The organism is Sphingomonas sp. AC522, assembly GCF_979258125.1.
The window spans coordinates 2,004,739-2,116,075 of the sequence record NZ_OZ409836.1; the positions used below are offsets into that span (position 1 = coordinate 2,004,739).

The following is a 111,337-nucleotide window of genomic DNA, read 5'->3' on the forward strand; positions in this document are numbered from 1 at the left end:
GCGAGCTGGTTCGGCGTGCCGGGTCTGATCGGCACTGCCGTGTCCGAGACCGTCGGCGAGGCTGGCTTTCGCGTCGACGAGATTCAGATCGACGGGCTTAAGCGCATGGACAAGATGACGGTCTATGCCCAGGCGCTCGATCAGGATTCTCGCGCGATGCCGCTGGTCGATCTGGCGCTGGTCCGCGAACGGCTGCTCAAATATCCGTGGATCGAGGACGCGCGCGTCTCGCGCCGGCTGCCCAACACGCTGCGCATCTTCATCGTCGAGCGCGAGCCCGCGGCGATCTGGCAGAATCACGGCCAATTGATGCTGATCGACGCCAAGGGCGTGCCGCTGGAGCCGGTCAAGCGCGAGGCGATGCCCGATCTCCCGCTGCTGATCGGCGAAAGCGCGAACGGGCAGGAGCCCGCGCGCCGCGCGCTGCTCGATCACGCGCCCGCGCTCAAGCCGCTGGTCAAGGCGGCGAGTTGGATCGGCAATCGCCGCTGGGACGTGATCTTCGATACCGGCGAGCGGCTGCAACTTCCCGAGGGCGAGGAGGCGGCAGCCACCACCCTCAAGAAATTCGCCGAGTTGGACGGGGTGCAGCGGCTGCTGGGGCGCGGCCATCTGGGTTTCGACATGCGCGATCCGGACAAGCTTGTCGTACGCCGCCAAGGCACGGTAAACGCACCACAACCTGCGCCCGCGCAGGCCGAGTAAACAGGGGAGTAGGGGCATGGCAAAGGTAGCACCGGAAGGGCTGATCACCGCGCTGGACGTAGGATCGTCCAAGGTATCGGCGCTGATCGCGCAGAAGACCGATGACGGCCAGCTCGTGGTGCTCGGTACCGGCCAGCGCGAGAGCCGCGGCGTCAAGCGCGGTTACGTAGCGGACATGGCTGCGACCGAACTCGCGATCCGCGAAGCGGTCGAGCAGGCCGAGCGCATCGCCGGGCAGAATATCGAGGATGTGTGGGTCAGCTTCTCGGCGGGCGGGCTCATCTCCGACATCGTCAAGCTTGAAGCGGATCTGGGCGGACACCGCATCGAACAGTCGGACATCGACGAGCTTTTGAAGGCGGGCCGCGACGCGATCGATCCGCAGGGCAAGATGGTGCTTCATGCGCAGCCGACGCGCTACACTGTCGACGGCCTTGCCGGCGTCAAGCGCCCGCTGGGGCTGCATGCCGATCGGCTGGGCGTCGACATCCATGTCGTCGCCACCGAGGGCTCGCCGGTGCGCAATCTCGATCTTTGCGTCCGCTCGGCGCATCTCGAAGTCCGCTCGATCATCGCGGCGCCGGTGGCGACGGGCCTGGCCTGCCTTACTGAGGAAGAGCGCGAACTGGGCGTGGCGCTCGTCGAGATCGGTGCGGGCGTGACCAATGTCAGTGTGTTTGCGGGCGGCGTGCTTGCCGGACTTGCTTCGATCGCGATGGGATCGGCCGACATCACCGACGATATTGCCTCGGCCTTCGGCACCCAGCGCAACTGGGCCGAGCGGACCAAGTGCTTCCATGGCTCGGCGAACCTAAGCCCACGCGACAATCACGACATGATCGACGTGGTGCCCGCGACTGCCGAAGCGGGCGACGGCCCGCGCATCACCAAGGCGCAGCTCAATGCGATCATCCGCCAGCGGCTCGAACGGCTGATGCTCGAGATTCAGAAGGAGCTGCGCAAACTTGGCTTCAACGATCCGGTTGGGCGCCAGATCGTGCTGACCGGTGGCGGCGCGGACCTGAAGGGCGTGGCGGATTATGCGCAGCAATCGCTCGGCTCGGCAGTGCGTGTCGGCCGGCCCAAAGGGCTGGTGGCATTGCCAGAGGCGCATGGCGGTCCGGCCTTCGCGACGCTGGCGGGGCTCGCGCGCTTCGCCGCGTCCGATCCGATCGATTTGCGCAGCCTGGAGCCCAGCGCCGGCCAGATGGTGACTAAGGCGAGCCCCGGCGCGCTGCTCCAGCGGCTGATGGCGGCGTTCCGTGCGAATTATTAGAAGAAATGCGTTGGTAACTTCGTCTTTCCTCTAGAGTCGCCTCTAGGCTTCGTGCAGAACGGGACCCACCAGATTTAGCGTCGGCAATTGCCGGCGAGGGGAGACCAAGGCGATGAGTATCGATTTCCTTCCGCCAGAGGTGGATGAACTAACCCCGAAGATTACCGTGATCGGTGTCGGCGGCGCGGGCGGCAATGCCATCGCGAACATGATCCGCGCGCAGGTGCAGGGCGTCGAGTTCCTCGTCGCAAATACCGACGCACAGGCGCTCAAGCAGTCGTCGGCTGGCTCGCGCATTCAGCTTGGTGCGAAGATCACGCAGGGCCTGGGCGCAGGCTCGCGTCCCGAGATCGGCCGCGCCGCTGCCGAAGAGACGATCGACCAGGTGCAAAAGGCGCTCGAGGGCGCTCACATGGTGTTCCTCGCGGCCGGCATGGGCGGCGGCACCGGCACCGGTGCTGCTCCGGTCATCGCCAAGGCGGCCCGCGACATGGGCATCCTGACCGTCGGCGTCGTCACCAAGCCGTTCGCCTTCGAAGGCAAGCGTCGCGCCAATTCGGCGGAAGCTGGCATCGAAGAGCTTCAGAAGTATGTCGATACGCTGATCGTCATCCCGAACCAGAACCTCTTCCTGATCGCCAATGCCAACACGACCTTCAAGGAAGCCTTCGAGCTGGCCGACGAAGTGCTCCAGCAGGGCGTGCGCGGGATCACCGATCTGATGGTGATGCCGGGCCTGATCAACCTGGATTTCGCCGATATCCGCGCAGTGATGCAGGAAATGGGCAAGGCGATGATGGGCACGGGCGAAGCCGAAGGCGACGACCGCGCGCTGATCGCCGCACAGAAGGCGATCGCCAATCCGCTGCTCGACGGCGTCAGCATGAACGGCGCCAAGGGCGTGATCGTGTCGATTACCGGCGGCGAGGACATGCGCCTGCTCGAAGTGGACGAAGCGGCCAATCATATTCGCGAACTGGTCGATCCCGATGCCAACATCATTTGGGGCTCGGCATTCAATCCGGACCTGGAAGGCAAGATCCGCGTCTCGGTCGTCGCGACGGGTATCGATGCCGAAGCGAAGCCGGCCGCTGCGCCGCGCGCCGCCGAGCAGCCGCGGGTCTTCTCCTTCTCGACTCCGCGCCGCACTTCGGCCGAGGCCGCTCCGGCGCCCGTCGCCGAAGCACCGCAGCCCGGTTTTTCGGAGCCCGAAGCCTTCCAGCCCGAGGAAGCCGCGCTCACTCCCGAGCCGGGTGCCGAAACGGCGCGCGTGCCCGAGCCCTATGAGCCCGCGGCCGAGCCGCAGTCGGCCAATGGCTGGGTCGACGATGGCGCGGACGACGAGCTGGTGCTCGGTTCGGAAGAGGCTCCCGAAGCCGCTCCCGAGCCCGCCGCTTCGGCTCCCGAGGCCGAGCCGACTCCCGAGTTCGGTGGCGGCACGACGCGTCGCCGCTGGCTGACCGGCGGAAGCAGCGACGACGAAGAGCCGGCTCCCGAGGCTAAGCCCGCACGCAAGGTCGGCGGAACCTTGTTCGAGCGGATGGCCTCGGCCTCGCGCGGCGGCTCCAAATCGTCGGATGACGACGACAAGGATCCGCTCGACATCCCGCGCTTCCTGCGCAGCCAGAACAACCAATAGGCGTTCGTCGCCGCCGTGCCTCGCTTTGGCGAGCATGGCGGCGCGCGTCATTGGCGGTTCAGCGGATGTCGCGTCTAGTCTCGCCCAGCATGATCCGGATTCGCTTCCTTCGCTCGACGGCGCTCGTTCTTGCGCTCGCCGCAGCCACGCCTGCTTTCGCCCAGCGCGAAGTGGTTGCTGTGCCCAATCCCGATGCCGATCGGCTGGCGGGCGAAGTGCGGCGGCTCGCGGCCGATCCGCGCGATACGCTGGCGCTGCTCGATGCGGGCGATTTGAGCGCACGGCTGGGCGATACCTCCGCAGCGCTGGCTTTTTTCGCGCGCGCCGAAGCGATCGATCCCACCAACCCCCGCATCCTGTCAGGCCGCGCCTCGACGCTGGTGCGGCTTGAACGGCCGGGCGAGGCGCTGCGGCTGTTCCAGCAGGCCGAGGCGCGCGGGCTTCGCGTCAGCCAGTTCGCGAGCGATCGTGGCTGGGCCTATGATTTGCTCGGGGCGCCGGACCTCGCCCAGCGCGATTACCGGACTGCGCTGGCGGCATTCCGCGATGACGAGACCGTGCGCCGCTATGCGCTGTCGCTCGGCATCACCGGCGATGTCGATCAGGCGATGAAGGAGCTCGATCCCTTGCTGCGGCGGAGCGACCGTGCCGCGTGGCGCGCGCGGGCATTCATCCTTGCGATGAACGGTGATCTTTCGGGAGCCGACCGCATCGCCACGACGATGATGCCCGGTTCGATGGGTTCGGCTCTGTCTCCCTTCTTTCGCCGGCTTGCGGGAATGGCACCCGCCGATCGCGCCTTTGCCGTGCATTTCGGCCAGCTTTTGCCCACCCAGACGCGGCTCGCAGATGCCCGCGTGGCGCCTGCCTTCCAGCGTTATGTGCCGCAGCCCAGGCCGGTCGAAGTCGCCGCCGCCCCGCCGGCCGCCACGAAGACTCAGCCCGAGCGCCAGGGCCGTGACCGCCGTTCGCGCCGCGAACGCGAGCGGGACGAGCGCGAGGCCGCTGCTCTCGCCACGCGACGTCCTGTTGCACCGGTAGTTGCCGCCGCCCCGTCGCTGCCGCCGCCACCGCAATATGTCGAGCAGCGCGAGATCGTGCAGCCGACGCCTGCACCAGCGCCGACGCCGGCCCCTCCGCCCGCACAGGTCGCCACGCGCACCGTGACGCCGGTGCCCGTACGGGAGCCTGCGCCGACCCCGACACCCGCACCCGTGCAGGTCGCGACGCGCACCGTTGCGCCGCCGCCTGCGCCTACTCCGACGCCCACTCCCGCGCCGGTCCAGCTGGCGAGCCGCGCGCTGATGCCGCTGCCCGAGCGCTTCTCCATTGCCGGTCCGATTGCGCAGCCGAGGGCAGAGCCGCAACCCGAGGCGGTTGCTCCGCAGCCCGCGCCGCCGCCCGAGCCGGCACGCGTGGGGCAGGAGGATTCGGTGCTCGCATCGATCATCAGCACGATCACCATCCCCGCGGATGAGCTCGAAGCGGTGACCAAGGTGCCCGAAGCCGCACCTGCGCCCGAACCGGTGCGCACACCCGAGCCCGAGCCTGTGCGCATCGCCGAGGTTCCGCCTGCTCCTGCGAAGCCCAAGGTGGAAGCCGCCAAGCCCAAGCCTGAAGCAGCCAAGCCAGCGGCCAAGGCTCCGGCCAAGCTCGACCCCAAGAAGCCTGACCCCAAAGCGAAGAAGCCCGAACCCAAGAAGCCCGATCCGGCCAAGGCCGAACCGTCGCGGACCTGGGTGCAGGTGGCAGGCGGGGCCAACGAAGCGGCGCTGTCCAAGGCGTGGAAGGCAGTCGTCGCCAAGGCGCCGGTCGCGATGAAGGGCAGGGGCGCCTGGTCGACGCCGCTGCGCGCCACCAATCGCGTGCTGGCTGGGCCTTTCAAGTCGAGTGCGGAGGCGCAGGCTTTCGTAAATACCCTCGGCAAATCGGGCGTCTCGGCGTTCGTGTTCACCAGCGAAGCGGGGCAGAAAGTCACCCGATTGACGCTTAAGTGAGCGTGCGCGCGCCATGGGCGTGCACTCCTTCACAAAGCCGCGGCCGCCTTCATAAAGAACAGACCGGGACCATCCGCGGCCCGCGCGACGCCTTTCAGCGCGACCGCGACCGGATCATTCATTCGATCGCCTTTCGCCGCCTGCGCTCCAAGACGCAGGTGTTCATGGCCCCCGACGGCGATCATTTCCGCGTGCGGCTGACGCATAGCCTCGAAGTCGCGCAGATCGGGCGGACCGTGGCGCGCGCGCTCGGGCTCAACGAAGATCTAACCGAGGCGCTGTGCCTGGCGCACGATATCGGCCATCCGCCCTTCGGCCATGCCGGCGAGCGTGCGCTGGAGGAGGCGCTGGCGGGGCAGGGCGGCTTCGATCACAACGGCCACACGCTGCGGACGCTGACCACGCTGGAGCGACCCTATCCTGCCTGGGACGGTCTCAATCTGACCTGGGACACGCTGGAGGGATTGGCCAAGCACAATGGGCCGATCTACGAGCCGCAATGGGCGCTGGCCGCAGCCGACGCGCAATTCCCGCTCGAGCTCGAGCGTTGGCCTTCGCTCGAGGCGCAAGTCGCGGCGATCGCCGACGATATCGCCTATGACAACCACGACATCGACGATGGCCTGCGCGCCGGGCTGCTGACCCTCGATCAATTGATGGAAGTGCCGATGGTCGCGCAGGGCTGGCGCGCGGTGGAAGTCAAATATCCGGGGGTGGAGCGCAAGCGGCTGATCGGCGAAATGGTGCGGTCGCAGATCGGCACGATGGCGAACGATTTGATCGAGGCGACGCGCGCGCGGGTGATCGAGAGCGGCGTGCAATCGGTGGCGGACGTGCGCGCGGCGGGGCACTGCATCGCGCACTTCTCCGAAGGCATGCGTGAGGCCGAGCGCGGGCTGAAGGCATTCATGTATGCCAATCTCTATCACCATCCGGACCAGATCGCCGCCGCCGACGCGGCGCACCGGATGGTGGCGGGGCTGTTCGCTGCCTATGCCGCGGAGCCTGGGCTGATGCCCGAGGAATGGCGCGATGCGCTGCCCGAGGGAGAGCCATGGCGCAGCCGGCACATCGCAGATTTCATCGCCGGGATGACCGACCGCTATGCTATTGCGCGCTATCGCCAGGTGGTCGGGCCGATCGACCTTCCCGAAGGTTTCTGACCGGCACACTTTTGCGACAGATCGGGTGCATGATCGCCCGACTCGGCAGAGGAGCATGGGATGAGCGAAGCCAGCATCGCGCTGAACCGTTTCGGACTGGGAGGACGCCCCGGCGACAATCCGGGCGCCAATCCGCGGCAATGGCTGGGCGCCCAGCTCCAGCGTTACGAGCCGCGCCCTCAGCCGATCGCGGCGTTGCCGCCGACTGCGCAGATAGCGAGCGAGCTTGCCGATTATCTGCAGCAGGTTCGCGAAATGCGGCGTGAGGCAGGACCCCGCCGGCCTGCACCTGCGCAGCCGGCAATGGCGGATACGCAAGCTGCACCGGGCGAGGAGAAGGAGGATCCGGCTGATCCCGTGGCGCAAGCCCGCCGGTTCGCCCGGCGACAGGGGCGCGAATATTATGCCGCCGCAGTGGGTGCGCGCGCCAGCGTAGCGCTGGCTTCGCCGACGCCCTTTGCCGAGCGGCTCGTGCATTTCTGGTCGAATCATTTCGCGGTTTCGGCTGACAAATTGCAGGTCATCGGGCTGGCCGGCGCGTTCGAGTTCGACGCGATCCGGCCGCATGTGATGGGCAGGTTCGGGGATATGCTCCACGCGGTCGAGCGGCATCCGGCGATGCTGCTCTATCTCGATCAGGCGCAGTCGATCGGGCCCAACAGCATGGCCGGACAGGTCGCGCAGCGCCGCAATGCCGCGCAGACGCCAGGACTCAACGAGAATCTGGCGCGCGAAATATTGGAGCTGCACACGCTCGGCGTCCGCACCGGCTATGGGCAGGCGGACGTCACGGAGTTCGCCCGCGCGATGACCGGCTGGACCGTGGCGGGGCTGGGCCGGGGCAGGGGCGCACGCTTTGCCGGCACCGAGGGCGAGGCCGGCAAGTTCGTCTTTGCCGAGCGCCTGCACGAGCCCGGTGCACGCACGATCCTCGGCAAGAGCTGGAGCGAGGGTGGAGAAGGCCAGGCTGCCGCGGTGCTCGACATGCTCGCAGTACATCCGGCGACAGCCAAGCATATCGCGAACAAGCTGGCACGGCACTTTGCCGGCGACGAACCACCGCCTGCGCTGGTGGCGCGGCTGGAGGGCGCATTCCTCAAATCGGGCGGCGACTTGCCCACGCTTTACAGAACGTTGATCGATTCTCCCGAATGCTGGGCCGCGCAGCCGGTCAAGTTCAAGTCGCCCTGGGAATGGTCGATCTCGGCGCTTCGTGCGCTCGGGACACCACAGGTCCAGCCCGCGGCGGCGACTGGGCTGCTTACCCAGCTTGGCCAGCCAGTCTGGCGGCCGGGCTCACCCGCGGGGTGGGACGATGTCGCCGCGGCATGGGCGGGCCCAGATGCGGTGATGCGCCGCGTCGAGGCTGCGGAGCGGATGGCACAGCGCACGCGGGACATGATCGACGCCCGCAGCCGCGCCACGCAGCTTTTCCCCGGAGCGCTTAGCGAGATGACGACGCAAGCAATCGCGCGCGCCGAAAGCCCCGGCCAGGGTGTCGCGCTGATGCTCGTCGCCCCAGAATTCATGCGGAGATAGGCCATGCTGAACCGACGCAATTTCGTGAATCTGGGCGCCACTGCGCTGCTGACCTCAACGCTCGGCGCGCGGATGACGTTCGCCAGCGCCGCGACGACCAAGCGCTTCGTCTTCATCATCCAGCGTGGTGCGGCGGACGGGCTCGGGACTATCGCGCCTGTCGGCGATCCCGCGTTCGTCAGCCAGCGCGGCGCGCTCGCCGAGGACTTCGCCTCCGCGGCAAAGCTCGATTCCATGTTCGCGCTGCATCCGGCGCTGGCCAATGTGGGTGGGCTCTATCAGGCCAAGCAGGCCTTGTTCGTCCACGCCGTCGCCTCGCCCTATCGCGATCGTTCGCATTTCGACGGGCAGAACGTGCTCGAGACCGGCGGCACCTCTGCCTATGCGCTCAAGGACGGCTGGCTCAATCGGCTGCTCTCGCTGCTGCCGAAGGAGGATCGCGCGATTGCGCTCGCCGCTACCGTGCCGATGGCGCTGCGCGGATCGGTCGAAGTCGCAAGCTATGCGCCCTCGGCACTACCCGATGCTTCGGACGATCTGCTCGGCCGCGTCTCGGCGATGTATGCGCAGGATCCGCAGCTCCACGCGGTCTGGGAGCAGGCGACGGCGACGCGGATGCTGACCAGCGACATGGCCGCCGACAATGGCCGCAACGCCGCCGCCACCGGCGATCTGGCTGCCAAACTGCTCAGCGCCGAGGGCGGAGCACGGATCGCGATGATCGAGACCGGAGGCTGGGACACGCATGCCGGGCAGCGCGGGCGCCTCGCGGCGCAGTTGCGCGGGCTCGACGGGATGATCGGCGCGCTGAAGGCCGGGCTGGGACCGCTCTGGGCGGACACGATGGTGCTGGTCGCGACCGAGTTCGGGCGAACGGTGAAGGTCAACGGCACCGGCGGAACCGATCACGGCACGGGTTCAGCGGCGATGCTGATGGGCGGCGCAGTCAATGGTGGGCGCGTCATGGCGGACTGGCCCGGTCTGTCGGATGCGGCCTTGTATGAGGGGCGCGATCTCAAGCCTACCATGGGGCTGGATACGCTGATCAACAGCGCCGTAAGTTCGCATTTCGGCCTGTCGGCGGGGCAGGCGGCGGCGAAGCTGTTCCCGGACATGCGCGCATCGCGGCTGATCGCGGATCTGGTGCGGGCCTGACTATCACCGTCACCTCCGCTTTCGCGGGGATGACGAGAGGTGGGCATTAAGCTAGAGCGCGCGCTTCCTCTGATCTGGAACCGCAATGACCCTCTACGCCCGTTTCGCTACCCATCTCGACGCCGCGCTCGATGCCCTTGTCGCATCCGGCGATCTTCCGGCGGGGCTGGAGCGACGCGCGGTTACGGTCGAGCCACCGCGCGATCCCTCGCATGGCGATCTGGCGACCAATGCCGCAATGGTGCTCGCCAAGCCTGCCGGGACCAACCCGCGGGCGCTGGCCGAGAAGCTGGCGGCGGAGCTGGAAAAACTGGGTACGGTCCAGTCGGTCAACGTGGCCGGCCCAGGCTTCATCAACATGACGCTGACCGATGCGACATGGCGCGAGGAGCTCGCCGCGATCCTCGATGCCGGCGAGGCCTATGGCCGCTCGACGATGGGCGCGGGCGTTACCGTCAACGTCGAATATGTCTCCGCCAACCCTACGGGGCCCATGCACATGGGGCATTGCCGCGGTGCCGTGGTCGGCGATGCGCTGGCGAGCCTGCTCGAATATGCCGGGCACAAGGTGGTCCGCGAATATTACGTCAACGATGCCGGCGGCCAGGTCGATACGCTCGCGCGCTCGGCGCACCTGCGGTACCAGGAGGCCTTGGGCGTCGAGATCGGCGATATCCCCGAAGGGCTCTATCCCGGCGAGTATCTGAAGCCGGTCGGCGACGCGCTCGCGCATCGTCATGGACCCAAGTTCCTCGATGCGCCCGAGAGCGAATGGCTGATCGAGTTCCGCAAGACTGCGGTTGCGGACATGCTGGTGATGATCAAGGCGGACTTGGCGCTGCTCGGCATTCATCACGACCTGTTCTCGTCCGAGGCCGAACTCCAGGCGGCGGGCAAGCCGGCCGATGCCGAAGCGTGGCTGCGCGCGCGCGATCTCGTCTATGATGGCGTGCTCGAAGCTCCCAAGGGCGAAACCCCCGACGATTGGGAGCCGGTCGAGCTGCCATTGTTTCGCTCGACCCAATTCGGCGACGATCAGGATCGCCCGATCAAGAAGTCCAACGGCAGCTGGACCTATTTCGGTGCCGACCTCGCTTATCATTTCCAGAAGGCGCAATCAGCGGACCAGTTGATCGACATCTGGGGCGCGGATCACGCCGGTACGGTCAAGCGGATCGTCGCGGCGGTGGCGGCGCTGACCGAGGGCAAGACCCGGTTCGACGTCAAGCTCGTCCAGATGGTGCGGCTGCTGCGCGCGGGCGAGCCGGTCAAGATGTCCAAGCGCTCGGGCAATTTCGTCACGCTTGCCGATGTCGTCCAGGAAGTCGGCAAGGACGTCGTCCGCTTCACCATGCTGACGCGCAAGGCCGATGCGCAGATGGATTTCGACTTCGCCAAGGTGGTCGAGGCGTCGAAGGACAATCCGGTCTTCTATGTAAACTATGCGCACGCCCGCATCGCATCGCTGCATCGTAAGGCCGCGGAGGCCGGCATCGACTGTCCCAATGCGGAACTGTCCCTGCTTGATACGGAAGAGCTTGGCGTCGTGAAGCTCGCCGCGCAGTTCCCGCGGATCGTCGAGGCCGCGGCGCTGGCCCGCGAGCCGCACCGAATTGCATTCTATCTCTACGACTTGGCGGCGGCATTTCATGCACTGTGGAATCAGGGCAACGACGATCCCCAGCGCCGCTTCCTGCTTCCCGATCAAACAGGGTTAACGTGCGCGCGGCTTTATCTGGCGCGTGGGATCGGGCAAATTGTGCGTAACGGGCTCGGGATCATGGGAGTCGAGGCCGTCCAGGAGATGAAGTGATGAGTAGGGAACCCGGTTATGGCGACGACGATCGCCTGCCGTGGCTTGAAACGGTCGAAGAGGATTATCGTGAGGGTCCTTCGTTCGGCCGGATATTGCTGCTCATTATCCTGCTTCTGCTCGTCATCGGCGCGGCTGTGGGCGGCTATTACTGGTATCAGAAGCAGCAGGGCCTGACCGGCAACGGCCAGCTGATCAATGCCCAGGAAGGCGATTACAAGGTCAAGCCCGACGAGCCCGGCGGTCAGGTCGTCGAAGGCGAGGGCGACACCATCTTCTCGACCAGCCAGGGCAATGCCAGCAATGCCAGCATCAATGCCGGCGCAGTGCCCGAAGCGCCGGTCGATGGCAGCAAGGCCGCGCAGGGCAGCGGTACTGATCAGGGCAGCAAGACCGCCAAGATGCCGGTGCCGGCCGCGGGCAGCCAGCCGGCAGCACGGCCCGCGCCTGCGGCTCCGGCCGCCAACAGCGGCTCGGGCTCGCTGATCCAGCTCGGCGCCTTCCCGGACGAGGGCGGCGCAAATGCCGCATGGGACCGGCTGTCGAAGCGGTTCGCGTATCTGGCGCCGCTCGGCAAATCGGTCGAGCGCGGGGAGAAGGACGGCAAGCCGGTGTTCCGACTGCGCGTCAACACCGGCTCGAACGGGCAGGCCAAGGAGATCTGCGGCAAGCTCAAGATCGCCGGCGAGAATTGCTACGTGGCGAATTGACGGCGAGGCCTTCGCCCTGAACTTGTTTCAGGGTCCAACCCTCCTCAGGCGACAGCGCTTGTGGAAAAATGGATGCTGAAACAAGTTCAGCATGACGGTATGGGGGGCGGATGAAGCCCGTAATCTTCGGCGTCTCCGGACACACGCTCACCCCCGACGAACGCGCCTTTTTCAAGGAGGCGGACCCGCTCGGCTACATATTGTTCGCGCGCAATTGCGGCGATCGGGCGCAGATGCGTGCGCTCACCGACAGTATCCGCGAGTTGACCGGGCGCGATGACGTGCCGATCCTGATCGATCAGGAAGGCGGCCGCGTTGCGCGGATGCGCGCGCCGGTCTGGCCCGAATTCCCCGCGGGCGCTTCGTTCAATGCGCTGTATGAAAAGGCGCCGATCTCGGCGATCGAGGCGGCGCGGCACAATTATCACGCGCTGGCGCTCATGCTCCACGAAGTCGGCGTGAACGTCGATTGCGCGCCCTTGCTCGATGTCGTGACGCCGCAGGTAACGCAGGCGATCGGCGACCGCGCGTTCGGCAGCGACCCGATGCAGGTCGCGGCATTAGGCCGCGCGGCAGTCGAGGGGCTGCGGCGCGGTGGTGTGGTCGGCGTGGTCAAGCATATGCCTGGGCATGGCCGGGCGGTGGTCGATAGCCATCTCGAACTGCCCCGAGTTAACGTCGACGCTGCAGCGCTCATGACCGATATCGAGCCGTTCCGAAGCAATAACGACGCGCCGATGGCGATGACCTGTCACGTCGTCTTCGAAGCTTGGGACGCCGAGCGACCGGCAACGCTTTCCCCAACCGTGATCCAGGAAATCATCCGTGAGACCATCGGATTCGAAGGTCTGTTGATGACCGACGATATTGACATGAAGGCGCTGTCGGGCACCGCCGGCGAGAAGGCAACGCTGGCGCTGGCGGCGGGATGCGACGTGGTGCTCGATTGCTGGGCGCGGATGGACGAGATGGTCGAGATCGCCGGCCTGCTCGGCGATGCGACGCCCGAATGCGTGGCACGGCTGGATCGCGCAATGGCCACCGTCGCGGGCGGGCCGCTGCCCGCCGACATGATCGAGCTAATGGCGATCCGGGACGAACTGCTGGCGCTCGCCTGAGGCCTCTGCTTAACTCGCCCCCGATGAGCGAAGACACCGCCGAAATCCTGACGATCGACGTGGACGGGTGGGAAGGGCCGCTCGATCTGTTGCTGACGCTCGCGCGCAACCAGAAGGTCGATCTGCGCGCGATTTCGATTCTCGAACTGGTCGATCAATATATCGCCTTCGTGAACCAGGCGCGCGAGCTGCGGCTGGAGCTCGCGGCCGATTATCTGGTGATGGCGGCGTGGCTGGCCTATCTCAAATCGGCGCTGCTGCTGCCGCGCAATCCCGAAGAGAGCCCGAGCCCCGAGGAGCTGGCGCTCCGCCTGCAGCTGCGGCTCGAGCGGCTCAATGCGATGCGCGAAGCCGGGGCGCGGCTGGTCGCGCGCGATCGGCTGGGGCGCGACATCTTCCGCCGCGGCGCGCCCGAAGGCCTGCGCGTGCTGCGCAAGGCCAAGTGGGAAGCCGAAATTTTCGATCTGATCTCGGCCTATGGCCGGATCAGCGCGCGCACCCGGCCGGTGATGCACGTCGTCGCGGTGCGCGATGTGATGACGCTGGAGGAGGCAATCGAGCGCGTATCGAGCCTGATCGGCGCGCGGATCGAGTGGTCGACGATTGAGACGTTTTTACCCGAAGGCGCGAGCGGCAGCTATCGCAAGTCGGCGCTGGCCTCGTCCTTCGTCGCGGCCCTCGAACTGGCGCGGCAGGGCAGGGTGGAGCTCCAGCAGAAATCGGCCTTCGCGCCGCTCTATCTGAAGGCCGCCGGCGCATGATCCGCGAGGACGATCTGTCGCGCGCCGTCGAAGCGATCCTGTTCGCCTCAGAGCATCCCTTGTCGGTGGATGAGATCAAGGCGCATGTCGGGGCAGATGCCGATGTCCGCGGCGCGCTGGCCGAACTGGAGCGCATCTATGCCGGACGCGGAATCGATCTGGTGCGCCGCGGCGACCGCTGGCACTTTCAGACCGCGGCCGATCTCGCGCATTTGCTCCGCCGCGATCGCGAGGAGAGTCGCAAGCTCAGCCGCGCCGGCATCGAGACGCTGGCGATCATCGCCTATCACGAGCCGGTCACCCGCGCCGAGATCGAGGCGATCCGCGGGGTGCAGATCAGCAGGGGCACGATCGACGTGTTGATGGAGGCGGGCTGGGTGCGCCCGGCCGGGCGGCGCGAAGTTCCCGGCCGTCCCCTGACCTATGCCACCACGCCTGGCTTCCTCACGCATTTCGGTCTCGCCACGCGCCGCGACCTTCCCGGAATGGACGACCTCAAGGCAGCTGGGCTGCTTGATCCGGTCGATCTGGCCTTCGAGGGGCTGGGTCCTGACGAAGAGGTGGAAACCGAAGCGCAAGAAGACTAGATACCACCTGAATCAAGGAGAGTTTCGATGGGTGGTTTTAGCCTGGTGCACTGGATCGTGCTCGGCGTGGTGGCGATCCTGCTGCTCGGCGGCGGTCGTTTCTCGAACATGATGGGCGACGTCGCCAAAGGCATCAAGCAGTTCAAGAAGGGTATGGCCGAGGACGACGACAAGCCCGAAGCGAGCCGGATCGAAACCAAGAAGGCGGCGGATCCCGCTTATGACGTCGAAGCCGAACGCACCCGCGAGGAGCGTTGATTGATCGCTCCCCTCCCTGCAAGGGGGGGCCGGGGTGGGTCTTTGCTCGCGGTACGGCAGACTGACCGCCTTGAATTTCCGTATTGCCCAGACGCCACCCCACCCCAAACCCTCCCTGCGAGGGAGGGGAATGAAGTGGCAGAACCAACAAGGCCTTATCGGCAAATGACCGATGCTTGATTTCAACGCGCCCGAATTCCTGGTCGTCGCGATCGTCGCCTTGCTGGTGATCGGTCCCAAGGATCTGCCCAAGGCGATGCGCTTTCTCGGCAAATGGGTCGGCAAGGCCCGCGGAGTCGCGCGCCAGTTCCGCTCGGGCTTCGATGCGATGGTCCGCGAATCCGAGCTGGCCGAGATGGAGAAGCAATGGGCTGCCGAGAATGAGCGGATCATGCGCGAGCATCCGGTCGCCTCGCTGCCGGCGCCCCAGCCCGAACATTTCGTCAGCGAAGACGGTCCGCTGGTGACGGTCGAGCAGCCCGAGCTGTTCGTCGAGGCCGAGCCGGTGGCGGCAGAGCTGGCCCCCAAGCCCAAGCGTGTCCGCAAGCCCAAGCCAAAGCCTGCCGAAGAGGCGGCCGAATGAACGATATCGACGATACCCAGGCGCCCCTGCTCGATCATCTGATCGAGCTGCGCCGCCGCCTGCTTTATTGCGTCGCAGCCCTGGTGGTGACCTTTGCCATCGGCTTCTACTTCGCCCAGCCGATCTTCTCGTTCCTCGTCCGCCCGCTGGCGGCGGCGGGGCAGACCAAGGTCATCTACACCGAGATCTTCGAGGCCTTCTTCGTTCAGGTGAAGGTCGCGTTCTTCACTGCGCTGATGGTGTCGTTCCCGGTGGTCGCGAACCAGCTGTGGCAGTTCGTCGCGCCCGGGCTCTACCGCAAGGAAAAGAAGGCGCTGCTGCCCTTCCTGCTGGCAACGCCAGCGCTGTTCATTGCGGGTGCCACACTGGCTTACACGATCGCGATCCCCACCGCGCTGCATTTCCTGCTTAGCTATCAGGGCGAAGTGGGCGGGGGCGTGCAGCAGGAGGCGCTGCCCGCGATCGGCAAATATCTCGATTTCATCATGCAATTCCTGTTCGCGTTCGGGATCACCTTCTTGCTGCCGGTATTGCTGATGCTGCTCGAACGCGCAGGGATCGTCACTTACGAGCAGTTGAAGGGCGCTTGGCGCTATGCGGTGGTTGCCGCGTTCGCGATCTCGGCGGTGCTGACCCCGCCCGATGTGGTTTCCCAGTTCCTGCTCGCGGTGCCGCTGATCGCGCTCTATTTCATCGCGCTGATCGGCATCAAGATCACGCGGAAGCGGCGCGAGGCGGAGTCCGAAGCGGAAACCGCCTGACGGCCTCTCCCGGCTGGGAGAGGCCCAGGTTCAGGTTACTTGTTGTCGTCGGCGGCATTGGCGACGGTGTCGCCCGCCGAAGCCACGTCGCGGCCTACGCCTTCGACCGTATTGCAGGCCGAAATCAAAATGGCGCCGGCAAGCGCGGCACAGGTCAGGATCTTACGCATTGAAACACTCCATCTGCCTGAGAGGGCGGAAGAGGAATGCGCGGGCGCGCTCAATCGTTCCGCATATGAAAAAGGGCCCCAATGGGACCCGGCGGAATTCTTAGTCTCTGGGAAGTGTTAGGCCCGGAAGCATCACCGGGGGGGGGAGGGTTGATGCTTCCGGGCCCATGTCTTGGATAGCGAGAGCGGGGGGGCAAAAGGTCACTATCCGAAGTATAAAACTAGCAACGCGGTCAGGGGTTCCGCGAGAATCGAAATTTTTTGAATCTTTTTTTCAGGCGTAGATTCCGGGGCGTCCGGTGATCGCGATCGAGGCTTCGTAAGCTCCCGTCAGCGGGTCGTGATGGAGCTTGGTGCGCAGCTGGCGGGCAAGGCCGCCAAGCACCCGGCCATAGCGATTCTCGAGCAACTCCTCGAGCATTGGACTCTCGACCAACGCGGGCGAAACCACCCGCAACGTCGCGCGATCCTCTTCCGGCCCCGCCTTGACCGAGATGCGTACCTGCGCCCCGGCCATGCAGCTCATCGCCAGCTCGACGATCTCGGTAAGCAGGAACGCGATTGCCGTCGCCACGTCCTGATTGACCAGCACCGGCTCGGTTTCGAGCGTGATGCCCAGGCCAGCGGCGTGCTCGGGGGCAGTCGCGCGGATATTGGCGGCCAGTTCGCCGATCACCGAGCGCAGCTCGAGCCCGCGATTTTCTTCCATTTCGGCATAATGGTTGCGATGGACCACGGCGAGGGCATCGACGCGGCGCTGGATCGAGGCATAGGCCTCGGCCGCCTCGGCGCTCTTCGCGCCGCGCGCGTGGAAATTGATCAGGCTGGCGATCACCTGCAGGTTGTTCTTCACCCGGTGATGCACTTCGCGCGTCAGCTTGGTCTGGCGGACCAGGCCTTCGGCAAGGTCGGACTCATGCTCCTGCACGGTGCGGCTGATCTCGCGGAAGGTTTCGCCGAGTTCGCGAATCTCCTGCGCTGGCATTTCGCCCATCCGCTCGAAATCGATCACTTCGCCGGGTTTGTAAGTGCCCACGCTGGTGCGAAGCCGACGCAATGGACGAATCAGTAGAGCATCGACGACGAACCAGCCGATCGCCGCCGCAGCGATCCACATCACCAACAGCAATACGGTGCTGATGATGATCGGCGATGTGATCGGCGTGCCGGGCACCGACATCTGGATCGCAAGGCTATCCACGCCTAGATCGGCGCGCACGGTTTCGCGGCGGTCGAGCGGGCCGGTGCCGGCGAGCGTGCGTAACTGCAGGCTTTCCTCGCCGGCAAGCAGGACAAGCCCATATTCGGGAACGAAGCCGTTGGGCCGCGCAATCATGTTGAGCACATCGCCCGGATAGAAAGCGACTGCGCTGGCGCCTTCATCGCCGCCGATGCGCAGCGACAGGCCGTTGTCGACGATCTTGGCCCTGATCTGCCCGGGGTTTAACACCGCCGCCCCGCCGACCGTAAAGCGCTGCCCGCACAGGATCTTGCCCGCGCCGTTGATGATTGCGAAGCGCACCGAGGCCAGCGATCCGAACGTTCCCGCAAGCCGGGTGCAGGCCGGCGTGTCCTGCGGGTTGGCCTCGATTGTGTTGAGCGCCTGGGTAAGCTGGGTGACGTGATTGCCGAGAACCGTAGCGAGCGTGCTCGAGCTTTCCTCGGTCATCGCGCTCAGCCGCTCGCGGCGTTCGCTGCTGGCGTTACGCGTAGTCTGGATGGTGATGAACAGCGCGATCAGCGCAAGGGGGAGCAGCGCTCCTCCCAGGATCAGGAATAGCTTCGCGCCGGTCTGCATGCGGGCCAGCGCCGCGACAGGAGCCCTGCTGCGCTTCTGAAGATCCCGATCTTCCATTTCCTGCTGGTTAGTCGAGCTTTTTCAGAAGCGCGAGAAGATCGTCGGGAACGGCTTCCCCCACGGCTTCATCATACGCCTGACGCAACGCGTCACCCACGTTGCGGCTCGGCTTTCCGCCCTCGTCGCCGCCCTTCGCGCGGGAAGGCTTCGTCATCTCTTTCTTAGCGGAAACCACCAATTCCCCCTCGAGGACCTCGGGACGTTCCGGGTCCGATATAAACCGAAGCCGCCGAGCGCAAGCGCAAGACGACACTTACCTGCATCAAGCAGGTCAGGCGCATGAAACCAAACAGCGCATCGTTTGTTCCACATGCGATGCAATATCCGGGGAGGGGCTTCCTTCGGGTGCATAAACATTTGCAATGGGCTGTAACGGGCGCGAAACAAGCGCCCGCACCCGAATTGGAGAATTACCCGATTATGTCGCTTGGACAGCAACTCGCGCCGCACCTTCCGCTTCTTCGGCGCTATGCCCGTGCCCTGACCGGCAGCCAGACCGATGGCGACCGTTATGTGCGCGCCGCGCTTGAGGCGATCGTCGCCGCCCCCGATCAGTTTCCACGCGAGGTCGATCCGCGCCTCGGCCTCTATCGCACCTTCCAGGCGATCTGGCAGTCGACGCATCTTGAGGAGGAAGATCTGCTCGAAGATACGACGAATGAAAATGAGGCGATCGCGCGCAAGCGCCTCGCCCAACTCACGCCGCTGTCGCGCCAGGCGCTGCTGCTGACCACGGTTGAGGGCTTCAGCATCGAGGATGCAGGCTATCTTATCGAAGAGACGCCCGAGGAGGTGTCGAAGCTTGTTGCCGAGGCAGTCTCCGAAATCGAGCGCCAGACGCGCACTCGCGTGATGATCATCGAAGACGAGCCGCTGATTGCAATGGATCTCGAGCAGATCGTCCGCGATCTCGGCCATGACGTCACCGGCGTCGCCGTCACTCGCGACGAAGCCGTGGCGCTGGCGATGGAAGACCGTCCGGGCCTCGTCCTGGCGGACATCCAGCTCGCCGATGATTCGTCGGGCATCGATGCCGTGAAGGACATCCTCGCCGAATTCGCGGTGCCGGTGATCTTCATCACCGCGTTCCCCGAGCGGCTGCTCACTGGCGAACGCCCTGAGCCGACCTTCCTGATCACCAAGCCTTTCCAGCGCGAAACCGTGAAGACGACGATCAGCCAGGCGCTGTTCTTCGATCAGGCGACGGTGCCCGTCTGAAAAAATTCGCCGCGGTTCCATATGATACGGAGCCAAAACGTTTGTGGGGGGTTTAGCGCTCATGGCTGAGAACGAAGAACCGATTCACGTCACCACCGACCGCGCCCGTGCCGGCGCGACGCCACATATGACTCGCTATGTGCTGGGCTTCGGCCTGGTGCTGGTGATCATAGCGTTTGCGGTGATTCTCTTGAGCTGACGCGTGCCAGCGGGTGAAACCGCTGGCAAACGCGTCCTTCGTGCCTATCTCCAATATATCGGCGGCAACGGTGCGCCCAATGAGCGGGAATCCATGAGCGAGACTGAACTGTCCGACGAGCACGAAGACGGCGTGGAAGCGCCGCCCGAGCACGTCTCGCTGTCGGATCCCGAATTCAAGGTGCAGTTGGGGCAGGTGATTCCGCATCTGCGCGCGTTCGGGCGCTCGCTTTCGGGCAATCGCGATCTGGCTGACGATCTGGTGCAGGAGACGCTGCTCAAGGCCTGGGCAGCGCGCAAGCGCTTCCAGGCAGGCACCAATATGCGCGCGTGGACCTTCATCATCCTGCGCAACCTGTATCTCAGTCAGATGCGCCGCGCACGCTTCAAGGGCGAATGGGACGATCTGGTTGCGGACAAAATCCTTGCCGCGCCGGCAAGCCAGGACCGTCATGTCGAGCTTTCGGATATGCAGCGCGCCTTGCTGCATCTGCCGCAGCCCCAGCGCGAGGCATTGATCCTCGTCGGCGCAGGCGGCTTTGCCTATGAGGAAGCCGCCGAAATCTGTCAGGTCGCGGTCGGCACGATCAAGAGCCGCGTCGCGCGCGGACGCGTTGCGCTTGAGGCTTTGCTTTCGGAAGGCCAATTGCCGTCGCGCCGCGATATGCTGCCCAATCCCGGCGGCAAGAGCGCGCTGGACACGATCATGGGGCAGGTCGACGATCTCAGCCGCGATCGCTGAGCCGCCCAATCATCTTAATGTGAAGTGCTGCGATCCAGCCGGTTGAGCTGGCGGAGCATCGCCGCCATGTCTTCCGGCAGGCCGTTCTCGTCCAGATAGGCGCCCCGCAGCGCCAGCCCGATCGCGTCACTGGCGCGCGGCGCTTCGACCCGGTAAGCCGAGGCACAAGTCTTAGCAGTGGTGGCGGGAGAGGAACGCGGCATGCAGGTAAAACGGATGAAATTGACATTTGTTGCTTGACATGAACGAAAACTCGATACGCAGGCGTTAGAGTCGTGTCCGTAACTTCTTCTTCGTCTTTGTCCGCCGCGATGATGCGGGCGCGAAATCATTCTTCTTTTCTTTCGCTGCTGCTCGATCGCGAGCCACAACTCGTCGAAGATTTGCCCAATGCATTGCAGGATCCGATGGCGGCCGCTCGCGCCGTTGCGGGGGATATGGATGAGGGTGCGCGGCTGCGCATCGAGCGCCGTCGCCTGGCCTTGCTGGTCGCTTTGGGCGATCTGGCCGGCGAGTTCGATCTCACCCGCGTCACCAATCTGCTCAGCGACTTTGCCGACGATGCGCTCAACCGCGCAATCCGCGCCGCCATCGCCGAGCGTACGCCCGATGCCGAGCCGCTGGGCTTTGCCGCTATCGCTTTGGGCAAGCAGGGCAGCCGCGAGCTCAATTATTCCTCGGATATCGACCCGATCCTGCTTTTCGATCCGAACACGCTGCCGTGCCGCCCGCGCGAGGAGCCCGAAGAGGCAGCGGTGCGGATCGGGCGGCGCGTGGTCGAATTGCTCCAGGCGCGCGACGCCAATGGCTATGTGATGCGCGTCGATCTTCGCCTCAGGCCATCCCCCGAGGCGACACCGATCGTGTTGCCGGTCGAGGCGGCGATATCCTATTATGAATCGCAGGCGCTGCCCTGGGAGCGTGCGGCCTTCATTCGGGCGCGGGCCTGCGCCGGCGATCTAGCGCTGGGCGGCTATTTTCTCGATGCGGTGCGTCCGTTCGTCTGGCGGCGCGGGCTCGATTACGGGACGATCCGCGAGATCCGCGACATCAGCCGCCGCATTCGCGATCATTATGCCCAGACGCAGGCGTTCGGCCCCGGCTATGATCTCAAGCGGGGCAGGGGCGGCATCCGCGAGGCCGAGTTCTTCGCGCAGATCCACCAGCTCATCCATGGTGGCCGCGATCCCACCCTGCGCGCGCCCGCCACTCGAGACGCGCTGGCGGCATTAGCGGCGGCAGGGCGCATCGATGCGGACGATGCTGCGGCGCTATCGCAAGCCTATACGTTGTTCCGCACCGTCGAGCACCGGCTGCAGATGGTCGACGACTTGCAGACCCACCGGCTTCCCGCGGACCCCGCCGCGCTGACCAACGTCGCAGCGCTCCACGGGCTCGACAGCAGCGAGGCGCTGCTCGATTTACTACGACCGCATTCGGAGCGCGTCGGCCGCGTCTATGATGCGCTCAGCGACGATTCCGAACCGCGATTGCCCGCGAGCAACGAGAGCCTTCAGGCGCAGCTTGCCGAGGCGGGCTTTGATCATCCCGCGGGCGCGGCGCGGATCGTCGAGGGCTGGCGGGGCGGGGGCTATCCCGCGCTGCGAACGTCGCAGGCGCGCGAGGCGCTCGAAGCCGTCCTCCCCGGGCTCATCGCCGCTTTCGCCCAGGCACCGGATTCGACGCACGCGATCACCCGCTTCGATGCGATGCTTTCGCGGCTGCCCAGCGCGATAAATTTCTTCCGCTTGCTCGAGGCACAGCCGGCACTGGCGCGGCTGCTCAGCGCCGTCCTGTGCCACGCCCCGACGCTTGCGGAGCAGCTTGGCCGCCGCGCCGAGCTCCTTGATGGATTGATCGACGCGACGGCGCTGGAGCCAATGCCCGAGGTGTCCCAGCTGGTCGCGGAGATGGCCCGGCGCGAGACCGGCGCGGACTATCAATGGTATCTCGATTACGTCCGCCGGCTGGTCAACGAGAAGCGCTTCGCGCTGGGCGCGCAGATCGTCTCGGGCGCAAGCGACCCGCTCGAAGTCTCGGCCGGCTATGCGCGCGTCGCCGAGGCGGCGATCGAAGTGCTGGCGCGCGCCACCGTCGAGGAATTTACGCGGGCGCACGGGCGCGTGCCCGACAGCGAATTGGTGATCCTTGCGCTCGGACGGATGGGTGGGCAGGCGCTCACCCACGCCTCCGATCTCGACCTGGTCTACCTCTTTACCGGAGATTATTCCGCGGAATCGGACGGCGCCAAGCCGCTCGGGGCAGTGACCTATTATAATCGCCTCGCCCAGCGCGTCTCGGCGGCGCTCAGCGTGCCTACTGCCGCGGGGCCGCTCTACGAGATCGATACGCGGCTGCGGCCCTCGGGGGCGCAGGGGCCGCTAGTGGTCTCGCTCGATGCGTTCGAGCGCTATCAGCGCGAAGACGCCTGGACCTGGGAGCATATGGCGCTCACGCGGCTGCGCCCGATCTTCGGCTCACCCGAGGCGCGCGCGGCAGTAACCCAAGTGGTCGGCGAGGTGCTGGGTGGCGCCCGCCCCGAGCGCGATGTCGTCGCCGAAGCGACCAAGATGCGCGACGAGATGGCGGCGCACAAACCGCCCCAAGGACCGCTCGACGCGAAGCTTTCGGAAGGTGGGCTCGTCGATCTCGAATTCGCGGTGCACACGCTTCAGCTTGTCCACCGCACGGCCTTCGAGCCGCGCCTGGCGCGCGCCATCGATGGTCTAGTCACTGCCGGCCTGATGCCGCCGACGATGCGCGCGGCCTATGATTTCCTGGCCCGGATGCTCGTCACGATGCGCCTGGTCGCGCCCGATGGGCAGGTGCCCGGCGTTCCGACCCAGGCGCTGATCGCGCGCGCGGTCGGCCTGCCCGGCTGGGACGAGGTGGTTGCGGAGCTGACCCGGACCCGGCAGGAAGTGCGCGCATGCTGGGCCGCGATCCGCGGCGACTGACGGAGACCGCAATGGCACTCGAGGAAGGCGACAAGCTCCCCGATATCACGCTCGATACGCCGAGCGGCGGGACGATCGCGCTCAAGGAGCAGGCTGGGCGGCCCTTCGTGCTCTATTTCTATCCGAAGGACGACACATCGGGCTGCACGCGTGAGGCGCAGGATTTCTCGGCGATGCTCCCCGAATTCGAAGCGCTCGGCGCATCGGTGCTCGGCGTCTCGAAGGATAATGCGATCAAGCACCAGAAATTCATCGCCAAATACGATCTGACCGTGCCGCTCGCGACCGATACCGAGGGCAGGGCGATGGAGGCCTTCGACGTGTGGGTAGAGAAGCAGCTCTACGGCAAGCGCTATATGGGCATCGATCGTTCGACCTTTCTGTTCGGCCCCGATGGCAAGCTGTTCCGCGTCTGGCGGCGCGTGCGGGTGCCCGGACATGCAGTCGATGTGCTTGAATCGGTGAAGGAACTTGTCGCGCGGTGATCAGCATTGCGCAGGCGGCGCGCGCCGTCCTGGAAACTGCGGACCCGCGCGCCAAGGTGATGACTGCCCGCCGCGTCGCCCGCGATTGGCGCCTGGGCCGCCTGGCGCACAGCTTCGACGTGGCGATGCCCGATCGGCCTTCGCGCCCCTCCGCTCCCGAGCTCCTGCCGCCCAATCGCATGCCGAAGCGCGGCAAGGGCTCGGCGCATGGCCGCACCGCATTGATTCACGCGTTGGCGCATATCGAATTCTCCGCGATCGACCTCGCCTTCGACATGGCAGGGCGGTTCGGTGGGCAATTCCCCCGCAACTTCGTCGACGACTGGATGCATGTCGGCGCCGACGAAGCCCTGCATTTCGCTCTGCTCGATCGCCGGCTCAAGCAGCTCGGCAGCCATTATGGCGCGCTGCCCGCGCATGACGGCTTATGGGATGCGGCGGCGGAGACGGCGCACGATCCGCTCGCCCGATTGGCCGTCGTTCCGATGGTATTGGAAGCCCGCGGGCTAGACGTCACGCCGGCCACTGTCGAGCGTTTCGAAGCGGCTGGTGATAGCGCTACCGCCAGGATTTTATCGCGCATTTTCAACGATGAAATCCGCCACGTCCGCGCCGGCACCAAATGGTTCGAATCGGCCTGCGCGGCGGCAAAGCTGACGCCCGCAGCGGCATGGCAGGCACTGGTGACGCGGCACTATAAAGGCTTGCTTAAGCCCCCGTTCAACGACTCGGCGCGCAACTCAGCCGGTTTGTCCCGAGAATATTACCAGCCACTTGCCGCACGTTGAATAAATCCGTCACACACTGGCCGTCCAGGAGCGGTGGGGCTGCAACTGCGACATTTTGAATTTCAAGCGCGCGATCGGAAATCTTCGAAGCGGGCTTTTTAGGTTGCCGGGGACTCATGGCTAACGCGTCGAATATCAAAACTCAGAACCTTGGTCAGCGGTTCCGCAGCTTCTTCACAACCCGCGATTTTATTTTTCATGACGGCCGCGATCTGCGTCGCTTCAGCATTGCTGGTCGCACCCAGGCGCTGCTCGCCGGGATCGCCGCGGTAACCGTCGTCTTCTCGGCTTACGGCGTGTCGCAGGCCACCGTCGGTGCGATTGCAATCAGCGGCGTGACCGGCACGCCTTCGTCGCCCGAGGCGCAGGTCGCCCAGATGCGCGAGCAGTTCGAGCAGATGCAGGCCGATGTCGCCGCCGCCAAGCAAGCAGCCAAGCTTCAGGCCGCACGCGTCGAGCGTAACCAGGCGCTGATCGCCGCGACCATGTCGGGCAAGACCGATCGCGCCGCGATCGAGCAGCAGCTTCCCACCAATGCGCCGAAGACCAGCGCAGTCGCCGAGGAAGTCCTCGCCCCCCTCAAGCAAGTCGAGCAGCGCCAGGTCGCTCTGGCCGGCAAGGCACGCGCCGCAGGCGAAGCCCGTTACCAGCAGACCGCGCAGCAGCTTCGCCGCCTCGGTTTGACGCCCGAGCGTTATTCGAACGTCGCCATGGGCGGCCCCTATGAGCCGCTGGACGAGAACGACATCGCCGGCGCCAATGCCGAAGCAGCCAATGCCGATGCCCAGTTCCGCGCACTGTTCCAGACCTGGAAGAAGCTCGATATGCTCGAGCAGACGGTGATTTCGATCCCGTCGATGCAGCCGGTCGACAAGCTGATCTTCACGTCGAGCTACGGCGTCCGCTCCGATCCGTTCCGCGGCACCGCCGCAATGCACGCCGGGGTCGATATCCCGGGTGCGATCGGCACGCCGATCTATGCGACTGCCGATGGTGTCATCAGCCATGCCGGCCGCCAGGGCGGCTATGGCAATCTCGTCCAGATCAATCACGGCCGCGGCATCGAGACGCGCTACGGCCATCTTTCGAAGATCCTGGTTGCGGACAACACCCGCATCCGCCGCGGCCAGCTGATCGGCCTAATGGGCTCGACCGGTCGCTCGACCGGCAGCCACCTCCATTACGAAGTCCGCGTCGACGGCAAGGCGGTCAATCCGATCCCCTTCCTGCAGACCGGTGAGTATCTGGTCCAGATCCAGGACCGCGCGCAGACCGCTGTGGGCGGCCCCGCAAACTAATCCCTGGCAGGGGTAGGAGAGGAGAGGGGCCGCCCGTGCAGGCGGCCCCCACCCTTACTAGATGCATCCCTCTTCATTGCGGCAGTACCGCATCTTGAGCCCGGCCCAGCGCCGGGTTTGTCGTTTCATCGGCAGCGGTTGTGATCGCGCGGGTGCCCTTTATGCTGATGCTTTGACGCGTGGAGGAATTATGCGGTCGATAGTCATAGGCGCCGCGCTTATCGCAGCGGGCGCCGGCGCGTTGCTGGCGCAACCCCAAGGTCCGGCATTCGACTTGCGACGTGCGCCGCAGGCTTCGGCGATGTGCAAAGCCCAAGCGAAGCTCAATGGTCTGTGCTCGATGATCTTCGAAGCAGATCGAGCGCCCGCAGGATCGGGCTATCGCTACGAATTCGAGCGGGCCATGAGCGAGGCCGCGTGCGTGTCTCCATCCGATGACGCGGCTACGCAGCAGCAAAAGATGCAGGCTTTGTGGAACAGCCAACAAGCAAGGTTCGGCTGCAACTCGGGCAATTTCGCGACGCCCGGCGCCAATATCCTCAAATATGCCGTGTCGACGCAGAAACTGGCTTTGCTCGATCGCGCCATCAACAAATGGCGCCTCGATCTCAATCATGTAGATCCGGTGGATGGCCTGACGATCCTCGATTATGTCGAGGCTGCGATCAGGCTGAACCGCGACCCCTCCTTTTTGCCCCGGCTCCAGGAATTGCGCGCGTCGCTCCGCGAAAATGGCGCCAGGCTTCGCTCGGAGTTGCGATAGCGCCCCGCGATCCGGCCGGTGGATTGCCTCTGGTCGTCCGCGCCCCTATCTCGGCTCTATGACTACGACAACCCAGCCCGATATCGCGCTGACCGCTGCCGCAGCCGCGCGCGTGGCGGCGATCGCTGCGAAGCAGGCCAAGCCAGCAATCCTGCGGCTTTCGGTTGAGGGTGGAGGTTGTTCGGGCTTCCAGTACAAGTTCGGCATGGCCGAGGCTCCGGAAGGCGACGACCTTGTCGCAGAGACAGATGGCGTCCGGCTGATTGTCGATCCGATCAGCCTGGATCTGGTCCGTGGCGCGCAGGTCGATTTCGTCGATAATCTCGGCGGGCAGCATTTCGCGGTGACCAATCCCAATGCCGCGTCCGGCTGCGGCTGCGGCACCAGCTTCTCGGTCTGACGCGCCAGTGAAGATCGTCAGCTACAACGTCAACGGCATCAAGGCGCGCATGGAGCGCCTGCTCGAATATCTCGCCGAGCAGCAGCCCGATGTGGTCTGCCTCCAGGAGCTAAAGGGCGCCGACGAGACGCTGCCGGTCCGCGATATCGAGAAGGCCGGCTATGGCGCGGTGTGGCATGGGCAGAAGGGCTTCAACGGCGTTGCCGTGCTCGCCAAGGGCCAGCAGCCGATTGAGCGCCAGCGCGGCCTCGCCGGCGATCCCGAAGATGCGCACAGCCGCTATCTCGAGGCCGAAGTAGGCGATGTGATCATCGCCTCGATCTACCTGCCCAACGGCAATCCGCAGCCTGGACCTAAATTCGATTACAAGCTCAAATGGATGGATCGCCTGGCCGATCGCGCGCGCGAACTGCTCGCCGAGGAGCGTCCGGTGGTGCTCGCCGGCGATTATAACGTCATTCCCAATGACGACGACACCTTCTCGGTCCGCGCGATGGCCAGCGATGCGCTGATGCAGCCCGAGAGCCGTCAGCGTTACCGCGCCTTGCTCGCCCAAGGCTGGACCGACGCGCTGCGAACCCGCTTTCCCGGCGGGGGGATCTGGACCTTCTGGGATTATCAGGCAGGCGCCTGGCAGCGCGACGCGGGCTTCCGCATCGATCATTTGCTGCTTAGCCCCATGGCCGCCGATCGGATGAACGGCGCCGGCGTCGATAAGGGCTATCGCGGCCGCGAGCGTGCCAGCGATCACGCCCCCACCTGGGTCAGTCTCCGCTAGCCTGGTCGCTTCCGGACAGGGCGCTGTCCGCTTTCGAACACCCGCCCGCGCAATCCGCCAACTCTCGGCGTGTATTGCCGCACTATAGCACTATCGAGAGGTGCGCATTTCCGCTAAGTTATTGATATACCGTCGTCCGAGTGTTTGGCACAGTTACTGCAGTAAGACAGTAGCAGGCGGCACAAAGGAGCGCCTGTCATGCCCCACCGTTCAAGGAGTGACAGATATGACTCGTTTCATCGCAATCGCCGCCGTCGCCACGCTCATCGCCATGCCGGCTTATGCCACCGATCCGGCGAAGACCGACGGCAAGGATCCGATGGCCAAGCGCGTCTGCGTCGTGAAGACGACGACGGGCTCGCTGCTCGACAAGAAGGAATGCCGCACGCGCGGCGAATGGATCGCGCTCACTGGCACCGATCCGCTCAAGAAGTAATCGGTCCCCCGGAACGGCTCGCGATACCCCCTTGCATCGCGAGCCGGACCGACTGCGCGGCCACTGGCGGTCGCGCGGCGATCGGCCCGCTTTCCCGTCCATACTTCCCGCGAGCGTGTCTCTCGCGGATCGGGCGGGGGAGCGGGCCGGTTCGATTCCGGTGAAGACGGTTGGAGCTCGCTGCGCGCTCCCGCCACCGGTGCGGCCCTACAGCCCCTTCTTGTAGATCATATATTCGCGATTGACCGTGCTCTGGATGGCATCGGCAATGGCGTTCATCCCCTGATTGTCCTCGAGCACCCAACCGATCTCGCCGCGGGTCACGCCGAAATCCACCGTCGCGTCGCGGCGGATGAACTCGATCATCATGAAGGCGAGCTGGCTCGCCAGCCGCGAGGCCTGGAGCCGCTTGACCACCCCCATCAGCGGCACGCGCGCCGTGCGCGTGCGCGGCTTGCGCAGCCACAGCAGCAGCTTGGCCCAGCCGAACGGGAACAGCGAACCCTTGAGCGGCATCAGCGCCTCGTTGAGATCGGGCAGGGCGACCATGAAGGCGACGGGTTCGCCATCATATTCGGCAATCCGGATCATCTGCTCGAACACCAGCGGTTTCAGCTTCTTGCCGACATCGTCGATCTCGGGCTGGGTCAGCGGCACGAAGCCCCAATTTTCTGACCACGCATCGTTGAGGATGGCCAGGATGATCTTGGCTTCGTCCTCGAAGCGCGATTTATCGACGCGGCGGATGCGGATGCGATCGTTGCGCTCGCCGGCGGCGACGATGCGCTGGATCAGCGGCGGGAAGCCGTCGACCACCGGAAGATCATAGGTCAGCAGCTTCTTGGCCTCGGCATAGCCCATCGCCTCGATCCAGCCGCGATACTGCGGCTGATGGTGCCCCATCATCACCGTCGGCGGATGGTCATAGCCCTTTACCAGCAGCCCGGGCTCTTCCCAGATCGACAGGCTGACGGGCCCCAGCGCGCGGGTCATGCCTTTCTTACGCAGCCATTCCTCCGCAGCGTTGATCAGTGCCTTGGCGGTGTTCTGGTCCTCGGCCTCGAACATTCCCCAGAAGCCGGTGCCCGGCCCGAAGCCCTGCTCGGCGGGCATTTCGAGCGCGAGGAAATCGATATGCGCGGAGATGCGGCCCGTCACCTTGCCGCCGCGCTCGGCAACGAAAAGCTGCGCCTCGGCATGACTGAACCAGCCATTCTTCTTGGGGTCTATCTTGGCATATTCCTCCTGCCGAAGCGGCGGCACCCAATTGGGATCGCTGCCGTTCAGGCGATAGGCGAGCTCGATAAAGGCCTTGCGGTCCGCCCGCGTAGCGACCGGGCGGATGGACAGAGAAGACATGGAAAGCCCCTTTCTGCGCGGTGAAGTCCTGCCTGCAGGGGCTGGTGTCAAGGCGCAACATCGGCCCTGCGCTCCCTGGCACCCCTGTTACTGCCAACATGTAGCCACTATCTAATTGCAATGGGCCGGGTCATGAACACCAGTATCGCTTTGGATGCGCACGAAGCAGGAATTTCGGCGGCGACGCCGCGCGCACAGCGTGAACGCATCGCCGACGACAAGGCGATGCTGCGCGCAGCCGCCGAAATGGCGCGCGATCTCGCTGGGCATAAGCCTGCAATCTACTGGGGCGATCTGTTCGCATCGGTGACCGTCGGTTATGGCGCGCTGTTCGTCGCGGTGATGGCCCGCGGCTGGGGTTTGTGCCTCGCGGCGGGACTGGTCTCGGCGCTAGCCATCTATCGCGCAGTGAGCTTCATCCATGAAATCTCGCACATGAAGGCAGGCGCAGTGCCCGGCTTCCGGCTAGGCTGGAATCTGCTCGTCGGCGTGCCGCTGCTGGTGCCGTCGTTCATGTACGAAGATGTCCACGTCCATCATCATGCCCGCACCAAATATGGCACGGTCGAGGACCCCGAATATCTGCCCCTGGCGCTGATGAAGCCGTGGACGCTGCCGATGTTCGTTATCGTCGCGACGCTGGCGCCGATCGGCCTGCTGGTTCGCTACGGCGTGCTCGCGCCGCTCTCGGCGATTTTCCCGCCGCTGCGCAAGTTCGTGATCGAGCGTTATTCGGGCCTGGTCATCAATCCCGCCTATCGCCGCCGCATGCCCGAGGGCCGCTTTCGCAGCGAATGGTTGGCGATGGAGGTCGGCGCGAGCCTGTGGGCCATGGCGCTGATCGCAATGCTCGCGACGGGCATCATTTCGCTCACGCCCTTCCTCATCGTCCTCGCGATCGTCTCGTTTGCCACCGTGATCAACCAGGTCCGCACGCTGGTCGCGCATCTCTGGGAGAATGAAGGCGAAGCGATGACGGTGACCGGCCAGTATCTCGACAGCGTCAATGTGCCCCCGCCTGCCTTATTGCCCGCCCTCTGGGCCCCGGTCGGCCTGCGCTACCACGCGCTGCACCATCTGCTGCCGAGCGTGCCCTATCACAATCTCGGCAAGGCCCATCACCGCATCACCGCGGCGCTGGAAAAGGGCTCGCCCTATCACAAGGCCAGCTATGCCGGATTGCCGGGGCTGGTCGACCAGCTGGCCCGCAGCACGATGACCAAGCGGGGCCGAAACTAGCAAAGAAGGCGGCTACCGGCCTCAATTTTCCCCGGATCGACACCGGTATCGTAGGCAAGCGTAGTAACAAAACGCTGCCAATTATTGCGATGAGCTCGGTCCTCGACCGGCAGGGCTTTGAGCACCGACGTATAGACGTCGCCGGCGGTCACCCAATCCTTCGCGTCGTTGCCGTTTAACCGGATGTTGAATTCGGTTTCGACGATGGCATCCACCTCATCCCCGTCACCGCCAAGGCCGACACTCGGGGGATGGCGCAATGCCATCCCGTTATTCCTCGGACCGCAGCAACACCGCTTCGCCGATCATCAGGAATAGCAGGAACGGCGCCCAGGCCGCCAGAAACGGCGGGTATGCCCCGAGATTCCCCATCGCCAGCGCAAAATTGTCCGCGACGAAGTACAAAAAGCCCAGGGCCATGCCGATCACCGCGCGCATGAACAGCTTGCCCGACCGCGCGATGCCGAAGGCCGCGACGGCGCCTAGCAGCGGCATCAGGATCGACGAGAGCGGCCCGGCCAGCTTGTGCCACAGCGATCCTTCGAGCGCCTTGGTGGGACGTCCGGCGAGCTGAAGATCCTGGATCGCCTCGCGCAGCCCGAAGAACGACATGCCATCGGCGTTTACCGAAGCCAAAGTGAATTGATCGGGCCGCACTCCGTCGGCGATGCGAACCGAGCCGAGCGGTGTCAGCCCCCCGCTCGCGACATCGAAGCGCTCGGCATTCTCGACACGCCAGCCAGCACCATCGCGCTTGCCGGTGGTGGCGGTGACGATCGAGCGCAGCGACTGGCCCTTCCGCTCATATTCGGTGATGCCATAGAGCAGCGCTGCCTCGCCGCGGCCCTTGATCTGCTGAACCACGATCAGATGATCGCCATCCTTGACCCACACATTGGCGCGGTCGCCGCGATCGACAGGCAGGGGGCCATATTCGACCTTTTTCCACTGCGCGAGTGTGGCCGATGCGCGCGCCACCACGCGCTCGTTGAACCCGAACGAGATCGCCGCGACGATCAGCCCGGTCAGCATCAGCGGCGCCAGCACCTGGTGCGCCGAGAGCCCCGAGGCCTTCATCGCGATAACTTCGCTATTCTGGTTGAGCTGCGAGAGCGTCAGGATCGTGCCGAGCAGCACCGAGAAGGGCAGGAAGCGCGCAATGATCTCGGGCGTGCGCATGCTGACATAGCGCCACACCTCGCTCTCGCCATTGCCCGCATAGGCCAGGATCCGCCCGCTTTCGCTGAGCAGATCGAGCGCCTGGAGCACGAGCACCAAAGCCGCCAAAATGGCGAAGGTCCGCACCAGGAACATCTTCGCCATGTAGATCGACATGGTTCGCGACGGGAAAAAGTTGGTGAGGCTGGTCATGCGGCTGCCCCGTTCTTTTTCCTGCGCCCCGGCAGGTAACGCGTCACGGCCTTGACCAGCTTGTCGAACCCTTTCTCGAACGCGGCGAGCGGCTGCGCGCCGGGAACATAGGCGACTTGGTAATACAGCCAGAAGGTCAGCGCCGCGAACAGAGCGAAGGGCACCCACAAGGCGATCAGCGGATCGATCCGCCCCAGGCTGCCGATCGCCTGCGCATATTCATTGACCTTGTGATAAGTCACGATGAGGACGATCGACAGGAACACGCCGAGCGCCGAAGTAGATCGCTTCGCCGGCACGCCCAGCGCGACCGCAAGCATCGGCAGCAGGAACATCGAGAAGACTTCCGCCAGCCTGAAATGATACGCCGCGCGGCTGGTGTCGCGCTGCTCCTCCTTGGCGGTGCGGTCCTTGCCGATCCGCGCGAGCTCGGGAAGCGTCTGTTCGAGACTGCGGTCGCCGCGCTTGCGGAACTGCTCGTATTTGGGGAGCGGGATCGGCAGATTATGCGTGGTGAAGGTGAGCACGCGCGGCACCTTCGATCCCTTGGCGGTATGCACCAGCGTGCCGTTGGTCAGGCGGAAGATGATCGTGTCGGGATCGTCCGATCGCATGAACTGGCCGCGCTCGGCGGTCACTGCGAGCGGGCTGCCGTCCTTGGTCACCATCTGCAGGAAGATCCCCGAAAGATCGCGCCCCGAATTCTTGCTCTCTTCGATCCGCAGCGTCATCCGCGCGCCGAAGCTGGTGAATTCGCCCACCTTGATGGAAGCGCCCAGCGCGCCGCTGCGCAGCTCGAAGCGCAGCTGCTCGTAATTGTAGCGCGACCAGGGCTGGAGGAAGCCGACGATCGAGAGATTGAGCAGCGCTAGTGCTATCGCATACATATACGGCACTTTGAGCAGCCGCGTGTAGCTCATCCCCACGCCGCGCAGCACGTCGAGCTCGGACGATGTGCCCAGCCGGCGAAAGGCGAGCAGGCAGCCCAGCATCAGCCCGATCGGAATGCCGAGCCCCAGATATTCGGGAAGCAGATTGGCGAGCATCCGCCATACCACGCTGACCGGCCCGCCCTCGGTCGCGACGAAGTCGAACAGCCGCAGCATGCGATCCAGCACCAGCAGCATCGCGGAGATCAACAACGTCGAAATCAACGGAACCGCGATCAGCCGCGCCATATAGCGATCGATCGAGTTCATGCGCGTGCTTGGAGGCCCTGTTTTCATGGGCGCGACACCGCCCGCTTTCGTGAACCACAAGCCTATACGCCCGGTTCCGCATCGTGCCAGCAAGAAAGTTGCGCAGGGGTAGCGCCTTCAGTCCATCGCGCCTAAATGCGCGGGCATGCATTTCCTCGATCAAGCCAAGATTTTCGTCCGTTCGGGCGCCGGCGGCCCCGGCGCGGTCAGCTTCCGGCGCGAGAAGTTCATCGAATATGGCGGCCCGGATGGCGGCAATGGCGGCAAGGGCGGCGACATCGTCTTCGAAGCGGTCGCGGGCCTGAACACGCTGATCGACTTCCGTTACACACAGCATTTCCGGGCAATGCGCGGCAAGGGCGGCGCCGGATCGAACATGACCGGCGCGGGCGGCGACGACCTGATCATCAAGGTGCCGATCGGCACCCAGATCCTTACCGACGACGATGAGCGCACGGTGCTGGTCGACATGGTCCGCGAAGGGCAGCGCTCGATCTTTCTGCGCGGCGGGGACGGCGGCCGCGGCAATGCCAGCTACAAGACATCGACCAACCGCGCCCCGCGCCAGCACGGCACCGGCTGGCCGAGCGAAGAGATGTGGGTCTGGCTGCGCCTCAAGCTGCTCGCCGATGCCGGGCTGGTCGGCCTACCTAACGCGGGCAAATCGACCTTCATCAATCAGGTGACCAACGCCCAGGCCAAGGTCGGCGCCTATGCGTTCACTACCACGCGGCCCCAGCTTGGCGTCGTTCGCCACAAGATGCGCGAATTCGTCGTCGCGGACATTCCCGGCCTGATCGAAGGCGCTGCCGAAGGGGCAGGGATCGGCGATCGCTTCCTAGGGCATATCGAGCGTTGCCGCGTGCTGCTCCACTTGGTCGATGCCAATGATCCCGACGTGGCGGAAAGCTACCGGATCGTGCGCGACGAGCTCGAGAATTACGGGGCCGGCCTCACCGACAAGAAGGTCATCGTCGCGCTCAACAAGATCGACACGCTCGATGACGAACTGATTGCCGCGCTTTCCGCCGAGCTTGAAGAAGCAAGCGGTGTGGATGTGATCCCGTTATCGGGCGCCGCAGGCACCGGCGTGGATTGGGTGCTCGATAAATTGCTCGAAGCGATCGGGCCCGAAAACGGCCGCGTCAGCGACGATGACGAAGGCGAAGACGCCATTGAGTGGTCGCCGGTTTAAGCCGGCACCACGCTGCTGCCTCGGTGGAATCGGCCTTGAGCCCTCCTTAACCATATCGGCGCAATATCCCTTCGAATATCGGAAGGGGTTTGCAAAATGCGCACGCGTTTCGTTCTTGCTGGCATGGTTTCGGCGCTGTTGATGCCGGGCATGGCCGCCGCTCATGAGGTTGACGGCCACAAATCCGAAGTCGCGGCCTATCGCGTCTCGATGCAGCTGCACGATGGCGCGCGGCTGGTCGCTTCGCCCACGCTTGACGTGAAGGTCGGGGAACTGGCTACTCTTTCGATCGAAGACGAAAAGGGCCAGCGCTATTCGGTGCGTCTGATGCCGATGCGCGTTGGCGACGGAAAGGTGTTTGTCGCCTCGTCCATCGATATCGCGTCGGGATCGGAGACCTATTTGGGATCGCCCGTGCAGATGGCCCCGCTGGGTCAGGCTTCGGCAATCGAGATCGGCAAGGATAGCCCTGCGTCCCGGCCGTTCCGTCTGGATTTCACGCTCACCGCGGCGACCGTCCCCACGATCTGATAGCCGGGCGAGCGGAGGGCCGGCGAAGCTTTGCGATTATCGCAACCAACGCTAAGCGCTTCGCATGCATCTCTTCCCGCCCGCTGCCTGCCCGCGGCTGATCGTCAAGATCGGCTCGGCGCTGCTCGTCGATCCCGACGGCGGCGTGCGGCGCGAATGGCTGGCGGGGATCGCCGCCGATATCGCCGAGCGTGCCCGCACTGGCCAGCAGGTGGCGGTCGTCTCCTCGGGCGCGATCGCGCTCGGCGCGCGACGGCTAAAGCTTGCCAAGGGTGGCCGCGCGAGCCTTGAGGACGCCCAGGCAGCGGCGGCAGTCGGCCAGATCGCGCTGAGCCAGGTCTGGGCCGAAACCCTCGGTGCCCAAGGCCTCACCGCAGCCCAGATGCTGGTCACGCTCGACGATCTCGAAGACCGCCGCCGCTATCTCAACGCCGCCGCGACGCTCGATCGCCTGCTCAGCCTCGGCGTCGTTCCGATCCTCAATGAAAATGACTCGGTCGCAACCGAGGAAATCCGCTTCGGCGACAATGACCGCCTGGCGGCCCGCGTCGCCCAGGCCGCGGGGGCAGGGGGCGTCGTGCTCCTGTCCGACGTGGACGGCCTTTACGATCGCAACCCCGCGCTTGCCGATGCGCAGCATGTTCCCCGCGTCGAGCGGATCGATGCCAGTGTCGAGCGCATGGCCGATAAGGGCTCGGCATCGGGAATGGGATCGGGCGGCATGATCTCGAAGATCGCCGCCGCTCGCATCGCCAATGCCGCCGGCGCGCATCTCGCCATCGCATCGGGCCGGATCGATCGCCCGCTTTCCGCAGATGCGCGCCACACGCTCTTCGTCGCCGAGAAATCTGCCCCCGCCCGTAAGGCATGGCTGGCCGGCGGCCTCACCGCCAAAGGCAATATCCATGTCGATTCCGGCGCTGCAAAAGCTCTCGCCAAGGGCAACAGCCTCCTCGCCGCCGGTGCAACCCGGATCGAAGGCAGCTTCGCCCGCGGTGACCTGATCGTGATCCTCGGCCCCGATGGCGCGCAACTAGCGCGCGGCCTCTCCGAATATCCCAGCGAAGACGCCGCCCGCATCACCGGCAAGCGCAGCGAAGAGCATTCCCAAATCCTCGGCTATGCGCCGCGCTCGGCGATGGTCCACCGCAGCCATATGGCGTTGCTGTTATGATCGCATTTGCTGCCACTTCTTTTCCCCCGGCCTTCGCCGCGGAGAAGAAAAGAGGCATTTGCTGATGGCGACAATCGCCATCACCGGCGGCACCGGCTTTGTCGGCTCGCGCCTCATCGCCCTCGCGACCGAAGCCGGCCATCACGTCCGCGCACTCACCCGCCGCGACCAGGCGGAACGTGCCGGCATCACCTGGATCGCCGGTGACCTCATCAACACCAAAAGCCTCGCCGAGCTTGCCGAAGGCGCGGACGCGGTCATCCATGTCGCCGGAGTGGTCAATGCGCCCGACCGGGCCGGCTTCGCCGCGGGCAACATCCACGGCACCAGCAACGTGCTCGCCGCGGCGCAGGCCATGGGAGTGACGCGCTTCATTCACGTTTCGTCACTCTCCGCGCGCGAGCCGCTGCTTTCCAACTATGGTTGGTCGAAGGCCGAGGGCGAGGCGCTCGTTGAAATGTCAGGCCTGCGCTGGTCCATCGTTCGCCCGCCAGCGATCTACGGCCCCGGTGACATGGACATGCTCGACCTGTTCAAGCTCGCCAATCGCAACCTCGCGCTGCTTCCTCCCGCCGGCCGCATCTCGCTCATCGAAGTCGGCGATCTCTCGCGGCTGTTGCTCGCGCTGGCGTTGGAAGACAGCTCCCGCACGATCCTCGAAGCCGATGACGGCGTCGAAGGCGGCTGGACCCACGAGCAATTCGCCCGCGCCATCGGCACGGCGCTCGGCAAGCGCGTTGCCGCCCTCGCGCTGCCCCGCCCGCTGCTGATGGCGGGCGCGCATCTCGATCGGCTGATGCGCGGCAAGCGCGCCAAGCTAACCCCGGATCGCGTCGCCTATTTCTGCCACGAGGATTGGGTGATCGATCCGGCTCGCCGCCCATCTGCCGATCTCTGGATGCCCCAGGTCGAGACCCCGGCCGGTCTAGCCGCCACCGCGGCCTGGTATCGTCAGCAGGACCTGCTTTAAACCCTTGCAAAGTAGGATTTTGCTTGCTTGGGTAAACCGGTCGGCACGGCCGTCCCCTCTTTGAAATCTTCGGTCCGAAGATGCCCATGGCCAGTGCGAACATTGGGAAGATTCGCGGCCTGCAAAGCCGTTCTAAGGCTTAAACTTCCTAAACTTCCAAAGCGCAGCAGCTATCGGCGTGTCTGGGGGCACGGTCGTAACGACACGCTCATAGCCCCGTCGTCACCCCGTTTCCGCCGCATTCGCTTGGCAGTGCACGGACGAGCCACTAAGGACGCGCAATGACAGACCGCACCGAAATCTTCGCTAGCATCGCCCCCCTTATCGAGCGCTTCAACAAGAAGGGCGTCGCGATCGGCGACAGCACCACCTTCGCCGGCGATCTCGAATGGGACAGCCTGACGGTGATGGATTTCGTCGCCGAGATCGAGGACGAGTTCGACATCATCATCACGATGAACATGCAGGCCGAGATCGAGAATGTCGGCCAGCTCGTCGATGCCGTGGCCAAGCTGAAGGGCTGAGCCGATGACCGACGGGGCAAACACCGCCGACGCGCTGCCGGAGAACCCGTCCGCGGTGGCTCCCGAGCGCGACTTGATGAGCAAGTTCGACGGTCTGATCGCTGAGCGCCAGGCGCTGATCGACACCGGCGTTACCGATCCGTTCGCGATCGTGATGGAGCAGGTGAAGTCGCCCACCGAAGCAGTGATTGCAGGGCGCGATACGATCCTGCTCGGCACGTACAATTACATGGGCATGACCTTCGATCCGGACGTAATCCAGGCGGGCAAGGACGCGCTCGACCAGTTCGGCTCGGGCACCAATGGCAGCCGGATGCTCAACGGCACCTTCCGCGACCATATGGAAGTCGAGGAAGCTCTCCGTGAGTTCTACGGCACCAGCGGCGCGATCGTCTTTTCCACCGGCTACATGGCCAATCTCGGCATGATCAGCACGCTGGCGGGGAAGGGCGAATACGTCATCCTCGATGCCGACAGCCATGCCTCGATCTATGACGGCTGCAAGCAGGGCAATGCCGAGATCGTCCGCTTCCGGCACAACGATATCGAGGATCTCGACAAGCGCCTCGGCCGCCTCCCCAAGGAAGCGGGCAAGCTGGTCGTGCTCGAAGGCGTCTATTCGATGCTCGGCGACATCGCGCCGCTCAAGGAAATGGTCGCCGTCGCCAAGAAGCATGGCGCGATGGTCCTGTCCGACGAAGCGCATTCGATGGGATTCTACGGCCCCAACGGCCGCGGCGTGTACGAGGAACAGGGCTGCGAGGGCGATGTCGATTTCATCGTCGGCACTTTCTCCAAGTCGGTCGGCACCGTCGGCGGCTTCTGCGTTTCGAACCATCCCAAGTTCGAGGCCATCCGGCTCGCTTGCCGCGCTTATATCTTCACCGCGTCGCTGCCCCCGTCGGTGGTCGCGACCGCCGCGACTTCGATCCGCAAGCTCCGCTACGCACACAATAAGCGCGCGCATCTCTGGGAAAATGCCCGCACACTGCACGGCGGGCTCAAGGAAATGGGTTTCGAGCTCGGCACCGAAAGGCCGGACAGCGCCATCATCGCCGTGATCCTCAAGGATCAGGAGCAAGCCGTGGTGATGTGGCAGGCGCTGCTCGACAATGGCCTGTACGTCAACATGGCGCGCCCGCCCGCAACGCCCGCAGGCACGTTCCTGCTGCGCTGCTCGCTCTGCGCCGAACATACCGCTGAGCAGATCCAGCGCGTGCTCGGCATGTTCAAGGCCGCCGGCCAGGCAGTTGGCGTGATCGCCTGAGGAGGCTAGAGTCGCCCGCGACATGAGCGAGGGCCTTACCGCACTGGAGCGCGCGGTTCGCGACACCAACTGGCGCTTCCGCTTGCTCGGCGCGCTGGCGGTGCTCGGCGTCGCGGTGCTCGCCGCCTTGATCTTCTTCCAGCAGCGCACCGACGATGCCCGTGACAAGGCGATCGCACTTCAGCAGCACAGCTTCGAAGTCATCATGCGCGCCAATCAGCTCTCTGGCACGATCTCCTCCGCAGAGGCCGCTTTGGGCCGTTACGTGGTGAGCGCTGACAAGAATCTCGGCCGGCAATTCGCCGATCAATGGAAGCGCGCCGGCGACCAGCTCGTTCGCCTGCGCCAATTGACCGCCGACAACCCCACCCAGGTCGAACAGCTCGCCGAAATGGGCAAGGCCTTCGACGCCCGCGGCAAGGAGCTCAACGCCACTGCGCTTTACTCCTCCTACCAGCGTCATCGCGATGCCTGGGGCAGCTATTACAATGTTCGCGAGAGCGGCGCCCGTTCGCAGGTCGAGTTGCTGCTCGGCAAGGTTGGCGATGCCGAACGCGTGCTCCTCCAGCAGCGCACCGCCGATGCCGCGGAACTGGTCGCCAATTCCAGCCTCGCCTCGCGGATCCTGACCGGCTTCGGCGTGCTCATCGTGCTGGCTGCGGTGCTGCTCGGCTGGATGGCGATCGAGGCGCAGGGCGAGCGCGCGGTCGCCGATGCCGATGCCGATGCCGAGCGCGAGCGCGCCGCCGAGCTCCAGCGCGCCGTGGCCGAGGCGACTGCGCAGCTCCGCGCCGAAGTCCATGAGCGCATCGTCGCCGAAGAGCAGTTGCGCCAGGCCCACAAGATGGAAGCGGTCGGCCAGCTCACCGGCGGGATCGCGCATGATTTCAACAATATGCTGGCAGTGGTTCTCGGCGGGCTCGAACTTGCCAAGCGGCAGATGGGCAAGGGCGGCCCCGATGCCCAACGACACATCGAAAGCGCCATGGAAGGAGCGAATCGCGCCGCGGCGCTGACCCGGCGGCTGCTTGCTTTCTCCCGCTCCGAGCCGCTGCTCCCCGAAGCGGTCGAGCCCGGCAGGCTGATCGAGGGGATGAGCGACTTGCTCGACCGCACGCTCGGCGACACGATCGAAGTCGAGACCAGCCCGGGCGAAGCCGATTGGCGCGTCTGGGTCGATCGCCACCAGCTCGAGAACGCGTTGCTCAACCTGGCCGTGAACGCACGCGATGCGATGAACGGACGCGGTTCGCTGACCATCGCAGCGGGCGCCAGGACGCTGGGCGCGGGCGACGTCGGGGAATGCGTGTCGGGCGATTACGTCACGATATCGGTAACCGACACCGGCTGCGGCATGACCAGCGAAGTGCTCGAGCGCGTGTTCGAGCCTTTCTTCACCACCAAGCCGGTGGGCAGGGGCACCGGGCTCGGGCTCAGCCAGATCTTCGGTTTCGTCCGCCAGTCGGGCGGCGAGATCGGTATCGACACCGCGCCGGACCAAGGCACCTCGGTCACGCTTTATCTGCCGCGCTACACCGGCGACGCGGTCTGCGAGGTGATCGAGCCCGTGGCGGAAGGCGAGGCGGCCACCATACGCCGCCTGTCGATCCTGGTGGTCGAGGACGATCCCCGGGTGCTCGCCGCGACGATGGGCGCGCTCGAGGAAATGGGCCATCACGCCGTGGGCTGCGAAGACCCCATGGAAGCCCCCGCGGCGATCGCGGGGATGGCGGCGCTCGACGCGATCGTCTCCGATGTATTGATGCCGGGCCAGACCGGTCCCGAGATGGTCGCCGCGCTGGGCGAGCGGATCGAGGGTGTCGCGGTGTTGTTCGTCACCGGGTTCGCGGGCGAAGTCGATGCCGAGATTTTCCGCGGCCGTCCTGTGCTGCGCAAGCCCTTCACCATGGCCGCGCTCACCCGCGCAGTCGATGAAGCGGTGGATCAGGAAGCACGGCGAACACCGCGGGAAGCGGCCGAGTAAAGCCGGCGCTCAGGGGTGGAGATGCGCCCGGAGCATCGCATCGGTCGCCAGCTGTCGCGCCCGGTCGCGCGGCAGCCCAAGCGCAGTCGCCATGGGCGCACCGAGCAGGGCATCGCCGAGCGCCATCAGCACCAGATGCAGCGTCTCCTCCTGCAGTGACATGCCTTCATGCGGATGATCGCGGGCGACCATATCGACGAGCTTCTGGACCGATTGGAGGATCGGCTCGAGCACGTCGTGATTGCCCGTCAGGATCATCCAGCTCGCAAGCGCGCCCGCACCTTCCTTGTCGAAGGCATCGAAGGTGAGGTCGACGACTTCGCGGGGATCGTGATCGGCTTCGCGGGCGCGGAGGATCGCCTGGCTGATCTTGGCGGTCACCCCCTCGGCGATGTTCGCCGCCAGCGCCTTTTGCAGGCCCGATGCCGAGCCGAAATGGTGGAGCAGATTGGCGTGCGTCCGCCCGATCCGCGCAGCAACTGCCTTCAGCGTAACTGCCTGCGGCCCCGATTCGAGCAACAGCGCACGCGCGGCTTCCATCGCGGCGTCGCGCGATTCTTCCGGACTAAGGCGTTTGCGTGGAGTTATTGACATCAGTGTAAGTAAACTTTAGGCCCCTAGGGAAACCGGCTTAGTGGAGGAATCCCCGTGGTCAATGCAAAGACTCCTGCCGATCTCACGATCACGCCCCGCGATCGGCGCTTTGGACGTGGCTCGGCGCAGGGCCGCTGGTGGATGGCGGGCGATCCAGTGGCCACTGCTTTTCACAATGCGCTCTCGATCACCTTCCCCAAGGGCGAGGCCTTTTTCATCGAGAGCGTGAAGGCGTTCCGCGAAGGGGCATCGCCCCGGCTGGCCGAGGAGATCAAGGCGTTCACGCTCCAGGAAGTGATGCACAGCCGCGAGCATGTCGCGTTCAACAAGCGCGTCATCGATGCCGGCTATGATCTGGAGCCGCTCGAGAAAGTGGTCGACGACATGCTGGTGCTGATCAAGCAGCGCCCGGCGATCGTGAATCTCGCGGCGACCATGGCGCTCGAGCATTATACCGCGATCCTGGCCTCGATGATCCTCAAGGACCCGCGCTATTTCGCCGGCACCGATACCGAGCAGGCCGATATGTGGCGCTGGCATGCGATCGAGGAGCTGGAGCATAAGGGCGTCGCCTATGACACCTGGCTGCATGCGACCAAGGGCTGGAGCAAGTGGCGGCGCTGGAAGCTAAAATCGCTGATGATGCTGCTCGTCACGATCAACTTCTGGAAGAAGCGCGTCGATGGGGCAGTGGAGTTGCTGCGCCAGGATGGACTGGAAAAGGGCGCCCGCCGCCGGGTCTGGATGTATCTGCTCGTCACGCCCGGGCTGCTCCGGCGGATCTTCCCGGCCTGGGTCGCCTATTTCCTGCCGGGCTTCCACCCCTGGAATCATGACGATCGCCATCTGATCGGCCGGGCCGAGAGCGCTTATGCGATGGCGCCTGCCTGATCGTCCCGCGCGAGGCTGCGCTCTGCGAGCAGCATGGCCCCGATGACGCAGCCGCCGAACAGCGCGCCTTCCAGTCCGCCCGTCACTACCTGCGCGATAAAGCCGAAATCGGGCTCGCCGAACAGGCTGCCGATCTGATCGAGCCGAAGGCGCGACGCGGGAAACCGCCGCGCCAGCAGATCCAGGCTGCCGCTCATCAGGCGCCCGCCCAGCAAGGGGATCAGCAGCCCGGCGACGCCGCCGCTCAGCATGGCCACGCCGATTCGGCGGCGCAGCGAGGCGGCGAGGGGCCCCCGGCTGCCGATCCAGCCACCAAGGCCGACAGCACCGCCCAGCACTGCGCCTTCAAGTCCCCCGGTGATGTCACCCGGAGATTGCCCAAGCAGCAGGTTGAATGCGTCGATCCCGAGCAATTTGACGACCGCGCCCACCAGCATCCCGCCGATCGCACCGCCAACCACGCTCCATTGCCACAGCCGCCCGGAGATCAGGCTAGCCGCGGCGATGCCGAATGCAACGCCCGCGCCGCCCATCAGCGCAACGAGTATGGTGAGGCACATCAGCACCAGTAGCACCGACACTGCGCCTGCGCCGGCCTGTAGCGGCTGCGAAGCACCGGCAAAGCCATAGATCAGCCCACCGACTGCGCCCGCCACCCCGGCACCCACGGTTCCTGCGGCGCCGAGCAGCACGAAATGCGGCCGATCTTGCGCGGGCGGGTGTTCGGTAAGCGCGGCCTCGCGGCGGGAAGGGGGGGTGCCGGCCGGCTCGACCTCAGCGATAAAACGATAGCCGTGCTTGGGGATCGTCTCGATGAAGCGCGGATTGCCGGCATCGTCGCCAAGCTGGCGGCGCAGCGTCTTGATGCACTGAGTCAGCGCCTCGTCGGTGACCGGCACGCCGCGCCACACTTCCTGATGGAAGCGGTCCTTGGAAACCAGCTTGCCCGGTTCGCGCACAAGCAGGATCAGCGCGTCGAGATAGCGCGCGTTGAGCTCCACCGGCGCGCCATCGCGTTCGAGCAGCCGGTCCGTGGCATCGAGGCGGAACTGCCCGAAGTGGACCGCGCCCGCTTCTGTCTCTGGAATACTACCGCCGGTCATTCGTCATTCGGTCACTTTGGGCGCATCGCCATGGCGAGCTTGCGGGCCTCGGGAAGTATCGCCGCCGCGGCTGCCGGAACGGTGCCCTTGGTGTAGCGGAAGACCATTACGATACGGTCCCCGACCGCAGTGATGCAGCCGCCGACATTTACCGCGAAGATCGTGCCATTGGTGTTGGCGGCGACGAGGCCGCCCATATAGGCGCAGTCCTTGTCGCGGCCGAGCGGGCGGATGTCGGTGCTGACGCTCGTTGCCGTGCCGCTCGCTTCGCTGATCGACTTGGTCGCCTTGGATCCTGCCTCGTCGGAAAGCCGTGCTGCCGAAAATTCGGGATTCGTCATCTCCGCCGTCAGCGCCGCAATCACTGCCTCGCGGGTCATGGGCGTGTTGAGCAAATTCTTCGGCGTCTTGATCAGGAAGTAATCGCTGAGTGTGTCGTTGCTCATCTGGTTGCAGGCATAGAAGGTCGCGTGGGTCATATTATCGGGGTCGCTGGCAACGCCGAGCCGGGCTTTCGCGACAGCCGTGCCCGTCGGCATGCAGAAGCCGGACGGAAGCGGGACGTCCACGGCAACGGTGCCGATATTGAAGCTCGCTTGCTGCCCGGCTTGAGCGGCGGCGGGCGCGGCGAACAGGACAGCTGTGGCGGTAATGGCGATACGAACGGACTGCATGCACTTCCCCCTTGAAGACCCGATCAGTTGAACAGCCGCCGCGCGGCTTGTCCAGCGGATCGGCTGATCTCGGCGAGAAATCCTGCGGCGCAACGGCAACGGGCGGCGGGCCGGGAGATCGGCCTGCCGCCCGTCAGTCGGTCACGCCGCCATTCGCGCGTCCGGGTCCATGCCGCCGCAATGGTCTCCCTCGGCAAGATCGAGCGTGTAGCGCGCAGTCGGCGCCTCCGCGCCGCGTCCGCGCGAATATTGCGAGACGATCCGGCCGGTCGGGCGGAAGCCGAGCTTGCGCAGCACGCGGCCCGATGCCGGATTGTCGATGAAATGGCCGGCGCTGACTTGGCGCACTCCCGCGGCCTTGGCGGCGCGGAGGACGGCGGCGCCCGCTTCGGTCGCATAGCCGCGGCCCCAGGCGCTGGGGGTGAGCCAGTAGCCGAGCTCGTGCGCTTCGTCCTTGTGCGCGCCGATTCCCATGCCGCCAATCAGCCGGACGCCGTCGCCGGCATGCTCGAAGATCAGGAATTTGGGCTCGGCAACGCCGTCGAAGCTCTCGACGAAGGTCTGGGCGGCCTCGATGGGATAGGGCCAGGGCGCGCGGGCAAGGTTGCGCACCACTTCCTCATGCCCGATCGCCTGCGCAACCAGGTGCGCATCCTCTGCCCAGCCGGGCCGCAGCGTCAGTCTTTCCGTCCGCACGAACATGACCATTCTCCTTGGTCTGCGGTGCCCCTTGGCGCGTCACTATGACGCGCCGGTTGCACCGGCATTTCGCGGGAGAAAATAAAAAAGGGAGCCGGGGTGACCCGTCTCCCTTTTCGGATTTCGTGTGAAATCCCGGATCACCCTGGTGGGCAACCCGGCTGGTTACCCGATGTTATTCGGCCGCTTCCGCAATCATGTCTACCGAACAGAATTTGCGGCCAAGCTTGCCCTGCTTGAACGCCACTCGGCCGTCGACGAGCGCGAAGAGGGTATGGTCCTTGCCCATGCCGACATTCACGCCCGGATAGATCTTAGTGCCGCGCTGGCGCACGATGATGTTGCCGGCGACGACTGCTTCGCTGCCGAACTTCTTGACGCCGAGGCGACGGCCTGCCGAATCGCGACCGTTGCGCGAAGAGCCGCCTGCTTTCTTATGTGCCATATTAAGCTACTCCTGCTTACGCTTCAGCGGCCGGGGCAGCAGCCTCGGCAACCGGAGCATCGGCCTTCTTCGCCTTGGGCGCGGCCTTCTTCTTCTCTTCCTGGGCACCGATGGCGGTGATCTTCAGGATCGTGTGCTGCTGGCGATGGCCGTTCTTGCGGCGATAGTTATGCCGGCGGCGCTTCTTGAAGACGATAACCTTGTCCGCCTTCGCCTGCGCGACGATTTCCGCCGAGACCGTCAGGCCCTCGACCGACTTCAGCTCGCTGCCCTCGCCGGCGAGCAGGATGTCGCCCAGCGTAAGGGTCGAACCGGCTTCACCGTCGAGCTTCTCGACGACGATTTTGTCTCCAGCGGCAACGCGATACTGCTTGCCGCCCGTGCGCACGATAGCGAACATGGGTCTCTTCTCTAACAAAAGCATGTGCCCGCCAGGGTGACCCGGCAGGAGGAAGGGCGCAGCTAAGGGAAGCGGTGCGCTCTGTCAACCTCGTGCGGGCACCCAGCCGCTCGATTTAGCACCATAAAGCATAGCCGCCGCGCGCAGGCATCCGCCCGTTAATTATGTTGCGCCTCCGACACAGTAGCCGAACTTTCCTTGCGGCATCCAAATGTTTCTCTTTTGTATCGGTGTCGCCGCTGCATAGTGTGCCTACACATCAGTTAACCGCGCCAATTATCTGGGGTTTTTGGCCAAAAGGGAGGGCAACATGCGCCGTACGATCCTTACTGCACTTTCCGTCACTGCATCCGCTTTCGCATTTGCCGCTACGGCAGCCGCACAGACGGCAGCGACGCCGCCCGCCGCCGACCAGACCGCCGCCGTCGACGAGGGCGCGGACGTTTCGCCGCAGGACACCGTTGTGGTCACCGGTACCCGCGCCGCGAACCGCACCGTCGCCGACAGCGCCGTGCCGATCGACGTGATTTCCTCCGATGCACTGACCAATTCGGGCCTCGGCGAGACCAACAAGATCCTCAATAACCTGGTGCCTTCGTTCAACTTCCCCCAGCCTTCGATCACCGACGGTACCGACGTGATTCGCCCTGCTTCACTGCGCGGCCTGGCGCCGGATCAGACGCTAGTGCTGGTCAACGGCAAGCGCCGCCACGTCAGCGCATTGCTCAACATCAACGGATCGGTCGGCCGCGGCTCGGCTGCGGTCGATCTCAACACCATCCCGGCGCTGGCGATCGAGCGCATCGAAGTCCTGCGCGACGGTGCATCGTCGCAATATGGCTCGGACGCGATCGCGGGCGTGATCAACGTCCAGCTCAAGCGCGCCAATCATGGCGGCCGCGCCTCGGTGAGCTATGGCAAGTACGTCACCACGCTCGACGGCGTGCCGAACGTCACCGGGCTGACCGCCAATGCCGCCTCGTTCGATCCTGCGGATGGCCGTATCCTCTCCGCCACCCGCAGCGGCGAGCGCAAGGCCAATGACGGCGATCTCTGGACGCTCGGCTTCAACATCGGCCTGCCGCTCGGCGCCGAAGGCTTTATGAACTTCACCGCCGAATATCGGGATCGCGACAACACCAATCGCGCCGGATATGATCTGCGCCCGAACTATAACCGCCCGACCGCGGCGTTCGACGCCCGCGAACTGACGTTCAACCGCCTCAACTTCCAATATGGCGATCCCAAGACCGAAGACGTCAATGTCTTCGCCAATTTCGGCCTGCCGCTCGGCGATTTCGAGCTCTACGCTTTCGGCTCCTATTCGAAGCGCGATGGCCTGAGCGCCGCGAACTGGCGGCAGTCCTCGGCGGCCAACAACCGTGATTTCTCGGTGATCACCCCCGCGACGACCCCGACCACGGCCAATTTCGTGCCGCTGCGCGCAGATGGCTTCCTGCCGTTCATCCATTCGGACCTGACCGATTATTCGGTCGCGGCCGGCATCCGCGGCGATATCGGCGGGTGGTCCACCGATCTGTCGCTGGTCTATGGCAACAACAAGTTCGATTACCGGACCGAGAACAGCCTCAACACCTCTTACGGGCCGCAGTCGCTCCGCGATTTCGATTCGGGCGGGCTGCAGTTCGGTCAGCTGACCGCCAATCTCGATGTCAGCCGCGAATTCGACATGGGGCTGGCCAAGCCGCTGACCTTCGCGGTGGGCGCCGAATATCGCAACGAGGATTTCAACATCCGCCCGGGCGAAACTCAGTCCTATGCGATCGGGCCCTATTTCATGGCCTCGCAGACCACGACTGCGGCAAACTGCACCACGCTCGGCGGCGTCTATAATGCCGGCACCAGCGTCTGCAGCTTCCCAGGCCGCGCCGCCCTGGTCGGCGCGCAGGGCTTCCCCGGCTTCCCGGTCAGCGCCACCACCGATGTCAGCCGTCACAGCTATGCCGGTTATCTCGAACTCGATACCGACATTTTCGAAGGGTTCACGGTAACCGCCGCCGGCCGCTACGAGCATTTCTCGGACTTCGGCGAGACGATCAACGGCAAGCTCGCCGCGCGCTACGAATTCGCCCCCGGCTTCGCGGTCCGCGGATCGGTGTCGAACGGCTTCCGTGCGCCGTCGCTCCACCAGCAATATTTCACCACCACCTCGACCAATTTCATCTCGGGCGTGCCGGTGGAAATCAGCACCCAGCCGGTCTCCAGCGCAGTGGCGCGGGCGCTCGGCTCGAAGCCGCTCAAGCCGGAGAAATCGGTCAATTTCAGCGCCGGCGCCACGCTCAATCCGTTCCGCGGGTTCAACATCACTGCCGACTATTACAACATCAAGATCAAGGACCGCATCGTCCTCACCGAGAATCTCGGCGCGGCGGGCAGCGGAACCGCGGCGGTCAACACCGCGGTGAAGGCGATCCTCGATGCCAACGGCTTCCAGTCGGTGGGCGCGGCGCGCTTCTTCATCAACGGCCTCGACACCACCACTGAGGGCGTCGACGTTGTTGCAACGTATCGCACCAACCTCGAAGGGCTCGGCAATTGGTCGCTTTCGGCGGCGTATAACCGCAACAAGAACAAGATCGATCGCCGGATCAACGATCTGACCGGCGTTTCGACGATCCCCGGCCTGATCCTGTTCGGCCGGCTCGAAGGCATCCGCTTCACCGACGGTCAGCCGCGCGACAAGATCGTGCTCAGCACTGACGGCGATATCGGTGATTTCGGCCTCACCGCACGCACCACGCGCTATGGCAAGGTGATCGCGCCCGGCGCGACTGCCCCGCTCGCGCCCAATGCGACCAGCCTGACCGCCTATGGTCCGGACGATCTGTTCCTGTCGCCGAAATGGGTCACCGATCTGGAAGTGCGCTGGACCTTCAAGAAGCATGCGACCTTCGCAATCGGCGCGAACAATCTGTTCGACGTCTATCCCGATGCCCGCCCGACCGGGAACCGCCCGACGGCGGTGGGCGGTCAGTATCCGGTCGACGCCTATTACCAGCCGTACAGCAGCTTCTCGCCGTTCGGCTTCAACGGCCGTTTCCTCTATGGGCGCTTTACCGCTGAGTTCTGAGGCAACGCACGATCGTGTAAAAGGGAAGGGGGCCGAAAGGCCCCCTTTCTCTTTGTCCTGCATCCGCGCTTTCCCGGCGATACCGACTTGGCTAACACCGCCGCAGCATGGCCATCCACATCCTCCACTTACATTCCACTTTCAACCTCGGCGGCAAGGAAGCACGCGCCGTCCGGCTGATGAATGCGTTCGGCGACAAGGCGCGGCACACGATCGTCTCGGCGATGCCCGATCAGCTCTCCGCGCGCGACGCGATCGCCAAGGGGATCAAATACGAGATCGCGCTCGATCCGCCGCCGCTTTCGGGCAAGCCCTCGGTCAAGCGCTACGAGACCATTGCCCGGTACATGCGGCGCTTCGATCTCGTGCTCACTTATAATTGGGGCGCGATCGATGGCGTGATGGCGGCGCGGGTGTTTGGCAAGGATTTGCCTCCGATCGTGCACCATGAGGACGGGTTCAATGCCGATGAGGCGGTGCGGCTCAATCCGGTGCGCAACATGTATCGCCGGATCGCCTTGCCCGCAGCAAACGCATTGGTGGTGCCCTCGGAGAAACTCCAGCAACTGGCACTGACCCAATGGCGCCAGCCGCCCGATCGCCTGCGGCGCATCCCCAATGGGGTGAACACCGCGCTCTATGCCGGCAAGCCCGATCCCAAGCTGATCCCCGAACTGCGCAATCGTAAGCCTGGGCAGATCTTCATCGGCGCGGTGGCCGGGCTTCGTCCGGTCAAGGACCTGCCGATGCTGGTGCGCGCCTGCGCAGGCCTCAACAGCCGCTTCAAGCTCGTGATCGTCGGCGAAGGCGCCGAACGCCAGGCAATCATCGATCAGGCCGAGGCGATGGCGATCGAGGATAATGTGATCCTCACTGGCTTCCTGCCCGATCCGCAGAAATATATGGGCCTGTTCGATATCTTCGCGCTCTCGTCAAAGAGCGAGCAGGCGCCGATTTCGGTGATCGAGGCGATGGCGGCGGGGCTGCCGGTAGTCGCGCCCGATGTGGGCGATATCCAGGCGATGGTCTGCGAGCCCAACCGCCAATATATCGCGCCCGAGCGCACCGAACTGCTGCTGCGCGACCGGCTAGACATCTTCGCCAAGCATGACGATCTTCGCAGATATATCGGCGCAGCGAACCGCGAGCGCGCCCGTGCGTTGTACGACGAGGCGGAAATGGTCTCGTCCTATGCCCGGCTATATGGCGAAGCCATGGGCCGGCCGGGGGTCCTGAGGTAACATTTGTTACTCGCTTGTTGTGGCCGATCGGTCTAGGCCAGCGCCGAATTTTGTTGGAGGCAATGTGTTCAAGGGTCTTACGCCCATCCTGTATAACGGCCGCGAAGTCTGGCCGCTGGTCGAGGGCGGAAAGGGCGTAGCTGCCACGAACCACGCCAGCGCCGGCGCCTGGGCCGCTGCTGGCGGTATCGGCACGGTGAGCGCCGTCAACGCCGACAGTTACGACGCCGAAGGCAAGATCATTCCGCAGATCTACAATGCCCTCACGCGGCGCGAGCGCCATGAAGAGCTGATCGAATATGCGATCGAAGGGGCCGTCCAGCAGGTCAAGAAGGCCTGGGATATTGCCGGCGGCAAGGGCGCGATCAACATCAACGTGCTGTGGGAAATGGGCGGTGCCCAGCGTATCCTGGAGGGCGTGCTCAGCCGGACCAAGGGGATGGTCGCCGGCGTCACCTGCGGCGCTGGCATGCCCTACAAGCTCAGCGAGATCGCTGCGCGTCACGAAGTCACCTATCTGCCGATCGTCAGCTCCGGCCGCGCCTTCAGCGCGCTGTGGAAGCGTGCGTATTCCAAGGCCGGGGAATGGCTCTCGGCAGTGGTCTATGAAGATCCGTGGCTCGCGGGCGGGCATAATGGGCTGTCGAATGCCGAGGACCCGCTGAAGCCGCAGGATCCCTATCCGCGCGTCAAGGAACTGCGCGAGGTGATGCGCAAGGGCGGTATCGCGGATACCGTGCCGATCGTGATGGCCGGCGGCGTCTGGTATCTGCGCGACTGGGACAATTGGATCGACAATCCCGAGCTCGGCTCGATCGTCTTCCAGTTCGGCACCCGACCGCTGCTCACGCAGGAAAGTCCGATCCCCGAGGGCTGGAAGAGCAAGCTGATGGAGATCGAGCCCGGCGACGTGCTGCTCCACCGCTTCTCGCCGACCGGCTTCTATTCGTCGGCGGTGCGCAATCCGTTCCTGCGCTCGCTCGAAGCGCGCTCGGAGCGCCAGATCGCTTATTCGACCGAGCATGCGGGTGATCACGCCTATCAGCTCGATGTGGGCGTGAAGGGCAAGAATTTCTGGGTGACGCTGGGTGATTTGCAGCGCGCCCGCGAATGGTATGGCCTTGGCCACACCTCCGCGCTCAAGACGCCCGACAACACGCTGATCTTCGTCAGCGAGGACGAAAAGGCGATGATCCGAAAGGATCAGGCCGATTGCATGGGCTGCCTCAGCCAGTGCGCATTTTCGAGCTGGGCAGACAGCGAGACCAACTCGACCGGCCGCCTCGCCGATCCGCGCAGCTTCTGCATCCAGAAGACGCTGCAGGACATTGCCCATGGCGGTCCTACCGACGAGAATCTGATGTTCGCGGGCCATGGCGCGTATAATTTCCGGAAGGATCCGTTCTATTCGAACGGCTTCGTGCCGACGGTGAAGCAGCTGGTCGATCGCATCCTGACCGGGGATTGAGTTTCTCGCAGCCAAGAAAGCCTTGGCTGGCGCTCCCGCCATCATCCGTTAGCTTGGCCCGCGATGAAGAAGGGTCTGATCGTTCGGCATGTTCCCTATGAGGGGATCGCAGGGTTTCGCGAGCCGATCGAGGCGGCCGGCTATGATCTTGAGCGGCTCGACGTCATCGATCCGGGCTTCTGGCAGCTCGATCTGACCGAACCCGATCTGGTGATCCTCATGGGCGGCCCCATGGGCGTGTACGAGCAGGACGCGCATCCCTGGATACGCTGCGAGATCGAGCGGCTGGCGGCACGCATCGAGCGCGGGCTGCCGACGCTGGGCGTGTGTCTGGGCGCGCAGATGATCGCCGCGGCAATGGGGGCGGAGGTCTATACCGGACCGGTCAAGGAGATCGGTTTCGCCCCGGTCAGCCTGCACGCGGCGGGCGAGGATTCGCCATTGCGGCATGTGGCCGGCGTGCCGGTGCTGCACTGGCACGGCGACACCTTTCACTTGCCCGAGGGAACGGAATTGCTCGCCTCGACGGACAATTACGCACACCAGGCGTTTCGCCGCGGCCCGGAACTGCTCGCATTGCAGTTCCATGCCGAGATGGGCGAAGATGCGCGGTTTGAGGCGTGGCTCGAAAGCGGCGCGGACACTGTCCTGCAGGCCGGCAACAGCCCCGAAGGCCTGCGCAGCGCTCACGACGCTTATGGTGCCGGCGCAGTCAAAGCGGGGCGGGCAATGATCACGGAGTGGCTGAGCGGCCTCTAGCGCTCAGAGCCAGCCGTCAAGAACCTGATCCAGCGGCCGGTGCCCGTCGGACCAGGCACGGATGTTGGCGATTACCTTGATTCCCATCGCCTCCCGCCCCTCGAACGTGGCCGAGCCGAGATGCGGCAGGACGATCACATTATCGAGCGCGATCAGCCGCGGATCTACTGCGGGCTCGCCCACATACACGTCGAGCCCGGCGCCTGCGATGCGACCGGTCTGCAGCGCGTCCACCAAAGCCTCGGGATCGACGATCTCGCCGCGCGCCGTGTTGATCAACCAACCCTGCGCACCGAGCAGATCGAGGCGGCGGGCGTCGATCAGCCCTCCGGTCGATCCAGTGTGGGGCGTGTGTATCGTCAATAGGTCGACCGTGCGGAGCATGTCGTCGAGATCGGCATGAAAGGTCGCGCCCAATTGGGCTTCGAGCACTTCGGGAACGCGGTGGCGGCCGTGATAATGGATCTGCAGCCCGAAGGCTCGTGCCCGCGCCGCGACTGCCTGCCCGATCCGGCCCATCCCGAGAATACCGAGCTTTTTGCCGCCGATCCGGTGGCCGCGCATGCCCGTGGGGGTCCAGCCGGTCCATTGCCCCGAGCGAACCAGCTTGTCGCCCTCGACCAATCGGCGCGGCGCGGCGAGGATCAGCGCCATCGCCATGTCGGCAGTGTCTTCGGTGAGCACGCCCGGCGTGTTGGTCACGACGATGCCCCGCTCGCGGGCGGCCTTGAGGTCGATATGGCCGACCCCGGCGCCGTAATTGGCGATGAGGCGCAGGCGCTCGGGCGCCGCATGGATCAGCTCGGCATCGACACGATCGGTGACGGTGGGCACGAAAACGTCGCAATCCGCCATCGCCGCCGCCAGCTCCCCCCGGGCCAGCGGCGCGTCATCAGCCCTCAGATGCGTATCGAACAGTTCGGCCATGCGCGCCTCGACGTTCGTTGGAAGCGAGCGGGTGACGAACACCCTGGGACGCGCGGGGCGGGGAGCCTGTGCCATAAAGGGCGGATTGGCCGCAGCGACACGCACAGTCAACGGGTTGAAGCGTTGGCGGCGCTCGGGATAAGGGTCGCGGATGGCAAGCAAGCGCACGCGGATCATCGGTTGGATTTTGCTGGCGCTGGTGGCGTGCGGCCTGGCGATCCCGGCGCTCGCCCAGCGCAAACCGCCCTATTTCGCGTCGATCGCGGCCGAAAAGGCGCGGATGCGCACCGGACCCGGGCGCAATTATCCGGCAAGCTGGCTCTATCAGCGCGAGGATCTGCCGATCAAGGTGATCGACATCTATGGCGAGTGGCGCAAGATCGAGGATCCGGACGGCACCCAGGGCTGGATGCAAGTCAATCTGCTGAGCGATGCGCGCACCGCAATGGTGGTCGGCACCGTCACGGAAATGCGGTCCGCCCCCAATTTCAACGCGCGGATCAACTGGCGCGCCGCGCCCGGCGTGGTCGGGCGGATCAGCAAGTGCAGCGGCGGCTGGTGCTGGCTCGATGTCCGCGGCCGCGGTGGCTATGTCGAGCAGAGCCACATCTGGGGCACCGAACCCGGCGAGACGGTCAATTAGGCGTTCTTCAGCGCCTCCGCGGCAAACACGAACGCCATTCCGGCACCATAGATTTCCTGCCCGATCTGGCCGGCGGGCCGTCCGTCCGGATAAAGATCCTCGATCGGAAAGCTCAAGGACCGGTCGATAATCCCCGATTCCTGCTCGGTCGCCAGGATTTCCGTAGGCAACATGTCGGGATAATAGAACCAGCAACGGTGCAGCGCATGGTGGCGGAATTCCTCGGCCAGCAGCCGCGCCGCCGGATCGAGTTCCTCACCGCCCAGCGCCAGATATTCGCCCAGCGCCTGCCAGCATTCATAATCCTCGAGCGGCGCGAAATAGTCCGAATTGTACATGCAGGTCGCGGCCATGAAGGTCGGATAATGCGCAGCGGCGCCCTCCCGGCGTTCTTCCAGCGCGCAATGACGGAGCAGGTTCGCGAGCCAATAATAGCTGCGATCGAACCAGGCGCGATCGGCGGTAATGCGCCACAACCGCAGGCATGCAACCGCGCCCCATGCAGTGAGGTTGAGCTGGTACATCAAGTCGAGGTCATGGCCCTCCGCGGCCTCCAACGCCGCCTCGGCCTCGGCAACATAGGCCGTGTCCCCGGTCAGTTCGTGAAGCTGGAGCATCAAATAGGCGTAGAGCCCGCCGGCATCGGTCTCGCCAGGGCGTCCGCTGTCGATCTGCTGGGTGATCACGCGAAAGTCGCGGATGTCGTAGATGATCGGCCAGGCATAGTCGAAATGGCGCGCGGCGCGGATTCCGTAATCGACCGAGCGGAGCAGCAAAGATCGCGCCTGTTCATCGCCTTCCAGCGCGAGCCGGGCGAGGTTCGACAGCGGGTGATAGAGATACCAGGAATCGACCGCGTGATAGTCTTTCTCCTCGCCCACATTGGGCAAGTATCGCCGCAGCGTCCCGACTTCAGGATCGTAGAATCGCTCCAGTCCGCGGCGCAATTCCTCGGCCAGCGGGATCGGCGCACCCCGCGCCGCCGCATAGCTGCGCAGCGTCGTAATCAGCGCGATCTGCACCATCGAATCGGGATATTGCCCGTCCGGATATGGCATCACATAGCGGTCGCTATATTCCGTGGTCGTGGCGGACGGGGCGTGGAGCAGGTCGGCCAGCGTGCGCTCGGCTCGCGCAGGCCAGTCATGCGGCGGGGCGGGGGGCGGCGCGATCAGCCGATACGCTGCGGCCATGCGGCGCAGATGGTCCAGCGGACTTTCGCCTGTCTCCAGGGTCATGCTCGTCTCCCGCGCAGATCAATCGGCGGTCGAACGCGCCTGATCGCCGGTTGGCTGCATGTCCCGCCTAAGCGCCGGCGTTGATCTGCGCGATCAGCGCGCGGTGCGCGGGCAGGTCCTGCGTCGCGCGCTCGCCGAAATTGCGGATGCGCTGGAAGAGCTTCTCCGCCCCTGCGACGTTGGGGAAATCGTCGCGACCTGCCGAAAGATCGGTGCGGAATTCCATGCCGTAGAGGATGTACTGGTAATTGAAGAAAGCGAAGCTCTCGACATCGAGGGTGAAATCGTAGCGGCTCGGCGGCCGATAGCGCCATTCCTCGAGCAATTCCTGCAGGCGCTCGGGGATCGAGGCCGGATCGGCATTTTCGCGCCAGAAGCACTCGCTGCGCTGGCTGAGGCAATAATGCAGCTTCAGGAAATTGACGATGTTATCGTAGCGCGCTGCGATCAGCTGGTTGAAGCGCCGAGCCGGGGCGTCGATCGGGCCGTTATGCGGAAAGAGTTCGGCAATCATCCCAATCGCGGCTTCGATCAGCAATACCCCGGTGGATTCGAGCGGTTCGAGGAACCCGCCGGACAGGCCAACTGCCACGCAATTCTTGACCCATTGCTTCTCGCGATAGCCGGTCTCAAACGGGATATTGCGCGTCTGAAACTCCATGTCGCGCGGGCCGATATGGGCACGCAGGATCGCCTCGGCCCGGTCCTGACCGATGTGATCGCTCGAATAGACGCAGCCGATGCCGCGCGCGCCCGCCAGTCCGATGTCCCAGGTCCAGCCGGCTTCATGCGCCGTGGCGATGGTGAAGCTCTCCAGCGGCGCATCGGGCCGGTCATAGGGCAGCTTGCAGGTGACCGCGGCGTTGGCAAACAGATGCTTGCGCACCGATTTGAAGGGTACTTGCAGCGCCCGGCCGATCAGTTCCGCGCGGAAGCCGGTGCAGTCGATGTAGAGGTCGGCGCTGAGTGTTCCATGTTCTGCCGTTGAGACCTGGGCAATGGCGCCATGCTCATCGAGCGTGACGCCGCCGACATTGCCCTGGAGATGGCGGACGCCCAGCTCGCGGGCGCGCTCGGCAAGAACGTGCGCAAGACTCTGTGCGTCGAAATGATAGGCATAGTTGAGCGGACCATCGAAATCGCCTTCGTTCGGCCGCTTGGGCGCGCGGCGTGCGTCGGCAACCCGGTTCTGGATCGTCACTGCCTCGGCAAATGGAGGCCGGGTCTTCTCGTCCTGGAGCAACCAATAGGGAACGAGATTGGCGCCCTCGGCATAAAAGGGCGCTTCGAACGGATGGAAGAAGTGGCTGTGCGCGCCATTCTCCGGCGTGCGGACCCAGTCGGTGAAGCGAATTCCCTGCTTGAAGGTCGCCGAGGTCTCGCGGATGAAGCGGCTCTCGTCGATGCCGAGGAATTTGAGCGTCTCGCGGATCGTCGGGAAAGTGCCTTCTCCCACGCCGACAATGCCGATCTCGGGCGATTCCAAAAGCGTAATCTCGAGCCGGCCGTGATCGGATAGCTCGAGGAAGCGGGCAAGATAGGCGGCGGCCAGCCAACCGGCTGTGCCACCGCCTACGATCAGGATGCTGCGCTTGCGCATCGTCTGGCCCGCCCCCGGGCGCGATCAGCCTTAACGAACCGGCTGGGCGGTGTTGCCGCCTTCGTCGCGATTGACGCGCGAAGTCATGCCGGTCGCGTCCGCGTCTTCGGCGGTCTGCTCATCGGCAGTGAGCGTCGCGGCGGGCGGGGTCGTCATGTCTGCAACATTGTCGATGCGCGTCGCGGGAGGCGCCTCAGTCGAGACATTGGCGAAATTGGCCGGCTCGATTGCCATGTTGGTCACGTTGGTTTCGGCAGCCGGCTGTTCCTCGGGCTTGTTGTGGCATGCGGCAAGCGCAAGGCCGGAGGCAGCGAGCAGGGCGATGGTCTTGATCTTCATGGCGGTGTTTTCCCTTGTTAGCGCGCGGATACCGCGGCGGCGGTAATTGCGGAACGTTTCTCGATCTTTGCCGCAAGCGTCTTGTCCCAGCCATAGGGATCGGCGCGGAAATTCATCGTGCCGTTCGCATTGGCGAAGGCGGTCCAGTAAAGCAGGTAGACCGAAACCTGGTCCTGCTCCTGCAATTTCACGCGCAGCGTCTTGCCCTTGCCCAGTTCGGCCTGGATCGCCTCGGGCTGCCAGGCGGGATCGTTGCGAAGCAGCAGCTGCGCAAGCGGGCCGGGCTTCTCGAGCCGGACGCAGCCATGGCTGTCCTGCCGAACATAGCGCGCGAAGCCGGCCTGTGCCGGCGTATCGTGGAGATACACGGCATAGGGGTTGTCGAAGTCGAACTTGTAGAGCCCCAGCGCGCTGCGCGGGCCGGGCTGCTGCTGCAGGCGGCGGCTAGGGCCGGTGCCGATGATCTTATAGCCCTGTGCCTTGAGCGCGGCCTCGCCCTTGGGCCACAATTCCTTCTGGGCGATGCCGGCGGGCACATTCCAGGGCGGATTGAGCACGATCGAATGAATCTTCGACTGGAGCATCGGGGTCTCGTTGCCCGGGCGCCCGGTCACTGCCTTCATCGATGCGATCGCGGCGTCGCCCTCGAACACGGTGAGCACGGCCGCTGCGATATTGACCTGGATGCGCTTGGCGGGAAGCTCGGCCGGCAGCCAGCGCCACCGCTCGAGATTGGCCATGATCTGGCGGACGCGGTCGGCGGCGGGCACGTTGAGCGCAGCAAGCGTGCCGCTGGAAACCACTCCGGTCGGGTTGAGGCCATAGCGGCGCTGGGCGCGGACCACGGAGTCCTTGAGCGCCGCGTCGAACTTGTCGCCGGCGGCGGCAAGCTGGCTGTCCTCGATTGCCAGGCGTTTGCGCAAGGCCGCCACGCGTGCGCCCGAAGCGCCTACTGCAAGGTCTGCACCCGCTGCGAGCTTGGGCCAGCCCCCCGCGCCTTCGATCTTGCGATAAGTGGCCAGGCCGCCCTGCAGCGCGTCATATCCCGAATAAGGCGGCGGCAGCGAACGCAGCCACTGCGCCAGGCGATCCTGCCGCACTGCCTCGGAAAAGGCGGGAAGCGGATCGTAAGCGGCGGGGCGAAGGCCCCAATCCTGCTGGAAATCGCTGGCGTCGAGCCGGCCCGAATGCACCGCGCTGGCATAATCGAGCGCGGCGCGAACCAGCGCGTCATTGCCTGAAGGAGCGGGCGGCCGCGTACCGTCGTGGCGCAGGCCCTGTGCAAAGCCGGCATCGGCCAGCAGGGGCGCCAGCAACGCGGTCTGGGCGGACGACAGCGTCGGCAGCGGCAGGGGGGCGGGGACGGCTTGGACCATCGGCGCGGTCTGCGGCGTCGCGGGCGGAGTCTGCTGCGCGAACACCGGCGCGGCGATCGCTGCCGCCGCCACTGTCCACATGCCGGCCCGGCGCATGGTGCGCCCCAATCTCGCGTCGCTAATCACTTACCGTCTCTCCCGCTCGGCTCCATCGCAGAGCCCGCACGCTGAATCCCCTACTCAATAGGCAAAGCAAGCCACGAGCGCGAGCGCCTAATGCAGTTCGGCGTAGCGATGCTTGACTTTGGCAACGTTGTCGGCCCACGCTCCGCCATCAAGCCGCCGCGCGTGACGCGGACGGCGAATCGCAGGGAGACAGCCGTGGCATCCGCACGCTCGACACAGACGATGGCGGCGTTTGCTGCCGTCACCACTCTATTCTTCGCATGGGGCTTCATCACATCGATGGTCGATCCGCTGGTCGCCGCGGTGAAAGGCATCTTCACGCTGAGCGATTTCGAAGCACAAGCGGCGGCCGCCGCGTTCTTCGCCGCTTATGGGCTGACCAGCTTTCCGGCGGCCGCGTTGCTTGCCCGGATGAAGTCGGTACCCACGATTCTGATTGCGCTCGGTGCGATGATCGCGGGCTGTCTGGTGATGCTCGCGGCGGCCAACCTCGCCATATTCAGCCTCGTATTGCTCGGCCTGTTCATCCTCGCCAGCGGCATCACGGTGCTTCAGGTCGCGGCAAATCCGCTCGCGGCGGCCCTCGGCGATCCCAAATACAGCCACTTCCGGCTGACGTTCAGTCAGACGTTCAATTCGATCGGCACGGTAATCGGCCCAATCCTCGGCGCCGAATTGTTCCTCAAGGGCCTGGAAGTGAAGCCGGGCACGGTGGTCACCGATGCGGTGCGCGCCCAGGCCTTGGCCGGGATCGACATGGCCTATTTCTGGTTCGCCGGGCTGATCGTCGCGCTGCTGTTGTTCTTCTGGGCCACGCGCCGCCTTGTCTCGGCCGCCACGCCCGCCACGTCGAGCGCGGCGCAGGTCGGCATGTTCCGGTTGATCGCCGATGCCTTTTCGTCGCGCTGGGCGCTGCTCGGCGGGCTGGGCATCTTTCTTTATGTCGGCGCCGAAGTGGCGATAGGCACGCAGATGGCGCTGTTCCTCAATTCGGATAGCGTGTGGGGCCAGTCCGACGCGCTGTACGGCTTGCCTTTCGTGGCCAGCATGGTGCCGCAGGACGGTGTCGTCGGCCTTTCGCTCGAACAGGCGGGCAAGGCGACCGCGCTTTACTGGCTCGGCGCAGTGGTCGGCCGCGCAATCGGCTCGGCCCTGCTCGGCTTCGTCCGCGCCTCGCGGTTGTTGGCGTTGTTTACCGCCGTCGCCGCCGCGCTCTGCCTCTACGTCTTCGCCGTGGGCGGGGTAACGGCAGGCTTCGTCGCACTTTCCATCGGCCTGTTCAACTCGATCATGTTTCCGGTGATCTTCACTTTGACACTGGAGCGCTCAACTGCAAGCGAGGAGGCGACATCGGGATTGCTCTGCACGGCGATTGTCGGTGGCGCGGCACTGCCGCTGCTGGTCGGCGCCGTCTCGGGCGCCAATGGCTATGCGTTTGCGATGATCGTGCCTGCACTCTGCTATGTCGCGCTGTGCACCTTCGCCATGGCCGCGGGCCGCTCCGGACCGGTTTGCGAAGGCGAGATCGCGTCGATCCACTAGCGGGAGAACTTGCCGCCGGCGGCCTCGCTGCCGGCGGCAAGAACTAATTGGTGCGCGTCACGCCGAACCCAGACCAAACGCCCGCGCGCAACGCGGGGCCCAGAGCAAGGAACGGCCGTTGCCGGGAAAACTTGCGCCGGCGGCCGTTCAAGCGGAGTGGCGGCCAGAGATCAGATGCAAGTCGCTGGGGCGCAGCGGCAGCCGGAATTCGCATAGAAAGCGATGGTGATCGCTCTCGATCACCGAAGCCGGCGCGCCACCGATATGCGGCAGCGCGATCCACAGCGGCGTGCCTTGCGCCAGCGGTGCACGCGTCTCGAACTCGACAAGCTGCGAAGTCAGGCCACGAATCTGCACGTTCCACCAACGCACGCCTTCGCGAACACGTGCAGGGGAATCGAGCTGGATCGCATGGGCGTCGGGGATAAGCCCTGCAGGGGGAAATACGCCTGAGCGGATGGGATGCGCGGGCGTCTGTTGAACCTGGCGCAGCCATGGCATCAGCACCTGCCAGGGGATCGCCTCGTCGAAGGCGATGCCGGCCTGACCCTCGCTTGCCCATTTAATCGTGCCGTCGATGGGGCGAAGTCCGTCGAAGCTGATCTGCACCGGATCGCCGGGCAGCAACACGCGCCGAGATTCGATCGCCGCGCCGCCTTGCGAGAGATTGCGGCTGCGCGTGAACTCTACCGCGCCCTTGTGATTTAGGCTGACCGTCTGGTGGAGCTCGATGCGCGGCATCTGGCGACGCTCGGCGGGAAGACTGGCGAGCGTGCGCGCCAGCGCCCCCACTACGTCGATCGGCGCGTCGAATACGAAACCGGCCGCGTCGTCGGTTTCCCAGGCGATGGTGCCCGAAAGGCTTTGGCCGCTGGCGAGGATAAGTGAGAGCGCGTCGCCTTGGCTCAGTTCGGCATCATGGTGGAGCGTGGCGCCCGCGGCATTGAGCTTGCGGATCGAGCACGGGAGGTTGATGCCGTCGCCTACCAGGGTCGCGGCATCGAGATCGGAAGCCCCAAGCGCGAGCGGCTCGGCGGCCGGCAGATCGGTCGCGAGACTGAAGATCGTGGAGGACGCAAGTCCTTGTCGCATAGCCCTAAATATCCCACCCGGCCCCGAACGACTCTGTGCGAGCCGACTGAAGGGCACGTTAAGCGGGAGGGTTAATCGCGGTCGGGAGCGCCTAAGGGGAAATACGCGCGATAGGGGCGGGCTTCATCGACTGCGCGCGCTACACTTGGGCTGGCGAGGAGGCGGGCGCGATACGCCTTGAGATGCTCGAACTTGGCGGGAATCTCGTAAGCCCAGTCCGCGTAAAAGAGCGAAGGAGCGGCGGCGCAATCGGCAAGGCTGAAGCTATCCGCTGCGGCCCATTCGCGCCCATTTTCTTTCCTCTGGGCCATGTGCGCGTCGAGCCAGGCATATGATTTGTCGAGCGCGGCGTGGACACCCTCGGCGACATAGGGATCGCGCTTCTCTTCGGGACGGATCGCGTTGTTCACCAGCGGCTGCATCGCATTCATCACATAATTGTCGAAAATGCGATCGAGCATCCGCACCTCGATCGCCGCGTCGGGATCGGTCGGGATCAGCGTCACGGGGCCTGGATGGTGAATCTGAAGGTGCTCGATGATCGCGCTGGTTTCGACGATGGTCTTGCCCGCATCGCGCAGGACTGGGAATTTACCTATCGACCAGAGGCCTGCGAGCTCGGCACCCACGCCTTCATGCTCGAGATGGCGGTACTCGAAAGGTGTGCCATTCTCATAGAGTGCGATCAGCACCTTCCAACAATAGGACGAGAAAGGATGCGCGAAAAGTTGTAGCGTCATGCGGTCCAGTCCCCCGATCTGCCGCCCTTCTTTGAAAGCAGGCGGATCTCTCCGATCACCATCGACTTATCGAGCGCCTTAGCCATATCGTAAAGCGTAAGCAGCGCGACGCTGGCGGCAGTGAGCGCCTCCATCTCGACGCCGGTCTGAGCTTCGGTTGCTGCGGTCGCGGTGACGGTGACGCCGGTCTCGTCGGGCAGGAGGTCGATCGCCACACGCGTGAGCGGCAATGGGTGGCAGAGCGGGATCAGCTCGGCGGTCTTCTTGGCGGCCATTATCCCGGCAATGCGCGCGGTGGCTAGGACGTCGCCCTTCTTGATGGAGCCCTCGATGATGGCGGCGGCAGCCTCTGCCGACATGGTGATCCGGCCAGTGGCCACCGCTTCGCGCTGCGTCACCGGCTTGCCTGCGACATCGACCATGTGCGCGGCACCGGTCTGGTCGAGATGGGTAAGCTGGTTCACCCGATCAGCTCGCGCGTCGCGGCTTCGACATCGGCCTGCCGCATCAGCGCTTCGCCGACTAGGAAGCAGCGGACGCCATGCTCCGACATCGCATCCAGATCCGCCCGGCTGGTGAGGCCTGACTCCGCCACGAACGTACAATCCGCGGGAGCGCTGCCGACGAGTTCATAGGTGCGATCGAAAGAGACCGAGAAGTCCTTGAGATTGCGGTTGTTCACGCCGATTAGCCGCGAGCGCAGCTTGAGCGCGCGCTCAAGTTCGGCCGCATCATGCACTTCCACCAGCACGTCCATGCCAAGACTCATAGCGGCCTCTTCGATCTCGGCCATCTGCGCGTCTTCGAGCGCGGCGACGATGATCAGGATTGCATCGGCACCGATGCTGCGCGCCTCGATCACTTGCCAGGGATCGACTGTGAAGTCCTTGCGGAGCACCGGCAGCGGGCAGGCTGCGCGTGCTGCAATGAGATATTCTTCTGCTCCCTGAAAATATTGCGCATCGGTAAGCACCGAGAGGCACGCCGCGCCGCCTGCAGCATAAGCTCTGGCATGCGCGGGAGGATCGAAATCGGGGCGGATCAGACCCTTGGAGGGGCTGGACTTCTTGATCTCTGCGATCAGGCCGTAACCGGTCCCAGCCTTGGCATCGAGCGCCCGGCGGAATCCGCGCGGCGGGGTTTGCGCCATGGCCGCAGCGCCGAGAGCAGACAGGCTGATCGCGGCCTTCCGTGTGTCAACTTCCACGCGCTTTGTTTCCAGGATCGTATCGAGCATATTGGACATCAATATGCGATCCAGCAGTCGAGCAGTGCATTGGCAAGCCCGTTGTCGATGAACTCTGCTGCTTCTTCCGCACCTTCGCGAAGATCGGCGGCACGGCCGGCCACCATCAGGGCGGCAGCGGCGTTCAAGAGCACAGCGTCGCGATAGGGCCCCTTGTCCCCTTGGAGCAGGCGGCGCAGCGCATACGCATTCTCCACCGGATCGCCGCCACGGATCGCGCTCAGCGGGTGGCGGGGGAGACCGGCATCCTCCGGCGTAATCCGCGTCGGCAGCGACGCACAGCCGACATTGACGGCGATGCTCGCGGTTTCCGTCGATAACTCATCGAGATTGTCTTCGCCGGCAATAACGGCTGCAGCCTCGGCGCCCAGTTGTGCGAGAGCTTCGGCATAGACCGGTGCATAGTCGATGCGCGCAATGCCGATCAGCTGGCGCGTGACATGCGCTGGATTGGCGAGCGGCCCCATCAGGTTGAAGATCGTCCGTCGCCCGATGCGGCGGCGGATCGGCGCGATGCGGGCGAGCGCTGGATGGTGTTTTTGCGCGAAGAGGAACGCGATGCCGAGATCGCCCAGCGTATCCTCGGCCGCGGCGGAAGCGCGATCCAGATCGAGGCCGAGCGCCTCAAGCGTATCGGCAGCACCCGCCTTGGACGAGGCGGCGCGATTGCCATGTTTGGCGACGGGCACGCCGGCCGCTGCCACGACCAAGCTGACCGCGGTTGAAACGTTGAGCGTGTGATGGCCGTCGCCACCGGTCCCGCACACGTCGATCGCGCCTTGTGGAGCAGTGATCGAAATCACGCGCGTACGCATCGCCCGCGCAGCCTCGGCGATCTCTATGCTGGTCTCACCACGCTCGCTCAAGCCGATCAGGAAAGCTTCGATTTCGGCCTCGGCGGCCGTGCCATCGAGCATGTCCGCGAACGCCCGTGCCGCGGTTTCGCGCGCGAGCGGGGAGACCGGGTCGGGGAGGAGCGAATAGACGCTCACCGCGTGCGCCGATGCCGCAAGAGGAATGCCCACATCGCGTCGTTATCCACGACCCAATCATGCCCGCCGCCGATGGTGATCCGCCCGACCACTTCGGCATTGTTCCGGCAACGGGTGTAACGATCTTCATAGACGCTCGCCGTGATGCTCTGCCGCGGCAAGGCAACTCGGCAGCCGTTGAGCTCCGCCCAGCGCCTTTCGGCGGCCGCCATCGGATATTGCCAATAGCCGGCGCCACCGCCCTGCATAGGGTTGGTAGTATCCTTATCGCCCGCAAAGGCGATGACCGGTATCGCGTGCGAGGGCTTGCAGGTCGCGGGATCGGGGCGTTTGGGATCGTCCTTGCGCGGATTGCCTGCGCGCAGGCCGACCACGGGGGCGATCGCGGCGAAGCGGTCCGACGCGACGCAGCCTAGCCACGACGTCATCCGCCCGCCGCCCGACAGCCCGGTTGCGTAAACGCGGGCCGGATCGACGCAGCGCTCGGCGGTCAGCCAGTCTATCGCCGCCTTGATAAACGCGACGTCGTCCGCGTCCTTGGCACCGGGGACCTTGCCGGTGACGGTCGGCACGCCCGGGATATTCCAGACAAAGCCGTCCTTTACCGGGATGCCCGCGTCAGGCGCCGCTACGATGAAACCATGCGCGTCGGCGGTATCGCTCAGCCCGGTGCGATTTAGCATCGCAGCGCCATTGCCGCCGCTGCCGTGAAGGAGGAAAAGCAGGGGTGCGCGATTCCTTTGCTTCATGCCCTTGGGCAAATGAACGAGCATCTGGCGGCCGGTATTGCCGATGGCGATACGCTGCGTAGCCCCCGGCTGGGCGATACCGCATCCTGGCGCAGCCTGCGCCGCAGGAACCCAGGCGGCACCCGCAAGCGCGGCAAGCACGAGTTTGCGCATCATGCCAATTCCTTCGCTTCCATCCCCGCGAGCCGCAGGAAATTGGCGAGCATCGCATGCCCGTGCTCGGTGGCGATGCTCTCGGGATGGAACTGGACGCCGTGGATCGGCAGTTCGCGGTGGCGAAAGCCCATCACGCTGGCGTCCGACGCAGTGGCATTGACTACCAGATCGTCGGGAATATCGGTGACGATAAGCGAGTGATAACGGGTCGCCGTGAAGGGCGAGGGAAGCCCCTCGAACAGCCCGGTGCCGTCATGCTCGACCGGGCAGGTCTTGCCGTGCATCAGCCCGCCGCGGACCACCTGTCCGCCGAAATGCTGGCCGATCGCCTGGTGGCCGAGGCACACGCCGAGCAGCGGCTTCCTGAGGTCGGCGCAGGCGGCGACCAGGTCGAGGCTGATCCCGGCATCGTTTGGCGTGCAGGGGCCTGGGGAGATCAGGAATGCCTGCGCATTGCTGGCGATCGCGTCCCGCGCCGTAAGCGCATCGTTGCGCACGACCTGGACCTCCGCTCCCAACTCCATCAGATAATGGACGAGGTTCCAGGTGAAGCTGTCGTAATTGTCGAGGACCAGGATCATGGCCTGCCGCTAACGCTTCTGGAGCGCTACGACAATCGGCCCAATAGGAACGCCCGCATCGCGGCGTCCGGAAACCGGATCGAGCAGTCGCGAAACCGCGCCGTCGAAATAGAGCGCGTCGGGAGCGGCGAGGCGATCGCGAAACAAGCGCGCGAACCGACCGAACGAGACGGGCTCGTTGCTGATCGCAAACCAGGCGGTGCCGTCGAGCGATACGCCGACACCGTTGCGGATCTGGAGCGAAGTGCCGTTGTCGCTGATCTGCGGATGGGGCTTGCCGCCGATCAGCAGCATCGGTCCGCTCTGAGTGGCGAAGCGCACATGATCGGGCTTGCGGGCGACGAAATTGTCGGTCGTGTCCGCGTGCCAGCCGGTCGCGTCGCCCCAGAACACCCCGTTGGGGAGCAAGTGGAAATTGCCTGGGCCCGCCTTGCGATTGAGCGGGGTCTGCACGGCGCCATCCTCGACATAATAGCCGATCGCGGCGCCCTTTTCGTCGAACATCCCGGCATTTGTCGCAAATGCGAGGGCAGGGTAGCGCTCGCCGAGACGCGTCTCGAGCCCGGCAAAATCGCGCATCGGCTTGCCGTCTGCGCCGCGATTGACGAGGGCCAGGTCGTGCATCTGGGGCTTGGCGTGGCACACCGTGAACTTCGAAGTCTCGAAGACGATGTCCTCGCACGCTTCCGAAACGCGACCGCCGCGCCCACAGGCGGTGAGCGCTAGCAATCCGGCTAGGATCAGGAGGCAGCGGCGGGACGTCATGGCACCCGCCTTAGAGGGCAGGCGGCGGCAAACAAGCCACGGTCTGCCTTGGCGCTGCCATGATGCTTGCGCAACGAGATCGGCAACAGGGGCGTTCAGACTTCGTGCCAAAGGAATTTAGTAATGATCGCCATGCTGTTCGCCGCCATGCTCCTGCCTGCGCCGCCGATGGCGCAGGATGTGCCGCAGGATCCGCCGAAGCGCGTCCGCAGCATCCTGCTCTATGGGAAGGAGGAATGCCCCAAGGCATCCGATCCCGATGAAGTGGTGGTGTGCGCCAATGCCGGCGAATCGCCCTATCGCATCCCCAAGGCATTGCGCGATCAGCCCGACGAGAGCGCTGTGGCACAGGCCTGGACCAACCGGGTGGAGACGGTCGAGGAAGTCAACCGGGCCGGGCTGCCCAACAGCTGCTCGCCCGTAGGCACCGGCGGCCAGACCGGCTGTACGCGCCAGATGATCCAGCAATGGTATCAGGACCGGCTGAACCAGAAGGCCAAAGCGCGGCGTATTCCGGGCGGTGGGAACTAGAATTTTTCCTCCTCCGCTGCACGAGGGAGGAAAGCTTCATCGCCCGAAGTCCGCTTCTGACGCCCGCGCCACCGCCTCCCGCGCAGCGGCGAACAGCGCGCCGGCCTTAGCCTCGCATTCGCGCTGCTCGTAAGCGGGATCGCTATCGGCGACGATGCCTGCGCCTGCCTGGACGTGCATGACGCCGTCCTTCACCAATGCGGTCCGCAGCACGATGCACGAGTCCATCGATCCGTCGGGGGAGAAATAGCCGACGCCGCCGGCATAGGGCCCGCGCGTTTCAGGCTCAAGCTCGGCGATGATCTCACAGGCGCGGACCTTGGGCGCGCCGCTGACCGTGCCGGCCGGGAAGCCCGCGAACAAGGCGTCGAGCGCATCGCTGCCGGGCTTCAACTTGCCGACCACGTTCGAGACGATGTGCATGACGTGGCTGTAGAATTCGACCGTATAGCTATCGGTCACGCGAACGCTGCCGGCTTCGGCGGCGCGGCCGACATCGTTGCGGCCGAGATCGAGCAACATCAGATGCTCGGCGCGCTCCTTGGGATCGGCGAGCAGGCTGTCGCGATTCTCGGAATCCTCGGCGGCGGTCTTGCCGCGCGGGCGCGTGCCCGCGATCGGCCGGATCGTGACTTCGCCGTCGCGTGCACGAACCAGGATCTCGGGCGAGGAGCCGGTCAGCGCGAAGCCGGGCAGATCGAGATGATAGAGGAAGGGTGAGGGGTTCACGCGTCGCAGCGCGCGGTACAGCTCGAACGGCGGCAGCTTGAAGGGCGCGGTGAAGCGCTGCGCCAGGACGACCTGAAAGATGTCGCCGGCGGCGATATATTCCTTCGCCGCCGCCACCATCCCGGCATAGCGGCCATGTCCGAGCACCGGATTGAGCGCGACGGGTTCGGGCTCGGCGCGCACCGGGGCGGGGAGCGGAGCAGTGGCAAGCCTGGCCGCGACGGCGTCGATCCGCTCGGCTGCGGCATCGGCATCGCCACCGGGCCAGACCGGCGCGACAAGGAACAACGTATCCGCCAGCCGATCGAAGATCAGGACCACTGTTGGCCGCACGAACATCATGTCGGGCACGCCGATCGGGTTTTCCGGCGGACGATCGAGCCGCTCGACCAGCCCGACGGTCTCGTAGCTGAAATAGCCGACCAGACAGGCGAGCGCGCGCGGCAGTTCGCCGGGCACGTCCATCCGGCAATCGCGCACCAGTTCGCGCAACGCCTCCAGCGCCGGTTGCGCGCAGGGGCGGAAGGCGTCGCGATTCTGTAGCCATTCTGCGTTGATCGCCGCTTCGTTGCCGGTCGCGCGGAAGACCAGGTCGGGGGCGAGCCCGATCAAGCTGTGCCGCCCGCGCACCGATCCGCCCTCGACCGATTCGAGCAGGAAGTCGCCGCGCCCGGGCTCGATCAGCTTGAGCGCCGCCGCGACGGGCGTCTCGGTGTCCGCGATCTGGCGGCGCCAGAGCAGGGCCGGGCGGCCCTCGGCGAGGGCCGCGCGGGCCGCTTCCAGCCCTTCTGTCATGAGGCTCAGCGCGCGCCGGTGCGGGCGAGATCGTCGCGCAGGCGCTTGATCGCCTCTTCATTGCGCGAGACCTTCACCGAATTCCGGATCGCCCGAATGAACTGGCGGGCATATTCCGGGCCGACTTGCGGGACGATCGCCGCCTTGGCCTGACCCATCACTGCCGGATCGTTCGCCGCGCTGTGCTCCTCGACCGCGTCGAGATAGACGACATAATAGCCCGTCTTACCCGCGGCTTCGATCAGCTTGGCCTTTTTGGGGGCCATGGCGAATGCCATCTGGATGAAGTTCTCCTTGCCCTGCGTTTCCGCGCGCTTGAAGTCGAAGGGCTTGGGCGGCGGGCCTTGCTTGACCCCGGCCTCGGCGAGTGCCTGTGCCATCGGCATGCCCTTTTCAAGCTTGGCGATCATGCCGGCAGCAGCGGCGCGCGCCTTCTTCAGCGCCTGATCAACCAGATAATCCTTGTTCACCTGGGCTCGAATGTCCGCCAGCGGCTTGGGAGCCGCAGGGATGATCCGCTCAAGCGACATCAGCGCCGCCGTGCCATCGGGCGAGAGCTGTGCGAGCTGCGGCTCGTCGCCCACTGCGGCAAAGCTGAAGCCCGCGCGCAAGATGACGGCAAGATTGGGATCGGGCTTAGCTTCGGGCTTGGTCGGATCCACGCCCTGCGCAGTGAGGGCAGGGGTGCGCTCGGCAGTCAGCTTGGCATCCCTGACTGCTTCGTCAAAGGTCTTGCCGTCGCCCAGACCATCTTCGATGCTCTGGCGCAGGTCAGCCAGCGCCTGGGCAGTCTTGCGGCTCGTGATTTCCTCGGCGATCTCGGTGCGGGCCTGATCGAGCGAGCGCGCGGCGACCTTCTCGATCTTGGTCACGCGGAACACCTGCCAGGCAGTGCCGATCTTGCTCGGACCGGTGAGCTGGCCCTGCTGCGCGGCGAAGGCCGCATTGGCGAACCCTGCCGAGACGTCGCGGGCGAGCGTCGCCTTCTCGGCGCCGTCGAACTTGCGGACTTCGAGCCCGGCCGCGCGCGCCGCGGCATCGAGTGCTCCCGACTTTGCGCCGTTGGCGATGTTGGTCGCGGTCGCCTGGTCGAGCGAGGTGACCAGCTCGATCGAGCGTTTCTCGGTCGCGGCATATTTCGCCGCGTTCTTCTTATAGGCGTCGGCGATCTCGGCTTCGGTGGCAACGCTCTGGGCGCGCAGCGCATCGGGGCGGATCGTCGCATAGCGGATCACGCGCTGCTCGGGCACCAGATAGCGGGCGCGGTTGCTGGCATAATAGGCAGTCAGCGTCTTGTCGTCGGGGTCTGCGCCCGGATCCATCGCGATCGTCGAGACCAGGCCGACAATGCCCTTGCGGCGCTCGAGCAGCAGTGAAGCATAAGGTAGCAGCACGCCATCGGGCATGGTGGGGGCGCCCAGGGCAGCGCGATTGACCAGCCAATTGCCGTATTTGTCCTTGGTCAGCCCTTCACGGAAAGCGGCTGGCGACAGACGGTTCTGCTGGAGCAGATCCTCGAAGGTCTTCTGATTAAACTTGCCGTCGAAGCCGATAAAGGCGGGGTTGCTGGCAATCTCGCCATCGACCAGCCGCTTGCTCACCTGCATGCCGGACATGTTGGCGAATTCGACCATCGCCGCGGAATTGATCATTTCGTCCAGCGCGAGATCGAGGCCTCCTTCGGCCAGGAACTGTTCCATCGTGACGGTCTGGCCCTCACGCGCGGCGCCGCGCAGGAAGCGGTCGATCCGGTCGCGCACCTCGGTGTCGGTGACCTTGGTATTGCCAACCTTCGCCAGCACCGAGCCGTTGCTAGCGCCATTGTTCTGCAGCCCGGAAAGGTCGCTTGCGGCAAAGGCGATCGCGATCACCGCGAGGAAGATGAAAACCGCGATGAGGCCGACGCGCGACTTGGTGAAGTTCCGGAAGGATTTGAGCATTGGGGGCCGTTCACTGGAGAAAGGTTTGGGCCGCTTTAGGGCGCTGCGCCGCGGCCTTCAAGGTTGCGCGGCACGCACGGTCCGTTATCGGGTGCGCAACGAAGATTTTGGGGAGAGCGTGATGCGCCGCAAGCTGGTTGCCGGGAACTGGAAGATGCACGGGCTCAAGGCCGATCTGGGCGAAGTGCGCGCAATCGCAGCGGCGATGCCCGAAAGCGTCGATGTCGCGCTTTGCGTGCCGTTCACGCTGATCGCCACGGCAGTGGATGCCGCAGGCGAGCTCCTGATCGGCGCGCAGGATGTGCACGAGGCCGAAAAGGGCGCACATACCGGATGCGTTTCGGCAGCGATGCTGATCGAAGCGGGCGCCGGGCTTACCATCGTCGGCCATTCCGAGCGGCGCGCGGACCAGCACGAGACCGATGCGCAAGTGAAGGCCAAGGCAGAGGCGGCATGGAGCGCGCGGCTGCGCGTGATCCTGTGCGTCGGCGAGACGCTCGAAGAGCGCGATGCCGGGCGCGCCGAGGAAGTCGTCACCGGACAGCTTGCGGCGTCCTTTCCCGCCGGTGCGTCAGCCGAATGGCTCGCGATTGCCTATGAGCCCGTCTGGGCGATCGGCACCGGGCGAACGCCAACCGAGGCGGACGTCGCGGCAATACACGGCGCGATCCGCGCGAAGCTTCGCGACTTGGCCGGGGGCGAGGCCGAGAGCCTTCGCATCCTCTATGGCGGATCGGTCAACGGCGCCAATGCAGCCGCTTTGCTGGCATGTCCGGATGTCGATGGCGCGCTGGTCGGCGGCGCGAGCCTGACTGCAGAGAAGTTCGTGCCGATCATCGAGGCTGCGGCTTCACTGGCGCGCTAAACGAGGAGGCCAGATGCGGATAGCGGCATGCTCATGCGGTGCAGCAAAGGTCGCATGCGAGGGCGAGCCGGTGCGCGTCTCGGTCTGCCACTGCCTCGCCTGCAAGCGGCGCAGCGGCAGCGCCTTTGCAGTGCAGGCCCGCTGGCCGGAGGTGCAAGTGACGCTGACCGGCGAGACGCGCGAATGGCAGCTCACCGGCGATGAAGGCGGCATCGCGACCTTTCGCTTCTGCCCGACCTGTGGCGCGACGAGCTATTACACGCTCGATTCCATGCCCGGTTTGATCGCCGTGCCGCTCGGCACGTTCGCCGATCCGGGCTTCACGCCCTATCCCTGGGTATCGGTCTATGAGGAGCGCAAATGCCCCTGGCTCGAGATCACGGGCGAGATCGAGCGCCGGGACTGACTATTTCCCGTAGCGATCCTTCAGCACCTTCCACGTCGCACGCAGGCTGACCGCTTCGGCGCCCTTGGGACGGCCGGGCTTGGGCGAGCCATTCCAGCAGAAGATGTCGAAATGCGCCCATTGCGCGTTCTCGGGAGCGAATTCCTTTAGGAACAATGCCGCGGTGATCGCGCCGCCGAACGGGCCCTCGGCGGCGTTGACCATGTCCGCCACGTCGGATTTGAGCAGGTCCTTGTAGGGATCGTATAGCGGCATGCGCCACATCGGATCGGCTTCGGTCTCCGCCGCGGTCATCAGTTCGGAGGCGAGCGTGTCGTCATTGGCGAACAATGCCTGAAGGTCGGCACCCAGCGCCACGCGGGCCGCGCCGGTGAGCGTTGCGAAGTCGAAGACCAGTTCGGGATTGCCCTCGGCAGCCTTGGTCAGCGCATCGCCCAGAATCAGCCGGCCCTCGGCGTCGGTGTTGCTGTTCTCGACCGTGATCCCCTTGCGCGAGATCATCACGTCGCCGGGCCGCGTCGCCTCGCCGTTGATCGAATTCTCGACGGCGGGGACGAGCATATGCAGGCGGACGGGCAGGCGGTTCTGCATGATGAGCTCGGCCAGCGCCAGCGCGTGCGCTGCGCCGCCCATGTCCTTCTTCATCAGCCGCATGCCGGCGGCGGGCTTGATGTCGAGGCCGCCGGTATCGAAGCACACGCCCTTGCCGATGATCGCGATGCGCGGATGCTCGGGATTGCCCCATTCGATCTCGATGAGGCGCGGCTCGCGGCCCTTGCCGGCAGCCTTGCCGACCGCCCAGAGCATGCCATAGCCCTTCTCGACCTCGGCGCCTTTGGCCACGGTCAGCGTCGCGCCATAGGCCTTTGCAAGCTCGGCGGCGCCGGCTTCGAGATCGGCGGGACCCATATCGTTGGCGCCAGTATTGATCCGATCGCGCAGCTTGTACGCAACCGCCGCCATGCGGACCGCCTCTTCCATCTTCACAGGATCGCTGCTCAGCAGAATCCGGTCGCCGGCAGGCTTTGCCGGCTTTTTCTTGTAGCGGTCGAACCTGTATTGCGCGGCGAGCCAGCCATAGCCAGCCTTGCCGGGGTCCTGCCCTTCGGCGCGGTAAATGCCTTCGGGCAGGGTCTCGGCGAGCTTGGCCAGGCACCACGGGCCGAGCTTCTCGGCATTGGCGACTACGGTGACCACCGACCAGTCCTCGGGCCCGTCACCGGGAAGGATCGCGCTGGAATAGGCTTTGGGCGCCAGCTTCTGCGCCTGGGCCGCCGTGCGATGACGCGGCGGCTGGGCCGCGAGCCAAGTATCGAAGCCCTTGGCATCGATGATGTGAATGGAGCGGGCGGTCTGGCCCTTGTCGGGCTGAATCGGCGTGGCGGGATCGGGCATGGGCGTGATCTAGGGATGCAGGGCGCCAAGGGCTAGCCCGCGGCGCGGATTTTCGGCGCGCATGCCTTCAGCGCATGATCGATCATGTACATCAGCCGGTCGCGCATTTCCGCCAACCCTTCGGGGGAAAGCCCGCGGTCCAGCGTCTCGAAGTTGAGATAGTCGATCCGCCGGAGCACCGCATAATTGGATAGCGAGCCGTCGCTGGTCACGACGCGTTCCTGCACCACGTTGAAATCGAGCGCCACGAGCTGGTCGCGGCAATATGCGGTGCTCGGGGGCTGGCCGGTGCGATAGGTAGTGAAGGCGACGCTGTCGTCATCGTCCCATGGCCAGGTCTTCGCTTGGGACGGGCTGGGGGTCAGCATATCGTCGCAAAACCGGATCGAAATCACCCCGCGGCCGGCCGGATCGGATTGGTTGCAAGTAGATTCGCCTGAATTGAAGCCCGGCGAATTGGTGTGGAGCGCGATGATCGGCGTGCCGCTTCCGGCGAGCACCGTGCGTGCGTAGAAGGGCAAGGCGTCATCGAAATTGCGATTGGGATCGATCGGGCGGCCATAATCGACAGCACGGTTCATCCGCACGCCGTCCGATCCGGGCTGCACGCCCGAATCGACCGCGACGATCGTCCCTCCATATTTGCGGATCGCTGCGAACGCGGCTTCGAAGCCGCCATTCTCATTGTCATGGGGCACGAACCAGAGCGGCCCCTTGCGCGCGCTTTCGATGCGCCAGAGCCGCCACTGCGCGCGTTCGTCGCGAAACTCGATGCGGCTGGCCTTCAGGCCTTTCCACTCGGCCGGATCGCGATGGCGGGCAAAATCGTCGTCCTGCACGGTAAGCGGATCGACCGGAGTGATTGTGGCAGTGGGTTCGCTGGAGCCCGAGAGCGAGAGCCAGGCCGTGACGGCGAGCAGGGCGCTGCGAAGCATCGCGCGACCCTATGCCGCACACGCGTGCAAGTCACTTGCCCCATAGCTCAGCGCCATACCGCTGCAAACACACGGCCTGTGCGCTATAAAGCCTCATGGATTGGCGTTGGCAGAACGGAAGCTGGATCGCGCGGGGCGAATTGCCCGGCGATTTTTACGATCTCGCGGTGACCGGCGGGGACGGGTGGGGCGACGAGCCGCCCGCGGAGGCGGCCGCGCGGCTGGCGCAAGCGGATCCGGCCATTCTGTTACCCGTTGCAGTCGATGCGGTGTGCGAGGCCAGGCAGGCAGCGCTGGGCTGGAAGGCAGGGCCCCCGCTTGCGGATTGGTCTCTGGTCGAAATCCGAGTGACCGAAGCCGGCGCCCTGTGGCTGACGATCCACGAATATGAGACCGACGAATATTCGCTGTGGATGGTGCAGTTCGACGCTGACGACCGGCCCGGAGCGGTGCGCCGGCGGCCCTGGGTGCCGGTTGACGGCGAACCGACCGAGGCGGGAGCTCAGCTCAGCGGCACACCGTAAAGGTCGTGTTCGTCGGCATCTTCGATCTCGACGTTCAGGATATCGCCCTGCTTGAGATGCGCGGCATCGCGGAGATGGACTTCGCCGTCGATCTCGGGGGCATCGGCCTGTGAGCGGCCGGTGGCGCCCTCGCCCTCGACAGCGTCGATGATCACCTCGAGCGTGCGGCCGATCTTGGCTTGGAGCTTGGCCGCCGAGATCGTAGCGGTCTTCTCCATGACGCGGGCGTAGCGCTCTTCCTTGAGCTCTTCCGGCACCTGGCCTTCGAATGCATTGGCCTGCGCGCCCTCGACGGGCTCGAACCGGAACGCGCCGACGCGGTCGAGCTGGGCTTCGTCGAGCCAGTCGAGCAGATATTGGAAATCCTCCTCGGTTTCGCCAGGGAAACCGACCACGAACGAGCTGCGGATGGTGATGTCCGGGCAGATCGCGCGCCAGTTCTTGAGCCGCTCGAGCACCTTTGCCTCATTCGCCGGGCGCTTCATCATCCGCAGCACCTTGGGGCTGGCGTGCTGGAAGGGGATATCGAGGTATGGCAGCACCAGACCCTCGGCCATCAGCGGGATGACCTGGTCGACGTGCGGATAAGGATAGACATAGTGCAGCCGCACCCAGGGCGCGATCTTGCCGAGCTCCCGGGCGAGATCGGTCATGTGGGGAATGACTTCCTGCCCCTTCCACATGCGGGGTTCCTTGCGGATATCGACGCCGTACGCCGAAGTATCCTGGCTGATCACCAGAAGCTCCTTGGTGCCGGCTTCTACCAGCTTCTCGGCCTCGCGCAGGATCGCGTCGGGGCGGCGGCTGACAAGGTCGCCGCGGATCGAGGGGATGATGCAGAAGGCGCAGCGATGGTTGCAGCCCTCGGAGATCTTGAGATAGCTGTAATGCCGCGGGGTGAGCTTGAGGCCGCTTTCCGGCACGAGGTTCAGGAAAGCGTTGGCGGGCATCGGCGCCGCTTCGTGGACTGCGCCGACGACTTCCTCATATTGGTGCGCGCCGGTGATGGCGAGGACGTTGGGAAAGCGCGCGCGGATCACTTCGGCTTCCTTGCCGAAGCAGCCGGTGACGATGACGCGGCCATTCTCCGCAATCGCCTCGCCGATCGCTTCGAGCGATTCTTCCTTGGCGGAATCGAGAAAGCCGCAGGTGTTTACCAGCACAACATCCGCGCCCGCATAATCGGGGGACATCGCATAGCCGTCGCTGCGCAGCTTGGTCAGGATCCGCTCGGAGTCGACAAGGTTCTTCGGACAGCCGAGCGAGACCATGCCCACGCGAGGGGCTTCAGGAAGTTTGGTTGCCATGATTGGGGGCGCACATAGGCTTTTTTGGCGAAAAAGCTAGGTCAGGCGATCACCGGAGCCCGGAACACGAACCAAGCGCCCGCCGCGATCAGCGCGAACCCGATCAGATGGTTCACCGTAATCTTCTGGCCGAGATACAGGATCGAGAACCCCGCGAAGACCGTGAGCGTCACGACTTCCTGGATCGCCTTCAATTGCGCCGCGGAATAAACGCCGCTGCCCCAACGATTGGCGGGCACGGCGAGCATATATTCGGGAAGCGCGATCAGCCAGCTTACCAGGATCACCAGCAACAGCGGCGCCGTCTTGTATTTGAGATGGCCGTACCAAGCGAAAGTCATGAAGACATTCGAGGCGATCAGAAGCGCGATCGGTATGACGCGTTCGAGCATCAGGCAGTGACGATCTCTACGATCAGGTCCCCGGCCTTGAGCGCGGCGGCCTCGGGCTCCTTGTGCCCGTGGGGCTTGCCGTCGCGGTAGATGCGCACACCCAGCCCGGTCTGGATCGCCGAGAGCGGCTTGCCGATCTCCTCCGGCGAAACCGAGCGCTCGGCGAGCTCGACCTGGCCGTGGTAGGAAGCGAGGTCCATCAAATATTCGGAAAGATGCGGCCCCTTGCACGAGCTCGCCAAGAGCAGCCCCGAAAAGCTCACCGGATTGACCACGGTGGTGGCGCCGGCAGCGCGCGCGGGAACTTCGTTATCCTCGTTGCGGACGGTAACGCTGATCGGCAGCGCGGGCGCCAGATGCCGCGCGGTGAGGGTGATCAGAATCGATGTGTCGTCGCGCCCTGCGGTGACGATCATCGATTCGGCGCGCTCGATCTTGACGTCCTTGAGCACCTGATCGCGCGTGGCATCGGCATGCAGAACGATGCAGCCGCAATTGCGCGCGCGGGCGAGATTGTCCTCATCGGCGTCGATCACGACGATATTGCCGGGGCTGGTGCCGCGCGCGATCAGTTCATCGACGGTTTCTGAGCCGGTATTGCCATAGCCCGCGACAACGATGTGGCCGTTCAGGTTTCGCTGGATCGCTGCCATGCGCCATTTATCCCAGGTTCGCTTGAGGACGAAATTATACGCGGTGCCGAGGAACAGCAGCACCACGAAGATGCGGATCGGCGTAACCACGAACGCATCGAACATGCGCGCGGCGGTGCTCACCGGCACGATATCGCCATAGCCGGTGGTGGTCACCGAGATCGACGTGAAATAGAGGATGTCGAGGAATGAGACGCTGCCGTCGGCCGTGTCCTTCAGTCCGTCGCGCTCGATCCAGTGGACGCCGACCGCGAGCGCGAGCAGCGCCAGTACGGCAAGCACGCGCCAGCCGATCTCGGCCCAGACAGGCAGGCTCGATTTGCGCTTGAGAGTGGCCGGGGGAAGTTTTGCCATCAGCGCGGGGGCAGGCGCGGGACGGGATCGACGGCGTTGCGGCCCTGACGCATCTCGAAATGCAGCATTGGGCGATCGGCAAAGCCGGAATTGCCGGAAAGCGCGATGGTCTGGCCGCGCTTCACCGATTGGCCGCGCTGCACCAGTAACTGCCCGGCATGGCCATAGACCGTGGTGAAGCTGCTGCCATGGCTGAGGATGACAAGGCCGCCCAATGCCGGGATATCGCTGCCGACATAGGCGACGACGCCGTCGGCCGACGCCAGAACCGGCGTGTTGAGCGGCACCGCGATCTTCACGCCGTCATTGCGCTCGCCCGATGCGCCGGGGCCGAAGCGTTTGACGACATTGCCGGAGACCGGCCAGCGGAACTGGCCGCTGAGGCGGGCAGGGACCGCGATCGGCTTGGTCGCGGGCAGCACGCGCGCGGACGAGGCAATGGGACGGGCCGGCTTTTCGCCTTCGCGTGTGGCGGGGCTGCTGCCGGTCAGGATATCGTCGATATCGAGGTGGAAGCGTGCCGCGCGCTCCTCAATGGTCTCGGGGCCGGTGGTCGGGATCAGCAGCCGCTGGCCGGTGCGCAGCACATAAGGCTCTTCGAGATAATTGGCGGAGATCACGCGCGACCAATCGACGCCATAAGCGCGGGCGATGGCGATGCCGGTCTCGCCTTCGCGAACGGCATGATACCGCCCCCCGGGGATCGTCAGGCGCTGGCCGGGAAAGATCGTGTAGGGCTGGGCCAGATTGTTCGCGCGGGCGATCGCCTCCGAACCCGCGCCGGTCTTTACCGAGATAGCGCGAAGCGAGTCGCCTGAGCGGACCAGATAAATGCTCGCTTGGATCTGGCGGGCGTCGGGGGTTACCGGGCGTGCTTCCCAGGCAGGGCGCGGCGCGGGCAGGGCAGAAACGTTCTGATCGACCGAACGGCGCTCATAGCGCTCCTGTTGCGGTGCAGGCGCATCGTAGCGTGGTTCGCGATAGCCACCGGAGGGCTGGGGAATGCAGCCGCCAAGCGCCAGCCCGCCGAGTGCTGCGGCCCCCATGCGCTTCAAGGCTTCCCCTTCCATGCGCTAACCATATCGCGCTTTCCGCGCGGCGCCAGCGGGCTATGACTCAAATCGGTCGAGCCCGCCGAGATAAGGCTTGAGCGCTTCCGGCACCGCGACCGAGCCGTTTTCCTGCTGATAGTTTTCGATCACCGCGACGAGCGTGCGGCCGACCGCGAGGCCCGAGCCGTTCAGCGTATGGACGAAGCGCGTGCCCTTTTCACCTTCGGGGCGGTAGCGTGCATTCATGCGGCGGGCCTGGAAATCGGTGCAGGTCGAGACGCTCGAGATTTCGCGGAAACGCGCCTGGCCCGGCAGCCACACTTCGAGATCGTAGGTGCGAGCCGCCGAGAAACCCATATCGCCGGTGCACAGCTTCATCCGGCGGAAAGCGAGGCCGAGCTTGGTCAGTATGCCTTCGGCGCAGGCGGTCATCCGCTCATGTTCGGCTTCGGACGTATCCGGCGTCGTAATCGAGACCATCTCGACCTTTTCAAACTGGTGCTGGCGGATATAGCCGCGCGTGTCGCGCCCGGCCGAGCCGGCTTCGGAGCGGAAGCAGGGCGTCAGCGCCGTGAAGCGCAGCGGAAGCTCCGCCTCGGAGAGGATTTTCTCGCGCACGCTGTTGGTGAGGCTGACTTCGGACGTCGGGATCAGCCAGCGGCCGTCGGTAGTCTGGAAGCTGTCTTCCGCGAACTTCGGCAGCTGACCGGTGCCGAACATCACTTCGTCGCGCACCATCAGCGGGACGACGGCTTCCTCGAAGCCATGTTCGCGCGTGAGCGTATCGAGCATGAACTGGCCCAGTGCGCGGTGCAGCCGGGCGGCGCTGCCGCGAAGGAAAGTGAAGCGCGACCCTGCGAGCACCGCGCCGGTTTCGAAGTCCAGGCCAAGCGCCGGCCCGATCGCGTCATGCTCCTTCGCATCGAAGCCGAAGGTGGGCGGCGTGCCGCGCTCATGGACCAGCGCATTGTCCTCCTCGTCGGCGCCCTTCGGAACGTCGCCGAGCGGGAGATTGGGGATCGCCGCCAGCGCCGTATTCAGTTCTGCGCCGAGTGCCTTCTCCTCGGCGTCGATCGCCGGCATGCGTTCCTTGAGCTCGGCGACTTCGGCCATCAGATCGGTCGGGTCGTCGCGGCGTGCCTTGGCGGCGCCGATCGCCTTCGAGGCCTCGTTGCGGCGTGCCTGCACGGTCTGCGCCTCGGTCATCAGCGCGCGGCGGCGCTCGTCCAGCGCGAGCAGCTCCGCCGATCGCGGCTCCAGCCCACGCTTCGCCAGGCCGGCGTCGAATGCTGCAGGGTTTTCGCGGATGAAGCGGATGTCGTGCATGGCGGGCGTATGGCTGGAGGCGGTGAACCGCGCAACCCTGCCGCACGCCCGGCGTTGACGGTCCACAACCGAAACGAGGAGATTCGCAATGCAGGTTCCGCACAACGCCTTTGTGGTGGTCGCCGACGGGCGCAAGATGCTGTTCCTGAGGAACGAAGGGGATGCGGAATATCCGAACCTTCAGGTCGAGAAGAAGCTGGTCCATCCCAATCCGAAGGACTCGGATCAGAAGACCGATCTCGCCGGCCAGTCGTCCTCGACTCAGTCCGGCCCCGGCGCGCCGCCGGTCGCGCAGAACGGATCGATGCATGCGATGGGCGGCGGTGCCCAGTTCGCGCAATCGGGCGGAACGATGGGCGAAGCGGACTATCACCAGCTAGAGGAGGACAAGTTTGCCGCAGAGACGGCCGAGCTTCTCAAGAAGCGCGCGCTCGCCAACGATTTCGAATCGCTGATCATCATCGCGCCGCCCAAGACGCTGGGCGAGCTGCGCAAGCACTATCACAAGGAAGTCGAGAGCAGGCTCGCAGGCGAGATCGACAAGGATCTGACGGGGCACACCGTGCCGCAGATCGAAGAGGCGCTGGCCCGGGCGGAGTAACCGCCCGAGCCAGGGACTGAATCAGGCGTCCGTAATTTCCGACGCCTTTTTCTTGGCGAAGCGCTTGCGTGCGACCAAGGCCGCGGCCGCGCCGCCGAAGAGGAGGATCATCGGCGGAGCGGGAACCGGCGCGGGGCCGCCCGAACCGCCATTGCCACCGCCGCAACCGCGGCCGCAGCCCGATCCGCCATGGCTGCTCGAGCCGTGCCCGTTCGAGCTCCAGCCGCTGCTGTTGCTCCAGCCGCTCGAACCATGGCTCGACGAACCCTTGCTGCTGCTGCCGTAGCTGCTCGACGACGTGCTCGATGAGTTCGAGGACGAAGTGGAGCTGGAGCCGCTGGTCGAGCTCGAATTGGACGACGAGGTCGAAGACGAGATGCCGCTCGACGTGGAGGTCGATGAGCCGCCGGTCGAGGTACTGGTGGAGGAACCACCCGTCGAGGTGGACGAGCCGCCCGTCGAGGTCGAGGTTGAAACATCGCCGCTGCTGCCGCCGCTCGAAGTCGAGGACGAAGAGCCGCCGGTCGACGACGAAACGTCGCCGCTGCTGCCGCCCGTCGATGACGTGCTGCTGACGCTGCCGCTCGACGTGGACGAGGAAACGCCGCTCGAAGTCGACACGCCCGACGAAGTCGAGACGCCGCCGGTGCTGGTCGAGACCGTTCCGCTGGAAGTCGATACCTGACCGCTCGACGTGCTGGTCGACGAGATTTCGATATTGATGCCGCTGCTGGACGAGCCGCTGCCGCTACCACTGCCGCTTCCGCTGCCCGAGCTGCCGAAGAAGCCGCCCGCGAAGAAGCCGCCCATGAACCCGCCGCCGCTCGATCCGCCGATCACGCCCGAGGAGCTGCTCGATCCGCTCGCGCTCGACGAGACGACCGGGAACTGGTTGCTCGAAAGGGGCGGGGGCAGCGGGATCGGTGCGCCCTGCGGCGTCATGATGACCTGGGCCGCGCCCTGGCTGGTCGTGGTCGTCACCGTGCGGCGAACGACTCGCTGTGCCGGCCGGCGCACGACGCGGCGGACGACGCGCTTCTTGACGACGGTCTGCTGCTTGACGACGCGAGGTTTGGACACGCGCTCGGTGACGTAAACGCCGCCGCCGCCGATCATCGCCCCGCCGCAGGCGCAGGCGCAGAGTTTGGCTAGAGCCATGCGAACCGACATTGTTGTCCCACTCTTTTACGTTGCTGGCGTGGCCGCTCCCCACGGGATCGTCAGCAGCTATCCACGCCGTCAATGCCTCAAAAGTGCAAAACAAACTGTTAAGTGCAAGCGAGCTAACGGTTGTTTACCGTCTTCTTGTCGGTTTTTTCGAAGTCAGGTTGGTCGGGCGATGGTTAATGTACTGTTACGGTACAGGCGCAGGCTTTAGTTGTTAACGACTTGTAAACGAGCCCGGTTAACGCGCCGCCGCTCCAGCGGCCGGTTCAGCCCCGCGTAATTTCCCCCTATCTAAAGGAGTATAGGCGTAAGATTGATACAATAGCGCGCTTGTTAACGGCCTCATGCGAAAGTATAGGGCACCCGGGCAAAGGGCAGTCGTCGGCGGCTTCGCCACCGGGCGACTGGTGTGGAGAGTATGGGGATGGCTACAGTTTTCGAAAGCTACGGCGAACCGGGTAAACAATTCCCGCCGCCTGCGAATGACGGCGGCGAGGGATATCGCCCGCATAGCGACGAGCCTTTCATGGGGCCGCGCCAACTCGAATATTTCCGCGAGAAGTTGCTGGCCTGGAAGGACGCAATCTATCGCGAGTCGGCCGGCACCCTCAATCAGCTCCAGGCCGATTCGCTGCGCGAAGCCGATCTCACCGACCGCGCATCGAGCGAAACCGATTGGTCGATCGAATTGCGCACCCGCGATCGTCAGCGCAAGCTGATCGCCAAGATCGACGCCGCGCTGCGCCGCATCGACGAAGGCGAATATGGCTATTGCGAAGTCACCGGCGAGCCGATCTCGCTCGGACGGCTTGAGGCGCGGCCGATCGCGACGATGACGGTCGAGGCGCAGGAACGCCACGAGCGCAACGAGAAGATCAGCCGCGAGGAATAGGAAATCGGGCGCGCGCCGCCTGCTGATTTCGCCGGCGGCGCGTCCGAATTAACGGTTTCGACAGGGATTGCTGCTCTATTCGCGCGTAACCGAAATTACGCGTTGAGCTGAGCCCGATGGAACAGTTTTCCTATGACCCCCTGATGGCGCTTTCGGCCGAGGACTTTACCGGCCAGCGTGCCGGCGCGCGCGACAGCCTGATGCTGAGCGCCAATTTCCGAATCGAAGGACGGCCGGATCAGCAGGTGCGCGTGCGCAATCTGTCATCCGGCGGCATGATGGCTGAATATCCGGCACCGATCGAGCGCGGCACCATCGTGCAGCTCGAGGTTCGCGGGATCGGCTGGATTTCCGGCCGCATCGCCTGGGCGACTGACGGCCGCGTCGGCGTGGCGTTCGATAGCGAGATCGATCCGCTGCTCGCGCGCAAGCCTGTGGGCAAGGGCACGCATACGCCGGGATTCGTGAAGCCGATAATTTCGCGCCGCTGATCGGGCGCTGCGGGGCTTGGCCCCGTGCGGGGTGCGGCGCGCGCCACACCCCCTCTTTCGGAGCGGCCGCTTGGCTAGCGGCGCATCTCTTCCTTGATACGAAGCTTCTGCTTCTTGAGGTCAGCGAGAATCATCTGATCGGGCATGGGCCTCTGCGTTTCCGCGGAGATTCGCTGGTCGAGCACATTGTGCTTTGCCGATAGTGCCGAGAGATGGCTGTTCTGCATGGCAGTCTCCTTCGTTGACTGGGACGAAGAGTAAAACACCGATTTGGCCCCTTGTCTCTCACCTTTGTGTGCGCAATCGACAAGGTGCGGAAAAGGCGCGATGGTCCGTTGAATCAGGGAGCTGCGGGGCGGAATGGACGATAGCGAGATCCGGAACAGAGTGTTGTTGCTGCGCTCCGAGCACCGCGATTTGGATATGGCGATCGACGCATTGCGGGAAACCGGCTCGGCGGATCAGCTCCAGCTCGCCCGCTTGAAGAAGCGCAAGCTACTCCTGCGCGACGAGATCCAGTCGCTAGAAGATCAGTTGATCCCCGATATCATCGCCTGAGGGTCCCCGGCGGTTAACCGGTTGGCTTCCCGCAACGGGACGCGGACCGTGTGAAATTAAGCATTTTGTTACCATGTCCCCTGTGGCAGCTTCCCGAATATGGGGCAGGAGGAAACATCGCGGATCCACCGCAAGCTGATCGACTCGCTTTATGTCGAGGCGATGCTGCTGGCGGATGAAGCGCGCGGCTATTTCGATGAACTGGGGCGCCACGAGCGCGAGACGCTGGAGGCGCTCAATCGCGTCGCCTTCTCATGCGAATCGCTCAAGGTGACGACCCGGCTGATGCACATCATCGCCTGGCTGCTTACGCAGCGCGCAGTGGATGCCGGCGAGCTTTCGGCAGGCGAGGCCCGCGCGCCTTCGCGCCGGCTGGGCGATGCGCCCGAGACCGAAGAGCAATTGCTGCGCGCCATGCCGGCACAGGCCGTCGCGATCATCCTGACCAGCATCGAACTCTATCGCCGCGTGGCGCGGCTCGACGATTCGCTCGACGTCCCGGTGATCGTACACAGCCCGGCTCGCAGCATGATGGACCGGCTCGCCGCCGCGTTCTGAACTTCCCTCCCGCTAGCCGGGAGGGCAGGGGAGGGCCTGCTCGCTTTGGGGGGAGCTGAGCGGCCCTCTTCGCTTTCAGTTTGCAGCCGTCGGCCTGGGCTGGTTCGGCGCCTCTTCGTTTGAGCCAGCAAATCCCCGCGGAAGCGGGGAGCCAAGACAACTCAGTGACCGCTTCTTGGCTTGGGTCCCCGCTTTCGCGGGGATGGACGAAAGGGCTCAGTTCAGCAAATCCCGGCTTTCGCTGCAGCGTATTCCGCCTTCAACCGCTCGATCTTGACCCCCGCGGGCTCGACCGCGGTCACGGCGCCGATGCCTTGGCCCGAGCCCCAGATTTCCTTCCACGCCTTGGCGCCGCCGAAATTCATCGCGCTGGGATCGCTTTCGGGAAGGTTTTCGGGATCGAGCCCGGCGGCGATCACCGAGCTGCGCAGGTAATTGCCATGCACCCCGGTGAAAAGGCTAGAATAGACGATGTCCGCCGCCCGGCCCTCGACAATGCCCTGCTTATAGGCCGGGACCGCATTCGCCTCGTCGGTGGCAATGAAGGGCGAGCCGATATAAGCGAGATCCGCGCCGAGCACCTGCGCTGCGAGTACCGCGCGGCCGGTGGCGATGGCGCCTGACAGGATCACCGGCCCGTCGAACCATTCGCGGACTTCCTGGACGAAGGGGAAGGGGTTTAGCCGCCCAGCATGGCCGCCTGCGCCAGTCGCGACGAGGATCAGCCCGTCGGCGCCCTTTTCGACTGCCTTGTGCGCAAAACGATCGTCGATGACGTCGTGGAGGGTGATGCCGCCCCAGCTATGCACGGCATCGTTAAGTTCCGGCCGCGCGCCGAGCGAGGTGATGACGATCGGCACATTCCACTTGGCGCAGGTGTGGAGGTCGGCCTCCAGGCGGTCGTTCGAGCGGTGAACGATCTGGTTGACCGCATAAGGCGCCGAAGGGCTCTCAGGATGATCGCGATCCCAGGCGGCGAGCTCTTCCGTGATCCGGTGGAGCCATTCGTCGAGCTGGGCCTGGGGCCGGGCATTCAAGGCCGGAAACGAGCCGACGATTCCCGCCTTGCACTCGGCGATCACGAGATCGGGCACCGAGATAATGAAAAGCGGCGAACCGATGACCGGCAGCGCGAGGCGATCGAAGAGCGGAGGAAGAGCCATGCCGGATTGATAGCGTAACGAGGAGGGCTGTCTAGGCTGACGCCCCGGACGCTACGGCAGGGCGGGGGGTGGCCTGGCGGTTAACCGGCCAGCTTCGATGCAGCCGAGTCGCAGCCCCCATTGTCGTCCCCGCGAAAGCAGAGACCCAGAGTTACGGAGCGATGCCCTGCTTGGCTCTGGTCCCGCTTTCGCTGGGATGACGAAGAGCTAACGCCGGGGTCGCAAGATCTCGTCGAGGCGGCGCGGCCCCGCATCGAGCGGCTCGAAATCCGGATAGCGATGCCCCGGATTTTCGACCTCCGCGTGCCACTCATGCTTGCCGCTCCGGATCGCCAGCGAGACCGGTTTCCCGCTGGCTACGGCGTCGCGCAGGGCATTGGTCGAGAATTCCCCGCCATTCACCTTGAGTAGTTCGGAGCCAGAAGTCAGCCTCGCGCGATAGGCCGGGCTCTCCCACAGCACTTCCTCAACCTTGCCGTTGTCGCCGACGGTCACGCCCAGCGAGAACAGCAAATTGCAATTGCCTTCGATCTTCTCGCTATTGGCGAGATAGGCGCTCGGTTCGCTGCGATAGACCAGGCGATATCCGCCGCGCTCCACGCCTGCCAGCGGCGCGCCTTCGTGCTTGCCTTCGAGCTTGGCGGTGAAGAAGCTCCGCCAATCGAAAGGCGCAAGCCCGTTCAGGCAGGCGATGACATCATCAAATTCATAGGTGCGCGTGACCCAGCTGCCTTCCTCGCCATCGCCGAAAAAGCGCCGCGCGAAATCGTCGAGCGAGCGGGCCTCGCCGGTCAGTTCGCGGATACGGGTGTCGACATCGAGCCAGACTAAGGCGCCTTCCGAATAATAATCTTCGCTGCGCTGCCAGCTCGCCCAGGGCAGAGGGCTGCGCGAGGCAATGATCGGATCGCGGGTGGTGTCGCTCATCGGGCGCCAACGGCTGCCTGCGCGCGCTTCGTGTGTCGCAGCAGTGAGCGCCAGCGCCTGCATCGTCAGTTGCGGCGTCCACAAGCCGGAGCGGGCGCAGAGCACGCGGTCCCAATATTGGGTCTGCCCTTCATAGACCCACATCAGGCTGTTGCGGATCGGGCGGTCGAAGCTCGGCGTCCAGCTGTCCGCCCCGCGGCGGTGCTTGCCGTTCCAGCTATGGACGAATTCGTGCGGGATGGTGTCGCGGCGCGAGAAGGTCTCGTCCCAGCCGGTGAAATAATTGGCGATGGTCGCTGCCTCGCACGAACGGTGATGCTCGACGCCGATGCTGCCGATCTCGCCGCTGAGCGCCAACAATATCTCGTAGCGATCGAAATGGCGCGTGCCGAATAGTGCGTCGGCCTCGGCAACGATCGCACGGTGCGGGGCGATCTGCTCCGGAGTCGCCGCGAGCTGCTCGGGGCTGTCCGCAGCCAGATTGAGATGGACCTTCTCATCGAGCGCGATGCGGCGGAAATGGCGCCCGGCTAGCACCGGGGAGTTGACCAGATCGTCGAGCGTGACTGGCGCGAAGCGCGTGGTTGCGCCGTCGATGCCTGCCTGATCGAGCGCACAGGCAAGTTGCCAGCCCTCAGGCAGCGTCAGGCTCGGCTCGAACTCGATCCGGCGCGAGAAATGCCCGGCGGGATAGAGTAGGACCGTGTTCCATTGCAGGGTGAGCATTTCGCGCGTCACGACGACGCGGCCCTGGCTGTCGTCGGTCGGATTGAGGAACTGGAACTGCACTTCGATTGCCTCGACGCCTTCGGGCACGTCGCAATGGAAGGCGTGGACGTTCACCGGGTGGCGTTTCCAGCGCACATCCTGACCGTTGGCCTTGATCGTGAGACCTGCGAACAATTCGATCGGCGCCTGGGGCGAGTGATAGCCGGGCAGCCACTCGGGAAAGAGCAGGGTCAGGATTCCTGGCCCGACGATTGGGATGGTCTCATATACTTGAAAGATGCGGCGCTCGACGTCGCGCGCATCGACATGGAGCGCTATGCGCCCCAGATAGGGCAGGTCATCGGGGCGCGGGACGGGGGCCGGTTCAGCGACCGGCTGGGGAAGATCTGTCATGTGCGGAGCGTCAGGAAATCTGGCGTGCGACGTCGGCGAGCAATATCCGCGCAACCGGCTCGCGGCGCTCGTCCTGAACGTCGAGCGTGCCGCGGAATTCGCCTCGCGCGCGGCGTACCTGCTTGTGGATCATCGAGCGGGCCGCACTATGCGCTTCGGCCAGCGCAGTGCGCAAATCGGGAAACTCACGGCTCTGGGGAATATGAGCGGCTTCGTCTTCGGTGCGAAGTTGAAAATAATAGTGAGGCATGGAGGAACAATGCGCAAACTTCCCGCCGGTTGCGCATGATGATCTGGATCAGCGCGATTTTGGGCCGACGGGCAACCTTGTAAGGCGCGCTCTATTTCGGGGCGATAATAGCGGCGAACTTGCCGTCGGTGCCGTTCCAGACGAGCAGATTGCCGCCGCCGCTGGTTACTGGCCCGGCGATCCCCACGGTGTTGTTGGTAATCACGCTGTCGGCGATCAGGACCTGGGTCGCCCCTTCGGCGGAAATGCCTTTGCTCGCCGTGGCGAGGAAACCCTGGATCGTCGATTTGCGGATGAAAACGCTTTTCCCCTGGATCACGCGTATGCCGATATTGCCGCTGTTCGAGCCGAAGATGTCGAGACCCGAGAGCATCACGCGATCGTTAACGCCGGCATTGACGACGATCCCGTTGGCGCCCCCGGCGACCAGCACGGCGCCGTTCACATGATCGCAGATGATCGTGATCGATTTGGTGATCGTGACGCCGCCGAACCCGCCGGGATCAATGCAATTGATCTCGCCGCCCGCCGCGGTCTTGGAAATGGCGCCGGCAAAGGTCTTGCAGGGCGCCGTCCGGCTGCACGGATTGACATCGTCCCCTACACCCGAAACCCAGGTGCGGGTCGCCTGAGCGGACGCGGGGACGGCCCAGAACGTTGCGGCACCGATTGCTGCGATGCCGGCGAGTTTCACGCGATCGATCATATATCCCCCTTTGGCTACCCTGCGAGCAGCCTTTCATATCCGGCGGAAAATGCAAGATTGGCGGCAGGGCCTCAGTCGACGCGCTTCAGATCGGTCGCATATTCGCGCTGCTTTGCAGCATAGAGCGCCGCGCTCGCTTTGAGCACTGCCTTCTGCATATCGTCGAGCGGGCGAACCGCCCGGGCCGGGCTGCCGACGATCAGATAGCCCGACGGGAATTCCTTGCCCTCGGTCACCAGCGCGCCGGCGCCGACCAGGCAATCCTCGCCGATCACGGCGCGATTGAGGATCGTCGCGCCCATGCCGATCAGCGTGCGGCTGCCGATCGTGCAGCCATGCAGGATCGCGTGGTGCCCTATGGTCACATCCTCGCCGATCGTCAGCGGCGTTCCAGGATCGGAATGGCACATTGCACCTTCCTGGATATTGCTTCGCGCGCCGACGATGATCGGCGTATTGTCCGCGCGGATGACCGCGCCGAACCAGACGCTCACTAGTTCGCCCAGATGCACATCGCCGATCAGGTCGGCACTGGGCGCGACCCAGGCGTCCCCGGCAATCAATGGCCTTTGGCCGCCGATTTCGTAGAGCGGCACGGCGCTTAGATCAGCGGCGCGTCGAAGCCCGCGGGCAGGGGCATGTGCAGCCCCATCGCGAGCGCCAGCGCGACTGCGCCGAGCAATACTGCCAGCGTCGACGACAGCGAGAATAGCCCCCAGCCGACCAAGGTCATCATCTGCGGATTAGGCCGCTGCTGGCGCTGGTTCTGGCGCATCGCCTGGATCACGAAAAACGCAAGCAACGCGTACACGAAAATAAAGAATTCGGTCATCTTCCCACCCCGGAAATACCCGGTGCATTGTGTAGCCTGAAGGGGTTAACGCATCAATGCCGCGCCGCAACAATCGGACGTGCGCAGTGGCGCATTTCGTCGCGTTTCGGCGCTCCTCTCGATGATCAGAGCGTGACGCCGCGCTTCCAGATCGCGATCTCGCGCTCGCCGTTGCGCTCGGCCGCAGTCTCGGCGCCCGATGCGATCTCGGCGATGCGCGCGAGCAGCGCGTCCGCGGCGGCATCCATCCCCTCTAGCGCCTGTCCCGCATCGAAATCGACCCAGCCGGGCTTGCGCGCCGCCAGATCGCTGTTCGAGGCAATCTTGATCGTCGGCACCGGGAAGCCGAGCGGGGTGCCGCGGCCGGTTGTAAACAGGATTGCCGTCGCCCCGGCAGCGGCGAGTGCCGTCGAGGACACCGCGTCGTTGCCGGGCGCCTCGAGCAGCGTCAGGCCCCGCCTGGCGACGCGCTGGCCATAGCGGAGCACGTCGGTCACTACCGCGTGCCCAGCCTTCTGCACCGCCCCCAGCGACTTCTCCTCGAGCGTGGTGATGCCGCCCGCGATATTGCCGGGAGAGGGGTTTTCGGAAACGGGCTCGCCATGATCGGTGAAATAGCGTTTGAAGCCGTTCACCAACTCGACGATGCCCCCGAACACTGCCTGATTGTCGGCGCGCGCCATCAGTAATTGCTCCGCGCCGAAGATCTCCGGAATTTCAGTCAGGATCGCGCTGCCGCCAGCCGCAGTCACGGCATCGCTCATCCGCCCGACCAGCGGATTGGCGGTCAGCCCCGAAAAGCCATCCGATCCACCGCATTTGACGCCGAGTACCAGTTCCGAAAGCGGCACCGCCATGCGCTCGGCCTGGGCGGCCTCGACGAGCTCACCGACCAGCGCCAGGCCTTCCTCGATCTCGTCGCTCGCCATCTGCGCGCCGAGCGTGCGGACATTGGGATGCGTCACGCCTTCGAGCATACCGCTCATCTGGTTCGATTCGCAGCCCAACCCCACGATCAGCACGCCGCCGGCATTTGGATGGTTTGCGAGCGCCGTCAGGATCGCGCGAGTGCCGTCAAGATCGTCGCCCAGCTGCGAACAGCCGAAGGGGTGCGCAAAGGCGTGCACGCCGTCCACACGGCCCGCATAGAGGCTAGCGGCACGCTCCGCGATCTTCTGCGCCGTGCGCCCGACGCAACCGACCGTGGGGATCACCCAGATCTCGTTGCGCGTCCCCACGCGGCCATCGGCACGGCGATATCCCATAAAGCCCGGCCCCGAGCCGCCTTCGCGCGCCTCGGCCATGGGCTCGTAGCGATACGTCCCCGAACCCTCGAGCGCGGTGCGCACATTATGGACATGGACATGCTCGCCGGGCGCGATCGCCTGGGTCGCGCGGCCGATCGGAAAACCGAACTTAAGCACCGGCGCGCCGGCTTCGATCGCCGTCACCGCAACCTTGTGCCCCTTGGCTACCGGCTGGAGAAGCACGACGCCCAGCGCAGTCTCCCCAGCAGCAAGATCGCGCAGCGCGGTGGCCACGCTGTCGCGTGGATCGATCTGAAACAGAGCCGGAATCATTCACGCGCTATAGGGGCATGGCGCCGCAAACCAAAGCATCGGCAGGCGCGGTAAACGGGCGCTGCGATTTTAGGGTTTGCAAACCGCAAAACCGATGCTAACCGCGCCCCTCCAATCGCGGCGGCACCCATCCAACGGTGCCTTTCGATGCCGCTCCGGAATGGACGCATAGCTCAGTTGGTAGAGCAGCTGACTCTTAATCAGCGGGTCCTTGGTTCGAGCCCAAGTGCGTCCACCATCCATCTCCTTGAAATCGCAGAATTTAGATCGCGCTCTTAATGGAGCGTGGTTTGCACTCGCATGGGCGTTTTCGTCTGATGCGTTCCCAGAGGGCAGCCGGCAGAGTGCAAACCGCCGAGTGTGATCCTCGGCTCGAAAATGCGCGCTGGATCAGGCGGGAGGTCGGGATCCCAGTAGACGGTGCGGCTTCGGATCTATCTGGTGACAGGTCCAAGGCGACTTGATGCCTCTAAGCCACCAGCGCCTTCCTCCATGAGATTAAGCAGGCAGTTCAAATGCCTCCTTCGGTTCAACCGAATGAAGGAAAGCAGATGAGTTTCGTGATGCATACAGTGAGATGGGCAACGCAGCACCAGATCGAGGGCTGGGCTTGGACGGATGGACCTGCCCGAGTCTGGGGGCTGGATAACCTTGGCCGTTACAGTCATTTCGATGTGCGGCGCGTCGGCCGCAACGCGTCCGTCTTCGTCGCGCCCGACGGCACTACGCATGACAACATGCGGGATCTCTTCGCACAATTCCGGCTGAGAATGTGCGACTGCGAATGGCAGACCGATCAGCTTCACCAGCTCCGCAATGTGCTGACGCTGATGGCGAACGAGATCCACCGCAGCGACTTCACCGCGTTCATCGAAAAGGGTTTTGGCGGCAATCGCGCCTTCGGCGAGCATTACGTGAACTGGCTCGAGAACGAGAAGTTCACTGGCTGCATTGGCCGCACCATCGCAGACGTGTCGCTAAGCGACGAAGGGCTGTGCGCCATGCGGATGCTGGACATGACGGCTCCCGGTTCGAACATCGACACCTCGCCGGCGGACGCTCTGGATCGCTTCAATGCTGAATTCCCCGGGCGGCGGTGAGCGACATGGCAAAAACCAACAGCCACGCAGCCCGTTTGGCCGAGGCCGAAGTGATCGCCGCCACGCTCGCCATTGCGAAAGAGGCCAGCTGGACAATCGACCGCCACGCACCTCTGCTGCCCAAGGAGTTCTGGCACTACCTTTACGTGCCAACCGCCGAGTTGCTGTTGGTCCCGACGATCAACCATCGCAACGAGGACCGGTTCGCCGTCAACCGCGCGACCCGCGAGGCACGGAGTGATGCGCTGGTGGTGGCCTTGGGCGGGGCCAACTCCGTTTCGCGCCAAGCGTTCGTCAAGATCGCCTTGTGGGGACGCCACAGCACAGCTTGGTTCGGCCCGCATGTGCCGTGGTGCGCGCAGGGAGGCGCGATGTGGCTCGTTCCCGAGGCAGATGGAGGGATCGACGACGAGCCGAGTTTCGCGCTCAATGCTGGCAGGCTTCGCGAGGGTTTCGCGCCATGGGAAGGCAACGCCGATCGCACGCGCGGCGTGGAAGCTGCCACCGCGATCATCAATGCCGCAATCCGGAGCTATTGAAATGACCGGCTGGATCAGCCCCACCGCCGTGATGGATATGGTCTACGACGTTCGTGCCGATGGCTGCGAAGACCTTGGCTACGCGCTGTTGCGTCCGAGATCGAAGGGCAAAACCCGAACCACAAGTGAGCTGGTGCGAGCCAAGCTCGCGCCGGTCAAGCCAGCAGCGAAGATCGGTAACGCTATGCCAATAACCGCGCGCGACCATCGCCTGATCCTCGCTCCAAGGGTCGCCGACCCGACCTCGATCGCGCAGTTGCTGGGGGAGAATGACGCAAACACGAAGCCACGCCAGCCGCTGCTCGCCGCCGTCCTGACGATGAAGTTCGACCCCGACATACCTTTGCATGACGGATTCGATCGGGTCTGCGCCTACGCTACGTTTCGTCTAGCGCGGGAGCGTCGTCTTACCAGTATCGCGGTGCTCCACGCACCTAGCGACGAACTTGTCGGGCGGTCACGAGGGCACGCCCATCTGTGTGTGCTGGCGCGCCGCCATCTGGCCTCCGGATGGGCGGAAATCGAAAAGGACCTGACCGACGAAGCTCATGCACTGTGGACGGATGAGTGGATGTCGTTCAGCAAAAGCTGGGACTGCACGTTGCCGCCCCCCTGAGCCGAACCGGTCCTCGTCTGCGGAGGATGGCAAGAAATGGCCCGCTAGCGTGGGCGCATCGGTCGTCCCTGCCCAGCGCACCTGCTCCCCTATACTGATGCCTCACCGAAAGCATGGTGACACACAGCTGCCTTTGGGTAAGGTCAGCATCACGATGCGGCGAGCTATTGGATTTGTTGAATACAAGCAAACTCACGGGGCGGGTTGAGGTTGGACAAAGCTGATAAGAAGAAATGCAGCGAGATTGATATCTGCGACCTGTTCATAACGCCGGCAATCAAGCAGGCCGGATGGGATCAGATGCTGCAAATCCGTCGGGAGGTAACCCTCGCCCCCGGCCCGGTGGTCGTTCGTGGCAACTTGTCGTCCCGCAATAAGAAGAAGCGGAAATTCGCTGACTATGTCCTGTCCTTGAAACCCGGTCTGCCGCTGGCGGTGGTCGAGGCCAAGGACAACAAGCATTCGATCAGCAGCGGCCTCCAACAGGCGTTGGGCTATGCCGAGATCCTCGACGTGCCCAGCGCGCTCAGCTCGAATGGGGACGGATTTGCCGAGCACAATCGGGCGGCATCCACCGGAGAGGCCATTGAGACCGAATACGGAATGGAGGCCTTCCCCAATCCTCAAACTCTGTGGAATCGCTACCGCAAATTCCATCGGATCACGGCGGAAGAGCAGAGCCTTGTCCAACAGCCGTATCACATAGACCCCTCCGGCAAAGAGCCACGGTATTATCAGCTGGATGCCATTAATCGGACGGTAGAGGCCGTCGCCAAGGGCCAGAACCGCGTGCTGCTCGTAATGGCCACGGGCACCGGAAAGACCTACACGACGTTTCAGATCATCTGGCGCTTGTGGAAGGCCGGCACGGCCAAGCGCATCCTGTTTCTAGCCGACCGCAACATTCTCGTCGATCAGACGCTGGTGAATGACTTCAAGCCGTTCGGCGCGGCGATGACGAAGATCAAGAACCGCACGATCGACCCCGCCTACGAGATCCACCTTGGGCTGTATCAAGCAATCACTGGCACCGAGGAATCCGACAAGATCTATAAGTCGGTGTCTCGCGACTTTTTCGACCTGATCGTTATCGACGAATGCCATCGGGGGAGCGCGGCAGAGGATTCTGCTTGGCGCGAAATCCTCGATTATTTCGACAGCGCAGTTCAGGTCGGCATGACGGCGACGCCGAAAGAAACCGAATACGTCTCCAACATCACTTATTTTGGCGACCCGGTCTACACGTACACCCTGAAGCAAGGGATCGAGGACGGCTTTCTGGCGCCTTACAAAGTGATCCGGATTGACATCGACCGGGACGTGGAAGGCTGGACCCCGCCCCCCGGGATGGTCGATGATCTTGGCGGGCTGATCGAGGATCGCGAATACAATCAGAGGGACATGGACCGCACGTTGGTGCTCAACGAGAGGACCAAACTGGTTGCCGAGCGCGTGATGAAGTTTCTGCGCGCGACCGACCCGATGTCGAAAACCATCATCTTCTGCGAGGACATCGATCACGCCGAACGGATGCGAAAGGCCATCGTCAACGCGGCGGGCAAGCTGGCGAAAGACAACAGCAAATATGTCATGCGCATCACGGGTGACAGCACGGAGGGCAAGGCCGAGCTGGACAAATTCATCGACCCGGAGGAGCCTTACCCGGTCATCGCCACCACGTCCCAGCTGCTGACCACCGGTGTGGATGCCAAGACCTGCAAGCTGATCGTGATCGACCGCACGATCAATTCGATGACCATGTTCAAACAGATCATCGGGCGGGGCACCCGCATCGATGAGGACAACAACAAGTTCTTCTTCACGATCATGGATTTCAAACGCGCCACGGAGCTGTTCCGAGACGATGATTTCGATGGCCCGCCGATCGTCATCTACGCCCCCGACGACGACGATGATCCCGTCCCACCGGATCCCGAAGACGATCCAGATGATGGCGATACGCCAGATGACGATGATGACGACGACACCGGCGGCGGCACCCGCAAATTCGTCGTGAGCGGTGTGACCGCTCGCGTGATGAACGAACGGATCGAATATGTTGGCAGCGATGGCAAGCTGGTGACCGAATCCTATCGTGACTACGCCCGCAAACAGATCGCATCGGAGTATCGGTCGCTCGATGAATTCGTGTGGCACTGGAACGCCAGCGAGCGCAAACAGGCGATCATCGACGAGCTGGAACAGCGCGGCGTCATCCTGGAAAATCTGGCCGAAACCGTCGGCAAAGACTTTGGCGATTTCGATCTGCTCGTCCACATCGCCTTCGGTGCGCCGCCCCTGACTCGGCGCGAGCGGGCGGAGAAAGTCAAGAAGCGCAATTACTTTGCCAAATTTGGCGACAAGGCGCGCGCCGTGCTGGAGGCGCTGCTCGATAAATATGCGGATGACGGTGTGGAAACGATCGAGGACACCAAGGTCCTGCGCCTCCAGCCGTTCACCCAGTTCGGCACCCCGATGGAGATCATCAAGGGTGCCTTTGGCGGCAAGGATGCCTATGAAGCCGCGCTTCGGGAACTCGAAGACCAGATCTACGAACAGGCAGCGAACGAATGAGCAATGTATCCGGCGTCATCAAATCCATCCAGGACATCATGCGCAAGGATGTCGGCGTGGATGGCGATGCCCAGCGGATCAGCCAGCTGGTCTGGCTCTTCTTCCTCAAGATCCTCGACGACCGTGAGGCGGAGCTTGAGCTGATCGACGACGAATTTGTGTCTCCGCTGCCAGAACATCTGCGCTGGCGCAGCTGGGCGGCGGACAAGGAAGGCGACACCGGCGAGAAGCTGCTCGACTTCGTCAACATGCAGCTCTTTCCAAAGCTGAAGGGTGATCTGCCCGCACAAGGTGACGTGGCCAAGCGCGCGGCTGTGATCCGCGACGTGTTCGAGGATACCTACAACTACATGAAATCGGGCACCTTGCTGCGGCAGGTGATCAACAAGATCAACGAGATCGATTTCAACAACAGCGAGGACCGTCACACCTTCGGCGCGATCTACGAACAGGTGCTGAAGGACCTGCAGAGCGCGGGCAATGCGGGGGAGTTTTACACCCCCCGCGCCGTCACGCAGTTCATCATCGACCGGCTGAACCCGCAATTGAACGAAACCGTGTTCGATCCGGCCTGCGGCACCGGCGGCTTCCTGACCTGCGCGATCGAGCATAAGCGCAAGAGCGTCGCTTCGACGGCGGATGAAGAAACGCTGCGGGGATCGATCCGAGGCGTGGAGAAGAAATCGCTGCCGCACATGCTGTGCGTCACCAACATGATCCTGCACGGCATCGATACGCCCAGCGGCATCCGCCACGGCAATACCCTCGCCAAGGCCTATCGGGATTACACCGATAAGGACCGCGTGATGATGATCGCCACCAACCCGCCCTTTGGCGGGATGGAGGAAGACGGGATCGAGAATAACTTCCCCAGCCACCTGCGCACGCGCGAGACGGCCGACCTGTTCATGGCGCTGATCATCCGCCTGCTCAAAACCAATGGCCGCGCGGCGGTGGTGCTGCCCGATGGGTTCCTGTTCGGCGAAGGGGTGAAATCCACGCTGAAACAAAGCCTGATCGAGGAGTGCAACCTGCACACCATCGTCCGCCTGCCCAATGGCGTGTTCGCGCCCTATACCGGCATCAAGACCAACATCCTGTTCTTCACCAAGGGCACGCCGACGAAGAATGTCTGGTTCTACGAGCATCCCTATCCGGACGGGGTGACCAGCTACAACAAGACAAAGCCGATGCGGTACGAGGAGTTCGCGGGCGAACAGGCATGGTGGGGCGATGAAGCCGACGGCTTCCGCGACCGCAAGCAGACCAAACAGGCATGGAAGCTCAGCGCCGAAGAGGTGGCCGCGCGCGGCTATAATCTCGATTGCAAGAACCCCCATCAGGCGGAGGCGATCAGCCATGACCCTGACGAACTGCTTGCCGCTTATGCCGAGCAGCAGGCGGGCATCCAGTCGATCCGCGATCAGTTGAAGGGAATCCTGGCCGATGCCCTTGGGAAAGCCGCGTGACCAATATCGCGGCGTTGGTGGCCGACAATATCCATATCTGGACCGGCGCGATCCAGCGCAAATCCAGCGCAGGGCGCGGCGGCGGGAAACGGAACAGCCATTACGGGATCGAGCGGCTGCGCGCGCTGATCCTCGATCTCGCGGTGCGCGGCAAGCTGGTGCCGCAGGATGCGGACGATGAACCGGCAAGCGACTTGCTGAAAAGGATCGCTAAGTCGAAGGCTGCCATGGTCCGCGATGGTGTTATCCGGAAATCTCGAGACGCCGAGGGTAAGGATCATCTGGAACAACCGTCTTCGATCCCGAACACATGGCAGTGGGTCCGGCTGGATCAAGTCGGGGCAATCATCGGGGGCGGCACCCCATCTTCAAACGACGCAGCGTGCTTCACTGAGAGCGGGGCAGGCATCGCTTGGCTGACGCCTGCCGACCTTGGGGGCTTCGCTGGACGCTATATCGCCCATGGCGCTCGTGATCTAACCGACTTCGGGCTGAGATCATCTTCTGCAACACTCATGCCTGCCGGATCTGTGCTGTTCACCAGCCGTGCGCCTATTGGTTATGTGGCGATTGCTGAGAAGCCAGTCGCGACCAATCAGGGCTTCAAGTCAGTTGTCCCCTTCATTGGTGACTGCTCGCTGTTCATTGCCACGGCGCTAAAATCCTTCGCCAAAGGCATCAACGACAACGCGCCTGGAACAACCTTCAAGGAAGTTTCAGGCAAGATCGTATCCGCAATCCCGTTCCCCCTGCCGCCCTTGGCCGAACAGCGGCGGATTGTGGCCAAGGTGGATGAGCTGATGGCGCTGTGTGATGCGCTGGAGCGGAAGAGCGCCGACGCGATGGCCGCGCATCAGGCGCTGGTGGAAGCGCTGCTCGCCACGCTGGTGAACAGCGCGGACGCGGCCGACCTGGCCCGCCAATGGGAGCGGCTGGAAAGCCATTTCGACACCCTCTTCACCACCGACGCCAGCATCGACGCCCTCAAACAAACCATCCTCGACCTCGCCGTGCGCGGGAAGCTCTCACTTCAACACGACTGGCCCAAAAAATCTGTCGAATTGGGATCGGTTGCTAAACTGCAAAATGGCTATGCCTTCAAGAGTGAATGGTTTGTTGGTGAGGGAGTAAGACTACTCCGCAATATCAATGTGTCGCATGGTCACGTAAACTGGAATGAGGCCGCATATCTTTCGGAAGAAATGGCATCTGAGTATGATCGCTTCCGTCTTCAGGAGAACGACGTCGTTCTAACGCTTGATCGCCCTTTTATCTCGACTGGGACCAAGGTTGCCAATATTACATCTACCGACTTGCCTGCGCTACTTCTGCAGCGGGTTGGCCGCTTCCAATTATCCGAGAAGATTTGCTCTGACTTCGTTTACCTCTGGGTGAACTCCCCTCTGTTTTCAACGCAGATCGACCCCGGACGAAGTAACGGTGTCCCGCATATTTCATCAAAGCAGGTGGAAGCTGCGGCAATCTATGTGCCTGAAATAGCCGAACAACACCGCATCGTCGCCAAGGTTGATGCCCTGATGGCGCTGTGCGACACGCTCAAAGCCCGTATCGCCGACGTCGCCCAGACCCAGCGCCACCTCGCCGACGCCATCACCGAACGGGCTGCCGCCTGATGCGCCTCCGCTCGGTTTGGATCAGCGAATATAAGAACCTCCGCGATTTCTCGATCGGCTTCGATGGCGATGGCTTCATCGACATCTTCGTCGGCAAGAACGGATCGGGCAAATCCAATTTCCTCGAAGCCCTGATAGAGATTTTCGACCATCTCTATGAGTCGCAACGAGACGGCGGGCGCGGCAGGCTTGATAAGTGCTTTGCCTACAAGCTAAAGTTCGAGATCGAAGGCGATATCATGGAGGTTGAATGGGACCAGGCGCTGGTCATCAAATTTCAACCCGCTATTCGGACTTCGCTAAATCAAAGGCTACCCGACAACATCCTCGTTTATTATTCGGGTCAGAACGGCAACGTAAAGGCGTTGATCGCACGCTACGAGGAACGTTATCGCACGCGCCTGCGGACGGCCAAAGACACGATCACGCCACGCTTCGTCGGCATCGGCCCGGAGTGCAAGAAGCTCCTCATCGTGGTTCTGATGCTCTTGCCGGAAGAGAGTGTGGCCCGGCAGTTCCTTTGTCGCAAGCTCGGCATTCTGGGCAACAGCCGGACTGTCAGAATCATCCTCAAGCGACCACCCTTTGCGCGTCGAGGGGACCATGATCCCTTCGATGACGGCCAACGCTTCTGGGGCGCGCAAGGGCCCGTGCGCGAGTTCCTGGACCAGCTCGTGGGATGCATCGAAGGCGAATGGACTCCCGGTAGCATCTACGATCGCGAAAAGGACAAGTATCGCTTTAACTGCAACCTTGACGCGTTGGGCGACACTCTGGGCGACGACGCGGCCGAAACCATCTTTCGCTCGTTCGACGCATTGCGCATCGCTGGATTGCTCGACGACATCGGCATCACGCTGACGCTAGAGGGCCTGGAAATATCCGAGCTCAGCCATTTCAGCGACGGGCAGTTTCAATCGGTCTATGTCTTCGCGATCTCGGAGCTGTTCAAGCGGCGCAACTGTCTGACCTTGCTCGACGAGCCGGATGCTTTCCTCCACCCAGAATGGCAGTTCGATTTCCTCGATCAGGTCAGCGCCATTTCGGCGGAGGCGGCAAAGACCAATCATATCCTGCTTAGCAGCCACAGCGCATCGACCGTGGCCGCACAGTGCGACAGCCGCATCCGCCTGTTTTCATCGGGCGCGGCCGGTGTGACCGCCGAGCAACCGGACAAATCCACCATCGTCCGCTCGCTTTCGGCGGGGTTGATCACCTTCTCGGAGACGGAAGCAAGTCTCAATATCGAGCAGTTTCTGGCCAATACCTCGCAATCGGTGCTGTTCACCGAAGGCGTGACAGATGCAGAGATAGTCAAGGCAGCTTGGCAGAAGCTCAATCCCGGGGTTAACCCGCCTTTCGAAATTGCACAGTGTTTTGACTGTGGGCACCTGCGCAAGCAGATGGGCCGACAAGAACTCTATCAGGGTAATCCTGGACGTACGTTTTTCGCGCTCTTCGATTTTGACAATGCCTATGGCGATTGGGCGGCAGTCGGCGGGGTGAAACAATCGAAGATCCTCAACGGCGGCCTTGAAGAAAACGACGTTTCAAAAGGCTTGGCGTGCAAGCGCGAAAATCAGCCCGGCTACGCAATGATGCTGCCCATTCCCGTGGCGCTGACCGTCAGCAATCAGGTGTTGAACGCAAACACGGGACGGACCTACGGCGACCAATCGAGCTTCACCATTGAGCTCCTGTTTCATGATGTTCCGGGTTTGGAGCATCATTTCGCCGTCGATACCGAGCATCCCGCTGCATGGCGGCGCTTTATCGGAGGCAAAGTCGATTTTGCGCAGAATGTCGTGCCGGGAGTCGATGCAGTCCATTTCGAGCCCTTCCGTCCAATTTTCGACTTCATACTGAGCAAAATAGGCGCGGCATGACGGCACCGCTCGTCACAGAGCCGATAAAGGGCACAGCGGATGCGTGAGGCAGAATTCCGGCAGTGGCTCGACAAGCGCCTGTGGCGGGGAACTCCGCTGACCAATACGGCCAAGAATAGCCGCTTTCGCCGTGTCCAGCGCGTCGAACGCGGGTTGAGCGGCCTGGGCTTTGTCGAGCCATCTCTCGAGGCACTGTTCGATGGCGACCGCTGGTCTGAGCTGCTGCACAGTCTCTCAGCGCTAAAGGATGATCCGACAGCGGACTCCGCCGCCGTGAGATCCGTTGTCCCGGAGGCGGAGGATCCTGTCGGTCAGCTCGGCAACTTGGTGGCTGCCACCAAGCAGTACGGCTATTTTCTGGACGGCCGCGATCCAAATTACGGAGCCAGCGAGGATTTGGCAGATAGCGTCGACGACCTCGGCTTGACCCGGGAAGCCGTAGAGAGGGTCATGGACGAATATGACCAAAGCGATTCCGCATTCATGCAGAAATACGGCTTCGCTGAGAATTTCGACTATGTCGTATTCCGCTCGGGCGAGTCCCAGCGATATCCGGCCAAGGCGGTGTTCCTGGTCGCCTACACCGCGATACCCGGCAACCCCGACCTCACGGTGAAGGGGAAGCGCGATACGTTCCGCGACGCAGAAGGTGGCCCAATCCATGCCGAGTTTCGTCGCCTGGGCTATAAGATCGAGAACCGGCGGAAAGACGCCAAAGCGATCCTTGCAAACCGGATCCGAGCCCACCTGATTGCGCATTACATCGAGCCCGCCCGACAGCAGGGCGACCAAACCGTAACGATCCGGGCGGGCGATGTGCACAAAGAGCTTGGGCTGAACGCCCAAATGCCCAGCGTATGTCAGGCCATTGAAGGCAAGACGTTCTACGAGGCCGCTGGCTTAGGTAAACCTGAATTCATCTCCGGCCCGGCGAGCGGGCGCGGCAGCAATATGGTTTACCGCTTTTCTCTCGCCCTTGGCGAGAATGTCGAAGGGCCGCTTAGCGATGCGCAGATCCTGGCGCGATTTGACGGCAATACCGATTTTCGAACGCGGCGACCGACTTGGACACGCGAACAGTGCTCTGCCTTTTGCAGGATGGCGCGTGCGGTGCATTCTGCCGCGCTGGACTGGTATCATACCGATATTCCGCAGGTGCGGTTCGGGCGGAAATCGTCACACCTCAACCGTGCAGAGGGCACCCTTGGTTCACTGCAGTTCAGGACGTCCGGCCCGTTCTTGACCTTCAGCCATCAGAACGAACTGCTTGGCCTGACAGGTGATTACCCATTCGAGGCAGAATCAGCCGACCGCTTTGAAGCGATCATCGCTGAGGCGCAGATGGCGATCGACAAATGGCGACCCAACGCTCCGGAGCGGCCGGGGAAATGGCCAGACGAATATCGCCAAACCGCGCGGCCAGCCGATGAAAGTGATGCCATGACCCTGCCGACCAACCTCATTCTCTACGGCCCGCCTGGAACGGGCAAGACCTACCGCACTGCGCGCGAGGCTGTGGCACTCTGTGACGGATATGCCGACTTTCCCGAAACCAAGGACGGCCGGGCTGCGCTGATGGACCGCTACAATACGCTCGTCGGACTCGAGCAGATCGGGTTCGTCACGTTCCATCAGAACTACGGATACGAAGATTTCGTCGAAGGCCTGAGGCCGACCACCTATGGCGAAGACGGAGAGCCGCTGACGTCCGGCTTCCGCCTGGCGCCCGAGGCCGGGATCTTCACCAAGATGTGCGAACGTGCCGATGCGCTGCACAGCGCGGGTGATGGCGCATATGACTTCGCGGGGAAGCGCTTCTTCAAAATGTCCTTGGGGGAGGTCGCCAACCCCGAAGACGACTATCTGTTTGAGGAAGCCATTGCAGGCGGCTTTGTCCATTTGGGCGATGACGGCGGCATGGACTGGTCGGAACCGGTGTTCACAACCAAGGATCTCATGATTGCTGGCTACGCGGAGCGGCATCCCGGCGAACCGGTCCAGCATCCCAACAACGGCATTATCGAGTTTCCCTTCCGATTACGGGTTCGAGCCCGCGTTGGGGACCTTGTGATAATCAGCAAGGGCAATTTGCTCTTTCGGGCGATTGGCGAATTCACCGGAGATTACCATCAGATAAAGCGCGAAAACGACGACTATACGATGCGCCGGTCGGTCAAATGGCTTTGGATCGACCGCGACGGTGTCAGCCACGACGTCATCTACGGAAAGCGGTTTTCCCAGCGAACGATTTACGAGTTCACAGAATCGGAGCTCAAGCTCGATGCGATCCGGGGCCTGATCGAAGCCGGGAAAGGCGACGCGCGCGATACGCCGGCCAAGCAGTTTGTTCTAATCATCGATGAGATAAACCGGGCCAACGTGTCCAAGGTGTTCGGCGAGCTGATAACACTTCTTGAGCCAGACAAGCGTGGCGGCATGGACAACGCGCTCTCGGTCACCCTTCCGTATTCTAAGCGGCCGTTCTCCGTTCCCGCCAATCTCCATATCATCGGCACTATGAACACCGCGGATCGATCGATCGCCCTGCTCGACACGGCGCTGCGGCGCCGCTTCAGTTTTCGGGAGATGGCGCCGGAGCCGGGTTTGCTAACGGAGGCGAGCGGAAGGACCGGGATTGACCTAGTCGCTGCCCTCACCACAATTAACCAGCGGATCGAATATCTGATCGACCGCGAACACCGCATCGGCCATGCTTTTTTCATTGGCTGCGAAACGGCGGAACACGTCCAGGCTGTAATGCGCGACAAGGTGATCCCTCTGTTGCAGGAGTATTTCTTCGAGGACTGGAGCCGGATTCAGGCGGTGCTTGGCGGCGGGTTTATCCGGGAGGACAAGCTCGATCCGCCTCCAGGTATCGAAGGAGATCGGCGATCGACGTGGTCGGTGATCTCGTCATTCAAGTCGGATGCCTTCGACCGGTTGACTAGCAAGGCAACGAATGCGCCGGTGGGCGGCGAGTGATCGGACGGCTTCATCCGTGACACATTTGACCGTTCCGGAATGGGGACCCACCGTCGTCCATAATGGCGGCGGTGAGGGGCCTGAGGGGAGTTTCACCCGTCGTCAGGCGAATTTGCTCCTGCTGGCCGCACGGTCACATCCTCTGGCCAACCGTTCCGGGACCAATATCCTCGTAGATCGATACAGTGAAATCAGGGCGCAACAGGTTGTCGGCATTATTGCCGCGCCTGGGTGCAGTCTCGAGATACTTCCCAAGATCGACCCTGTCTCCGATGAGCCCGACGAAGCTATTCGCGCCCGCCTTGTGTCGATGCTCGATGTCGCGCTCGGGCTAAAATTGGGAGACGGGCAGGCACTGGCAATGGCGCGCCAGAAGGAAACATTGCTCGACATCCTGATCCGCCTGTTTGCGGATCGCCTGTTGGCCGAAGCCCGGCGTGGGCTGCCCCGCGCCTATCTGGCCCAGGAGGAGGATCTCGCCGCGCTACGCGGGCAACTCGATGTCATCCGCCAGTTCAGCCACCACGCCGTGCGCCCAGACAGGCTTGCTTGCCGGTTCGATTCATTGATTGCCGAGACACCATTGCTTCGCATCATGAAGGCCTGCGTCCTGATGTTGCGTCGCCATGCCCGAGCGCACGAAACGCAGCGCCGCCTTGATGAACTGCGGTTTCTCTTGACAGATGTGAGCGATGTCCCTGTCCGCGCGCTGCCGTGGGATAAGGTGCGCATTGATCGGACCAATCGACGTTGGGAGACGCTTTACCAGCTGGCCAAGCTATTTCTGAAGCGTGAGTGGCAACGCACCAATCATGATGCGAGTGCGGGCCAAGGCATCACCTTGCTGTTCGCCATGAACGATCTTTTCGAGGCTTACATCGCAGCACTCGCCCGGCGCGCGCTGCGTAACGGCGATCTGACGGTCCATTCACAGGGCGGATTGCGTTACTGCCTTATGGAAGAAGGGGAAGAAGGCAGGGAACGCTTCCAGACAACGCCTGATATTCTGATCAAGCGGGATGGGCAAACCGTGATGGTGGTCGACACAAAATGGAAGCTGATCGGCAGAAATCCGGAAGACAAGAAGCGCGGCGTGTCGCAATCCGACGTCTATCAAATGATGGCATATGCACGGCTATACCGCTGCCAGGAGACTATGCTGCTTTACCCGCACCATGCCGCCCTTGGCACTGAGTTCCTGGATGCAGGCTACGGAATGATCGAGGGCGATGAGCGGCTGCGCGTTGCCAGTGTTGATCTCCTGGCAGGTGAATTGGCAGTTGTGCACCGCCTGGCAGGATTGCTTTCGCCGGCCCAGGCAGATTCCAGGACTTCGGCCTGATTCAATATTATGGGTCCGCCGAACCTCGTCAAAGAAGATACGGTAACCAGACCAGTCTGCACGACGAGGCGCTAGGTGGCGTCACACGGGCGAACCACTCAAGGAGCTGTTTCCGCTCTGGAATGGCGAGCGCCCGAACGGCGTCGCTTGATTCGCAGATCCTGAACGGGCGTTCGCGAAGCTTCGCTGCCCCAATATGGAACGACAGGCCCTACGCTCAGCTATGACAAGCGTCGCTCGATGGGGGGGTGAATTAGCGGCCTGCGGCCGAGGGCAAGCAAAGCCGGTCTTGTCACCCTCGGCGGCGAACGTCCAATACCACCCGTGAGGGTGACAAACACTGGACCAAATCAGGCAGAAAGTTATACATTTAGGGTGACAAGAACGTCATTCTGTCACCCTAAAAAAGTTCAGCGCAATACCGTAGATTTGGGGAATCCCAAATCTACTGCGCTAGCGACCTGCGAATCATTCGCACACCGTGTTAACATGTTATCACGGTCAAATCTGTGCATGTTCAAATGCACAGGTTTGTCACCCTAGTCGAAGCCCATGCTTCGAGGTCCTCCAGGTCGCTTCACTCACTTCCGGAAGGCACGGCAAAATATTTGCCTCTAGGGGTAGTTTACTTGTGGTGCGTCTTGCGGGATCATCGGTGCCGTAGCCGACGCATGCGGTGGCTGCGGCAGTGACGAGTAGATGTAGCCACCGTTGGCGAGTCTCCGACCTCTCGTCTTTGCTTAAGGTCGGGGACTCTGCCAGCGGCGACGCGAGATCTATCGTGACGCGAACAAAAGAACCGGCTGCACCGTGGACACCAGCAGGTCCCGCAGCCGCACAGGACGACGAGGCGGGCATGCCCGCCTCGTCGGACCTCCTGCAGGCACCGGCCGACAACCACGTCGCAGCCGTTCGCTCGACCACAGGTTGCAGCGAACGTCGTCACGTGTCTCGGCAAGACGGAGATTTGAACCCCGAGAGCGATTGCGTCTCTAGCGAGGAAAAAGCAGTGCGCCCGCAGCGCTTAAAGAGAACCGGTATTGGCTCGCGCCGGCGCGCACCTTTGATGCTGCCTATTCGGACACGAGCTTGGGCCATCCCCGCAACGGCAATGCTGAGCATCGCAGCGGCGGCCGGCCAAGCGTTGCCGCAAGCCCCGATGAGCGCACGATCGCTCGATTGCATCGCGCTAAAGCTTATCGGTGGGCTTGCGAACATCCTTAGCGCGAACATTTCGCTAGGGCTGGAGGTGGCGAAATGAGCTTCCACTTCCCACCGCGCCAAATGCGCGCGCGCGCAGCAGCGTTCTATCTTGGCCTCTCCGAATCGACGTTTCTCGACCGGGTCAAATCCGGCACTTACCCACGCGGGGCACTCGATGGCGGCGCCCGGGTCTGGCTGCGGGATGATCTGGACTTGGTCATTGACCATAGGTTCGGGGTTGCAGTGGCCCCTGCGGCCGATCCCTTTGCCGCCCGCTTCGGGAAGGCAAGCTGATGGCTCGCGTTTCTCGTCCCTACGACGCTGTCTACATTCAGGAGGATGGCCCAGCTTTCACCCGAATTCATGCCAACGCTCTGGACGCCTACGGCTGCATAACAGTCAACGACGGAATTGTCGTTTTCGTCGCGCACGTTTTCGACGACGAGCTCTCCACGGGCGTGGCCTGCCTGGAAGCTGTCCTAGACGTTCTACGACAGGCGCTCAGCACTGACCCGGCGCTAATTCAGACAGTCGTCGGGCACCTCGAGAAGATGAAGGTGCGGCGCCGGTCCGAACTAGGTCCCGTGCTGGACCCGCTCGCCCTTTTGCGATGGGTCGCGACGATCGATCGGAGCGGCGACTGTGGATGCGTCTGAGATGAAGGCTCTCTCCCTGCAGATGCAGCGGAGGATGAAATGCAGGCGGTGAAGAGATTTGGCCCACTCGTTGATGGCCAAGGGCAAAGGGACTTGCATGATCGCATTGTGCGCTCCTGGCCCGGTGAGAAGCTCGACATACCGATCGAACATTGCGGTGTGACCGCAGTCGCTGCGGCGAAGGTCGAGCATGGCGATACCCTTGCCGGTGGCTTCGGGAGGGCCCGCTGATGGCCGACGCCAAGCTCGCCTTCACTTTTGTCATCCGGAAGAAGACCGGGACTGAGCTTTGGTATTTCCGGCATCAAACCCTGGCGAAGCCGGCCCGTATCCATGGCAAGCCCGGTGAGCCGGTCTTTCATCGAGAATATGGCAAGCTGCTGTCGGTTGCCACGAAGGAACAGATGGCCGCTGAGCAGCGCGCCGACGACACCTCGCTTCGCTGGCTCGCCGAGCAATACGAAGAGAGCAAGTTCTGGCTGCAGCTCAAGCCCAAGACCCGGCTTAGCTACAAGCGCGAGCTCGAACGTCTAAGGGACATGGCAGGCGATTTGCCGTTCAGGAAGTTGACAGCGAACGGTGTGCGCAAAATGCGAGACTCGGTCATCGACGCAGTCTGTGAATCTCAGCGCCGGGCGATCGCAGCCCGCAAGGCTGCCGACGAGGCGGCAGAGGCCGATCATCAGCGCCGCGTCGAGAAGGCAATCGCCAGAGGAAAGCCAATTCCTGAGAAACGTAAATCGCGCCGCCGGCCACCGACGCCGGTTGACGACCAGACCGGCGTCCGGACCGCCGACGCATTCAAGTCCGTCCTCGGCGTGCTCATGTCCTATGCTGCCCGGTGCGAGCTCATCGAAAAAAGCCCAGTGAAGGGTGTCGAGAAGATGCAGCGCAAGAGCAACATCGACAGTCACGATCCTTGGCACGAGCATCAGATCGCGACCGTGATAGCGCGGGCACCTCGAGCGATCCGTGACGGCGTGATCTTGGGCGTGTGCACCGGGCAGCGTCTGGAAGACGTCGTGGCAATGACTAAGCAGCGTGTCTTGGGCCACGATATCCAGGTGCGCCAGCTGAAGACAAACGTTCTGGTCGAGGTGCCTATAACCGGACCGCTGAAGGACCTAGTCGCGCGTCGCGTGGGGTCAAACGATCCGGACGATTCGAACCTGTTGCTCACTCGTGAGGACGGCAGCGCCTACACCGAGCGGCTATTCGCCGACCACCTGCGCGAATTTCTGGACAGCCTGGGATGGTACGACATCTCGTTCCACGGTCTGCGCTACGCTGCGGCCGCCCGGCTCAACGACGCTGGTTGTTCGGTTGCAGTGATCAGCTCTATCGTCGGGCACTCGACTTATGAGATGGCCATGAAATACGCCACAAAGCGCCAGAACGCCGCCCTCGCGGGTCGGGCTATGGAGGCTCTCTCGATGAGGGACGACCGCGACTAAGTGCAAACCGCGCCTAGAATTTGCAAACCCGTCCAAGAAAAGCCCTGTAAAACGTGCTAGTTGCGCAGAAATTTGCTGTGCCCCGCTGACTCTTAATCAGCGGGTCCTTGGTTCGAGCCCAAGTGCGTCCACCATCCCTTTCAGATTGTTAGTTTGTGCGGTGCTGGCGATCGGGGCATCAGCCCGCGGCTAATCTGCGCTCACTGCTCGTCGCCGATTGCTCATCACGCAACGAAAAGGGGCGGCCCCTTGCGGAGCCGCCCTTCTCTTTCAGCAGTCAGGTTCGGCTAGAAGTCGACCTTCGCGCCGACGCGGAAGTAGCGGCCAAGGATGTTCGGGCCGGACCAGGCCGGGTTGTACTGGGTGGTGCCGTATGCGCCGCTCGGGTCGAATGTCGGCTTGATGTTCAGCACGTTGAGGACGTTTGCGTAGATCATGAACTTGTCGGTGATACGCTGGCTGATGCTGAAGTCGACGTTCCACTGCGCCTTCGAATTGCACAGGACCGGAGTGACGTTGTCCTCATAGGTGAAGACTTCACGTCCGATGCTCGCGCTGCAATCGCCCGCGGTGCCGCCCAGATCGACCGCCGCGAGATCGAGCCCACTGGTGTAATAGGCCGTGACGGTAGCGGTGGTGCCGCCGGTCTGGATCGTATTCTGCCAGCTGCCACGCCACTTCGGCGCGCCCGAGCACGACGTCACGTCGCACGGTGAGAGTGTGCCTTCATAGCGTTCCACGCGGCCCGGGAACACGCGCTCGAACTTGAGCGTGTACGAAGCCTCGAACGAGCTGGTCAGCGTGACATCGTTGAACAGCGGGATGCGTGCGTTGATCCCGAAATCCAGGCCCGAGACGCGTTGCGAATCAGTGTTCTCGAACGACGCTTCGATGAACCCGAGATGCGGAAGCGCATTCGGGAAGGACGGATCGGGTTGACCCGGGATCACGTTGATGCCCGGAATATTCACGACACCGTTCTGAGTGTAATATTGGCGGAGCACTTCGGTGACGTCATAGGTCGCATTGGCGATCAGGTCGCGCACTTCGATATTGAAGTAATCGACCGTGAAGCTGACGTTGCGGATCGGCTCGAAGATGGCGCCCAGCGTCCAGCTGGTCGATTTTTCCGGGCTCAGCGCCGCATTGCCGATCGACGTTTGACCCACCGGGAACGGACCCGTTGCATAGAGATTGCTGTTATGCGCAGCCGCGAACTGAGCATAGCCAGGCGTGGTCGTGCTCAGCTGCTGAGTGACGTAGCCCGTGGTCGGCAGACCGAAAGCTTCGTTGAACGAGGGGATGCGGAAGCCCTTCGAGTAGGTGCCGCGGATGGCGATCTGCTTGATCGGGGTAAACTTGGCGCCGATCTTCGGCGAGAAGTTCGACTGGCCCGACGAATAGTCGTCATAGCGGCCCGAAGCGTTGACTTCGAACTGCGGCAGGATCGGCGCGTTCAATTCGAAGAACGCCGACTTAACGTCGCGCGAGCCGACCGCGCCCACTGCGTTGATCACGAAGTAGCGATCCTGCGGGCGGGCGGCATTTGCCGGGTTCGCCGAGGGATTGTTGATCAATTCGTGGCGAAACGCGCCGCCGACTGCCGCCTGGAGCGGGCCGCCCGGGAGATCGAACAGATCCTTCGCGAGGGTCGCCGAAACCTGCCAGAGGTCCGAATTCGAGCGATTGTTCGAGACCGGAGCGATGAAGTCTCGGATCGTCTGGCTGTTCGCTTCGGGATTCAGGAAGTTATAGGTACCCTGTGCAGCAACATCCATGACGCGCCCTGGGATCAGCACGTTGCGGTTGATGATGTCGAGCTGGACGTTTGAGACTGTGCCTTCGACCGAATAGTTCCAGTCATCGCCGAACGAACCGTTGACGCCCATCGCACCACGAAGGCTGCGAGCGCGCGCCGAGATTTCGCGCGGACGATCATAGGTCATCAGGATCTGGGCACGGTTGCCGGCAGCGGCGAACGGGTTGTTCGGGTTCAGCGTACCATTGGCCGCGGTGCAGCCCGTCGCCAGCATCGTCGCCGAGCCGACGCCAGCGGCGCAGACATAGGCGGGCAGGTACAGGTTGGTCAGCGCGAACTGCGTTGGAGGCGGCGTCGTGCCGTTGAAGGCAACCGGCGCACCCTGCGTGTCGGTGTTGACCTGATAATAGTTTGCCGCTGCATAGAATTGCGCGCGCTCGCCCAAGTTGGCGGTGAAGCGGAATGCACCGCCGAAACGCTCTTGATCGGGCAAAACTGTATTGTACAGCGCACGATTGTCGCGGGAGCACTGGATCGGACCGGCATTTGTCGTGAGGCCGGCGAACGCCTGTGGCACATTGACCGTGGTCAGATTGCGGCAGCCGGCGGCGGCGTTGAGCAAGTTATAGCGGCCGAGGATGGCGGTCGCCGGACTGATTTCGCGGACCACGGGCACCGGAGTCGCGAACATGCCGTTGAACACGAAACCGCCGTTCGGAAGCACCGTCGTCACGTTCGTGGGACGAAGCGAGTTCTGGGCGTTGTTGGCGCGGCAAACGATCGTGCCCGCAGCAACCGCAGTCCGAGTGACTGCGTTGGTGACCGGATCGCGAAGCTCGGTGCGGCCGATCGACGGCGTGCACATGCTGCTGAGATTGCCGGTGTTGAACGGGAATTCGGTGTCCCGCGCATATAGGCGATCAGCGCGCTGATACTCGCCGTTGACGTAGAAGTTGAAGCCCTGCTCTTCCAGATCGCCATAGCCGAAAGTGGCGTCGAAGCGCTGCTCGGGAGCGAAACCGCGCTGTGAAACGCCCGCCGAGGCATTAATGTGAAGACCCTGGATTTCCTTCTTGGTGATCACGTTGACCACGCCGGCAACCGCGTCGGCGCCGTAGGTCGACGAAGCGCCGTCACGAAGGATTTCGATGCGCTCTACGATCGCATTGGGGATGGTGTTGAGGTCGACGAAGTTGCGGTGACCGTCGTCCGCGAGCGGGTACGGCGCCATGCGCAGGCCGTCGAAGATGGTCAGGGTCGACTGCACGGTCAGACCGCGCAGCGAGACTGCGTTTGCGCCGGTCGCGAAGTTGTTGCCGTTGTTCCAGCCCTGCGTGATCGTGCCGGCGCCGTTGGCCGAAACGCGCTGCACTGCTTCAGCAACGGTGTTGATGCCGCGCTGCTCGAGCGTGGCTGCGCTCAGCACGGTGACCGGCGACGGGGTTTCCGCGTCGGTACGGCGGAACAGCGAACCAGTGACAACGACGGTCTCGCCTTCTTCCGCCTGCTGGTCATCAGCGGCAGGGGCGGTCTGCGTCGTGGTGGCGGTGTCCTGCGCCAGAGCCGCGGACGGCAGAGCCATCGCGGCGATGGCGGAACCGAGAATGGTTCCTGCCAGATAGATTG

111 protein-coding genes and 1 tRNA gene (2 of these 112 running past the window's edge) are annotated in these 111,337 nt (G+C 64.0%); 67 read left to right on the forward strand and 45 right to left on the reverse strand.

Annotation, left to right across the window (positions count from 1 at the left end; translation table 11 throughout):
* From ACZZZM_RS09910 to tatC, 15 genes are all read left to right on the forward strand, one after another.
* On the forward strand, positions 1-705 hold the 3' portion of the coding sequence (locus tag ACZZZM_RS09910; protein WP_463594931.1) for a cell division protein FtsQ/DivIB. Its footprint begins 192 nt before the window's first position; only the last 705 of its 897 coding nucleotides appear in the window; its start codon lies off the left edge, out of view; it ends in the stop codon at positions 703-705.
* A 16-nt stretch (positions 706-721) separates the two neighbouring features.
* Positions 722-1,981, forward strand: coding sequence for a cell division protein FtsA (gene ftsA / locus ACZZZM_RS09915; RefSeq protein WP_463594932.1), 1,260 nt, complete (start codon positions 722-724; stop codon positions 1,979-1,981).
* Positions 1,982-2,093: 112 nt separating this feature from the next.
* Positions 2,094-3,620 carry a cell division protein FtsZ gene (gene ftsZ / locus ACZZZM_RS09920; RefSeq protein WP_463594933.1) on the forward strand — a complete coding sequence of 509 codons (1,527 nt, stop codon included), beginning with the start codon at positions 2,094-2,096 and terminating at the stop codon, positions 3,618-3,620.
* An 89-nt stretch (positions 3,621-3,709) separates the two neighbouring features.
* Complete coding sequence (locus ACZZZM_RS09925; RefSeq protein ID WP_463594934.1) at positions 3,710-5,617, forward strand: SPOR domain-containing protein; 1,908 nt, start codon at positions 3,710-3,712, stop codon at positions 5,615-5,617.
* Positions 5,614-6,780: a deoxyguanosinetriphosphate triphosphohydrolase gene (locus tag ACZZZM_RS09930; protein WP_463594935.1), complete on the forward strand. Its 1,167-nt coding sequence runs from the start codon at positions 5,614-5,616 to the stop codon at positions 6,778-6,780. The genes ACZZZM_RS09925 and ACZZZM_RS09930 overlap by 4 nt, the downstream gene beginning before the upstream one ends.
* Positions 6,781-6,840: 60 nt before the next feature.
* Entirely contained in the window at positions 6,841-8,319 is a 1,479-nt protein-coding gene (locus tag ACZZZM_RS09935) for a DUF1800 domain-containing protein (protein ID WP_463594936.1), read from the forward strand.
* A 3-nt stretch (positions 8,320-8,322) separates the two neighbouring features.
* Positions 8,323-9,474 (forward strand): DUF1501 domain-containing protein, encoded by a 1,152-nt coding sequence (locus tag ACZZZM_RS09940; protein ID WP_463594938.1) that lies wholly within the window; start codon positions 8,323-8,325, stop codon positions 9,472-9,474.
* Positions 9,475-9,559: 85 nt separating this feature from the next.
* Entirely contained in the window at positions 9,560-11,287 is a 1,728-nt protein-coding gene (argS, locus tag ACZZZM_RS09945; RefSeq protein ID WP_463594939.1) for an arginine--tRNA ligase, read from the forward strand.
* On the forward strand, positions 11,287-11,997 hold the full coding sequence (locus tag ACZZZM_RS09950; RefSeq protein WP_463594940.1) for an SPOR domain-containing protein: 711 nt from the start codon (positions 11,287-11,289) through the stop codon (positions 11,995-11,997). Before argS ends, ACZZZM_RS09950 begins: the two co-directional genes overlap by 1 nt.
* Before the next feature lie 110 nt (positions 11,998-12,107).
* Positions 12,108-13,115 carry a beta-N-acetylhexosaminidase gene (gene nagZ, locus ACZZZM_RS09955; protein WP_463594941.1) on the forward strand — a complete coding sequence of 336 codons (1,008 nt, stop codon included), beginning with the start codon at positions 12,108-12,110 and terminating at the stop codon, positions 13,113-13,115.
* A 23-nt stretch (positions 13,116-13,138) separates the two neighbouring features.
* Positions 13,139-13,876, forward strand: coding sequence for a segregation and condensation protein A (locus ACZZZM_RS09960; RefSeq protein ID WP_463594942.1), 738 nt, complete (start codon positions 13,139-13,141; stop codon positions 13,874-13,876).
* Complete coding sequence (gene scpB, locus ACZZZM_RS09965; RefSeq protein WP_463594943.1) at positions 13,873-14,463, forward strand: SMC-Scp complex subunit ScpB; 591 nt, start codon at positions 13,873-13,875, stop codon at positions 14,461-14,463. Before ACZZZM_RS09960 ends, scpB begins: the two co-directional genes overlap by 4 nt.
* A 27-nt stretch (positions 14,464-14,490) precedes the next feature.
* Positions 14,491-14,721 (forward strand): Sec-independent protein translocase subunit TatA, encoded by a 231-nt coding sequence (locus ACZZZM_RS09970; protein ID WP_463594944.1) that lies wholly within the window; start codon positions 14,491-14,493, stop codon positions 14,719-14,721.
* A gap of 172 nt (positions 14,722-14,893) precedes the next feature.
* Positions 14,894-15,304: a Sec-independent protein translocase protein TatB gene (tatB, locus tag ACZZZM_RS09975; RefSeq protein ID WP_463594946.1), complete on the forward strand. Its 411-nt coding sequence runs from the start codon at positions 14,894-14,896 to the stop codon at positions 15,302-15,304.
* On the forward strand, positions 15,301-16,065 hold the full coding sequence (gene tatC / locus ACZZZM_RS09980) for a twin-arginine translocase subunit TatC (RefSeq protein WP_463594947.1): 765 nt from the start codon (positions 15,301-15,303) through the stop codon (positions 16,063-16,065). The genes tatB and tatC overlap by 4 nt, the downstream gene beginning before the upstream one ends.
* A gap of 35 nt (positions 16,066-16,100) precedes the next feature.
* Here tatC and ACZZZM_RS09985 read toward each other — a convergent pair whose 3' ends face one another.
* The 3 genes from ACZZZM_RS09985 to ACZZZM_RS09995 all read right to left on the reverse strand — a co-directional run bounded on the left by ACZZZM_RS09985 (position 16,101) and on the right by ACZZZM_RS09995 (position 18,268).
* On the reverse strand, positions 16,101-16,235 hold the full coding sequence (locus ACZZZM_RS09985; protein WP_463594948.1) for an entericidin A/B family lipoprotein: 135 nt from the start codon (positions 16,233-16,235) through the stop codon (positions 16,101-16,103).
* 274 nt (positions 16,236-16,509) lie between these two features.
* Complete coding sequence (locus ACZZZM_RS09990) at positions 16,510-18,090, reverse strand: sensor histidine kinase (protein ID WP_463594949.1); 1,581 nt, start codon at positions 18,088-18,090, stop codon at positions 16,510-16,512.
* A gap of 10 nt (positions 18,091-18,100) precedes the next feature.
* Complete coding sequence (locus ACZZZM_RS09995) at positions 18,101-18,268, reverse strand: NepR family anti-sigma factor (RefSeq protein WP_463594950.1); 168 nt, start codon at positions 18,266-18,268, stop codon at positions 18,101-18,103.
* 245 nt (positions 18,269-18,513) lie between these two features.
* On the opposite strand from ACZZZM_RS09995, the gene ACZZZM_RS10000 reads away from it, so the two are divergent.
* The 3 genes from ACZZZM_RS10000 to ACZZZM_RS10010 all read left to right on the forward strand — a co-directional run bounded on the left by ACZZZM_RS10000 (position 18,514) and on the right by ACZZZM_RS10010 (position 20,251).
* Positions 18,514-19,311, forward strand: a complete 798-nt coding sequence (locus ACZZZM_RS10000; RefSeq protein ID WP_463594951.1) for a response regulator — start codon at positions 18,514-18,516, stop codon at positions 19,309-19,311.
* 61 nt (positions 19,312-19,372) lie between these two features.
* On the forward strand, positions 19,373-19,510 hold the full coding sequence (locus tag ACZZZM_RS10005; RefSeq protein ID WP_463594952.1) for a hypothetical protein: 138 nt from the start codon (positions 19,373-19,375) through the stop codon (positions 19,508-19,510).
* A gap of 93 nt (positions 19,511-19,603) precedes the next feature.
* Complete coding sequence (locus tag ACZZZM_RS10010; protein WP_463594953.1) at positions 19,604-20,251, forward strand: sigma-70 family RNA polymerase sigma factor; 648 nt, start codon at positions 19,604-19,606, stop codon at positions 20,249-20,251.
* 14 nt (positions 20,252-20,265) lie between these two features.
* On the opposite strand, the gene ACZZZM_RS10015 is transcribed toward ACZZZM_RS10010, so the two are convergent.
* Positions 20,266-20,454 carry a hypothetical protein gene (locus tag ACZZZM_RS10015; protein ID WP_463594954.1) on the reverse strand — a complete coding sequence of 63 codons (189 nt, stop codon included), beginning with the start codon at positions 20,452-20,454 and terminating at the stop codon, positions 20,266-20,268.
* A 108-nt stretch (positions 20,455-20,562) separates the two neighbouring features.
* Between ACZZZM_RS10015 and ACZZZM_RS10020 the strand changes: the two genes are divergently transcribed.
* From ACZZZM_RS10020 to ACZZZM_RS10055, 8 genes are all read left to right on the forward strand, one after another.
* On the forward strand, positions 20,563-23,208 hold the full coding sequence (locus tag ACZZZM_RS10020; protein ID WP_463594956.1) for a bifunctional [glutamine synthetase] adenylyltransferase/[glutamine synthetase]-adenylyl-L-tyrosine phosphorylase: 2,646 nt from the start codon (positions 20,563-20,565) through the stop codon (positions 23,206-23,208).
* Between the two features lie 11 nt (positions 23,209-23,219).
* Complete coding sequence (locus ACZZZM_RS10025; RefSeq protein ID WP_463594957.1) at positions 23,220-23,693, forward strand: peroxiredoxin; 474 nt, start codon at positions 23,220-23,222, stop codon at positions 23,691-23,693.
* On the forward strand, positions 23,690-24,481 hold the full coding sequence (locus ACZZZM_RS10030) for a ferritin-like domain-containing protein (RefSeq protein ID WP_463594958.1): 792 nt from the start codon (positions 23,690-23,692) through the stop codon (positions 24,479-24,481). The genes ACZZZM_RS10025 and ACZZZM_RS10030 overlap by 4 nt, the downstream gene beginning before the upstream one ends.
* 116 nt (positions 24,482-24,597) lie before the next feature.
* Positions 24,598-25,779: a M23 family metallopeptidase gene (locus ACZZZM_RS10035; RefSeq protein WP_463594959.1), complete on the forward strand. Its 1,182-nt coding sequence runs from the start codon at positions 24,598-24,600 to the stop codon at positions 25,777-25,779.
* 190 nt (positions 25,780-25,969) lie between these two features.
* Positions 25,970-26,542: a hypothetical protein gene (locus ACZZZM_RS10040; RefSeq protein ID WP_463594960.1), complete on the forward strand. Its 573-nt coding sequence runs from the start codon at positions 25,970-25,972 to the stop codon at positions 26,540-26,542.
* Between the two features lie 58 nt (positions 26,543-26,600).
* Complete coding sequence (erpA, locus tag ACZZZM_RS10045) at positions 26,601-26,942, forward strand: iron-sulfur cluster insertion protein ErpA (protein ID WP_463594961.1); 342 nt, start codon at positions 26,601-26,603, stop codon at positions 26,940-26,942.
* Between the two features lie 7 nt (positions 26,943-26,949).
* Complete coding sequence (gene xth, locus ACZZZM_RS10050) at positions 26,950-27,720, forward strand: exodeoxyribonuclease III (protein ID WP_463594962.1); 771 nt, start codon at positions 26,950-26,952, stop codon at positions 27,718-27,720.
* Between the two features lie 226 nt (positions 27,721-27,946).
* A complete protein-coding gene (locus ACZZZM_RS10055; RefSeq protein WP_463594963.1) occupies positions 27,947-28,156 on the forward strand; it encodes a hypothetical protein in 210 nt (69 codons plus the stop codon).
* A gap of 207 nt (positions 28,157-28,363) precedes the next feature.
* Here ACZZZM_RS10055 and ACZZZM_RS10060 read toward each other — a convergent pair whose 3' ends face one another.
* The gene (locus ACZZZM_RS10060) at positions 28,364-29,515 is read right to left on the reverse strand and encodes a GNAT family N-acetyltransferase (protein WP_463594964.1); all 1,152 of its coding nucleotides are present in this window, start codon (positions 29,513-29,515) and stop codon (positions 28,364-28,366) included.
* Between the two features lie 132 nt (positions 29,516-29,647).
* Between ACZZZM_RS10060 and ACZZZM_RS10065 the strand changes: the two genes are divergently transcribed.
* A complete protein-coding gene (locus tag ACZZZM_RS10065) occupies positions 29,648-30,754 on the forward strand; it encodes a fatty acid desaturase family protein (RefSeq protein ID WP_463594965.1) in 1,107 nt (368 codons plus the stop codon).
* On the opposite strand, the gene ACZZZM_RS10070 is transcribed toward ACZZZM_RS10065, so the two are convergent.
* From ACZZZM_RS10070 to lptF, 3 genes are read right to left on the reverse strand one after another with little or no spacing between them, the layout of a single operon-like run.
* Positions 30,751-31,020, reverse strand: coding sequence for a hypothetical protein (locus tag ACZZZM_RS10070; RefSeq protein WP_463594966.1), 270 nt, complete (start codon positions 31,018-31,020; stop codon positions 30,751-30,753). The genes ACZZZM_RS10065 and ACZZZM_RS10070 overlap by 4 nt on opposite strands.
* A gap of 4 nt (positions 31,021-31,024) precedes the next feature.
* Positions 31,025-32,125, reverse strand: coding sequence for an LPS export ABC transporter permease LptG (gene lptG, locus ACZZZM_RS10075; RefSeq protein WP_463594967.1), 1,101 nt, complete (start codon positions 32,123-32,125; stop codon positions 31,025-31,027).
* Positions 32,122-33,324: an LPS export ABC transporter permease LptF gene (gene lptF / locus ACZZZM_RS10080; protein WP_463594968.1), complete on the reverse strand. Its 1,203-nt coding sequence runs from the start codon at positions 33,322-33,324 to the stop codon at positions 32,122-32,124. The genes lptG and lptF overlap by 4 nt, the downstream gene beginning before the upstream one ends.
* 145 nt (positions 33,325-33,469) lie before the next feature.
* Here lptF and obgE point away from each other — a divergent pair, with 145 nt between their 5' ends.
* The 7 genes from obgE to ACZZZM_RS10115 all read left to right on the forward strand — a co-directional run bounded on the left by obgE (position 33,470) and on the right by ACZZZM_RS10115 (position 40,969).
* Positions 33,470-34,519, forward strand: a complete 1,050-nt coding sequence (gene obgE, locus ACZZZM_RS10085; protein WP_463594969.1) for a GTPase ObgE — start codon at positions 33,470-33,472, stop codon at positions 34,517-34,519.
* A gap of 96 nt (positions 34,520-34,615) precedes the next feature.
* On the forward strand, positions 34,616-35,050 hold the full coding sequence (locus tag ACZZZM_RS10090; protein ID WP_463594970.1) for a hypothetical protein: 435 nt from the start codon (positions 34,616-34,618) through the stop codon (positions 35,048-35,050).
* Positions 35,051-35,114: 64 nt separating this feature from the next.
* Positions 35,115-36,224, forward strand: a complete 1,110-nt coding sequence (gene proB / locus ACZZZM_RS10095) for a glutamate 5-kinase (RefSeq protein ID WP_463594971.1) — start codon at positions 35,115-35,117, stop codon at positions 36,222-36,224.
* A gap of 64 nt (positions 36,225-36,288) precedes the next feature.
* Positions 36,289-37,194, forward strand: a complete 906-nt coding sequence (locus ACZZZM_RS10100; RefSeq protein WP_463594972.1) for an NAD-dependent epimerase/dehydratase family protein — start codon at positions 36,289-36,291, stop codon at positions 37,192-37,194.
* Positions 37,195-37,475: 281 nt separating this feature from the next.
* On the forward strand, positions 37,476-37,718 hold the full coding sequence (locus ACZZZM_RS10105; RefSeq protein ID WP_463594973.1) for an acyl carrier protein: 243 nt from the start codon (positions 37,476-37,478) through the stop codon (positions 37,716-37,718).
* 4 nt (positions 37,719-37,722) lie between these two features.
* Positions 37,723-38,985 carry a serine palmitoyltransferase gene (gene spt / locus ACZZZM_RS10110; protein WP_463594974.1) on the forward strand — a complete coding sequence of 421 codons (1,263 nt, stop codon included), beginning with the start codon at positions 37,723-37,725 and terminating at the stop codon, positions 38,983-38,985.
* 22 nt (positions 38,986-39,007) lie between these two features.
* On the forward strand, positions 39,008-40,969 hold the full coding sequence (locus ACZZZM_RS10115; RefSeq protein ID WP_463594975.1) for an ATP-binding protein: 1,962 nt from the start codon (positions 39,008-39,010) through the stop codon (positions 40,967-40,969).
* Between the two features lie 9 nt (positions 40,970-40,978).
* Here the strand turns inward: ACZZZM_RS10115 and ACZZZM_RS10120 are convergent, their stop codons facing one another.
* Positions 40,979-41,509, reverse strand: coding sequence for a TetR/AcrR family transcriptional regulator (locus ACZZZM_RS10120; RefSeq protein WP_463594976.1), 531 nt, complete (start codon positions 41,507-41,509; stop codon positions 40,979-40,981).
* Between the two features lie 108 nt (positions 41,510-41,617).
* Here ACZZZM_RS10120 and ACZZZM_RS10125 point away from each other — a divergent pair, with 108 nt between their 5' ends.
* Complete coding sequence (locus tag ACZZZM_RS10125) at positions 41,618-42,454, forward strand: metal-dependent hydrolase (protein WP_463594977.1); 837 nt, start codon at positions 41,618-41,620, stop codon at positions 42,452-42,454.
* Here the strand turns inward: ACZZZM_RS10125 and ACZZZM_RS10130 are convergent.
* The 5 genes from ACZZZM_RS10130 to rplU form a co-directional block, all read right to left on the reverse strand.
* On the reverse strand, positions 42,433-43,557 hold the full coding sequence (locus ACZZZM_RS10130) for a winged helix-turn-helix domain-containing protein (protein ID WP_463594978.1): 1,125 nt from the start codon (positions 43,555-43,557) through the stop codon (positions 42,433-42,435). The two genes, ACZZZM_RS10125 and ACZZZM_RS10130, sit on opposite strands and share 22 nt — an antisense overlap.
* 11 nt (positions 43,558-43,568) lie before the next feature.
* The gene (locus ACZZZM_RS10135) at positions 43,569-44,231 is read right to left on the reverse strand and encodes a hypothetical protein (RefSeq protein WP_463594979.1); all 663 of its coding nucleotides are present in this window, start codon (positions 44,229-44,231) and stop codon (positions 43,569-43,571) included.
* A gap of 141 nt (positions 44,232-44,372) precedes the next feature.
* Complete coding sequence (locus tag ACZZZM_RS10140; protein ID WP_463594980.1) at positions 44,373-44,933, reverse strand: GNAT family N-acetyltransferase; 561 nt, start codon at positions 44,931-44,933, stop codon at positions 44,373-44,375.
* A gap of 172 nt (positions 44,934-45,105) precedes the next feature.
* Entirely contained in the window at positions 45,106-45,375 is a 270-nt protein-coding gene (gene rpmA / locus ACZZZM_RS10145; RefSeq protein ID WP_463594981.1) for a bL27 family ribosomal protein, read from the reverse strand.
* A 16-nt stretch (positions 45,376-45,391) separates the two neighbouring features.
* Positions 45,392-45,775: a 50S ribosomal protein L21 gene (rplU, locus tag ACZZZM_RS10150; RefSeq protein ID WP_463594982.1), complete on the reverse strand. Its 384-nt coding sequence runs from the start codon at positions 45,773-45,775 to the stop codon at positions 45,392-45,394.
* Between the two features lie 310 nt (positions 45,776-46,085).
* On the opposite strand from rplU, the gene ACZZZM_RS10155 reads away from it, so the two are divergent.
* The 4 genes from ACZZZM_RS10155 to ACZZZM_RS10170 all read left to right on the forward strand — a co-directional run bounded on the left by ACZZZM_RS10155 (position 46,086) and on the right by ACZZZM_RS10170 (position 52,334).
* A complete protein-coding gene (locus ACZZZM_RS10155; protein ID WP_463594983.1) occupies positions 46,086-48,866 on the forward strand; it encodes a TonB-dependent receptor plug domain-containing protein in 2,781 nt (926 codons plus the stop codon).
* A gap of 107 nt (positions 48,867-48,973) precedes the next feature.
* The gene (locus ACZZZM_RS10160) at positions 48,974-50,107 is read left to right on the forward strand and encodes a glycosyltransferase (RefSeq protein ID WP_463594984.1); all 1,134 of its coding nucleotides are present in this window, start codon (positions 48,974-48,976) and stop codon (positions 50,105-50,107) included.
* 64 nt (positions 50,108-50,171) lie between these two features.
* Positions 50,172-51,575 (forward strand): NAD(P)H-dependent flavin oxidoreductase, encoded by a 1,404-nt coding sequence (locus ACZZZM_RS10165; RefSeq protein ID WP_463594985.1) that lies wholly within the window; start codon positions 50,172-50,174, stop codon positions 51,573-51,575.
* 63 nt (positions 51,576-51,638) lie between these two features.
* Complete coding sequence (locus ACZZZM_RS10170) at positions 51,639-52,334, forward strand: glutamine amidotransferase (protein ID WP_463594986.1); 696 nt, start codon at positions 51,639-51,641, stop codon at positions 52,332-52,334.
* 3 nt (positions 52,335-52,337) lie between these two features.
* Here the strand turns inward: ACZZZM_RS10170 and ACZZZM_RS10175 are convergent, their stop codons facing one another.
* Positions 52,338-53,336, reverse strand: coding sequence for a 2-hydroxyacid dehydrogenase (locus tag ACZZZM_RS10175; RefSeq protein ID WP_463594987.1), 999 nt, complete (start codon positions 53,334-53,336; stop codon positions 52,338-52,340).
* A gap of 76 nt (positions 53,337-53,412) precedes the next feature.
* On the opposite strand from ACZZZM_RS10175, the gene ACZZZM_RS10180 reads away from it, so the two are divergent.
* Complete coding sequence (locus ACZZZM_RS10180) at positions 53,413-53,904, forward strand: SH3 domain-containing protein (protein ID WP_463594988.1); 492 nt, start codon at positions 53,413-53,415, stop codon at positions 53,902-53,904.
* On the opposite strand, the gene ACZZZM_RS10185 is transcribed toward ACZZZM_RS10180, so the two are convergent.
* The 4 genes from ACZZZM_RS10185 to ACZZZM_RS10200 form a co-directional block, all read right to left on the reverse strand.
* Complete coding sequence (locus ACZZZM_RS10185; RefSeq protein WP_463594989.1) at positions 53,901-55,142, reverse strand: hypothetical protein; 1,242 nt, start codon at positions 55,140-55,142, stop codon at positions 53,901-53,903. The genes ACZZZM_RS10180 and ACZZZM_RS10185 overlap by 4 nt on opposite strands.
* A 67-nt stretch (positions 55,143-55,209) precedes the next feature.
* Complete coding sequence (locus tag ACZZZM_RS10190) at positions 55,210-56,742, reverse strand: tryptophan halogenase family protein (protein WP_463594990.1); 1,533 nt, start codon at positions 56,740-56,742, stop codon at positions 55,210-55,212.
* 30 nt (positions 56,743-56,772) lie between these two features.
* A complete protein-coding gene (locus tag ACZZZM_RS10195; RefSeq protein WP_463594991.1) occupies positions 56,773-57,081 on the reverse strand; it encodes a hypothetical protein in 309 nt (102 codons plus the stop codon).
* 17 nt (positions 57,082-57,098) lie between these two features.
* Positions 57,099-58,553: a L,D-transpeptidase family protein gene (locus ACZZZM_RS10200; RefSeq protein WP_463594992.1), complete on the reverse strand. Its 1,455-nt coding sequence runs from the start codon at positions 58,551-58,553 to the stop codon at positions 57,099-57,101.
* 225 nt (positions 58,554-58,778) lie between these two features.
* Here ACZZZM_RS10200 and ACZZZM_RS10205 point away from each other — a divergent pair, with 225 nt between their 5' ends.
* Complete coding sequence (locus ACZZZM_RS10205; protein ID WP_463594993.1) at positions 58,779-60,125, forward strand: MFS transporter; 1,347 nt, start codon at positions 58,779-58,781, stop codon at positions 60,123-60,125.
* 147 nt (positions 60,126-60,272) lie between these two features.
* On the opposite strand, the gene ACZZZM_RS10210 is transcribed toward ACZZZM_RS10205, so the two are convergent.
* From ACZZZM_RS10210 to ACZZZM_RS10245, 8 genes are all read right to left on the reverse strand, one after another.
* The gene (locus ACZZZM_RS10210) at positions 60,273-61,217 is read right to left on the reverse strand and encodes a PilZ domain-containing protein (protein ID WP_463594994.1); all 945 of its coding nucleotides are present in this window, start codon (positions 61,215-61,217) and stop codon (positions 60,273-60,275) included.
* A gap of 71 nt (positions 61,218-61,288) precedes the next feature.
* Positions 61,289-61,957, reverse strand: coding sequence for a glutathione S-transferase family protein (locus ACZZZM_RS10215; protein WP_463594995.1), 669 nt, complete (start codon positions 61,955-61,957; stop codon positions 61,289-61,291).
* On the reverse strand, positions 61,954-62,421 hold the full coding sequence (gene moaC, locus ACZZZM_RS10220; protein ID WP_463594996.1) for a cyclic pyranopterin monophosphate synthase MoaC: 468 nt from the start codon (positions 62,419-62,421) through the stop codon (positions 61,954-61,956). The genes ACZZZM_RS10215 and moaC overlap by 4 nt, the downstream gene beginning before the upstream one ends.
* The gene (gene trpC, locus ACZZZM_RS10225; protein WP_463594997.1) at positions 62,418-63,203 is read right to left on the reverse strand and encodes an indole-3-glycerol phosphate synthase TrpC; all 786 of its coding nucleotides are present in this window, start codon (positions 63,201-63,203) and stop codon (positions 62,418-62,420) included. The genes moaC and trpC overlap by 4 nt, the downstream gene beginning before the upstream one ends.
* Positions 63,203-64,195 carry an anthranilate phosphoribosyltransferase gene (gene trpD / locus ACZZZM_RS10230; protein ID WP_463596421.1) on the reverse strand — a complete coding sequence of 331 codons (993 nt, stop codon included), beginning with the start codon at positions 64,193-64,195 and terminating at the stop codon, positions 63,203-63,205. Before trpD ends, trpC begins: the two co-directional genes overlap by 1 nt.
* Positions 64,192-65,100 carry a CE1 family esterase gene (locus ACZZZM_RS10235; protein WP_463594998.1) on the reverse strand — a complete coding sequence of 303 codons (909 nt, stop codon included), beginning with the start codon at positions 65,098-65,100 and terminating at the stop codon, positions 64,192-64,194. Before ACZZZM_RS10235 ends, trpD begins: the two co-directional genes overlap by 4 nt.
* The gene (locus ACZZZM_RS10240; protein ID WP_463594999.1) at positions 65,097-65,681 is read right to left on the reverse strand and encodes an anthranilate synthase component II; all 585 of its coding nucleotides are present in this window, start codon (positions 65,679-65,681) and stop codon (positions 65,097-65,099) included. The genes ACZZZM_RS10235 and ACZZZM_RS10240 overlap by 4 nt, the downstream gene beginning before the upstream one ends.
* Positions 65,682-65,690: 9 nt before the next feature.
* Positions 65,691-66,446 (reverse strand): phosphodiester glycosidase family protein, encoded by a 756-nt coding sequence (locus tag ACZZZM_RS10245; protein WP_463595000.1) that lies wholly within the window; start codon positions 66,444-66,446, stop codon positions 65,691-65,693.
* A 123-nt stretch (positions 66,447-66,569) separates the two neighbouring features.
* Between ACZZZM_RS10245 and ACZZZM_RS10250 the strand changes: the two genes are divergently transcribed.
* The gene (locus ACZZZM_RS10250) at positions 66,570-66,977 is read left to right on the forward strand and encodes a hypothetical protein (RefSeq protein WP_463595001.1); all 408 of its coding nucleotides are present in this window, start codon (positions 66,570-66,572) and stop codon (positions 66,975-66,977) included.
* A gap of 36 nt (positions 66,978-67,013) precedes the next feature.
* Here ACZZZM_RS10250 and trpE read toward each other — a convergent pair whose 3' ends face one another.
* Together trpE and ACZZZM_RS10260 are read right to left on the reverse strand one after the other, a co-directional pair.
* A complete protein-coding gene (trpE, locus tag ACZZZM_RS10255) occupies positions 67,014-68,501 on the reverse strand; it encodes an anthranilate synthase component I (RefSeq protein ID WP_463595002.1) in 1,488 nt (495 codons plus the stop codon).
* 5 nt (positions 68,502-68,506) lie between these two features.
* Positions 68,507-70,441, reverse strand: a complete 1,935-nt coding sequence (locus tag ACZZZM_RS10260) for a peptidylprolyl isomerase (protein ID WP_463595003.1) — start codon at positions 70,439-70,441, stop codon at positions 68,507-68,509.
* A gap of 118 nt (positions 70,442-70,559) precedes the next feature.
* Between ACZZZM_RS10260 and tpiA the strand changes: the two genes are divergently transcribed.
* Positions 70,560-71,306: a triose-phosphate isomerase gene (tpiA, locus tag ACZZZM_RS10265; protein ID WP_463595004.1), complete on the forward strand. Its 747-nt coding sequence runs from the start codon at positions 70,560-70,562 to the stop codon at positions 71,304-71,306.
* Between the two features lie 13 nt (positions 71,307-71,319).
* Positions 71,320-71,712, forward strand: coding sequence for a GFA family protein (locus ACZZZM_RS10270; RefSeq protein ID WP_463595005.1), 393 nt, complete (start codon positions 71,320-71,322; stop codon positions 71,710-71,712).
* On the opposite strand, the gene ACZZZM_RS10275 is transcribed toward ACZZZM_RS10270, so the two are convergent.
* Both ACZZZM_RS10275 and ACZZZM_RS10280 read right to left on the reverse strand, forming a co-directional pair.
* Complete coding sequence (locus tag ACZZZM_RS10275; protein ID WP_463595006.1) at positions 71,713-73,107, reverse strand: leucyl aminopeptidase family protein; 1,395 nt, start codon at positions 73,105-73,107, stop codon at positions 71,713-71,715.
* 32 nt (positions 73,108-73,139) lie between these two features.
* The gene (locus tag ACZZZM_RS10280; protein ID WP_463595007.1) at positions 73,140-74,042 is read right to left on the reverse strand and encodes a hypothetical protein; all 903 of its coding nucleotides are present in this window, start codon (positions 74,040-74,042) and stop codon (positions 73,140-73,142) included.
* A gap of 95 nt (positions 74,043-74,137) precedes the next feature.
* On the opposite strand from ACZZZM_RS10280, the gene ACZZZM_RS10285 reads away from it, so the two are divergent.
* Positions 74,138-74,566: a hypothetical protein gene (locus ACZZZM_RS10285; RefSeq protein WP_463595008.1), complete on the forward strand. Its 429-nt coding sequence runs from the start codon at positions 74,138-74,140 to the stop codon at positions 74,564-74,566.
* On the opposite strand, the gene rimO is transcribed toward ACZZZM_RS10285, so the two are convergent.
* The 5 genes from rimO to serS all read right to left on the reverse strand — a co-directional run bounded on the left by rimO (position 74,545) and on the right by serS (position 79,650).
* Positions 74,545-75,873, reverse strand: coding sequence for a 30S ribosomal protein S12 methylthiotransferase RimO (gene rimO / locus ACZZZM_RS10290; protein WP_463595009.1), 1,329 nt, complete (start codon positions 75,871-75,873; stop codon positions 74,545-74,547). The two genes, ACZZZM_RS10285 and rimO, sit on opposite strands and share 22 nt — an antisense overlap.
* Positions 75,874-75,914: 41 nt before the next feature.
* Complete coding sequence (locus tag ACZZZM_RS10295; RefSeq protein WP_463595010.1) at positions 75,915-76,265, reverse strand: DMT family protein; 351 nt, start codon at positions 76,263-76,265, stop codon at positions 75,915-75,917.
* Positions 76,265-77,272 carry a potassium channel family protein gene (locus tag ACZZZM_RS10300; protein WP_463595011.1) on the reverse strand — a complete coding sequence of 336 codons (1,008 nt, stop codon included), beginning with the start codon at positions 77,270-77,272 and terminating at the stop codon, positions 76,265-76,267. Before ACZZZM_RS10300 ends, ACZZZM_RS10295 begins: the two co-directional genes overlap by 1 nt.
* Positions 77,272-78,318 (reverse strand): peptidoglycan DD-metalloendopeptidase family protein, encoded by a 1,047-nt coding sequence (locus ACZZZM_RS10305; protein WP_463596422.1) that lies wholly within the window; start codon positions 78,316-78,318, stop codon positions 77,272-77,274. The genes ACZZZM_RS10300 and ACZZZM_RS10305 overlap by 1 nt, the downstream gene beginning before the upstream one ends.
* 63 nt (positions 78,319-78,381) lie before the next feature.
* Positions 78,382-79,650: a serine--tRNA ligase gene (gene serS / locus ACZZZM_RS10310; protein ID WP_463595012.1), complete on the reverse strand. Its 1,269-nt coding sequence runs from the start codon at positions 79,648-79,650 to the stop codon at positions 78,382-78,384.
* Between the two features lie 88 nt (positions 79,651-79,738).
* Here serS and ACZZZM_RS10315 point away from each other — a divergent pair, with 88 nt between their 5' ends.
* The 6 genes from ACZZZM_RS10315 to ACZZZM_RS10340 all read left to right on the forward strand — a co-directional run bounded on the left by ACZZZM_RS10315 (position 79,739) and on the right by ACZZZM_RS10340 (position 82,801).
* Complete coding sequence (locus ACZZZM_RS10315) at positions 79,739-80,251, forward strand: host attachment family protein (RefSeq protein WP_463595013.1); 513 nt, start codon at positions 79,739-79,741, stop codon at positions 80,249-80,251.
* 64 nt (positions 80,252-80,315) lie between these two features.
* Positions 80,316-80,537 carry a hypothetical protein gene (locus ACZZZM_RS10320; protein WP_463595014.1) on the forward strand — a complete coding sequence of 74 codons (222 nt, stop codon included), beginning with the start codon at positions 80,316-80,318 and terminating at the stop codon, positions 80,535-80,537.
* 12 nt (positions 80,538-80,549) lie between these two features.
* Positions 80,550-80,936: a hypothetical protein gene (locus ACZZZM_RS10325; protein ID WP_463595015.1), complete on the forward strand. Its 387-nt coding sequence runs from the start codon at positions 80,550-80,552 to the stop codon at positions 80,934-80,936.
* 9 nt (positions 80,937-80,945) lie between these two features.
* A complete protein-coding gene (locus ACZZZM_RS10330) occupies positions 80,946-81,347 on the forward strand; it encodes a hypothetical protein (protein ID WP_463595016.1) in 402 nt (133 codons plus the stop codon).
* A gap of 495 nt (positions 81,348-81,842) precedes the next feature.
* Positions 81,843-82,310 carry an RNA polymerase-binding protein DksA gene (gene dksA, locus ACZZZM_RS10335; RefSeq protein WP_463595017.1) on the forward strand — a complete coding sequence of 156 codons (468 nt, stop codon included), beginning with the start codon at positions 81,843-81,845 and terminating at the stop codon, positions 82,308-82,310.
* A 116-nt stretch (positions 82,311-82,426) separates the two neighbouring features.
* Positions 82,427-82,801, forward strand: coding sequence for a PilZ domain-containing protein (locus ACZZZM_RS10340; protein ID WP_463595018.1), 375 nt, complete (start codon positions 82,427-82,429; stop codon positions 82,799-82,801).
* Between the two features lie 74 nt (positions 82,802-82,875).
* Here the strand turns inward: ACZZZM_RS10340 and ACZZZM_RS10345 are convergent, their stop codons facing one another.
* Positions 82,876-83,028, reverse strand: coding sequence for a YdcH family protein (locus ACZZZM_RS10345; protein ID WP_463595019.1), 153 nt, complete (start codon positions 83,026-83,028; stop codon positions 82,876-82,878).
* Positions 83,029-83,161: 133 nt separating this feature from the next.
* Here ACZZZM_RS10345 and ACZZZM_RS10350 point away from each other — a divergent pair, with 133 nt between their 5' ends.
* Entirely contained in the window at positions 83,162-83,359 is a 198-nt protein-coding gene (locus ACZZZM_RS10350) for a YdcH family protein (protein WP_463595020.1), read from the forward strand.
* Positions 83,360-83,458: 99 nt separating this feature from the next.
* Positions 83,459-83,917: a DUF1465 family protein gene (locus ACZZZM_RS10355; RefSeq protein WP_463595021.1), complete on the forward strand. Its 459-nt coding sequence runs from the start codon at positions 83,459-83,461 to the stop codon at positions 83,915-83,917.
* Between the two features lie 221 nt (positions 83,918-84,138).
* Here ACZZZM_RS10355 and ACZZZM_RS10360 read toward each other — a convergent pair whose 3' ends face one another.
* The 7 genes from ACZZZM_RS10360 to ACZZZM_RS10390 form a co-directional block, all read right to left on the reverse strand.
* Positions 84,139-85,080 carry an NAD(P)H-dependent flavin oxidoreductase gene (locus tag ACZZZM_RS10360; protein WP_463595022.1) on the reverse strand — a complete coding sequence of 314 codons (942 nt, stop codon included), beginning with the start codon at positions 85,078-85,080 and terminating at the stop codon, positions 84,139-84,141.
* Positions 85,081-85,287: 207 nt separating this feature from the next.
* Entirely contained in the window at positions 85,288-87,129 is a 1,842-nt protein-coding gene (locus ACZZZM_RS10365) for a M61 family metallopeptidase (RefSeq protein WP_463595023.1), read from the reverse strand.
* 10 nt (positions 87,130-87,139) lie between these two features.
* Entirely contained in the window at positions 87,140-87,379 is a 240-nt protein-coding gene (locus tag ACZZZM_RS10370; protein WP_463595024.1) for a DUF6894 family protein, read from the reverse strand.
* A 91-nt stretch (positions 87,380-87,470) separates the two neighbouring features.
* Positions 87,471-88,085: a right-handed parallel beta-helix repeat-containing protein gene (locus ACZZZM_RS10375; RefSeq protein WP_463595025.1), complete on the reverse strand. Its 615-nt coding sequence runs from the start codon at positions 88,083-88,085 to the stop codon at positions 87,471-87,473.
* A gap of 71 nt (positions 88,086-88,156) precedes the next feature.
* The gene (locus ACZZZM_RS10380) at positions 88,157-88,681 is read right to left on the reverse strand and encodes a gamma carbonic anhydrase family protein (RefSeq protein WP_463595026.1); all 525 of its coding nucleotides are present in this window, start codon (positions 88,679-88,681) and stop codon (positions 88,157-88,159) included.
* Between the two features lie 5 nt (positions 88,682-88,686).
* Positions 88,687-88,917, reverse strand: coding sequence for a hypothetical protein (locus tag ACZZZM_RS10385; RefSeq protein WP_463595027.1), 231 nt, complete (start codon positions 88,915-88,917; stop codon positions 88,687-88,689).
* A 125-nt stretch (positions 88,918-89,042) separates the two neighbouring features.
* A complete protein-coding gene (locus ACZZZM_RS10390) occupies positions 89,043-90,497 on the reverse strand; it encodes a UxaA family hydrolase (RefSeq protein ID WP_463595028.1) in 1,455 nt (484 codons plus the stop codon).
* 162 nt (positions 90,498-90,659) lie between these two features.
* On the opposite strand from ACZZZM_RS10390, the gene ACZZZM_RS10395 reads away from it, so the two are divergent.
* From ACZZZM_RS10395 to ACZZZM_RS10460, 14 genes are all read left to right on the forward strand, one after another.
* A tRNA-Lys gene (locus ACZZZM_RS10395) sits at positions 90,660-90,735 on the forward strand.
* A 313-nt stretch (positions 90,736-91,048) separates the two neighbouring features.
* Positions 91,049-91,597, forward strand: a complete 549-nt coding sequence (locus ACZZZM_RS10400) for a hypothetical protein (protein ID WP_463595029.1) — start codon at positions 91,049-91,051, stop codon at positions 91,595-91,597.
* The gene (locus tag ACZZZM_RS10405) at positions 91,594-92,136 is read left to right on the forward strand and encodes a hypothetical protein (protein ID WP_463595030.1); all 543 of its coding nucleotides are present in this window, start codon (positions 91,594-91,596) and stop codon (positions 92,134-92,136) included. The genes ACZZZM_RS10400 and ACZZZM_RS10405 overlap by 4 nt, the downstream gene beginning before the upstream one ends.
* 1 nt (position 92,137) lies before the next feature.
* A complete protein-coding gene (locus tag ACZZZM_RS10410; RefSeq protein ID WP_463595031.1) occupies positions 92,138-92,752 on the forward strand; it encodes a hypothetical protein in 615 nt (204 codons plus the stop codon).
* A 210-nt stretch (positions 92,753-92,962) separates the two neighbouring features.
* Complete coding sequence (hsdR, locus tag ACZZZM_RS10415) at positions 92,963-95,326, forward strand: EcoAI/FtnUII family type I restriction enzme subunit R (RefSeq protein ID WP_463595032.1); 2,364 nt, start codon at positions 92,963-92,965, stop codon at positions 95,324-95,326.
* Positions 95,323-96,795, forward strand: coding sequence for a type I restriction-modification system subunit M (locus ACZZZM_RS10420; protein ID WP_463595033.1), 1,473 nt, complete (start codon positions 95,323-95,325; stop codon positions 96,793-96,795). Before hsdR ends, ACZZZM_RS10420 begins: the two co-directional genes overlap by 4 nt.
* Positions 96,792-98,429 carry a restriction endonuclease subunit S gene (locus ACZZZM_RS10425; protein ID WP_463595034.1) on the forward strand — a complete coding sequence of 546 codons (1,638 nt, stop codon included), beginning with the start codon at positions 96,792-96,794 and terminating at the stop codon, positions 98,427-98,429. The genes ACZZZM_RS10420 and ACZZZM_RS10425 overlap by 4 nt, the downstream gene beginning before the upstream one ends.
* Complete coding sequence (locus ACZZZM_RS10430) at positions 98,429-100,315, forward strand: AAA family ATPase (protein ID WP_463595035.1); 1,887 nt, start codon at positions 98,429-98,431, stop codon at positions 100,313-100,315. Before ACZZZM_RS10425 ends, ACZZZM_RS10430 begins: the two co-directional genes overlap by 1 nt.
* A gap of 39 nt (positions 100,316-100,354) precedes the next feature.
* Positions 100,355-103,297, forward strand: a complete 2,943-nt coding sequence (locus tag ACZZZM_RS10435) for an AAA family ATPase (RefSeq protein WP_463595036.1) — start codon at positions 100,355-100,357, stop codon at positions 103,295-103,297.
* A gap of 16 nt (positions 103,298-103,313) precedes the next feature.
* Positions 103,314-104,639, forward strand: a complete 1,326-nt coding sequence (locus ACZZZM_RS10440; RefSeq protein WP_463595037.1) for an McrC family protein — start codon at positions 103,314-103,316, stop codon at positions 104,637-104,639.
* Between the two features lie 1,257 nt (positions 104,640-105,896).
* The gene (locus tag ACZZZM_RS10445) at positions 105,897-106,136 is read left to right on the forward strand and encodes a helix-turn-helix transcriptional regulator (RefSeq protein ID WP_463595038.1); all 240 of its coding nucleotides are present in this window, start codon (positions 105,897-105,899) and stop codon (positions 106,134-106,136) included.
* Positions 106,136-106,498 carry a hypothetical protein gene (locus ACZZZM_RS10450; RefSeq protein ID WP_463595039.1) on the forward strand — a complete coding sequence of 121 codons (363 nt, stop codon included), beginning with the start codon at positions 106,136-106,138 and terminating at the stop codon, positions 106,496-106,498. Before ACZZZM_RS10445 ends, ACZZZM_RS10450 begins: the two co-directional genes overlap by 1 nt.
* Positions 106,499-106,591: 93 nt before the next feature.
* Positions 106,592-106,729 (forward strand): hypothetical protein, encoded by a 138-nt coding sequence (locus ACZZZM_RS10455; protein WP_463595040.1) that lies wholly within the window; start codon positions 106,592-106,594, stop codon positions 106,727-106,729.
* Complete coding sequence (locus ACZZZM_RS10460; protein WP_463595041.1) at positions 106,729-107,952, forward strand: tyrosine-type recombinase/integrase; 1,224 nt, start codon at positions 106,729-106,731, stop codon at positions 107,950-107,952. Before ACZZZM_RS10455 ends, ACZZZM_RS10460 begins: the two co-directional genes overlap by 1 nt.
* 287 nt (positions 107,953-108,239) lie before the next feature.
* On the opposite strand, the gene ACZZZM_RS10465 is transcribed toward ACZZZM_RS10460, so the two are convergent.
* Positions 108,240-111,337, reverse strand: the 3' portion of a protein-coding gene (locus tag ACZZZM_RS10465) for a TonB-dependent receptor plug domain-containing protein (RefSeq protein ID WP_463595042.1). 10 nt of this gene lie beyond the right edge of the window; only the last 3,098 of its 3,108 coding nucleotides appear in the window; its start codon lies off the right edge, out of view; it ends in the stop codon at positions 108,240-108,242.

Bases quoted from the DNA above. Each gene is read 5' to 3' on its own strand.
- ftsA (WP_463594932.1), top strand. From the start codon at position 722: ATGGCAAAGGTAGCACCGGAAGGGCTGATCACCGCGCTGGACGTAGGA.
- ftsZ (WP_463594933.1), top strand. From the start codon at position 2,094: ATGAGTATCGATTTCCTTCCGCCAGAGGTGGATGAACTAACCCCGAAG.
- ACZZZM_RS09925 (WP_463594934.1), top strand. From the start codon at position 3,710: ATGATCCGGATTCGCTTCCTTCGCTCGACGGCGCTCGTTCTTGCGCTC.
- ACZZZM_RS09935 (WP_463594936.1), top strand. From the start codon at position 6,841: ATGAGCGAAGCCAGCATCGCGCTGAACCGTTTCGGACTGGGAGGACGC.
- ACZZZM_RS09940 (WP_463594938.1), top strand. From the start codon at position 8,323: ATGCTGAACCGACGCAATTTCGTGAATCTGGGCGCCACTGCGCTGCTG.
- argS (WP_463594939.1), top strand. From the start codon at position 9,560: ATGACCCTCTACGCCCGTTTCGCTACCCATCTCGACGCCGCGCTCGAT.
- ACZZZM_RS09950 (WP_463594940.1), top strand. From the start codon at position 11,287: ATGAGTAGGGAACCCGGTTATGGCGACGACGATCGCCTGCCGTGGCTT.
- nagZ (WP_463594941.1), top strand. From the start codon at position 12,108: ATGAAGCCCGTAATCTTCGGCGTCTCCGGACACACGCTCACCCCCGAC.
- ACZZZM_RS09960 (WP_463594942.1), top strand. From the start codon at position 13,139: ATGAGCGAAGACACCGCCGAAATCCTGACGATCGACGTGGACGGGTGG.
- scpB (WP_463594943.1), top strand. From the start codon at position 13,873: ATGATCCGCGAGGACGATCTGTCGCGCGCCGTCGAAGCGATCCTGTTC.
- ACZZZM_RS09970 (WP_463594944.1), top strand. From the start codon at position 14,491: ATGGGTGGTTTTAGCCTGGTGCACTGGATCGTGCTCGGCGTGGTGGCG.
- tatB (WP_463594946.1), top strand. From the start codon at position 14,894: ATGCTTGATTTCAACGCGCCCGAATTCCTGGTCGTCGCGATCGTCGCC.
- tatC (WP_463594947.1), top strand. From the start codon at position 15,301: ATGAACGATATCGACGATACCCAGGCGCCCCTGCTCGATCATCTGATC.
- ACZZZM_RS09985 (WP_463594948.1), bottom strand. From the start codon at position 16,235: ATGCGTAAGATCCTGACCTGTGCCGCGCTTGCCGGCGCCATTTTGATT.
- ACZZZM_RS09990 (WP_463594949.1), bottom strand. From the start codon at position 18,090: ATGGAAGATCGGGATCTTCAGAAGCGCAGCAGGGCTCCTGTCGCGGCG.
- ACZZZM_RS10000 (WP_463594951.1), top strand. From the start codon at position 18,514: ATGTCGCTTGGACAGCAACTCGCGCCGCACCTTCCGCTTCTTCGGCGC.
- ACZZZM_RS10005 (WP_463594952.1), top strand. From the start codon at position 19,373: ATGGCTGAGAACGAAGAACCGATTCACGTCACCACCGACCGCGCCCGT.
- ACZZZM_RS10010 (WP_463594953.1), top strand. From the start codon at position 19,604: ATGAGCGAGACTGAACTGTCCGACGAGCACGAAGACGGCGTGGAAGCG.
- ACZZZM_RS10015 (WP_463594954.1), bottom strand. From the start codon at position 20,454: ATGCCGCGTTCCTCTCCCGCCACCACTGCTAAGACTTGTGCCTCGGCT.
- ACZZZM_RS10020 (WP_463594956.1), top strand. From the start codon at position 20,563: ATGATGCGGGCGCGAAATCATTCTTCTTTTCTTTCGCTGCTGCTCGAT.
- ACZZZM_RS10025 (WP_463594957.1), top strand. From the start codon at position 23,220: ATGGCACTCGAGGAAGGCGACAAGCTCCCCGATATCACGCTCGATACG.
- ACZZZM_RS10035 (WP_463594959.1), top strand. From the start codon at position 24,598: ATGGCTAACGCGTCGAATATCAAAACTCAGAACCTTGGTCAGCGGTTC.
- ACZZZM_RS10040 (WP_463594960.1), top strand. From the start codon at position 25,970: ATGCGGTCGATAGTCATAGGCGCCGCGCTTATCGCAGCGGGCGCCGGC.
- erpA (WP_463594961.1), top strand. From the start codon at position 26,601: ATGACTACGACAACCCAGCCCGATATCGCGCTGACCGCTGCCGCAGCC.
- ACZZZM_RS10055 (WP_463594963.1), top strand. From the start codon at position 27,947: ATGACTCGTTTCATCGCAATCGCCGCCGTCGCCACGCTCATCGCCATG.
- ACZZZM_RS10060 (WP_463594964.1), bottom strand. From the start codon at position 29,515: ATGTCTTCTCTGTCCATCCGCCCGGTCGCTACGCGGGCGGACCGCAAG.
- ACZZZM_RS10065 (WP_463594965.1), top strand. From the start codon at position 29,648: ATGAACACCAGTATCGCTTTGGATGCGCACGAAGCAGGAATTTCGGCG.
- ACZZZM_RS10070 (WP_463594966.1), bottom strand. From the start codon at position 31,020: ATGGCATTGCGCCATCCCCCGAGTGTCGGCCTTGGCGGTGACGGGGAT.
- lptG (WP_463594967.1), bottom strand. From the start codon at position 32,125: ATGACCAGCCTCACCAACTTTTTCCCGTCGCGAACCATGTCGATCTAC.
- lptF (WP_463594968.1), bottom strand. From the start codon at position 33,324: ATGAACTCGATCGATCGCTATATGGCGCGGCTGATCGCGGTTCCGTTG.
- obgE (WP_463594969.1), top strand. From the start codon at position 33,470: ATGCATTTCCTCGATCAAGCCAAGATTTTCGTCCGTTCGGGCGCCGGC.
- ACZZZM_RS10090 (WP_463594970.1), top strand. From the start codon at position 34,616: ATGCGCACGCGTTTCGTTCTTGCTGGCATGGTTTCGGCGCTGTTGATG.
- proB (WP_463594971.1), top strand. From the start codon at position 35,115: ATGCATCTCTTCCCGCCCGCTGCCTGCCCGCGGCTGATCGTCAAGATC.
- ACZZZM_RS10100 (WP_463594972.1), top strand. From the start codon at position 36,289: ATGGCGACAATCGCCATCACCGGCGGCACCGGCTTTGTCGGCTCGCGC.
- ACZZZM_RS10105 (WP_463594973.1), top strand. From the start codon at position 37,476: ATGACAGACCGCACCGAAATCTTCGCTAGCATCGCCCCCCTTATCGAG.
- spt (WP_463594974.1), top strand. From the start codon at position 37,723: ATGACCGACGGGGCAAACACCGCCGACGCGCTGCCGGAGAACCCGTCC.
- ACZZZM_RS10115 (WP_463594975.1), top strand. From the start codon at position 39,008: ATGAGCGAGGGCCTTACCGCACTGGAGCGCGCGGTTCGCGACACCAAC.
- ACZZZM_RS10120 (WP_463594976.1), bottom strand. From the start codon at position 41,509: ATGGAAGCCGCGCGTGCGCTGTTGCTCGAATCGGGGCCGCAGGCAGTT.
- ACZZZM_RS10130 (WP_463594978.1), bottom strand. From the start codon at position 43,557: ATGACCGGCGGTAGTATTCCAGAGACAGAAGCGGGCGCGGTCCACTTC.
- ACZZZM_RS10135 (WP_463594979.1), bottom strand. From the start codon at position 44,231: ATGCAGTCCGTTCGTATCGCCATTACCGCCACAGCTGTCCTGTTCGCC.
- ACZZZM_RS10140 (WP_463594980.1), bottom strand. From the start codon at position 44,933: ATGTTCGTGCGGACGGAAAGACTGACGCTGCGGCCCGGCTGGGCAGAG.
- rpmA (WP_463594981.1), bottom strand. From the start codon at position 45,375: ATGGCACATAAGAAAGCAGGCGGCTCTTCGCGCAACGGTCGCGATTCG.
- rplU (WP_463594982.1), bottom strand. From the start codon at position 45,775: ATGTTCGCTATCGTGCGCACGGGCGGCAAGCAGTATCGCGTTGCCGCT.
- ACZZZM_RS10155 (WP_463594983.1), top strand. From the start codon at position 46,086: ATGCGCCGTACGATCCTTACTGCACTTTCCGTCACTGCATCCGCTTTC.
- ACZZZM_RS10160 (WP_463594984.1), top strand. From the start codon at position 48,974: ATGGCCATCCACATCCTCCACTTACATTCCACTTTCAACCTCGGCGGC.
- ACZZZM_RS10170 (WP_463594986.1), top strand. From the start codon at position 51,639: ATGAAGAAGGGTCTGATCGTTCGGCATGTTCCCTATGAGGGGATCGCA.
- ACZZZM_RS10175 (WP_463594987.1), bottom strand. From the start codon at position 53,336: ATGGCACAGGCTCCCCGCCCCGCGCGTCCCAGGGTGTTCGTCACCCGC.
- ACZZZM_RS10180 (WP_463594988.1), top strand. From the start codon at position 53,413: ATGGCAAGCAAGCGCACGCGGATCATCGGTTGGATTTTGCTGGCGCTG.
- ACZZZM_RS10185 (WP_463594989.1), bottom strand. From the start codon at position 55,142: ATGACCCTGGAGACAGGCGAAAGTCCGCTGGACCATCTGCGCCGCATG.
- ACZZZM_RS10190 (WP_463594990.1), bottom strand. From the start codon at position 56,742: ATGCGCAAGCGCAGCATCCTGATCGTAGGCGGTGGCACAGCCGGTTGG.
- ACZZZM_RS10195 (WP_463594991.1), bottom strand. From the start codon at position 57,081: ATGAAGATCAAGACCATCGCCCTGCTCGCTGCCTCCGGCCTTGCGCTT.
- ACZZZM_RS10200 (WP_463594992.1), bottom strand. From the start codon at position 58,553: ATGCGCCGGGCCGGCATGTGGACAGTGGCGGCGGCAGCGATCGCCGCG.
- ACZZZM_RS10210 (WP_463594994.1), bottom strand. From the start codon at position 61,217: ATGCGACAAGGACTTGCGTCCTCCACGATCTTCAGTCTCGCGACCGAT.
- ACZZZM_RS10215 (WP_463594995.1), bottom strand. From the start codon at position 61,957: ATGACGCTACAACTTTTCGCGCATCCTTTCTCGTCCTATTGTTGGAAG.
- trpC (WP_463594997.1), bottom strand. From the start codon at position 63,203: ATGTCCAATATGCTCGATACGATCCTGGAAACAAAGCGCGTGGAAGTT.
- ACZZZM_RS10235 (WP_463594998.1), bottom strand. From the start codon at position 65,100: ATGATGCGCAAACTCGTGCTTGCCGCGCTTGCGGGTGCCGCCTGGGTT.
- ACZZZM_RS10240 (WP_463594999.1), bottom strand. From the start codon at position 65,681: ATGATCCTGGTCCTCGACAATTACGACAGCTTCACCTGGAACCTCGTC.
- ACZZZM_RS10245 (WP_463595000.1), bottom strand. From the start codon at position 66,446: ATGACGTCCCGCCGCTGCCTCCTGATCCTAGCCGGATTGCTAGCGCTC.
- ACZZZM_RS10250 (WP_463595001.1), top strand. From the start codon at position 66,570: ATGATCGCCATGCTGTTCGCCGCCATGCTCCTGCCTGCGCCGCCGATG.
- trpE (WP_463595002.1), bottom strand. From the start codon at position 68,501: ATGACAGAAGGGCTGGAAGCGGCCCGCGCGGCCCTCGCCGAGGGCCGC.
- ACZZZM_RS10260 (WP_463595003.1), bottom strand. From the start codon at position 70,441: ATGCTCAAATCCTTCCGGAACTTCACCAAGTCGCGCGTCGGCCTCATC.
- ACZZZM_RS10270 (WP_463595005.1), top strand. From the start codon at position 71,320: ATGCGGATAGCGGCATGCTCATGCGGTGCAGCAAAGGTCGCATGCGAG.
- ACZZZM_RS10275 (WP_463595006.1), bottom strand. From the start codon at position 73,107: ATGCCCGATCCCGCCACGCCGATTCAGCCCGACAAGGGCCAGACCGCC.
- ACZZZM_RS10280 (WP_463595007.1), bottom strand. From the start codon at position 74,042: ATGCTTCGCAGCGCCCTGCTCGCCGTCACGGCCTGGCTCTCGCTCTCG.
- ACZZZM_RS10285 (WP_463595008.1), top strand. From the start codon at position 74,138: ATGGATTGGCGTTGGCAGAACGGAAGCTGGATCGCGCGGGGCGAATTG.
- rimO (WP_463595009.1), bottom strand. From the start codon at position 75,873: ATGGCAACCAAACTTCCTGAAGCCCCTCGCGTGGGCATGGTCTCGCTC.
- ACZZZM_RS10295 (WP_463595010.1), bottom strand. From the start codon at position 76,265: ATGCTCGAACGCGTCATACCGATCGCGCTTCTGATCGCCTCGAATGTC.
- ACZZZM_RS10300 (WP_463595011.1), bottom strand. From the start codon at position 77,272: ATGGCAAAACTTCCCCCGGCCACTCTCAAGCGCAAATCGAGCCTGCCT.
- ACZZZM_RS10305 (WP_463596422.1), bottom strand. From the start codon at position 78,318: ATGGGGGCCGCAGCACTCGGCGGGCTGGCGCTTGGCGGCTGCATTCCC.
- serS (WP_463595012.1), bottom strand. From the start codon at position 79,650: ATGCACGACATCCGCTTCATCCGCGAAAACCCTGCAGCATTCGACGCC.
- ACZZZM_RS10315 (WP_463595013.1), top strand. From the start codon at position 79,739: ATGCAGGTTCCGCACAACGCCTTTGTGGTGGTCGCCGACGGGCGCAAG.
- dksA (WP_463595017.1), top strand. From the start codon at position 81,843: ATGGCTACAGTTTTCGAAAGCTACGGCGAACCGGGTAAACAATTCCCG.
- ACZZZM_RS10340 (WP_463595018.1), top strand. From the start codon at position 82,427: ATGGAACAGTTTTCCTATGACCCCCTGATGGCGCTTTCGGCCGAGGAC.
- ACZZZM_RS10345 (WP_463595019.1), bottom strand. From the start codon at position 83,028: ATGCAGAACAGCCATCTCTCGGCACTATCGGCAAAGCACAATGTGCTC.
- ACZZZM_RS10350 (WP_463595020.1), top strand. From the start codon at position 83,162: ATGGACGATAGCGAGATCCGGAACAGAGTGTTGTTGCTGCGCTCCGAG.
- ACZZZM_RS10355 (WP_463595021.1), top strand. From the start codon at position 83,459: ATGGGGCAGGAGGAAACATCGCGGATCCACCGCAAGCTGATCGACTCG.
- ACZZZM_RS10360 (WP_463595022.1), bottom strand. From the start codon at position 85,080: ATGGCTCTTCCTCCGCTCTTCGATCGCCTCGCGCTGCCGGTCATCGGT.
- ACZZZM_RS10365 (WP_463595023.1), bottom strand. From the start codon at position 87,129: ATGACAGATCTTCCCCAGCCGGTCGCTGAACCGGCCCCCGTCCCGCGC.
- ACZZZM_RS10370 (WP_463595024.1), bottom strand. From the start codon at position 87,379: ATGCCTCACTATTATTTTCAACTTCGCACCGAAGACGAAGCCGCTCAT.
- ACZZZM_RS10375 (WP_463595025.1), bottom strand. From the start codon at position 88,085: ATGATCGATCGCGTGAAACTCGCCGGCATCGCAGCAATCGGTGCCGCA.
- ACZZZM_RS10385 (WP_463595027.1), bottom strand. From the start codon at position 88,917: ATGACCGAATTCTTTATTTTCGTGTACGCGTTGCTTGCGTTTTTCGTG.
- ACZZZM_RS10390 (WP_463595028.1), bottom strand. From the start codon at position 90,497: ATGATTCCGGCTCTGTTTCAGATCGATCCACGCGACAGCGTGGCCACC.
- ACZZZM_RS10400 (WP_463595029.1), top strand. From the start codon at position 91,049: ATGAGTTTCGTGATGCATACAGTGAGATGGGCAACGCAGCACCAGATC.
- ACZZZM_RS10410 (WP_463595031.1), top strand. From the start codon at position 92,138: ATGACCGGCTGGATCAGCCCCACCGCCGTGATGGATATGGTCTACGAC.
- ACZZZM_RS10420 (WP_463595033.1), top strand. From the start codon at position 95,323: ATGAGCAATGTATCCGGCGTCATCAAATCCATCCAGGACATCATGCGC.
- ACZZZM_RS10430 (WP_463595035.1), top strand. From the start codon at position 98,429: ATGCGCCTCCGCTCGGTTTGGATCAGCGAATATAAGAACCTCCGCGAT.
- ACZZZM_RS10435 (WP_463595036.1), top strand. From the start codon at position 100,355: ATGCGTGAGGCAGAATTCCGGCAGTGGCTCGACAAGCGCCTGTGGCGG.
- ACZZZM_RS10445 (WP_463595038.1), top strand. From the start codon at position 105,897: ATGAGCTTCCACTTCCCACCGCGCCAAATGCGCGCGCGCGCAGCAGCG.
- ACZZZM_RS10450 (WP_463595039.1), top strand. From the start codon at position 106,136: ATGGCTCGCGTTTCTCGTCCCTACGACGCTGTCTACATTCAGGAGGAT.
- ACZZZM_RS10460 (WP_463595041.1), top strand. From the start codon at position 106,729: ATGGCCGACGCCAAGCTCGCCTTCACTTTTGTCATCCGGAAGAAGACC.